A 115,343-nucleotide genomic window follows, 5' to 3' on the forward strand; every position below is an offset into this window, starting at 1 on the left:
TCCCGGTTGCAGGAAAAACTAACACTTATGACCCAACCACTAAAACATTTAAATTGAATTATCAATATACAGGTGGCGGTGTTTCCGTGTAGTTAACGAAAATATCAAACTTAAATAACAGGTTTTCTCTGTATTTTAAAAGGCTGGTCGAAGTTATCGACTGGCCTTTTTTTTCAGGTATTATTTTCTTCCAGATAAACTAATTGGAAAAATTAATTTTTAAATAACTTCCGATAAAAATTAATTAGTAAATTGCTATTCTAAACGCTTTATTATGAATGCTTTATTTAAAACCTTAATCGTCACTACTGCCTTAACATTTACCGCAGGCGCAACTCAAAAAACCACTTACCTTTCAGACCAGTCTAAGCTCAATTATAACATCAACGATGCTAAAGTTTTAGATGGTGGTTATGAATTATATACACCGGATGGTAAAATGACTCTGCGCGGAGCTTATAAAGACAACCAGCGTGTTGGAAACTGGTATGCTTTTAACCCGGATGGGTCAATATTTGTTAGATACAATTATACACTCAAAAAATTAATATCTGCCGATACCGCCGCCATAGGCCGCGCTACATACGAAATTTTAACAAATAACGAAGAGGCTAAAAAGGGGGCCAGTATCCCGGTACCTGTTTGTTCTATAGAACAGTATATATCACTGTTGGGTACTGAGTTTCAAAGGAAGACTCTGAAGGAGAATAAATCAGCTTCTGGTACTTTAGATGTTGATCTGATTGCTAACATAGATGCTAAAGGAAAAGCGAGATATTCGGCATTTTACAGTATCGATGGGTTTAAATTCAATACCAAAATTGTTGTAAGCGAGAAACTGTTTGATATCGAGTGGTTGCCTGCTACTTATAAGGGTGAGACTATGGCCAGCGTGTTCAAAGTTAAATTTCAAGCAGACTTTTCGCCCGACCCTACCAAGCGCCAACGCTTTATATGGAATTATTGATTTCAAAAGGCCATATATTTATCATTTGTAAGGATGATAAATATATGGCTTAGTTTTATTTCTTATCAACACTATACCTACCCGGTCCTGTAAACACTAATCCCGCAAACATAAACGCAGCCTCAATAGCATGAGCAGCGCCTTGTAAACCGTCGCCACCGCCTATATGGCTGGCGGCTGCTACTATCATGTTAATGAGAAGCAATATACACACCGGCCTGAATGCTAAACCTACAATTAGCAGGAAACCGCCAAGTGTTTCTACAATTGCTGCCATAAAACCCCAGAATACAGGTGCGAAGGTAATGCCTACATATTTGGTTGATGAACCTAACTCCTGCCAGGCGTGTGTGCCTCCCAGTAATTTGGGATAACCATGATAAATAAACATTGCGCCAAGGCCAACACGTGTAATTAACAGGCCGAGATCCTTGTAACGGCTTAAATTGCTTAAATACGCCATAGTGATATTAGTTTATTGTTTTATTGTTACTTCATTTGCGGTTACCGATACGCTTATCTCTTTCCCTAAAATAAGGCTGCAGTTGTCGCTTACGTGCCCCGCCGGGAAATCAAAGCAAACCGGATAATTGTACTCTTTTACAACATCCATTACTATCTCTGGCAGTGTTTGCCCAAACGGAATATCATTATCCTTTAGATCAGTAAAGCCAGCAATAATAAGCGCTTTTAAGCCATTTAGTTTTCCGGCGCGTTTAAGGCAGCGAAGCATACGGTCAATTGAATAAAGATATTCGCCAACATCTTCCAGGAAAAGCACTTTGCCATCGTAATCAACATCACTTACCGAGCCGGACGCGGCTATTAGCAAAGACAGGTTTCCCCCAATTAGAATTCCCGAAGCTTCGCCCATCCGGTTCAGCGGATTTGGCTTTATCGAATAAGTTAACTCCTGGCCAAATAAAGCCATCCTAAGCGTTTCTAAAGAGTGTTTGGTAGCGTCAGGTATGTTAAGCGGCATTTGGCCATGGATGCACGCTAATCCATAATTTTTAATGAGGTGGGAATGCAGCAGCGTGATGTCGCTAAAGCCGATGAACCATTTTGGGTTTTGCTTAAGGCCATCAAAGTTCACCTTGTCGATCATTCGGATTGTTCCATAGCCCCCGCGAGCGCAAAAGATGGCCTTGATACTATCGTCATCTATGAAGCGTTGCATATCTGCCGCGCGGAAATCGTCGTCGCCGGCAAATTGATTATAACCGGCAGAAACGGTTTCACCTAAAATTACCTCAAGTCCCCAGCCTGTAAGCAGGTTTACGGCATCGGTAATAGGTACCGGTAGTTTTTTAGCAGGGCAGGTAATGGCAACTTTATCGCCTTTTTTTAGATATGGTGGAATAATTGATGGAAGTCCGTAGGTCCGCATAAGTCCGGAAGATATAAAATTTTAAAATATGTGATGTGTCGGCAAATGATACGGGCTTTCGGTCTTTCCCGACTTACCGACTAAAAAACTATCTTTGCAAATTAATAAAACATCCCTTTTGAATGTCGCAACTTGATAAATATAAACGCTTCACCGTTACATCTGCGCTACCTTACGCTAACGGGCCATTGCACATTGGTCATCTTGCGGGTGCTTACCTGCCTGCCGATATTTTTGTGCGTTACCTACGCCTGCTGAAAAAGGATGTGGTTTACATTTGCGGCTCTGATGAGCATGGTGCGGCTATCACTATCAAAGCAAAAAAGGAGGGTACCACCCCGCAGGCCATCATTGATAAGTATCACCAGCAAATAAAACAGAGCTTTGAAGATTTTGGGATGTCGTTTGATATTTATCACCGCACATCATCTGCTATACATCATGACTTGTCGCAGGAGTTTTTCCTGAACCTTTATGAAAAGGGGGAGTTTATAGAGAAGTTCTCTGAGCAGTATTATGACGAGGATTTCAACCAGTTCCTGGCAGATCGTTATATCACGGGTACCTGCCCGGTTTGCAGTAACGACCGGGCTTATGGCGATCAGTGCGAGAACTGTGGTACTTCACTGAACCCTACTGATTTGATCAATCCTATATCAACATTAAGCGGCAAAGCGCCGGTTTTGAAACCAACCAAGCATTGGTATTTACCATTAGATAAATACCAGCCCTGGTTAGAGAAATGGATAGATGAGAAAGAAGGCGAGTGGAAAGTAAATGTATTTGGTCAGTGCCGGTCGTGGTTAAAATCGGGCCTGCAGCCACGCTCCATGACCCGCGACCTCGACTGGGGTATTGATGTGCCACTTGAAGAAGCTAAAGGCAAAAAGCTATATGTTTGGATGGATGCCCCAATAGGCTATATCTCGGCCACCAAACAATGGGCTATTGATAATAATAAAAACTGGCAGCTATACTGGAAGAAGCAGGCCAACGAGGCTGATGAAACTTGTCTGCTACATTTTATTGGTAAGGATAACATCGTTTTCCACTGCATCATATTCCCGGCTATACTAAAGGCCCATGGCGAGTACGTACTGCCTCAGAATGTGCCGGCTAACGAGTTTCTTAACCTTGAGGGGGATAAGCTATCTACCTCTCGCAACCATGCTGTTTGGCTGCATGAGTATTTGGAAGAATTTCCCGGTAAGCAGGATGAACTGCGCTATGTATTAACATCGATACTGCCGGAAACCAGCGACAGTGAGTTTACCTGGAAAGATTACCAGGCACGTGTAAATAATGAGCTGGTTGCCATCTTAGGCAACTATGTAAACCGGGTAATGATACTAATGCATAAGTATTATGATGGTAAGGTAAATGCTAATATTAAGCTTACGGATGCAAAAATAAACGCGGAATTAGGCGGCTACTACGATGAACTGGGCAAGAACCTGGAGAGCTATCGTTTCCGCCAGGCTATGCAGAACGTAATGGACATGGCGCGTTTAGGTAACCGTTACCTAACAGAGCAGGAGCCTTGGAAAGCAATTAAGAACGATGCAGACGCTGCTAAGAACGCCCTGTATAACAGTTTGGCTATTATAGGCCATATTGCAACCTGCCTGCAGCCATTTTTGCCTCGTACAGCAGAAAAGATCTTCGGTATGCTTAATGTTGAATCATTTGCGCTCGATCAGGAAGTAGAGTTTGCCAGCGGGCACCAGCTTAACCCGGCCGCACTTTTATTTGAGAAAGTGGAGGACGAAGCCATTGAAAAGCAAATTCAAAAACTTGCAGATAAAAAGGCAGCAGCCGTTGCCGCCCCTAAACAGGTTGCAGTTACGCCCGCTAAGGCAAATGTATCTTTTGATGACTTTGTAAAGATGGACATCCGTACCGGAACCATTTTAACTGCCGAGAAAGTTGCCAAAACCAAGAAACTACTTAAACTAACCATAGATACGGGTATCGATCAACGTACGGTAGTATCCGGTATTGCGGAGTATTATGAGCCTGAAGCCATTATAGGGAAACAGGTGAGTATACTTGTAAACCTTGAACCACGCGAAATAAAGGGTATTATGTCGCAAGGTATGATATTGATGGCGGAGAACGCTGAGGGCAAGTTAAGCTTTGTTGCTCAGGTTGATACGATGGATAATGGATCGGTAGTAAGATAAAAATATTAATTTTACCATGGGTTAAACCTGTGGTAAAATTTTAAGTCTTAGTTTGTATAATAACAACCAAACTATCATGAGACTCCCACTTATCATCACTTTGGCTTGCTGTGCAATTTTAACATCTTGCAGTAAGTATCAGGTCAACGTTATCAGTAGTACAACCGGTAAAGAGCCTAACAAGGAAACCGGCAATTACGAATTTGAAAACGACTCAGTACGTATTTCTTATTCCTTTTACGGGCCCGATGCACCGGTTACTGTAAATGTTTATAACAAATTAAATCAGCCGTTGTATATTGACTGGCAACAGTCGGCATTGGTTATTGGAGATAAAGCCGTTAGCTACGTGCCCGAATCTATAAGCCTGAAAGGCAATATTTCCGCTGAATCTTACAGCTACCTCAGAAACAACAAAGGAAGTACACTTAATCCTACTTACACGGATGGCAGCGTAAATGCAGTGGCTAACTTGCCTAAAACAACAACCTTTTTACCACCGCATACGCAAAGCAGCAACACTACAGTGAGGCTAACACGTGGGTTTATTGAAGTGCCGGATACAGCCTTCCACAAAATAAGGATGATAGAGAGATTGCAGGATACGGTTGCTCTTACTAAAGTGAATACTGCATTATTTACACCGGATAATTCGCCACTCACTTTTAGAAGCTATTTAACCACTTACACGGTTGCTGATGGGAAGAATATACCCGTGGTTTATGAAGACAAATTCTTTATATCCCGCACCCTAAAAACCAATAGTGATCCAAAGCATCTTAAAGAGTTTAGCAACCAGCGAGGCGATTATTTCATCAATTCAAAAGCTACGGGTTATGGAAAAACAATGGCTGTTGTTGGTGCTGCTGCAGTAATTGGAACAGCGAGCGCCATAAGTGATAGCCAGAACGCAAAAAGCAAATAAATATAAGCCCTTCGGGTATTGGCAGGGTCAGTTAAAATGTGCAAATTTGCATACTCAAAAACTGCCCCTGTAGTTCAACGGATAGAATAGAAGTTTCCTAAACTTTAGATATGAGTTCGATTCTCGTCGGGGGTACAAAGGAAAAAGTAAAAGCCTTAAGTCGTGAAGATTTAAGGCTTTATACTACTGATAATTTCTAAATTGGCGTTATTAAACCCTCATAACCTTATATGAAAGTATTTTTAAGTTGGTCACAGCAACGTAGCAAACTTGTTGCGCATTATTTGAAAGAATGGTTGCCATATATTATGCAATCGATCAAGCCTTGGTTCTCGCCTGAGGACATTCATAGAGGTGAGCAATGGTTCAATGCTATTAACAAGGGAATTTCAGAAAGTACTACCGGCATTATATGTTTGACAAAAGAAAATAAAGATAAACCGTGGATACTATTTGAATCTGGTGCATTATTTAAGGGAATAGATAAGAGCAGGCTCTTTACATTGTTGATCGATATTGAGCCATCGGAACTTATTGGCAATCCACTTTATCATTTCAACCATACAAGGCTTATTAAAGAAGATCTACTAAAATTGATTAAAGACCTTAATCAGCTGTCTGATGAACCAAGAGACGCTGGTATTTTGACTAAAATGTTTGAAACGTTTTGGCCTGACTTTGAAGAGCGTTTAAAGGAAATATTTGCATCTACTAAACAAGCAAATGAAGATGTTGCTGATAGTAATCCGGACCCTCAGGCATTGATGTTAGAAAATATTTTGCAGGCAGTTACAAATGTTGATAAAGCGGTAAGCAAAATTACTCAAGCCCAAGATCAAAAATCCATTGATGTCAGAAAAATGATTGAATTAGAAACTCAGTTAGAAGAGCAAAGGCTTATGGCTGTGAATATGAGAGATAAAAGCATTAAGAGTTCATTATTCGGACTGTCGCCTGTAATTTCAGAGAACGAATTTCGTCTGTTAGTGGATCAGTTGAGGACTTTGTTGCAGAATAGAAACATCAGCTTTAAAGAAGTTAAATCTAATCCTGAATTTTGGTATAAAGAACTTCAAACATTTAGCGGTTGGTTATTAACCTTTAACTTCAATGATTTTTTAAAAGCGTTGGATTGGCTTATAGGAGATAAATCTAACTAAAGCGCAATCAAAATATATGATAGATTAAGAATTAACTAACATGTATTCTCGTCGGGTACTAAGGAAAAGCCTTAAGTCATGAAGATTTAAGGCTTTTTTGTTTCTGTAAATTAACTTTGCATTTCAATTGCTGTAACAAGTCAGTTAAGTATGGCCTTATGAAAACACTAACGGAATTTCAACAATCGCTATCTCTTACGCAACCGCCCTCCGGCCTATCGGTACAGTTAAAAAGCCTTTGGTACGATGGCAAAGGCGATTGGGCTAAAGCACATGCAGAGGTTGACCAGTTAAGCGACAAAGACTCTGCCTGGGTGCATGCCTATCTGCACCGCAAAGAGGGCGACATCTGGAATGCCGATTACTGGTATAGCAGAGCCGGGCAAACCCGACCGGATGTATCCTTGCAGGAAGAATGGGAGCAGTTGGTTGAGGCGTTTCTGTAATTGGCGGAGGGCTTACTTTTCTAATTCTCGTTTTAGATTGGAAAGGCTTTCGTCCAGGTCTTTACCTAATAACTTATCCATATTGATGATCAGTAGCATGGCGTTCATTGGGAAAGGCATTTTGCTCTGCATTGACTACTTTACCGCGGTGCTGTCTTCGGTTACAGATTGCGTTGCAATATAAGTGTCGGCTACGCCGGGCATCGGTCTTTCAAAAACAATGCCGATATCAATTCGCTCGCCGTCCACTAAACCTTCAATGGTTTGGTTCCCTTTGCCTACCTGCTTTACGTCACTATCCCATGTGGAGTTGTAGCCCACGGTGCCATCTGTTCCGGTAGTGCTTGTACGCTTATTTGGGTCCATCATCACCCATTTATTGTAATATTGCTGGTTGCCGAGAAATTTCACATAGCTATACACCAATTGGCGCGGCTTGTTGATCACTATGCTGCGTGCAACGGTATAGCCCTTAGGCGCAATTAATGCAAGTAGTACAATAACCGCAATAATACCGGCAATTATCCCAACAATAGTTAATAAGGTATCCATAAGTTTTAGGCGATCTTAGTTCTGTTATATTGCTTCCAAAAGTAATACAAGATAAACATTATCGCCATCATCACCAATGGCGGGATTAGCTCACTAAAGGGATCATACATGGCATACCGCGATGCTATGGCACCAACAAAGTTGATAAAGAAACCTGCGAAGGCCCATTCTTTGATAGCCATCAACCTGTTTTGCAGGATAGCCATGGCGCCGAAGAGCTTAAACACGCCGGTAATAACTAACAGGTACATCGGGTAGCCTAAGTGTTGCAATACAACCTTGCCTGCTTCCTGTTGCGTGATACCACCAAAGGCATCAGCAAGCATAGCCAAAACAAATAAGATCGTCAAGGTCCAATAGATAATTTTGATAGCTTTAGTGCTCATAGCGATAAATTTTTTATTTATTTCTCCGGAGTAAATATGTTCCAGCGTACGCCGTACTTATCGGTAACGTTGCCCATGGTGCCGGCAAAAAAGCTCATTACTTCATGTTTTGCTTTTCCTCCCTCACGCAATTTCTCAAATTTATCGTGCACTTCTGCTACAGAAGCCAGCGTTAAGCTGATAGAAACAGCCCCCACAAAAGCCTGAACATCAGAGTCGGGCATATCGGTGCCCTGGATGGTAAAGTCATCTCCGGTAAGGTCGGCATGTAAAATAATGTCTTGCTGCTCGGCGGGGAACATATCTTTCATGGGCGAATCTTTAACTTTCATCAGGCTAAGCTCTCCCCCTAATACCTGGTGGTAAAAGGTCATAGCTTCAGTAGCATTGTTGTTAAAGTTGATGTATGAACTAAGTTTGATCATGGCTTTATAATTAATATTGGTTAATCAAGAATTGCGCAGTAATGCCCGTTTAATTTAAGTAATTCAATGATACGTTGTGCACAAATTTCTTTGCTCTCTATTCGTAAAACCTTGTCGGAATCTTCAAGGTCAAAATTGATCTGGCTCGCCGGAAAATGCACCTTAAGCATTTTGATCATTAGACGCGATTGAGCCGCTTTTTGCACATTGGTTTTAAATACTTCGATCATCGGGGACAAAACATTTTAAACGATACAATACAAAGGTGCAATAGATTGCCGGAAGTGGTGAGGTGTAATTACGACAATGTAAGTGGCTGATTGCGACGAAAGATAAGCAGACCACATTTTTAGTGACTAAAAGTTTAAGAGCCAAAATCCTGCTGACATACTGTTGTCATTAAGCGGTGGTTACTTTGTGTCATAATCAAAAACAAACAGCTATGACAACCGAACAAACATTAACGCAGCAACTCATCAACAAAGACGAATTATTAAAACACTGGCAAAGCCACCGCGGCCTTAGCCGTAAAATTTTGGCAGCCTTCCCAGAGAAAGAACTGTTTGAGTTTTCGATAGGTGGCATGAGGCCTTACCAACATTTAGCCGGGGAAATGATAGGCCTGGCAAGCGCCGGGATGAATGGTTTTGTAACCGGCAACTGGACAACTACCCCGGAGCTTGATCATTTTGATGACAGCGCCCGGCTTTCTACCAAAGAAGCACTTTTAGAAGCGTGGGATGATGTTACCGAGCAGATAGAAGAACTATGGCCTCAAATACCTGATGCCCATTTCCATGATGTTGTAAAGGCCTTTGGTATGTATGAAAATACGGTAATAAGCACCATCCTTTATTTTATTGATAACGAGGTACACCATCGCGGCCAGGGTTATGTTTACCTGCGTGCGTTAGGCATTGAGCCTCACCCGTTTTGGGATAGATAATTATATCAGAACCGCCAAACCAGTATCCGGCTGCTCTTTTGCCCTTGTGCCATATCAATGGTGTGTACATCCCGAGCGCCCAAATAATCAAGCGAATTGTAGCAGCCTGGTAGGGTGGTTTTTTTTGAAATAAGCGATGAGAACCATTTGCTTGATTGGGCAAACTGCTTGCTTTCGCTCATCATCTTATTCAGGAACCGGGGTTCGCCGCCCTCGCACCATAGTTCGGTGTTGCGGCCACCAAAGTTAAGGTCGGCGTTTTTGTCCTGTTTAAGGTTTTTCCATTTACGCTGCGAATTAGCATTTACCTCTTTAGCCGATGCATGAAAAGGCGGGTTACACATCGTGATATCGAACTTTTCGCCGGGTTTAACGATGCCTTTAAAGATGTGTTCATACGAGCTTTGCGTGCGTATTTCTATAGCATCTGTAAGCTGGTTACTCTCAACTATTTTTTTAGCTGAGCCTGCAGCAATGTAATCAACCTCGCTGCCCACAAAGTGCCAGCCGTAGCTGCGGTGACCTATCAATGGATAGATGCAGTTTGCACCAACACCAATATCAAGCACCTTTACTTTGTCGCCGGTTGGTATCTCGCCGCCGTTATCCTTTGCTAAGATGTCTGCAAGATAATGTATGTAATCTGCCCGGCCGGGTATAGGCGGGCATAAAAAGCCTTGCGGAATATCCCAGGATGAGATATTATATTGCAGTTTTAAAATAGCCTTGTTAAGCACTTTAACTGCATCAGCGTCAGTAAAATCAATGGTTTTTATGCCATGCTCATTTGTAAACACAAATGGAGCAAGTTTAGGCAGCGCCTTAGTAAGTGCAACAAGATCATACCTTCCGCGGTGCGGGTTACGGGGATGGAGGCTTGTCTTTTCTTCGGTATTATCGACCATTTAAGCAGGATTAATTGTGTGCAAAGCTAACATATTTAAAGATCAACATTACGTTAGCTGTCTTGTGTTACTTACGATAGCGAGATTGATTTAACTCGAATGATCAACTACGATCTTCCACTCTCCGTTGATCTTTTTAAACCACAAAGTATAGTAACCCAAAGATGAGCTTTTGGTGTATTTCAAGTTCCAGCCGCCGTACACAAAGGCATTATCTTTACTGATAAGTTCAACCTTTTTTATGGCGTAGGTAAGCTTACCCATGCTTGTTTTGGTTTTGGCGAAGGTTTGCTTGTAATTCTTAAGCGTATTGGCATACCCAAAGGTTGGCCCGGTTGGGCTTACAAACATTACCGAGTCTGATTTCCAGTAGCATTGCATAAAGGTTTCCAGGTCGCCTTTGTTCCAGGCCAGGCGCGATGTTTCCATTACTTTAAGTATAGCCTGGCGGTCTTGCGCTTTTACAAAAATTACGGAGAGAAGCAGAATGCAGCAAATGATAAGTTTCTTCATTGTGCTAATATACAAACATCAGGGTCAGTTGCATTTGTGACCGGATTGTCCGAAGTTCGCTGTTCAATCAATGTTTAAGACGTTATTAAAAGTTTAATTTATGGTATCTCTTTATATTTCAATACTATTATCATTTGTTGGGATGTTTAATCCCCAGCAGCAAAATAGCGCCCCCGAATTGTTTAAAGGAACTTTTGTTGATGACTATGGCATTAAATATACTATCAATGATACTTTGTGGGTGCAGCAGCCGCGCAGTAAATACCACATCATAAAGTGGAATGTGAAGGACCAGTACATTGTTGCACGTAACGATGATAAAAACCCTGGCGAAGGCGGTTTGTACACACGTATCGACTATATGCAGTTCAGCAATATCGAGCCGTGGAAATGGGGCTTCTGTTTGTCTGTTTATGATGCCAAAACAGATGCCATCGCCGAGGCTACCGCCAAAGCTGATAGGCAAAATCCAAAAAAGGGTTGCGGGGGTTTTCCATTTTCGAGAATGAAACGAACATCCAATTAAGTTACACGTAAAATAAAAAGAGCCGCTTTTAAGCGGCTCTTTCATATTATCATTTATTTCAATCTGCTTCGCAGTTCAGATATCGGCATGCTTATCATGCGGCCTACCGGCTGTTTGCCTTTGTAGGTTATCACCTTAAGCTGTGTGGCATCAATAGGTACATTTAGTATGCCGGTATATTTTGGATAAAACCTATCCGGGTACGAATTGTCGAAGCTATAGTAAATATCCAGTCCGGGTACCTCGGGGGTTAGGGTTACATTAAGCGTGCTATCCGGGTTGCGGCCAACTTTAAAATCAGGGTCATAGGCGCTTGGGGCATATTTTATTTCTGCCTCATCAAAGCGGGCGAAGTGTTTTTCAACTTTGCTAAAGAAGGTGTTAAAATTCTTCTTCGCAGCAGGCGACCATACACACTCTGCCAAAGCAAAACCACGCGGCCATGTCATGTACTCGGCCTGGCGGATATTGTAAACCTGCTCTGTCCATAAGTTAGCCTGGCCTCCTTTTATCAGCTTGGCGTTTACGCCTGCCGGTACCGGGTCAAACTCATAAGTTTTGCTTAAACGAAGCGAAGCGTAAACATGCGGCTCCATTACTCGGTCGCTTTGCATATAATCAAGATATACAAATGTAGTAGGGCTCATTACTACTTCGTGGCCCATTTGCGCAGCTTCAATACCGCCTTTAACACCGCGCCAGCTCATTACCGCTGCATTTGGCCCTAAGCCGCCTTCAAGTATCTCGTCCCAGCCAATAAATTTCTTGCCCTTTGATTCAACGATCTTCTCAACACGTTTCTCAAAATAGCTTTGAACCTCTTCCTGGGTTTTAAGGTTTTCTTTTGCCATCAAGGCTTTCACCTGGTCGCTTTGTTCCCAAAAATTCTTGGCGCACTCATCGCCACCCATGTGGATGTATTGGAAAGGGAATAACTGGGAAAGCTCACCTATTACTTTATCTAAAAACTGGTAAGTAAATTCACCGGCAGGGTTAAGTGTGTTATCTACCAAAGCCGGATGGCCCGGTTTAGACCAATCCATAATGCGTTCGCCATAGCGTACGGTATATTTATCAGCACCCGGCGTAACCGAAAGCTCGGGATATGATGCAACGGCCGCCAGGCTGTGGCCGGGCACATCAACCTCAGGCAAGATGTTCACAAAACGGTCTTGCGCATATTTAACAACCTCGCGTATATCATCCTGGGTGTAAAAACCGCCATAGTTACGTGGTTCATTTGGGCGGGGCGGTTGGAAATTGCCGAACTCACCTTCGCGTTTAATGTTGTAAGCACCAACGGTAGTTAATTTAGGATAACTTTTTATTTCAACGCGCCATCCTTCGTCATCTGTCAAATGCCAGTGGAACAGGTTAAGCTTATACTTAGCCATGTTATCGATGTAACTCATTACCTCTTTTTTGGTAAAGAAGTGGCGGGATACATCCAGCATTAAGCCGCGCCAGTTAAAGCGTGGGTAATCTGTTATGTCAACAGCAGGTACCATCCATTTAACGTTGGTTACTACCTCCTTGCTTTCAATTTCCTTAGGCAACAACTGAAAAAGCGTTTGTAAGCCGTAGTACAAACCTGCCTCTGTATTAGCCCTGATGGTAACGCCGGTAGTTTTTGCTGACAAATAATAGCCTTCATTGCCTATAACATTATCAGCTGTTGAATTAAGCACCAGTTTTATCGCGGCGGAGGGTGCCGAAGCCTTTACATGCACCATTTTACCGGTTGAGGTAGAAAATTTATTCTTAATAAGATCAAGCACGGGCGTCATCTTGTTATTTAGCGGTGCTTGTACGGTTATCTCTTTGGGTAAGATAAAATGCCCTGCGTGCGGCGTTGTTTTAACGGGCTCGGGGATAATGGCAAAACTGCTGGTAGTTTGCGCAAAGGCAACAGGCGCCAGCAGGCATGACAATACCAGTAAGGAAAATTTCTTCATATAGGTTATAGCGTTTGGTTTGCAGACAATATGCAAGTTATGGCTTTTTAAATAATATTAAAAAGTTTTTTAAACTTAAATATTTGAGTTGTAAGTGCTTGAATATTAAACAAGCGGCGAATATTGCAAATTGGATTTTTTGTTTAAATTGCCGTTGATAAACCATTGGGCGCCACCCCTGCCCTTCACCAATTATAATAATAAGCCATGTCTACAGACCGCAGGAAGTTTCTGAAACATCTGGGCACTTCAGTATTACTGACATCTGCCTCATTGAACAGTTTTGCCGCTAAAGAAGAGAACGAGGTAAGGATACTGCGCGATCAAAAGCGCGTTAGCCCGAGTGATAAGGTTCGCATTGCAACCATTGGTATGGGCATTATGGGATTCAATGACACGCGTGCAGCGCTTGCTGTACCCGGTGTTGAACTGGTTGGTGTGTGCGACCTTTATAAAGGCCGCCTTACCCGAGCTAAAGAAGTTTACGGGCAAAACCTGTTCACCACTATGGACCACAGGGAAATACTGGACAGGAAAGACATTGATGCCGTCATCATCGCTACCAGCGATAATTGGCATAGCCAGATAGCTATCGATGCCATGCGAAAAGCTAAGGCTGTTTATAGTGAGAAACCCATGGTGCACAAAATAAGCCAGGGACTTGAAGAAATACGTGTACAGAAAGAGACCAAAGCCGTGTTCCAGGTAGGTAGCCAGCGTGTGAGCAGTATAGCTTATCGTAAAGCTAAAGAAATGTACGAGGCAGGAGCAATAGGAAAAATTAATTCTATCGAAGCTTCTTTTAACCGTAACAGCGGGCTGGGTGCATGGCAGTATACGCTTCCTAATGATGCTAATTTACAAAATGTAGATTGGTCGCGTTTCCAAGCTACGGCAAGTGAGAAACATGATTTTGATCCGCTGCGTTTTTTCCGCTGGAGAAATTATCGCGAGTACGGTACTGGCGTAGCCGGAGACCTGTTCGTTCACCTGTTAAGTGGCATTCATTTCATCACCGGCTCCAAAGGGCCGGAGACCATCTTCTCAATAGGTAACCTCGATTACTGGAAAGACGGCCGCAACGTGCCGGATGTAATGAGTGCAGTGATTCATTATGGCGAAACAAAAGAACATCCTGCCTTCCAGGTTACGTTACGCGTAAATTTTGTAAGCGGCGAGGGGGATTATGGCACTACTAAGATCGTTGGATCTGAAGGGGTAATAGACTTAGGTGGTGAGGGCGAAAGCTTTACCATTCGCAAGAACCACATTACCGAAGCGCCGGGCATTGGCGGTTGGGATTCTTTGGAGACCTATCCGGAAGCTGAGCAAAAGAAACTATTAGCTGCCTACAACCAACGCTGGACAAAAGCCCAGCAAGAAGCGCCAAAAACTGATCCTATCGTATATCGCGCACCCGAAAATTACAGCGCGAATATCGACCATATGACCAATTTCTTTGATGCCATCCGCACCGGCAAACCTATTGTAGAAGACGCTGTATTCGGTTTCAGGGCGGCAGCACCTGCACTGGCCTGTAACGATAGTTACTTTCAAAAGAAAGTTATCCGTTGGGATGCCGAGAATATGAAGATAGTGGGATAATTATTCCTTTTTACTTAATATGTCATTACGAGCGAAGCGCGGCAATCTCATTGCGTTAAGAACCTGTTTGTGATGAGATTGCCACGTAGGCTATGTACAAAAAAGCCGGACACTTTGCAGTGGCCGGCCTCATTTATAAGTCAATCAATAGTTACACGTGGAAGTTGTTAGCTTTTATGTAATTATAGCTTTTAGTGATACTTACGAAAGGATCACCCGGGCAGATGTCTTGCTCGTTAAAGAAATACTTTAAGCCTGCAGTTTTAGCATGGGCAAATATCTTTTTAAACGGAATAACGCCATTACCAACCTCGGTAAACATTTGTTTAGGGGTGTTATCCATATCCTTTACGTGCCATAGCGGGAAACGGCCAGGGTGCTTTTTAAACAAAGCAATCGGGTCTTGCTTGGCGCGGTACATCCAGTAGATATCCATTTCCATTTTTACCAGGTCGGCATCAGTTGCGGTTAACAACACGTCGTAAGGATATTTTCCATCTTGCGAAGCAAATTCAAAATCGTGATTGTGGTAGCAAAGCTGTATACCAGCTTTTTTTGCAACCTCTCCGGCTTTATTTAGCTTTTCTGCGGTCTCTTTATAATGGTCAAGTGTTCCGCGTTCAGAATCAAGCAGGTATGCGCAAACCATGTATTTTAAACCAACGGCAGCAGCGTCATCAACAGCTTGTTGCCAATCAGTGGTGATGGTACCTTTTACATTAGCCATTCCTTCGCCAAGCATGTAGTGGCCGCTCGGCATGATAAGGCCGTTATCGCTTAAAACCTTTTTAAATTCAGCAGGCGCCATTCCGTAAAATTTTTGCGTGCCGGTGTAGGTAGCACCTTCAACAGAGTTAAAGCCAACCTTAGCAACTCTTGTAAGGGAGCCAACCGGGTCTTTAGCCATTGTATCACGCACGGTATAAAGTTGCAAACCGATGTAGTTTTTCTTTTTTGCTGCAAATAACTCAGGAGCCATTAACAGGCCAGCCGATAACATGGCACTGCTTTTAAGGAAAGAACGTCTTGATGTCATTATATTGGTTTTTATTGGTTGTGTAAATGTAACGCATTGGCGTTTTAAAACAAATAGACCTTTTGAAAATAAAATGGTTTAAAATTACTCACCCGGTCTACGCTACGCTGGACCACCCTCTCTTCGCTGCGCGAAAAGAGGGTATAGAACAATTTTTAAAAAGCTCTTCTATTTCCTCACGCAAATAGAGTTTATAACATCCGGCTATGTCTGGCTGAATCGCCGCACCCTTGATTTAAATTGGTTAAGCCGGTTTGCTCTCTCCGCCAGCCGGGCGCGGCGGTTTCTTTTTACCATAACGCCTGTTATTGCGGCGGCCGCCTTTGGTTTTATCGCCATGCCTGTCGGGCCTGTCTTCCTTTATCGGCTCAATGCCTGCAAGGCTTTCAGGGAGTTCCTTCTGATTAATGGGGCGTTCTATCAATTCCTCAATTGTTTTTAAACGGCGCAGGTCGCGGTTGTTTACAAAGGTGATAGCGGTACCGGTAGTTGCAGCGCGTGCCGTACGGCCAATTCGGTGAACATAATCTTCCGGATCTGGTGGAACATCATAGTTCACCACCAGGTCAATTCCTTCCACGTCAATCCCACGCGATAGTGCATCAGTACCAATTATAACAGGCAATTGCCTGTTTTTAAACCGAAGTAAGATCTCTTCGCGTTCTTTTTGTTCAAGATCAGAGTGGAAAGCCGCAGTATTGATATGTGCGGCCTTCAATTCTTTATAAAGCGATTTTACAATTTCTTTTCTCGAAGCAAAGATGATGGAGCTTTGATAACCTTCTTTAAGGATCAACTTTAAAAGCGGTGTTTTTTGCTGATCGTTTACGCGGTAGATCTGCTGATCAATACCTGCCGCAGGCTGTGATATGGCAATGTTTATTTGTTGCGGGTTATTTAGGATGGCATTGGCAAGTTTACGTATGCGCTGCGGCATGGTGGCCGAGAACAAAAGCGTTTGGCGTTTCTTGGGCAGATAATTTACAATCCGCATAATATCATCGTTAAAGCCCATGTCTAACATACGGTCGGCCTCATCAAGCACCAGGTGCGTAATGTTGTTCATTTTCAACACGCCTGATGTTAGGTGTGCTATTAACCTGCCGGGGGTAGCGATAATGATATTTACATTATTCTCGATACCGCGACGTTGCTGCTCATAAGCCATACCATCCCCACCACCAAAAATGGCTTGCGAGCTTACGCCGCTAAAATAGGCAAGGCCTTCTACCTGCTGGTCTATCTGTTGTGCAAGCTCGCGCGTTGGGGCAAGCACTAATGCGGTGGTATGATGTTTATGCGTTTTGCAAATGTTATCTAAAACCGGCAGCAGGTAAGATGCAGTTTTGCCGGTACCTGTTTGTGCACAAGCTATCAGGTCGTCGCCGTTCATAATAACGGGGATAGCCATAGCTTGTATAGGAGTTGGCGTATTGAAGCCCATGCTTAATACACCTTCTAAAAGTTGTTCGTCGAAATTAAAATCCTGAAATGTCACTCTATTGTTAAACGTGTGTGTGCAAGGTACTAAAAAATGCCCACCAAGGCGTTTTTACTTTGCAATGTTAAAGTATAAATTAGATTTGGCTGTTGGTTTTTAATTTCACTTACCAACCATGCAAACAATTAACGGCTAAGTTTATTTGTGTTGATGATCAATTGCTATGCGTAAAACTTTACTATTCTGTTTATTTTTTATTGCGACAACCTTTACTGCCTCTTTCGCATTTGCCATGGGTGCAAAAGCTGACGGTGTTGACACCGGTATCGTAAATAGCAAGATAGACAGCAGTAAGATTGCCCGCCGCATCATCAACCGCGATTTCAATAAGATATACACACAAAACCTGTCTCCTGCATTCTTTGGGCAAGAGTTTTTCCAACCGCATAAAACGCTGTTGGTGGGCGATATTAACACGCATTTTGTTTTATTGAACTCACCGCGTTCCCGTTTCTTCTTTGATGTTTCGGCGAGGGTTAAGGTGAGGCTGCTTAAACAATATGGCAATCCTGTAAAATCGCCAAGCTACATGCCGAGCGCCAATTTATATTACCGCTTAAATGATGATGCCTACCATCCGCAATATCTGTCGGCATCATATACCCATCACTCAAACGGGATTCGCGGGCCTTCATTAGAGCCTGATGGCAGGCTGAATGTTGATAGCGGTAAATTCAGCACTGATTTTATGCAGCTAAATTACACGCTTGGTAAACGCATAGACCGACCCAATACCATCTTAAGCCAGTTTGGAACGCTTGGTGTTGAGCTGCACCGCTCATTATTCAGCAGCAACGGTGGCGGGGCTTCTTTAGGTTTGCCCGGCAATTATGGGTTTGTGCGCGTTAATGGCACATATATTTATAACCTTGCTAAACGTTACAAGGACGATATAGAACCAAGCAAGTCTGATTTTAAAAACTGGCAGCGCCTGCAATTTGATTTTACCTACATAGCCGGTAAAACACCATACAGTGCTACCGACCTGGGCAGGCGCCTTAACGCCAGTTTAAAATACTACTACCAGTTTCCTTTTATGCATAACGCTGCCTTTGTGGTTGGCGCCGGCTATCGCGGTCAGGATGATTATAACATCTATTTCCAGGATCATTATTTCTATATGCAACTGGGTATTGCATCAGGTTTGAATTTCCTTTTCAGCAAGTAAAATTTAGTTTGCCACAGGAGGTTTGCGGTTTTTAGAACTGCAAAAACAACTCATATTTTGATGAAGCAGAAGGGCATTTAGACAAAATCTAAACTGTAAAAATTTTGATTGACAATCTGCGTTATAACATCATCCAACAAAATAAATGTTAGATTTACCAGCACTAAATTAAACCGGCAGTACCATTACAGTATTGCTGAAATCTGCATTAATATGAAAAAATTGATCTTAAGCACTCTTGCTGTGGCGGCGTTACAGTATGCTTCATTTGCCCAATCAAAAAAAGTGCAAAACCTGTTTGATGGCAAAACTACCAATGGCTGGCATGCCTATCTTAAACAAGATGCAGGCCCCTGGAGCGTGGTTGACGGCGCTTTGCAATTAGACCCTAAGGCCCCAGACCAGGCCGACCTGGTTACCGATGGGGAGTACGAAAATTATGAACTTTCTTTAGACTGGAAAATTGCTGAAGGCGGTAATAGCGGTATCATTTTCGGCGTGCATGAAGATCCGGCTTTGGGTGCTACTTACCTTTCGGGTATAGAAATGCAGGTGCTTGATAATGTTAAAGCATCAGACAATAAAAAGGCAAATCACCTTGCCGGTTCATTATATGATATGAAAGCCGCCCCGGCTGATGCTGCAAAACCTGCAGGCCAGTGGAACGCTGCAAAAATTCGTAAGGATAATGGTCATCTTACCTTTTGGCTGAACGGCAAAGAGGTGATTAACGTACAGATGGGCAGCCCGGAGTGGACCGAATTGCTGAACAACAGCAAGTTTAAAACCTGGAAAGATTTTGCTAAATACCCTAAAGGCCATATCGCATTGCAATCGCACGGCGCTGTTGTGGCTTACAAAAACATCAAATTAAAACAATTATAATTACTATCTTAAATTATAGTTTCTCTTTATAGATGGAAGATATCCAAATAAAAAAGACCGGTACCGTTTACGACGCTATAGTTGTAGGCTCGGGTGCTGGTGGTGGTATGGCCGGCTATGTACTGGCGCATTCCGGTTTAAAGGTACTGATGCTTGAGGCCGGTGCCTATTTTGACCCCAAAACAGATTCGCAACAATTAAAATGGGCATGGGAATCTGCCCGCCGCGGAGCCGGTACAACACGCCCATTCGGCGATTTTGATGCCGCTTACGGTGGCTGGCAGCTTGATGGCGAGCCTTATACCACTAAAGATGGTACCGAATTTGAATGGTTCCGCGCCCGTATGCTGGGTGGCCGTACCAATCACTGGGGTCGTATATCATTACGTATGGGGCCGGAAGATTTTAAACCGAAAGATGGTTTAACCGATCCCTGGCCTATCACATACAATGACCTTAAGCCTTTTTACGATAAGGTTGACCGCATGATAGGTGTTTATGGTACGGTTGAGAACATAGAGAGTGAGCCGGATGGTATCTTCCTTCCTCCGCCAAAGCCACGCTTAAATGAGCTGTTCATTAAACAAGGTGCTACCAAAGCCGGTGTAAAAGTGATCACCGGTCGTGGTTCTGTTTTAACAGAGGCACTTAAAGATAATAAAGACCGCGGTGCCTGTTTCTTCTGCGGTCAGTGTGGCCGTAGCTGTAAAGTATATGGCGACTTCTCAGCATCATCATGTTTAGTTATCCCTGCGTTAAAAACAGGCAATTTAAAACTGATCACCAACGCCATGGTGCGCGAGGTGCTGACAGATAAAGAAGGCAAAGCAACTGGTGTATCATACGTTAACCGCGAGGATATGCAGGAATACCAGGTTAACGCCAAGATAGTTATCCTGGGTGCAAGTGCAGGTGAATCTGCCCGCTTGTTACTCAACTCAAAATCATCGGCGCACCCGGGTGGCTTAGCCAATAGCAGTGGTGTAGTTGGTAAATATATCCATGATAGTACAGGCTCCGGCGCAGGAGGTTTCCTTCCGCAACTGATGGACCGTAAACGCTACAACGAAGATGGTGTAGGCAGCGTGCACATTTACTCGCCATGGTGGTTAGATAACAAGAAACTGAATTTCCCACGTGGCTACCACATCGAGTACGGTGGTGGTATGCACATGCCATCGTACGGTTTCGGCGGCGGTATCCAAGATATGAACGGTGCGGTTCCGGGCCGCGATGGCAAGAAAAAAGCAGGCGGTGGTTACGGTGTTGGCTTAAAAGACGATTATCGCCGTTTCTATGGTACACAGGTTGGTATGGCAGGCCGCGGTACTGCCATTGCCCGTGCCGATAATTATTGCGAGATAGACCCGGATGGTGTAGTTGATAAATACGGTATCCCGGTACTGCGATTCCATTATAAATGGACAAATGACGAGATAAACCAGGCCAAGCACATGCAGGAAACATTTGAAGAAGTGCTGCATAACATGGGTGCTATTTATGGCAAAATGCAGGGCCCTGAAACCAATTACGGTTTAGAGGCTCCGGGTAAGATCATCCATGAAGTAGGTACCGTGCGTATGGGTGATGATCCAAAAAAATCGGCACTTAACAAATATTGCCAGGCGCATGATTGCGATAACCTGTTTGTGGTTGATGCCGCTCCGTTTGTTCAGCAAGGCGACAAAAATGCTACCTGGACCATCCTGGCATTGAGCATGCGTACTGCAGAATATATTTTATCACAACGTAAAAAACTAAACGTATAAGCGCCATGAACAGAAGAGATTCCCTTAAAGCGATAGGTTTAGGAACGCTTACAACCGGCTTTTTAGTTGGTGTTGGCTGTAAAACCGGCGATAATAAAGCACCTGAAACCGCTGCTGCAGGTAAAACAGAAGCGATACCCGGCCGCCAGCCCGAAGAGGTTGAGAGAGAAAATAAATTAAAGGCCGAAAAATACTTTGATGAGCATGAGATGGCTACCATTACGGTACTTGCCGATATCATTATACCGAAGGACGAACACTCCGGCAGTGCATCAGATGCTAAAGTGCCTGAGTTTATTGAATTTATTGTGAAGGACATCCCGTCACATAAATTACCAATGCGCGGCGGCCTTAAATGGATAGATATTTATTGCCTTAACAACTATGGCAATCCATTTATCAAATGCAGTAGTAAACAACAAACCGAGTTACTTGATCAAATAGCTTACCCTTACACCGCCAAAGCAGAAATGGCGCAAGGCGTTAAGTTTTTTAATTTAATGCGTGATCTTACGGCATCCGGTTTCTGGAGCAGTGAGATGGGTACTAAAGATATAGGCTATGTAGGTAATGCCCCTAACAAGTGGACAGGTGTGCCTGCCGATGTGCTGAAGCAATACGGCATGGAAAACGTGAAGATATAAGTTGGATTTACCAATGTGTCAGAGCCGCAGTTTGAAAGAGTTGCGGCTTTTTCGTTTTCTCCGTTACGAGGAGCCCTGATAGCTATCGGGGCGACTGTACAATACCCTGCCTATATTGCGGCTCTAAAGGCCGAAGATCACACGTTCTTGATCGCAAGGATCAAATGATTAGTTGAACCATCTTTTCTGCGTGGCTACCTTAATAGCCGATGCTTTATTTGATACGTGCAGCTTATCATAAATATTTGCGATATGCTTACGCACGGTATGCGGGCTGATAAATAGCCGTTCGCCAATTTCCTGGTAATTCAGCCCATCTACTATCCTGTTCAATATTTCCATTTCCCGGCTGGATAGCAGGTGCTCGTTATCGGCATCAGGCTTATATTGCTCAACAAAATCGGCTTTATTTCGCAGTAGGGCCAATGCCTTACGTGCTATCCGTGGCGACATGGGAACACCGCCCTCGTAAACTACTTCCACAATGGCTTTTACAATGTTTGATATCTTTTCGTCTTTAAGCAAGTAGCCGTCTGCGCCCGCTTTAATAGCATCAAAAAGTTTGTCATCATCATCAAAAACGGTAAGCATTAAAAATTGAATACCCGGATATTTTTCTTTAGCAAGTGTTACAGCCTCAATACCATCCATAATTGGCATCTCAATATCCATCAGAACTATTTGAGGGCGCTCCTGCTCTGCAAGCGCCGCAATTTGATTTAAGAAGTCCATGCCATCAACTGCCTGCAGAATGATCTCAATTTCCGCATAATTGGAAATGTTGCTTATAAGGGCTTCCCTTAGTAGCTTTTTGTCATCTACTATGGCAATGCGTATACTGTTCATGTTTAACATCCTTTCTAAATATAATCAAAATAGAAAGTGAATATTAAATTGAGATTATATATGGGCAACCAATGATTAATTATAATACAAATGTATTATTCACACAGGCTGTCATATATAGTATTATCCTCCAAAAGTCTTAATTTGCGCTTTCATGTACTTCATCCTGTCTAAGGTGCTATTTCTGTTTGCAATGCCGGTGTTTTGGGCATTTGTATTACTTGTTTATGCAGCTTTTTCAAAAAAATATAAGCAGAGACTGCTTGTAGCCGGAATCGCAGTTTTTTATTTTTTCTCTGTACGGTTAACCGTAGACACCTTCGGGCGCTTGTGGGATGTTAAGTCAGCAAATGTTAAGGGTAAACAATATAGCTCAGTGATTTTATTGGGTGGTTTCGTATCTGAAGATGAGAACGGAAACGGTTATTTCAACGGTGCTTCACCAAGGTACAATAGTGCTGTAAAATTATTTAAAGAAGGTACAGCAAAGCATATTCTTTTTACCGGAGGTAACGGCAAACTTCGTCAAAGTAAGTTCACTGAAGCGGCGTTTGTAAAGGATGCGTTGCATTTGTGGGGAGTGCCGGATAGTTTAATACTTTTGGATAATAAAGCCCGCAACACTGAGGAGAACGCGAAATTTAGTAAGGAACTGCTTTTGCGTGCTAAGCTGAAGCCGCCATATGTATTGGTCACTTCAGCTTATCATATGCGCAGGGCGCAGCTATTATTTGAGAAAAACGGGTTGGAAGTTTTACCATATCCCTGCAACTATTTAGAAGCGGAAAATTTTGACACCGGCACAGTTATCCCAAGCGCAGAAGCAATGGCCAGCTGGAACATTTATATAAAAGAAGTTATAGGCTACATAGTGGCGTTAATAAGATAGACTTATGAAAAAAATATTATTAGGTTTTTTGGCAGTTGTCAGCTTTGCGCAACAAGGTTTGGCACAAAAGAAAACATCAGGTAACCCGATAGCCGAGGGGTGGTATGCCGACCCGGAGGCTGCTATATTTGGTAAAGAGTATTGGGTTTATCCAACCTATTCTGCTCCTTATAACAAGCAGGTGCATTTTGATGCCTTTTCGTCACCAGACCTGGTGAACTGGACAAAGCACGAGAATGTGCTTGATTCATCAAATGTAAAGTGGGCCAAACGTGCAATGTGGGCCCCTGCATTAGTTAAGAAAGGCGACAAATACTATTTCTTTTTTGGCGCTAACGATATCCAGAATAATAATGAGCGGGGCGGTATTGGCGTTGCTGTTGCCGATAAACCGGAAGGGCCGTTTAAAGACCTCCTTGGCAAGCCTTTGATAGATAAAATTGTAAATGGCGCGCAACCAATAGACCAGTTTGTATTTAAAGATAAAGACGGGCAGTATTACATCATTTATGGTGGATGGGGCCATTGCAACATCGCCAAACTTAAAAGCGATTTTACTGGTTTGGTGCCTTTTGCTGACGGTACAACCTACCGTGAGATGACGCCAAAAGGTTATGTTGAAGGGCCTATCATGTTTATACGCAAAGGCAAATATTACTTTATGTGGAGCGAAGGTGGCTGGACCGGCCCTGATTACAAAGTGGCTTACGCCATTGGCAATAGCGTAAACGGTCCGTTTGAAAAAGTGGGTACTATATTACAGCAGGATGCTGCCATTGCAACCGGTGCAGGTCACCACTCAGTGATACAAGTACCAGGCAAAGATGAATGGTATATTGTTTACCATCGCCGCCCGCTGGGCGAAACGGACGGTAATCACCGCGTAACCTGCATAGATAAAATGATCTTTGATAATAACGGTCTCATTAAGCCGGTTAAGATGACGCTTGAAGGGGTAACGGCGAACAAAATAAAGTAATGGAACACCCTACGCATAATCCCTGGAAGATAGTATCTGAAAAACCGGTATATGATAATCCCTGGATTAATTTGACCGAGTACCAGGTGATCAATCCATCAGGTAATCCCGGCATCTACGGAAAAGTGCATTATAAAAACATCGCCATTGGCATATTGCCTTTAGATGATGAGATGAATACCTATCTGGTAGGCCAGTACCGTTTTACTTTAAACCAATACAGTTGGGAGATACCCGAAGGTGGCGGACCGCTCGGTATCGATCCGTTAGAATCTGCCAAGCGAGAATTGTTAGAAGAGACCGGCTTAAAAGCAACAGAATGGAAAGAGATCCAACGCATGCACCTTTCCAATTCTGTAACCGACGAATTGTGCATCCTTTACGTGGCAAAGGGCCTGCAGCAATTTGAAGCTGAACCGGAAGATACCGAAGAGTTAATAGTGAACAAAGTGCCTTTTGATGAGGTTTATGGTATGGTTTGCAGCGGTGAAATAACCGATTGCCTTGCAGTTGCAGCAATACTTAAGGTAAAGCTGATGCAACTTGAAAACACTTTATAACTGAAACACTTATCCATTTCTCAAAAAAACTTAAATTTGTAAGTTCAATATGAGAAAGTTTTTAGGATATATCCTTTCGCCTATTGCCATAGGCGTGTTTTTCCTGTCATTACTGATCTTCCATCCTTTGCAGTGGATCTGCCTTAAAGCAGGCGGCTATTCGGCACATAAGCGTTGCGTGGATGTCCTTAACTTTTTCCTGGTTGCTGCTGTATACTTTGCTGGTAATACAGTGCACTTTATAAACAATCAGAATTTACCGATTGGCCGGCCCATTATATTTTTGGCCAATCACCAAAGTTTGCTTGATATACCACCGATGATATTTTTTCTGCGGAAGTATCACGCCAAATTTATTTCAAAGGTAGAGCTGGCAAAAGGCATACCCTCTATATCTTTTAACCTGCGCCATGGCGGTGGTGCTAACATCGATCGTAAAGACCCCCGCGGTTCTATTATGGAGCTGTCAAAGTTTGGTACCCGAATGAAAGAGAACAACTGGGGTGCCATGATATTTCCTGAAGGGACGCGATCACAAGATGGCCATGTAAAAACATTCCAATCGGCAGGTATTGCTACGCTGCTAAAAAAATGCCCCAATGCCCTGTTAGTACCGGTAGCTATCTCTAACAGTTGGAAAATGATCCGTTACGGCCTGTATCCATTAAACACTTTTATCTCCATGACGTGGGAAGTGCTGGAGCCGATTGAACCCACCACTGGTACAGTTGATGAACTGGTTAAACTGGCCGAAGAACGCATACGCGCAAAGGTTGAGAGCACCCAGTCTTAACTCCTTATTCTTTTCACCGTTTCCGTAAGATGTGCCAGGTGATGGTTACCATGCCAGGCATAAGTAGCCAGGTTGCGTTTAAGCGGTATTACCGCGCCCGACTCCGGGTGAACGAAAGTTCGGTTCCATTGATCTTCCGTAAAACTTTCAAACAAGGCCACCAGGTGCTGATGGATCCCTTCCAGCATTTTTAAGGATGGTTCAACCGGCAGCCGGTAATCAGGCTGAATGGCCCATGCCGCTTCTTCGTAAGGTTTTATTGTAGGATTTTCTTCTGTTAGTGCAAGTTTAAACCGGCAAAGTGCATTCATGTGGCTATCGGCCAAGTGATGTACAACCTGGCGTAAGGTCCAGCCGCCGGCGCGATATTGGGTATCCAGTTGTTCATAGGTTAATCCTAATATTGCTTCACGTACGCGGCCGGGTAACGTTGCTATCTCGTGGATCCAGTTGCGGTAATCCTGTTCTGTGTACGAAACCGGTGGTGTAAATTTTCCGATAGGATAGCGCATTTGCTCGTCAGTGAGTATCATTTTTGGTGGGTATTTACGTTTGGAAATTATTAATTAGTTCGTCATAGATCAGGCGAATGATGTTGGCAGATCTACAATTGCTAAACTAAAACTTTTCAACTAATCTCTCATGAACTAATCAACCAATCCGCTAAATTCGCTGCGCTGATGATAAAAAAGTTACTTCTGTTTTTGCTTTGCCTTGGTTGCGTTACCACTTATGCTGAAACCATAAAGACCGACGTGCTTGTGATAGGCGGTGGTGCAAGCGGTGTTTCGGCAGCGATACAAAGTGCCCGCAGCAAGGTGAAAACGCTGTTGATAGAACAAGGCAACTGGCTGGGCGGCAGTCTGACATCTTCAGGATATTGTTACCTGCAAAGCAATCGTAATTTTCCATCTGGTATTTATGGTGAGTTTCGCAAACGCGTGGTAGATGTTTATAAATTGCGCCTCGGATATGATACAACAGCTACTGCACCGCTTGCTTTTGAGCCTGCTATGGGAGCGGCGATCCTCAAAAAACTGACGGACACGGTTAAGAATCTCACCTTAAAACTAAACACCCCTTTTATTGATGTAAAGAAAGATGGTACCGGCTGGGAAGTAACTATCGTGGAGAATAAAGGAAAAGTAACCGTTAAAGCCAAAGCCTTGATTGACGCCACCGAAATGGGCGATGTTGTGAGCAAGCTAAACGTATTAATGACTGCCGGGTTTGACAGTCGCGCTGATACAAAAGAGGCGCTTGCGCCGGCTAATGCAACCAATCAGATTGAAGACATCAGTTATATTTCTATTCTGAAGGATTTCGGCAGGAATACAGACCACACCATTTCTAAACCCGAGGGCTATGATGCTTTGAAATATGTTTGTCTAAAAAGCGTAGATATCAAAAAGATGCTGAATGCAACTAAGCTGCCCAATGATAAATACATGGTCAACTGGGACAATTGCGCAAGCCAGTATTCGGTAACCAGCGAAGATCTGCGGCCCGAGCATCGTGCCGAATCATTTGCCAAGGCAAGGCTGCATACTTTAGGACTGATCTATTATTTACAGATAGAACGAGGATTAAAAAATCTCGGCTTTGCCGATGATTTTAAAACTGCCGACCACTTGCCATACCAGCCGTATATCCGGGAAAACCGCCGCGGAGCCGGACTGGTGCGTATGGTGATCGATGACATTTACACACCCTACGATAGGGGTTCGCAACTTTACCGCACTGCAATTGCCGTAAGCGATGCAGTGCCCGGCCAGCATTACAGCGAGGCAGGTGTGCCGCACATCAATTATCCACCGTTCCCGGCATTTAGCATACCGCTGGGCGCTATTGTTGTAAAAGACCAGGAGAATTTATTTATTACGGAAAAGGCTTTGTCAGTCACTCACCTGGTTAATGGCGCGGTTACTGACCCAGCCGTGCAAATGACCTTGGGCCAGGGCGTAGGCGCTGCTGCGGCATTTTGTGTGTTCTTCGGCACCACAACAAAGAACCTGCAGCCACGGGTTATACAGGGAGAAATATTGGATTTTAAAGGCTACCTAATGCCATTTGCTGATATAAAGCAATCAGACCCTGCCTGGCGGGCCATACAGCAGGTAGGCGCAACTGGAATGTTGAAAGGTGTACAGAAAATAACCGGCAGTAAAGCTGATGTATTGTTTATGCCCGATAGCTTGGTTACCACAGCAGAAGTGAAACCGTTTTTCGATGAGATCTATTCAAGGTCTTTCATTTGGTTTAACCAGGAAAAACCGGGACAGTTTTTTACCGTAGGCAACCTTATCTCGTTCATCAGTAACATGAACCTGCGCGACCCGGAAAACCTGCGCGATGCCTTGCAAAAAAGCTGGAAGAGTTATTATAAATTCGATACAGAATTTAAACCCGACCGCCCCATTACCCGCCGCGAATTTGCGGTGCTGGCCAACCGTTTTATCAACCCGTTTGCACGCAAGGTGGATATGAGCGGGAAAATTCTGAACTAAACATCGGCGTTGCTTTATTTACAATATATTTGAGTAAACACCATCCCGATGAAAATTGCTACCTATAACGTTAATGGCGTAAACGGCCGCCTGCCGGTATTACTGCGCTGGTTGCAGGAGACGCAGCCCGATATTGTTTGCCTGCAGGAACTGAAAGCACCACAGGAGAAGTTCCCTGAGCAGGCCATTATCGATGCAGGGTACAATGCGATATGGCATGGGCAAAAAAGCTGGAATGGCGTTGCCATACTGGCAAAGGGTTTGGAGATCAAAGAAACGCGCCGCGGTTTGCCCGGCGACCCCGAGGATCTGCACAGCCGCTACATTGAGGCCGAAGTGGGCGGCATTACCGTTGGTGGCTTATACCTGCCTAACGGCAACCCTGCGCCGGGGCCAAAGTTCGATTACAAGCTGGCCTGGTTTGAACGCCTCACCAAGCATGCTGCCAATCTATTAGCCAGCGGTAAGCCAGTAATTTTAACCGGTGACTACAACGTAATGCCAACAGAAAAGGACGTTTACAAACCTGAGCGCTGGGTAGAGGATGCCCTGTTTAGGCCGGAAACGCGTGCCGCCTTTAAAAAGCTGGTTGACCAGGGTTGGACGGATGCCCTGCGTAAACTCTACCCTGATGAAACCATCTATACCTTTTGGGACTATTTCCGCAATGCTTACGGGCGAAATGCGGGCTTAAGAATAGATCACTTCCTGCTTAGTCCGGGGTTAGTTGGGCGCTTGAAGGCTGCCGGAGTTGACAAAAATGTACGCGGATGGGAGAAAACCAGCGACCATGCACCTGTTTGGATAGCCTTAGATTAGTGTTCACGTTCACGCCATGAACACTTGTGAACACCGTGAACGCTAATTATTCGATTTGGGAATAATAGTCAATGTCATTCTGAGCGACAGCGAAGCATCTAAAGGCTGCCATACAACCGGAAAGACGCTTCATTGCGTTCAGCATGGCAAGGATTAATATCAATCCAGTTTCCTAAAATCGTAAGGGTCTTTCTCAACAAAATCAGCAACTTTTACGCGTATGCCGGTCACTTTGCCGTCTTTAACAAAGAATGGGAAAACAGATTTTCCAAAAGTTGGATCCGAGAACTCCACCTCAAACCTGTTACCACCCAAAGGCATCATCTTGGCGTACATTTTTGGGTGATGCTCAAAGCGTGCTTCAAGCTGGTTGCCTTCCTCGCCCCGCTCAATGGTCATGTTGCCGTACAGGTCGTTATAATACTTACCCGTGTATTTGCCAATGGATAGTTGCGGCTTCAGGTTCATCATCACAGTATCGCGTTTTTGCTTGTCAATAGCCTGCATGGTAGCCGTATTGGTTTTGTTGTAAGCCAGGTAAACATCATTGTAATGATAGTTTTTGTTACCCAAATAAGCATCTAAAATATCCCAGCGTAAAGCTTCATAAAGCGCGTTGGCATCGGTATTGGTTAAAATCACAATACCCAATTTTTCGCTTGGTACTATGGTTACCGAAGATACGTAGCCGGTAACCCCACCATCGTGCATTACCAGGCGTTTGCCGCAATAGTCCTGCAGAAACCAGCCTAAACCATAAAGCTCAAATCCGCTGTCGCCGTTCAGGTGGTTTACATTGCTTACATAGTCTTGTGCTTGCCGTGTAGCAGCTATTGCTGCTGCTGGGATCACTTGTTTGTTGCCCACTTTGCCATTATCCAGCAAAGCCATTACCCATTTGCCCATATCATTAGCTGATGAGCTGATGGCGCCCGCCGGTGCAAGTCCATCAAGTGTGGCATAAGGTAAGGCGGTTAAGCGGCCGTCAACCAAAGTATGTGGTACGGTGCGGTTGGTTGCTTTAGGCATATCGGCAGTTAAAGCCAGGGTGTTGCTCATGCCAAGCGGTGTAAAAATGCTTTCCTTTAAATAGGTTTCCCATTGTTTTCCAACGGCGCGATTGATGATCTCGCCTGCAGTTAAGAAAGCAGCATTGGTATAGCCCCATGTGGTACGGAAAGGATAGGTAGCCTTCATTTTACCAAGCTTCTCGATGATCTCGTGGCGGCTTAGGTTACTGTTATAAAAAGTAAAATCGCCCTGAAACGTGCGAAAACCCAGGCGGTGGCATAGCAGGTCTTTGATGATGGCCTGTTCGCCCGCTGCATGGTTCTCCAGCTTAAACTCGGGGATGTATTTGGTAACGCGGTCATCAAGTGAGATCTTTTTATCGGCTTGTAACATTGCTAAAGCGGTTGCCGTGAAGGCTTTGGTGTTACTGCCTATCATGAACAGCGTATTTGCATCTACCTTATTGGGCAGGCCAAGCTCCTTAATGCCATAGCCCTTCATCATCACTATCTTGCCATCCTTAACAATACAAACCGCAGCACCGGGTATGCGCCAGTTGGTTAGTGCACGGTTAATGTAGCTATCCAAGCTATCGGTTATAAACTTACTACGATCGATCTTTTGTGCATTTGCCGAAAGATCGGTTACCAGTACGAATAAGAAAAGCAGGCGTAATTTTTTCATCAACTTGTTAGCTTAAGCTTTAAAATGCTAATTTAACGCAATTTTTACTGCACCATTATTTATTTTATATAACAAATCAAATTAACCGTAATGAACATAAGGTTTTACTGTAAAAAATGGTTTGCGCTGGTATTGCTTGTGCCTATGGGCTGGCAGACTACCAAAGCGCAAAGCATTAACTGGACTAAAGACGGCAGCCAATATTATCAGATAAAAAGCGGAGAAATATTTAAGGTTGATGCCCGCGATGATAGCAAGCAAACTGCCTGGATAACCAAGGATATGCTTACCCCGCAAGGCAAACCTGCCATAGGTATACGCCGTTTCAGCCTTTCAGATGATGGGCAAAAGGTGCTGATAAACAACAACACAAAAAAGGTATGGCGTTATGATACCCGCGGCGATTACTGGGTGTATGATGCTAACAAGAAAAGCCTGGTACAGTTAGGTAAAGGCCTGCCTGCATCATCATTAATGTTTGCCAAATTCTCTCCGGATGGCAGCAAGGTTGCTTATGTAAGCGAGCACAATATCTATGTAGAAACCCTTGCCGATAACAGTATCAAAAAATTAACTAATGATGGCACAAAAAGGCTTATAAACGGAACTTTTGACTGGGCTTACGAAGAGGAGTTTGACTGCAGGGATGGTTTCCGCTGGTCGCCGGATAGCCGTAACATTGCTTACTGGCAGATAGATGCAACCAAGATTAAGAACTACCTTATGCTGAACACTACGGATTCTACTTACTCGTTCACCATCCCGGTGGAATACCCGGTGGCAGGCGAAGACCCAAGCATGTGCCGCATTGGTGTAGTTGATGTTAACACCGCTGGCAATAAATGGATGGCTGTGCCCGGCGATGCTGTGCAGCACTACATTACCCGTATGGAGTTTTCTACAAACCCTAACGAGATAATTTTGGAGCAACTTAACCGCGCACAAACAGAAAGTAAAGTATTTATCGGTAACATATCTAACGGTACAACCCGCGTTATTCACCAGGAAACAGACAAAGCGTGGATAGACGGTAAAGCGCGCTGGAACGAAGGTAACCCGGTTGGTTGGGAATGGCTTAACAAAGGCAAAGAATTTTTGTGGGTGAGCGAAAAGGACGGCTGGAGACACATCTATAGAATAACCCGCGAGGGCAAAGAAACACTGGTGACCAAAGGCAACTATGATATCACCGGCATCAAACTGATAGACGAGGCCAGTGGTTACATTTACTTTACAGCATCACCAACTAATGCAACTCAAAGCTACTTGTATCGCATTAAGATAAACGGCGGCAGAGAAGAGCGCCTTAGCCCCGCCACGCAACCCGGTACGCATGATTACGAAGTGGCGCCGGGCGGTAAATTGGCCATGCATAATTTTTCAAACGCATACACCCGCCCGCAAAGCGAGGTAGTGAGCCTTCCTGATCATCAACACATCAGCGGTGATAATATTAAGCTTGATGTGGATGCCCAGAATAAAACCGAGTTTTTTAAAGTGAAAACGGTTGACGGTGTTGAACTGGACGGCTGGATGAAAAAGCCAACCAACTTTGACCCAAGCAAGAAATACCCGGTAGTTTTTTATGTATACGGCGAGCCGGCTTCACAAACTGTAACGGATACTTATGGCGCAGGCCGTGATTTCCTTTACGCAGGCGATATGGCAGGCGATGGTTACATCTACATATCGTTAGAAAACCGTGGCGCACCTGCACCAAAAGGTGCTGCATGGCGAAAGGCGATTTATAAGAACATCGGTATCATCAACATCCGCGACCAGGCAATGGGCGCAAAAGAGATAATGAAATGGCCATATGTTGATAGCAGCCGCGTGGCAGTTTGGGGCTGGAGCGGTGGTGGTTCATCAACCCTTAACCTGATGTTCCAATACCCTGAGATCTATAAAACAGGTATTGCCATTGCAGCCGTTGGCGACCAGCTTACTTACGATAATATTTACCAGGAGCGCTACATGGGTGTGCCAACCAACGAAGAAGGCCGTGCGCCATTCATCAAAGGCTCGCCCATTACCTATGCAAAAAACCTGAGAGGTAACCTGCTTTACATACATGGTACAGGCGATGATAACGTGCATTACAAGAATGCCGAGGAGCTGATAAACGAACTGGTTAAGTATAATAAACAGTTTCAATTAATGTCGTACCCTAACCGTACGCACAGCATATCTGAAGGCCCGGGCACCGGTACGCACTTAAGAACGCTTTACACCAAATACCTGCGGGAGCATTGCCCGCCGGGAGCCAAATAATACTTAGAGTTAAAAAAATTAAACCTGCTTTATTAAAGCAGGTTTTTTTGTGCTTTTTTAAAACACTCTAAAAAGTTTTATGTTACATAGCGCGTAGGTGAAAAAATGGGTTTCGGCGCGGTTTCACCCCTAATTAAAAAATTTGCTTTTTTTAAAACTTCTTTATAGTTTCACCATCTACATTACCCATGAGCGAAACCATTAAAAAGATCATCATTTTTGATGACGATGAGGATATCCTTTCTATCTGCAATTACATTCTCGAAGAACAGGGATGGGAGGTTCATACCCATACAGACTGTAATAACATTGTAGAAAAAGTTGGTGCCGTGATACCTGATGTTGTTTTAATGGACAACTGGATACCTGATGCAGGTGGTATTATTGCAACTCAGACCCTAAAGAAGGATGAGAAGCTGAAACACATCCCGGTGGTATATTTTTCTGCCAATAGCGATATCCAATTATTGGCAGACCATGCTGGTGCCGAGGCTTACCTGGCAAAACCTTTCGACCTTGAAGAGTTAGAAAAAGTGATCAATACCGTACTGGTGAATCACTGATTAGATCATATAAAAAAGAAGACCCCGCTACCGAACAGCGGGGTCTTCTTTTTTATATTACATTGGGCCACCACCCGGAGGAGGGCCACCCATGCCACCACCCGGAGGGCCACCGCCAGGGCGATCGCCACCGCGGAAACCTCTTTCAGGATTAGATGGGGCTTTACCCGCAAATTTCTGCAAACGGTAAGTGAACGTTAGCAACGCGTAACGGCCAAGCCTGTTAACGTTGGTTTGAGTTACGATGCTACCTGTGTTGGTAACAGAGAAGCCGGTGTTCTCATTAAATATATCATACATGGCTAAGCGTAAGGTGCCGCGATAATCCTTAAGGAAACGGCGCTCTACGTAAGCGTTAAATATGTTGGGATTTTTTACGTTCAGCTTTGAGTCGTAGCCGTAGTTGAGTGTTTTGGTATAATCGTAAGAGAAAGTCCAGTCTTTCCAAACATAATTTTTACCGTTAACACCTAAGTCTAAAGATCTGATATTGGTATTTTGAGTGCCGGCTGTTAGCAAGGTATTATCTATTTTGTTTAAAGACAATCTTGAAAAGGCTTCAGCGTCTATCACATCATTGATGTTTACACGGAAACGTAGCTGCGGGGTAACGGTTAAAGTTTTAGCAATGTTTTTAGCTAAAGGTGACGTGTTATTCAGCGAATCTACCGTTTGGGTGTAACCAACATTGTTGGTATAACTGATTCCTGAGCCAAATATCAATGTGTACCTACGCTCTTTCCATGGTTTCGAGTAAAGCACGTTGGCTCCGTAGGTATAGTAACCATCTGCATTTAAATATTGCACAAGGTTGGTGTTTTGATATTTTTTCAGATCAGGATTGGCAGCTAATGTTGCGGCAGTAAACCTTGCCGGATAAAACACTACGTTCTGGACAATTTTATGATCGGTTTGCGTATAGTTTGCGTTGATGAAAAAGATATTACCCGTTTGAAAACTGAACGCATTGTAACGCAACGATAAGTTGTTAGAAAACTCGGGCTTAAGATTAGGGTTACCCTGTACCGGGTAAAGTGCGTTTGTAAAGTCAATTACCGGTTGTAATTGATCAAACGTTGGCTGGTTGCTTGCGCCGTTGTAGTTAAAGCGTAATGCCTGGCTGCGCGAGAACATGTAATTGAAACTTGCAGCCGGTATAACATTGAATGTTGATATGCTTGTTCTAACGTTAGTGAACAAATTTACGCCATCCAGTTTTGCAGGCTGGCCACCAATACCCAGGGTTACGTTGTATTTTTTCTCGATAATGCGGTAGTTTAATCCGAAACGGTTGGTTGTAAAAGTATATTGATAGCGGTTGCTTAAAAGATCATACCTGTGGTAACGGGTTGGGTCTAATGCATAAACGGTATCGGCCTCTTTATCGCTCGAGGTAAAGCTATAATTTAGGGCATAATTTAACTCCAGGAAAGACACCTTGCCTATCGGCTCCAGGTATGAACCGTTTACACCATAGCTATGGTTCTTGCTATCGGTATAGGTAACCTGGTTTGCAGGGGCGGTACCGGCACCGGCGGTGTAGTTATATATCGGGTTATCAAATTGATAGGTGTAACCTGTACTGGCGCTAAAACCGATGTTTAAATTGCGTTTGCTGTTTTTAAAACGGCGATTGTAAAAACCTGTAAGGCCATAATTTGGAGATACAGAATTGGTTGTGGACGTTGATGTATAAGCCAGATTGGTAAACGGTTGGCCACTTTGGTTGGTACGTTGCGAAATTACGTTATCAACACTACTTACATCACTGCCAGCATAGGTAAAGGTTGGTGTAACTTTCAAATAGTTCAGCGTATCCGGTTTCCACTCCAGATTAAAATTAAAGCGGTGGTTGGTAGGGTTGCTGGTGGTTTGGCTTTGTTGGTTACTGGTGCTTGCATCTAACGAGTTATTCTTTTGAATAACGGTTGAGTTAGTGAAAGTAGTGTTATCTGTAAAGCTGTAGCTACCATATACCGAAAGTGCTTTGCCCCACTGGTCCCTAAAGTTTAAACCGATAGAGTGAGCGTTGGTGATACCATTAGCGTTGGTTGTAGAGCCGTTATTGCCACCACGCAACGCGTTACCACGGCCACCACCGCCGCCGCCAAAACCGCCGCCGCCACCTCCCGTGGTAGGTGTGCCATAACTAAAGGTGTTGACGTTGGTATTGTTAATGCTACCTAATAGGGCTATTTGCTGGTCGCCTTTAAATTTAAAAATGTTTAACAGGCCTACGTAGCGGTTTTCGTTCTTAACATCGGCATCTGCTTCTTTCGGTAAAAGGTCACGGCCATCACCTGCCGTTGCTTGACCAAAATAGCCGTAGTTTTTATCCTTACGGATAGTGAAGTTTAATATCTTATTAGGCTCACCGGTTTTGATGCCGGTAAGGTTGGCCTGGTCGCCGTAGTCGTCGACTATCTGTACGCTCTCAATTACGTCGGCAGGCAGGTTTTTGGTAGCGCTTTGCACATCGCCGCCAAAAAAGTCTTTACCATTTACGCGCACCTTGGTAACCTGTTTGCCCTGGGCGGTAACGTTACCGTCTTTATCCACATCAATGCCGGGTATTTTTTTGATCACATCCTCAATGGGCGCGTTCTCGCGTACCTTGTATGCACTAACCGAATACTGCACGGTATCCTCCTTAAATACAACCGGGTTAACACCTACGATGGTTACCGCACCTAATTGCCTTACAGATGATTTAAGTACAATAGGGTCTAAAGCAACCGCTTTGCCATCGGCGGGGATAGTGTAATGTTTAATAATGCCCTGGTAACCTATCGAGCTGATAGTTAAGGTGATCTTATTACCCTTTACAGCCGGGAAGGTGAACTTGCCGTTTACGTCAGTGCTGGTAACGGTACTGTCGCCAAGCTCATCTTTATATTTTACGCTGCTGCCCGGCAGGGTAAGTTTTGTTGAGTCGATAACTGTACCGCTCAAAGGCCGTGCTGTTTGGGCAGAAGCCTGCAAAAAGCTTAAGCCGGTAAGTGCTAATATTAAATAGATGTACTTCATAAAATAATTTCTTTTGTAGCAGGGGTTTGTATACTGCAAATAGCATTTATTGTGCAAATGTTCATTAAATACTACTCAAAAATTAATAATCATATCATTGTTACATATTATAATATGTAAGCGATACGATTGTTACATAAATAAAATAAAAGCCCCGCCAAAGCGGGGCTGATAGTGAAAGTTTAGATTAAATGTATCGAAATAAAGACAATAACTGCCTGTATGCTAATTTCTTAGTCCGAAGGCTGACGCTACCTCGCTAAAGCTGCGGAGGTTTAAGCCAGGGTGATTAACGCCAAGGCTGCCAAGTGTTGATCCAGGTATTACCACAACGCGGAAATCAAGGCCTGATGCAACAGTAAAGTTGGCTTTAATATCCACATAACCTACCCCATAATTTGATACGCTTATAGAGCGGTCTGTTTCATTGTACGGTAACGAATAATAAGAGGTGGTTTGCCCGGTAACCCTGAAATAAACAAGCACAATGCCTTTGTCTACTATATCCTGGGTAATTGCCGGTATTGACAGGCGGGTAAAGCCTGTAAGTGTTACGCCCCTGTTACTCAACAAAAAGCTTTGTATATTGGCATTCCCATCTTTACCATCAACACCATCTTTTCCGTTTGCGCCTGCAGCGCCCGTAGCACCGGTTGCGCCTGTGGCTCCGGTAGCACCAGTTGCACCTGTGGCTCCCGTAGCGCCTGTATCTCCTTTGGCTCCGTTGGTACCATTAGTGCCATTGGCTCCGGTAGCACCAGTTGCACCCGTGGCTCCGGTTGGCCCTTGCGGACCGGTATCACCTTTTTCACCTGTTGCGCCAACATCGCCCTTAGGTCCTTGCGGGCCGGGTGTGGTAGATTTTTTGCAGGCACCAAGGCTAAGGCAGCATAACGCAATGGCTGTTAGTAGTAGTTTAGATTTTTTCATGAGGAAGTATTCTTTATTGTGTGAGGATTTTGAATTAGTGTATTAGCCTTCTACGAGGCCTTTAACATTAAGTTTCAAAAAAGGGTTGACCCATGAAATAAATCTGCTTTACACTCGTTTATAGCCTTCTAACTAACAGGTGTAACAAGTTACTATTTAAAGAAAGTGTATTGAGTTACTTTTGATTACAGTATATATCAAACAAAAAAAGGCGGCACAAGGCCGCCTTCGATATTGATCAAGACTTTTTACCAGAAGAATGAATACAGCGCTACGATAATACCGCCTACGATAATGGCACCTGCGGTAAACGCACGCGATGTTTTAAACATCGATGCATCAACCTCAAGTCCTTTGGTTTTAACGCCCTTTGCTTGGTCGATCATAGAAATAATGTACATCCCTATCACGCACAAAACAAACACGAAGCCCATCCTGTCAATAAAAGGTATCTCATAAACCCCTTTGCCATTATCCTTTGAAAAGCCAAATGGTGCAAGGAACGAAAGATCGGCTATTTGAGGTAAGAACTTGAAGAAACATGAGAAAATAAAACCACCAATGGTAGCAAACAATGCTGCATTTGAAGTGGCTTTTTTCCAGAAGAAACCAAGGATGAACATGGCAAATATACCAGGTGACACAAAGCCGGTATATTCCTGGATATATTGAAACCCTTGTTTACCCTCGCCCATTAGTTGCTCACCTATCAGTAATGACATTATTACACCTAAACCCATTGCTACCCCAACAGATATTTTGCCCAGGCTTACCAACCTTTTATCAGTGGCATCTGGATTAATGGCTTTCTTATAAATATCAAGCGTAAAAATGGTTGCAATACTATTTGCCTTACCTGCTAATGAGGCCACAATTGCTGCTGTAAGCGCCGCAAACGACAATCCCTTTAAACCGGTAGGCAACAGATTTAAAAGTGAAGGGTAAGCTTTGTTAGGGTCTGTAACGCCTGATGAGCTAAGCATTTCCTGATGGAACATGCCTTTTTGATAAAGCAGGTAAACGGCGATGCCCGGTATTACCACAATGATAGGCATCAGCAATTTAAGGAATGCTGCAAATAAAATGCCGCCGCGTGCTGTTTTTAGATCGGCACCCAATGCCCTTTGTGTGATGTACTGGTTGCAACCCCAATAGTTTAAGTTTACGATGATCATGCCGCCGATAAGCACCGATAGGCCCGGCATTTCCATGTAGTTTGGATTGCTCTTATCAAATATCATATGGAAGTGATCGCTGGCCTCCGCGCGCATGATGTTGAGCCCGTTCCACATACCTGTGGTGCCCGATTTTTCGCTGATGAGGTTTAGCGCAAGGTAAGTTGCAACCAGCCCGCCAAGTATCAATACAAATACCTGGATCACATCAGTGTAACCTATAACCTTCATGCCACCCAGTGTGATGATGACAGCAAATACAGCAAGTGCAAGTATGCACCAGATAATATTAATGCCGGATATGCCGCTGATAGCCAAGGCCCCCAGGTATAATATCGACATCAGGTTAACCACAATGTATAACAACAACCAGAAGATAGCCATTACCATTGCTACCGTACCGTTATACCTGTCATTAAGGAACTGCGGCATGGTAAAGATCTTATTGCGCAGGTATATCGGGATAAAAAATATGGCTACGATAATGAGCGTAGCGGCGGCCATCCACTCGTAAGTAGATATGGCGAGGCCCATTTTAAACGCCGAACCACTTGTGCCGATAAATTGCTCTGCCGAAATATTCGACGCGATAAGCGATGCGCCAATAGCCCACCAGGTAAGCGATCCTTCGGCTAAAAAGTAATCCTTTGAGGTGGCATCAGCATCGTGCTTGCGCTTGTATATCCAATAGCCGTAAGCGGCCACAACAACAAAGTATATCAGGAATACAAAGTAGTCGCCGTTTGATAAGGTCTTCATCTATAATTTTGGTTTTGCTGGTGGTTAAATGTAACGGTTTATCAGGTTTTCTAAATATTCCTGTTTGCCGCTTGTTACCGCAGGTTCGCCGTTAGCTATGGCAAACTGGTGCAGGTCTTCTAATGATAGGTTTCCGGATTCAAAATCTTTACCCTTGCCACTGTCAAAAGAAGCATATCTCTCCTGGCGGATCTTTTTGTAGTCTGAATTTTGCAGAATGTTATCAGCCGTCACCAAAGCGCGTGCAAATACATCCATGCCGCCAATATGCGCATAGAACAGATCGGCAGGATCAGTAGAGTTACGGCGGATCTTAGCATCAAAGTTGATACCGCCACCTGCAAAGCCACCTGCTTGCAATATGATAAGCATGTACTCTGTTACCTCCGTAATATCATTAGGGAACTGATCGGTATCCCAGCCGTTTTGCGTATCGCCGCGGTTAGCATCTATCGATCCTAATAAGCCCGCATCAGCCGCAACCTGCAATTCATGCTGGAAGGTATGGCCGGCAAGCGTTGCGTGGTTAACTTCAAGGTTTAGTTTAAAATCATTCAGCAGATCATACTTGCGCAGGAAGCTTAAAACTGTTGCCGCGTCATAATCATACTGGTGTTTGGTTGGTTCACAAGGTTTTGGCTCAATAAAGAAAGTGCCTTTGAAGCCTTGTTTGCGCGCATAATCTTTTGCCGTATGCAGGAAGCGGGCAAGGTGGTCCTGTTCGCGGCCCATGTCGGTATTCAGCAGCGACATATAACCTTCGCGACCTCCCCAGAAAACATAATTTTCTCCGCCAAGGGCAATGGTGGCATCAATAGCCGCTTTAACCTGCGCACCGGCATGGGCCAGCACCTGGAAATCCGGATTGGTTGCAGCACCATTCATGTAACGTGGATTGCTGAACAGGTTTGAAGTACCCCACAGTAATTTTACACCGCTTTCTGCCTGCTTTTGTTTGGCGTATTCAACCATTGCCTGCAGGCGGCGCTCGTTGTCGTTCACATCGTTTGTAAAATCAACCACATCCACATCGTGGAAGCAGTAGTAAGGCAGGTTCATTTTGGTGATAAATTCAAAGGCGGCATCCATTTTGTCTTTGGCGCGCGCAACAGCATCGGAGGTGTTTGCGTCCCATGGAAACTGATGAGTAGGAGCACCAAACGGATCGGCACCGTTGCCGCAGAACGAATGCCAGTACGCACAAGCAAAACGCAGATGATCTTTCATGGATTTGCCAGCAATTATCCGGTTCTCATCATACCAGCGAAATGCCAGCGGATTATGGCTTTCAACGCCCTCGTATTTGATCTGGCTGATGCCTTTAAAATATTCTTTATTACCTGTTACTACTTTCATATCGATGTATGTGATTGTTAAATATTAAGCTTTATCTAAATGAGTTTGGAGCAAGCTTTTCCAGTTCCGGTAAACTTTTTCCATGCCTTGTATATCTCTGGGTTCGATGGTGCCGATCTTCTTTTGAGAACCAAATGCTTCTTTAGGGCTGGCGAATATACCTGCGCCGATACCTGCGCCAAGAGCCGCCCCAAGGCTACCATCATTCTCATAAAGCTCAACAGGTATGCCGGTGGCATCTACAAAAGATTGTGTGAAAACCTCGCTTAAGAACATATTGGTTTTACCAGCGCGAATTACGGTTGGACTCATCCCCGTTTCGCGCATAATATCAAAACCGTATCTTAAGGCGCAGGTTATCCCCTCTTGAGCCGCTCTGAAAATGTCTGCAGGGGTGTGAAGGTTAAGATCTATATGCTGGATATGCGCTCCTGCCTGTTTATTATTCAGCATTCTTTCGGCACCATTGCCAAACGGAAGCATGAGCAGCCCGTTGCTGCCAACAGGGCTTTTTGCAGCCTCGGTATTCATTTGCTGGTAAGAGAGTGCTTGGGCAAAGGTGTTTTTTATCCACCTGTAGAAGCTGCCTGTGCCATTAATGCAAAGCAATACGCCGAGGCGATTTTGATCATCCTGGTGGTTAACATGCGCAAAAGTGTTTACTCTCGATTGCGGATCGGCCTTTAACTGGTCGCTTACGCCATAAATAACACCTGAGGTGCCTGCATTAGCTGCCACCTCGCCCGGGTTGAGCACATTTAATGACAGAGCATTATTGGGCTGGTCGCCCGCTTTATAAGCAACCGGGATACCAGCAGTAATACCGAGCAGATCAGCAGCTTGTTTTGATACACGGCCGTGATCTGCAAACACCGGTTTTATTTCAGGAAAAAATTCCCTTGCAAATCCGAAATAGTTAACTACATCGCCTGAGATACCGTTTTCCTGAAAATCATAAAAGATGCCCTCAGATAAAGCCGACGGTGAAGTAGTAATCTCGCCGGTAAGTTTAAGCGCAATGTAATCGCCCGGAAGCATCACTTTATCTATCCGGTTGTAAATGTCCGGCTCGTTTTGTTTCACCCAGGCCAGTTTTGCCGCGGTAAAATTACCCGGCGAATTAAGCATGTGTGTTAGGCATTGCTCTTTGCCGATGGCCTTAAAGGCATGGTCGCCCAATGCCACTGCACGGCTATCGCACCAAATGATGCTGTTGCGGAGTAAATTTTGATCTTTATCAATCAAAACCAATCCGTGCATTTGGTAAGCTATACCAATAGCAGCTATATCTTTTGCATTGTACTTGCCGGTTTTATGGCATCTGGCAAGGGCGTGCTGTGTTTGCTGCCACCACTCATCGGGCGATTGTTCGGCCCAGCCGGTTTGCAGCGAAATGATGGGTGCTTCTGTATCGGGATATTGGGCGGATGCGATAACGCTCTGATTATTAGCATCAACAATGCTAACCTTTACAGAAGACGTACCAATGTCGATGCCTAAAAGCAGCATGGGTATAAAATTAAATGTGCGATGACGTGGTTAATAATTGGGTATCGGGAAACGAATTTAAGTTAATTTTTTAAAAACTGTGTTTTTGACGCCAATAAAGCCCAAAAAAGGGCAAAATGAGATTTTTTAAAAAAAAATTGTGAAATAAAAAACGAAGCGTATATTTGCAGTCCCAAACGGAGTGGTAGTTCAGCTGGTTAGAATACATGCCTGTCACGCATGGGGTCGCGGGTTCGAGTCCCGTCCATTCCGCTAAAAAGGTATCAAAGCCGTTTATAACCGCTTAAATCATTGATTTAAGCGGTTTTTTTATGTCAAATCCGCTCATTTCATACCACCATTTATGACTCATTCGGTGACCTATTCGGTGACCTGTTTTGATTCGCTAATTTAGTCACCGAATTAGCTTGTAATAAGTTGATTTTAAAGTACTTGTATTGATTTTTTTTGAGCTTAAAACAGCTCATCTGAACTCAAAATTAATGCAATTAAGTAATTTTAAAATTAATGTGTTATGAAAACAACCCAAAGGTTCTCAGTTCTTATCTGGGCTGACAAACGAAAAACAGACTCCGCAGGATTGGTGCCCCTCTATGCAAGGATCACTTATTTAGGAAAACGTGCGGAAATATCTCTTAAAAGAAGAGTGCATCCCGCCAAATGGGATTCTCAAACCGGCTTTCTCAAAGGAACGAGCCCTGAAGCCAGGAGGATCAACACTGATATTAATGATACACTGGATGAGATCGACAAGGCTTTTAAATTCTTAAAGCGTAATGACGAATTTATTACTGCTGAAAAAATCAAGTTGCAATATTCGGGCGAAGAGCCGGACAGAAAAATGCTGCTGGAAGTTTTCGATCAGCATAATGCAGACCTGGCAAAACTGGTAGGGAAAGACTTTGTAAAAGCAACGTTGACAAAGTACAATACAGTCAGAAGCCGCGTTGCCGGCTTTATAAAGCATAGGTTTCAAAAAGATGATATTTACCTTGATCAAATAGACTTTGCTTTTGTGGCTGGCTTTGAGATGTATTTAAAAACGGAATGCGCAATTGAGCACAATACGGCCATGCGCTATATTAAAAATCTGAAAAAGATCATAAACCTGGCGGTTAATAATAAATGGCTAATTCATAATCCGTTCAATGCTTTTAAATGTACTTACCGGAAAGTCAACCGGGATGTCCTAGAATGGGAGGAAATTGAATTATTGGCCTCGCATGAATTTAAAGTAAAGCGGTTGGACGAAGTAAGGGACACTTTTCTTTTCTGCTGCTTTACAGGATATGCGTTTGTCGATGTAGAAAAATTAACCACTCAAAATATTGTAAGCGGTAAAGACAAAGTCCTATGGATTAAAACTACCCGTACAAAAACGGAGATTGAAGCGAATGTCCCGCTTATTCCGCAAGCAATTGAGATTCTAAATAAATATGAGGGCCATTCATGCCGTGATGTAGAGAACAGACTATTGCCAGTTAAAAGCAATCAAAAGATGAATGCCTACCTAAAAGAAATTGCAGATCTAGCAGGCATTTCTAAAAATCTTACGACACACATTGCAAGGCACACTTTTGCAACAACGGTCACACTGGACAATGATGTTCCGCTGGAGTCAGTGAGTAAGATGCTTGGACATACAAAACTTACTACAACTCAAATATACGCGAAGACAAAGGACAGAAAAGTAAACCGGGATATGGAGTCTTTAAAAGAACGGCTTCAGATCAAGACGCTAACATCCGAAATAGTGACAGCGGAGGTATTATCATGAGAAAAAACGCATTGATAATAGATGAGATAAAAGGAATTATCAGTAACGCTCAGATTAATGCGATACGAGCTGTTGATCATCAACGGGTAATAATGTACTGGAATATCGGGAAAAGGATTTTTGAGGAAGAACAACACGGTCGTGAACGTGCGGTTTATGGAGAAAGACTGATCGGGTTTCTGGCAGAGCAACTTAAACCTCAGTTCGGAGAGGGTTTTGCGATAAGAAACCTGAACCGCATCAGGCAGTTTTACAGGAAATTCCCAATTGTGTCCACAGCGTGGACACAATTGAGTTGGTCACACTTCCGGTTTTTGCTGACGATTCCCAATGACGAAAAAATTGATTTTTACTTGCAGGAGTCGGTTAAAAATAATTGGACCGCAAGACAATTAGATCGTCAAATCGGAAGCCAGCTTTATGAACGACTGCTGCTCAGCACAAATAAAGAGAGCGTATTGTCTGTCGCCAGAAATGAAAAGCAGCCAACGGAAGCCAAAGACATTATAAAAGATCCGATGATACTGGAGTTTTTAGGGTTAAAACCAGAAGCAGCTTATTACGAAAAAGATTTAGAGAACGCTTTGATCACACATCTTCAGGAGTTTATGCTGGAATTAGGTAATGGCTTTTCGTTTGTTGCGCGGCAAAAACGTATTCATTTGGATGGCGATGATTTTTTTATAGATCTGGTATTCTATAATCGCCTACTGCAATGTTTTGTTATCGTAGAATTGAAAACCCATAAAATCACCCATCAGGATATTGGACAATTACAAATGTACGTCAATTACTATGATCGTATTGAACGAATAAAGCACGAAACACCAACTATTGGAATCCTGCTATGTTTGGAGAAGAATGATACCGTTGTCAAATTCACACTGCCCGAAAATAGCAACATCATTGCCTCAAAATATCAGCTTTACCTGCCTACTGCGCAACAGCTAAGTCAGGAAATACAAAACGAGGTTCAGAAGCAAAAAGAAATGCGGAAAGAATAATGTCCATTGCATATCAAGCGATGAATTGTGTACGCAGTGCGTACACAATTCATCATTATCTCCCAGCTTATTTCATTCAGAAATATATCGCCCATACATCATTACAGATTATATACCAAATATAAAGGGCAGGCTACTTATGTAACATCATTTTTTTGTATACCAGGGTAATAGCGGCCAGGCCGCTCTATTCGGCTCTGCTGTTTCGCGGAAAGCATTAAACCCATAACCCCCGGGTTTGTGCGGTTCGGTTTTCAGGATGTTATTACGGTCCACCCCGGCCATCCACTCGTCTTCCTTTTCAATCAGCGGGTCATACCAGTCAGCTTTATCCCTTGCCCACTGTACCCAGGCGAGGATGGCTTCATCAGGTTGTGCCGAAGCTAGTTCTTTCGTTTCTACATGGTCGATATAATTCCGAAAAGTATTGGTTTCCTGCCAGCGGATAGCGTCCCGCACGGATTTCTTAAAAGAGCTGATCTCCAGCTTTTGTCGTTCTTCAACAAGCTTTCGAAGGCGTTCCTTTTCTTCATAAGCAGCCCTCCTTATATTACCTTCGATAGTCTCGACCCTCATTTCCTCTGCCATCAGTTCTAGTCGAGCAATGATTTTGGCTAACTGATCTTCCATCAGCACCTTGCCGTCCCGGCCAGTAACAGTAGGTTCATAGCTCCCAAACTTGAACTCCAACTTGCCATTCGGATTAAGGCTTCTTGTTTGCCACCGGTCTTCCCGGATAGTAGCCGTGCTCGTTTCACGCAACGCCATTTCAATTTCCTCTTCCCCTATAACGATATAGGCGGTTTCGTTCCGGAATTTAAATTCCCGCCCGCGCTTACGCATGATCTTTACAAACGCATCCATGATGCAAAGTGCGCGGTTAATTTGCGGATCAGACACCCGGATATATAGCTGTCCGCTTTCTGTCTTGAGAATATCACCCTCCCGATAATATTCATTTCTTTTCAGTAAGGTCGCCTGCGCTTGGATGATCAATGGATCAGCGTCTTTAAGGTTGCCAGAAATTTTCAACTCGGCTGAGTGCTCTTGCTCTATCAAAGCCTGCATGGCAGCTTGAGGCGTCATCCCGTCTACTATTGCCGGATGGTTTTCATCCCGCAAGTATAATACGACTTCTGTTTGGCCATAGTGATCTTTAGGTAACGGTGTTACAGTAGTCGTTTTACCATGCTGCATTTTAGCCCAGTAACCAGCCCCTGGCAGCGGCACGCCCATTTGGAGACAGTTCTTGCGCAGACCCACGTCGGAAATATTATATTTTTTGGATAGGCCGAGCAGGGGTTCCGCCCAAACGAGGTCATATAATTGCTGACGGTTGAAGGTTGCTTTAGTCATTGCGGATATGATTCTATGACAATTTTTTTCATTAAAGATAGTATTCTGTCCCGCGCAACTTAATACAGAAAAGGAAAAATTCAAGACGACGATTCTAAGCTGATGAAAACGGGCTACACAACCTCTTTAGGGTAATGGTCTTGACCAACGCATCAGAACAGCAAGCTTAATGCCTCCAAATAGCGCTCGTGTAGCTCTTTCAGCGCAACCTGACTGTCATCCTAACACTTATAATAATACGGGTTAGTACCACTACTGAAAGTTAATGTTGCAGAATAACTCTGCTTTGTACCAGATCACTTATGTATTTATTGCGGGAATCATTACTTTTAATAAACCTTGTCTTATTGTGCTGAAACCTTATAAAAATATTGAGCGTCTGATCAGTTTAGCTGACTCCGCTACTAAAGACGCTGAGATCGTTAAGGGCATGTTCGAGAGCCACCTGTCCTTATATAATTTACAGGCGGAAATACGCACCCGCGAATCAATGATTTGGGATACAGTAGCAAGCGAATTAAAAGAGATTGAGCAATTGGAGCACCGCATTGATGCTTTTGAAACGGCGAATGAAAAGTATTTAAGCGAGCCTAAAAAAAGGTATGCAAAAGCTTATCAGCTTACCTCAATCCCAATTGGTTTAGCGTTGTTATTGGCGCTGAGCCTATTTCGCCCGTTGATCTCGTTGACCCAATGGATATTAGGTGATAAAGATATCTTTCACTGGGCTTGGAACTTGGAAAGTTTTGTGATTGGTACGGCGATGATATTATTGATTATTGGTAGTTCATGGTTATTTATCTCGACGCTCTATCGATTTCTTTCTTTTAGGAATAAACGCTTTCTCAACCGGATACCTGGTGACAGTAATTATCATGCATACGTGACTTGGAAAACTAGGTATAACGATTTGGCCAGATTAACGAACACGAACCTTCAGGACAAGGGGGTACGTGAACTGATTCGGTCAATGATCAATGAGCGTTTGACACCTGTTTTCGCGCTTTCGCTGTCAAATATTGAAGGTAAGGGATTAGCGGAAGTGATCGATGTCACCCAGACCATCGATTCCGTCGCAAAACACAAGTTAGATTTTCTGATTAGCAATATGCCGGGTGGTAGTATAGGTATTGCCGGCCCTCGTGGTGCAGGAAAGAGCACGCTGATACAAACGTATTGCGGACAGAACCGCTCAGTGAGGGAGTTAAAGAATAAAAAAGTGCTGGGAACGATGGTATCAGCGCCGGTAAAATACGACCCTCGTGAATTTATTCTGCATCTCTTTTCGGCGGTCTGCTTAGCGTTACTAAAAGAAGAGGATCGACTGCCAGGGGATCTTTTTAAAGATGAGCTCAGAGAAAATCGCATACCACCATTCCAAAAACCATACCGATGGATATTAAGATACTTACCACCGCTATCTTTATTAGCTGGTACCTTCCTGATCATTAGCTCTTTTTATTTGTACAGTTGGCATAGGGAATTTAGTGTCTATAAAAAAGTCAATACCGTCATTGTCAAGGCTGATTCGGTTACCTTTAAAAAGGTTGCCAAATTAGCTCGAAAAAATAATACAACCATCACTAAACCGGCAGGAGACACGGTTCGCAGCTTAGCGGTAACCGACACCGTGGGTTTAAATAAAGTGCCGGACACAACAAACAGCTTTTTTAATTACTACAGATACCAGGTAAGTAAGAATGCCGCTACGCCTCTCACTAGCCTCCACTGGGGATTGCTGTTGATGACGGTGGGCATATTTTTATTGTTTTTCAAAAGGTTCGAAATAGCCAGATTCGATCGGTCAGAATCCAGAACTTGGGAAATCGAGTCATTCGGACCGTCACCAAGGCCAGCAGAAAGCGCCTTACGCTGGCTTAGAAAGATTAAGTTTCAGCAAAGCTACACCACGGGCTGGTCTGGAAGTCTGAAACTGCCGGTTGCACTGGAAAGCGGTTTGTCGCAAGCGATGACGCTGGCGGAAAAGCAGCTGAGCAATCCGGAGATCATTACGGCATTTACTGATTTTTTAACAGAATGTACGACAAAATACCAGGTGATCATTGGGATCGATGAATTAGATAAAATGGCTTCGGAGGAGGATGCCAAGCTCTTCCTCAATGAGATCAAGTCAATTTTTGGTATATCTCGTGTATTTTATCTCATATCGGTATCGGAGAACGCGATGAATAGTTTTGAGCGCCGGGGCATGCCTTTTCGGGACGTATTTGATAGTTCGTTCGATAGTATTGTTTATGTCGACTATCTTGATCTTACGGCCACCCAGTTATTGCTCCAACGCCGTATCGTTGGGAAACCAGTTCCTTTCTTTAATTTGGCTTACTGCCTTGCCGGAGGTTTACCCAGGGATGTGATCCGTTATTTCCGGCATGTACTGGAACTCGCCATTGATGACCGAAAACTGGATAAGATTGTGCAGCGTCTGGTGAGCGGCGAAGTCGACGCGAAGATCCGGGCGCTATTACAGGGTTTACGGCAGCTGCGACAAGTTCCGGGGACAAATAAAGTGTTAGACGCGCTGTACCTGGCAAAGCGTGATAATTACACAGCAGTTGCTTTAGAAACGGCTGCGATCTCGTTAAGCAAGCAGTTAAAAGTGTTAACCAAGAATGACAGTGACGTTGATGATACGCCGGAAAGCGGCGCGCTTGCTGTTTTGACCAACGAATGCCGAAGTTATTTCGCCTTCATAACAACGCTATTGTCACTGTTTTCATTAAACGATGAAATGAAGATCAAAGCGTTGGAAACAAATGGCGATCAACCGGAGCTGGGCCATATCCGGCAGTTACTTGCTATAGACCATGAATTGGCTTTTGAGCGAACACTGATTCTGCGTAAAAAAGTCGGTTTAAGATCGCTGTCCGCATCACGGCTTACAACGTGAGATAATTACCTGTAAAGATCAGCAGTTTTGAACTGATCAGGTTGACCAAGATTTGGCCATTACAGTAACTAGTTTATATCGTATTTAAGATCATTTGCTTCATTTCCTCACCGAGTAATTGATAACGCTCTTTTGCCGCGCCAGTAAAGTCACTGGCCGGCGTAAGCAGAAAATTAAACAATGATTCTGGGATATCCAATGCTGCAGAGATCTTGGCAATAGTGCCCGGGTTAGGTTTTTTGCGATTGGATTCGATGTGTGAAAGAGAAGCCTGGGTCAAGCCAACGAGCTTGGCGAAGTCGGTTTGACTCAAGCCTTTTTTCTTTCTGATTTGTGTGATCACTTGTGATGCATCCATAGTAAAATCAATTCGGCTATTGCCTTGCCGGTTTCTATCCAAACGGCAACGTCTTTTAGTAATAGCTTAGCTTTTTGAGGCTTCTCCGCTTCGGGTGTTACAAAATTAATTTCTGAAAGTTGTTCCAGAAATATTTCAATATCCAAGCGGTCGGCTTCGTTAGTTGTTGCTTGCTTTGCTTTGGTTAATATATTCTCTAGTTGTTGAAGGTTAATCTCCATGATGTCTTGTAATTAAAAATTATAAATAATGCGTTGGCTAATTTGAAGTAGTTCAATTTAGCAGGGTGTGCATCATCCAAATTTTTAAACACAAGGTTGACCTTGGTCCTGAAAACGCGTTTCTTATTTATGCGCCTGACACCGGCTTTAATTTTTAGTTTAACAATATATTTAAAGAGTCGATCAACTTGGGCTTCGACCTTTTGTATCTTTAGTTTGACTTGCGCTGACCAACTTTCGAAATAACTGGCTAGATCTTCGCCATAAGGATAATATAACGCCTGATAGAATTCATCATCATTTATTTTGCTGTCCAACCATTTCGACTCGGCGTTTAATAGCGATAATTGGTCATTTAACGCAAACAGATCTTTGGTCTGTTTAAGTATATGATCTGAATAACCTCCGTAGGGCATTCGTAACTCCGATTTATCAAACATTTTAAGACACAAAGTGCCATCAACATACGCATGCATGGAGGTCGGCTCGATATGCGTATCTACCTTATAAAATGATGCTGTATTTAATACCGCCCCATAGGGGGAACTGGTATTTGGCATACTGATAATACCTTCGTTGGGCTTAGGGTTAACCAAATAAGAGTTTGAGGTCAAATATACAGCGTGAGTGCCTATCTGGTTTGCGCGTGTTAACTCTGATATCGGGTTAATAAAGCATGAACCGGTGCTGCCGGTAAGATAATCACTGTAACCTCTAAAGCCCGAAATTGGATTTGTTTCCGATACTAGGCCTACAGTTGAGCCGTAAGCGTGTGCATGGGCGGTAAGATAATTACCAGGTGTTAGTCCCGTGTAGACATTCACGCCTGAGCTGTAAAGATCTGCATTGCGGGTAAGGTAGTCCTTAGGTGGCCATGAAGCGACACAAATATCCACATGTGGTGTCAATACACTCCCGTAAATATTTGATGAGTTACCTTCATTATAAGCACTGTTAGTTCCCAAAATAGAACTTCTAGGTATGAGTGCGGATGAATGGGAACTAGTACACAAATTAGTAGTCGAACCGAAGATGCTGTCTGTAGGATCAGCATAAATACCTTTTACCTCTGGAAGCAATGCTACTCCGGTAGGCTGGTCATCAAAAAGATATTTATTGTACTCCGACACTATTTATATACTTTATATATTCAAAAGTATATAAAATTATCGACAATGCAAAAAAATTAGACAATTTTTTTCGATTTCTGATACTTGGCAATTACTGGTACATATTCCTTTTTATGCCGAGACCGGGATTATGGATTACCATTATGATACATGACAATGGGTAAGCGAATCCCGCGATAAATATCGCTGTCCGACTCGGATTAACTCGGAGTAATTTCCAATTTCCTTAACTCATTTTTGTATAAAAACACCTACCTCGTACATGAGGTGTGAATTTTATTTAGATCAAGTCGGCACATTTGTGCTTAAACGACTCTTGATTTATAAAATTATATGGACAAAAAAACACCTAAGTTAGGTACAGGAGGTGAATTTTATTCAACTCAAGGGTACAACTTTGCGTGAAGGGTACAACATAAAGTTGTACTTGTGGGGAATCTGAAAGGTATTTAGGTTTGAATATTTAACATTAGTAAACATATAATTATGGCAGCAGAAATCATCACGAAGGAAGACTTGCAGGAGTTCGGAGAACGACTACTCGGTCAAATGAAGGCGCTGATTAGCGGCGGTTCTACGGAAGAACCAAGAAAGTTTTTAAAGAGTTACCAGGTCAAGAACCTGCTCAAAATTTCCAATAACACCCTGCAAACGCTTAGGGACAACGGCACCATCCCGTTCACCAAGATTGGCGGTATACTTTATTACAATTACGAGGATATTATGAAAGTATTAAAGGGGGAAGTTAAGAGTAAGCGGATCAGTTTCAGTAAATAGATATGTGTTCAGCCTTCAGGAGCAAGCCATGTTTTCGCTACGCTTAAACGGCTTGCTCCTTCGGAGGTAAGCAAGATTTTGCACTTCGTTTAAAATCAAACATCATGGGAAGACCGGCTTTACAGGAAGAGGATAAAAGGACTATTCAGGTCAATATCCGGCTGACAAAAGAAGAGAATGATGTCATTTGCAATTATGCCCAGGCATCTGCAATGACACCAGCCAACTGGATCCGGCAGAAAGCATTTACCGGCAGGTTCCCTGCCATCAAGCTTTCGCCAATCAATGCAGCACTTTACCGGGAACTGCATAAGATCGGCGTTAACCTTAACCAGGCGGTTAAGCAACTTAACGCGGGTAAATTATCACCAGCTTTCTTAACCATACTGACCGCTTTAATCAAAACACAGAAGGACATTCTTAACTGCTTATTGAAATGACAGCGGACCAGGTAAAAGGAAAAGGATTCAGGGGCGCATTACGGTACAATCTGCAAAAGGTTGAGCACGGTGCGGCGAAAGTCCTGGATATGACTTTTACATCGGGCAAAGAGGATTCTATCATGCGTGAAGTGGCTTTGGTCAGAATGTTAAGACCCAACCTCCAAAAGTACTTCTATCATACTTCGCTCAACTTTCCGCCAAACGAGAACCTGGGTGATGAACAAATGAACATTATTGCAAATGAATATTTGAACAATATGGGATTTGACCAGCACCAGCATGCCATCTTCCGGCATTACGATGCGGATCATCCGCACATACATATACTGGTCAACCGGATTGGCTATGATGGTACAGTGATTTCCGACAGCAAAGACTACCAGCGCAGTGAAAAGGTACTCAGAGAGCTGGAAAAGCAGCATGGCTTGACCGAGGTTATCTCCAGCAGACAAGCGCAGGAACGGGCCATGACCAAGAATGAATTGGAAATGATGAAGCGAATGAATGTGCCGTCCTCCAAAATGCAGTTACAGGAGATCATTAAAGATGTGCTCAGTAAGAAGCCGGATGCAGCACAATTCATAAATGCTTTGGAAGCAAAGGGAATCAACGTATTGTTTAATCAGGCCAGTACCGGCTTTATAAGCGGCATATCCTACGGATATGAGGGCATGCAGTTCAAAGGCGCTCATTTAGGCAATGCTTATAAATGGCAGGCTATAAAAAATGCTATCAGTTATGAACAAGAAACAGATCGCACAACAATTCACCAGGCAAATGTTAGGACAAGAGACTGGCAACGATCACCAAAAGCCGGTGAATCCGCCACAAGAGGGACAGCAACCGGAATTGACACAGATACAAAAGTTGCTGCCGGAGATAGAAAAGCTATACAGCAAGGCACTGGAAAACTACAGGATCAGATCAGAACAAAAGATAGCAGACACCAGCAGGCGGCTGGAGCTGATGGACAGCCAGGCAACCAATCTGGCATTCCAAATCAAAAGTATCGTATACAGCGCGGAACAGATATCCAAAGCCAACAACAAGGTCGGCAGCAGGTGGGTCATCAGGCTTTACCTGGTAGCGATCTTATCGGGAGTTTGCTCGGCACTGATCACCCTGTTAGTGATATGGATCAAAGTCCATTAAATGAGTTTAAACGTAAGCGCAAAAAGAGGAAAGGGCAAAGATTGGGTTAGTGAATAGGCTTATTGATCACAAAACCCTTCTTGGCCTTTTCTTTCGTTCCTCCGTGCCTGGCCTCGATACCTTTTGATAAACAGGCTGTCTTTGCAGAGTAAAGGGCTTAGGCGCATAGCTTGGCTTTGCAGAAGTTTCTTCATTGATCTTTACGGTGAGCTGTTTCCCGTTCATATCAGCGCCATCCAATGCTTGAGCAGCCGCTTCAGCTCCTTTCCGGTCATTCATTTCGATAAAGGCGTAGCCTTTACAGATGCGCGTTTTCTTATCACGAACGATCTTAATGGTGTTGATGTCACCATGCGGTGCAAACAACTTGGCCAGCTCCAGTTCGTCGATCTCAAGCGGGAAGCCGCCAACAAATAATTTAACTGATTCCATAAGTAGCCTGCAAATGTAGAGATATAGAAAAATAGATTTCTGCATTTGTAGAAATGAACATTTCTGTAAATGCAGAAAGTTAGACATGCATAATTCTGCATTTCTAATAAATGGACTATGCAGGACTGACTGCACATAAAAAAAGCCCCTTATGGGGCTTAATACTATTTTGAATTCCTTAAAAGTTCTACTTTCTCTCGCTCACTTGCAAGTAGTTGCTCATAAAGCTTTTTGTTCTCTTCGTAGACTTCTACTAGTTTGTCAATAGGGTTAAACGTTGGTTGGAAATTAATGGCATTTAAGGTTGACGTGTCGTGACTGGTAAAAGTATTATTGATAATGTTCAATACCGCATCTTCACTAAAGTTTTTAATTGCTTCTGGAGTAACTCCTAAAGCTACAGCAATCTTATTTAATGCCAAATCTTCTACATCTTCACTTTGTTCAATTTTAGAAATAGCTTGCTGGCTGATACCGAGCAACGCAGCCAGTGCTTCCTGCTTTATACCACGTAACTCACGAATCTTGCTGATCTTTCTTCCGATGTGTAAAGTCTCTGCCATGGCGTAAATGTATCAATTATTGTAAATGTACGAAACAACCGCGTTATTGTAAAGTACAAATCGCTGTGGTTCGGTACGTGAGTGTACTGCTATTCTTTTGTGTTGCCGGTCAATGCAGGCCGGTCGCAATAGTATTACTCATGGACCTAAAGCAATATGATGTACAGAACTTTTATCCCCGGTATCTTGATCAGGATGAGCTCAACGAGCCTTTAAAGGTGATCAGTGATTTCTTTTCCGCTGATTGGCTACCCGGACATTTAGAAAGTTTACTGGAATGGCGTAAGCATGTGATCGAAGAGGGTTATTACAGGGATGAACATAAGAAAAGTCCAGCAGGGTTGCTATTCACACACCAGTTAAATGCAAGACTACTGGAAGCAACCTACTTAATCACTCGTACAAAAAGAGCATTGAAACTCGCTGATGCCATTCATATCAACTTTGATGTACAATTACAGCAAGAAGAACAGGAATGGCTGCATTACCCAATTTACCTATCCTCCGCCGAACGCATTAATCCATATTTAGCTATCAGTAATTTCTTTAAACGCTATACCGTTAACCAGTACCTTGATCTTCTTTATGAGTGGCTGGAAACGGGTCTGTCCAATCATTCGGCAGATGAGTTTTTAGATACCAGCGATGTGATCTATTTCTATGAGAACATGCAAAAGCTTTACGAAGCCGCATGGATCATCAAGCAGCGGGAGATTGAACCAACATTTAAAGAGAGCGCAGATCAGGCTGATGAGACGGTAACTGCCCAAGTAAAGCGGTATCCGGTAAGACTGCCATTAGTACATGTCAATTGCAGGTTTAATGAAGCTATTACTCCCGCTGAACAGCTTGGCTTAAATCAATTGGTTGAGATCATAATTAAGGAAATCGAGTCTGTATTAATGATTATTCACCTTGGGACACATCTTGATCCTGACACGTTCTATCTACTAATTATAACAGAGGAGCAAGACAAAACCCCTGAACATCAACTCTTAGATAAGATCGAAAAGAAATGCGGTCATGTAATCAATTTTTGCGCGCTAGTTCACAAATCCGATGCCTTTCTTAGAGGACTTGAAGAAGGAAGCCGCTTTTTCATTAATGCTTTGCAAAAAAATAAAATAGCATACCGATCATCTAAATTGGAACTTCCCGAACTACGTAATCCTGATGAAAAGTCTATAAAGAGCCAAGTAGAAGCTATATGGAGCCGTTGGGGCAAGCAAGGAAAAGACTTTCTGGATACGTCCCTAAGCTGTTTTGATGATGGTAATTATAATTTAGCTGTGTTCCTGATGCACCAAGCTGTAGAAAGCACTTTAAGCGCCATTATTCGGGTAAATTTGGGTTACCGGCTTTCTATTCATAATCTGGCCAGGCAGCTAAGGATAACGTTGATCTTTACAGATGACTTCAAAAATGTCTTTGACTTCAGTGTTGTTGAAGATGTGCAGCTTTTCGAGTTGTTACAAACGGCCTATTCGGCAGCAAGGTATAAAGACGACTTCAAGGCTGACAAGGATACAGTAAAAGCGTTGTCGGACAAAGTATGCAAGCTGTTCATAACCGCTGAAAAAATGTATCATCAGGTAATAGAGCAACTCAAAGATTAGCCTTTGCAGAAAGGCAGACGGTTGCATTTCACCACACGATATAGCTACGGGTTCCATTATACCGACAGCCTTCCTGCCGCACAGGCAATTCTATGGTGAGAGATAACGAGCCATAGTATTGCCTTTCCCTACGCATGCCAATTGACCACTGCACCACCACCACAAAATTAGCAACGCAGGAAAACTGTCAAGGGTATATAAACGCTGCAATTAATGGCTTTCTAATGGCAGCAGCGCCCTTGACAGTTTTCCTGCTTGCTGCTGCCGGTTGTTTAAGCGTTGCAATGGAGAAGTGTGTTTGATAAAGAATGAAACATACTAAACAACTTCATCGTCTAGCATGTTACGGTTTTTAGGAAATCGTATTTAACATACAATGGTAAGGGTTTTAGCAGAGTATTATATACCTAATATCTTTCATTTAGGGAAGATGTCACCATAATCCTACCCCACTACTAGCCCACTAGCCCAAATAAAACTATCTTTTAACGCCAAGGCTAGTCCTCCAATGAGTTCCCCGGATGGATAAGCTTTGATTTCAGCTGATGTAGTTGGCGTGTGGCTTCCAAAGTTTCCAGCAATTTTCCGGATAGAAGTTAGCGTAGAAAAAACGTGTACAGGAACATCATCGTGATTATTTAGGTAATCCAAAATATCTTTAAGCCTAGTACCCGGGCTGTGTACTAAAGCTGCTCCAGCGAGGTACTTATCATTGATAATGTCTACAAGATGTTCGACTGTCCTACGCAAGGCGGATAAATTGTTTATTCTTAAAGGCACACTGGAAGAGAAATAGTTTTTGTTAGTAAACAAATTGAACAGTAGTGCAAATGCTGCATCATCAAAATAGTTGTCTGCGAATTCAAATATTTCTGGATATGACCCAAGAAGGATTGCTTTATCAGTTTGCAGGTATTGCTCCCATATATGATTAATTAGCTGATCTTCGTTACCTTTTTCGTAGATCGGACATTTAACCTTACTGGATAACCTTAACTTTAAGTCTGCGAATCCTGTGTTTATACAATAAGGTAATGTTAAACAATATTCCCTTTTTAATTCGTCTAAATCTCGCAATATAGCTACCAGATTCATCTCATCCTCGGTTCCCTCTGCTTGCCCTTCATGCATATAAGCACGCGCATCCAAAACCACAAACTGATACTTCCTTGGGGAAGCTTTGATGATTTCAAATAATTCATCTGCATTATCAACCCATTTTGTTATAATACGCTGTTTTTGGGCTGTTGTCTTAAAACTTCCTGCATAATCTGCTTTATCGTCATATAGTAAAATACTGATCGGTTTATCTGGTCTGGTCATGGAAGATAAATTTTAAAACGTACTTTAAATTGCGATTCACCTATTTCCTTCTTATCGGCTAAATGTAGCTCTCCATGGTGACTTTCTATAATTCTTTTAATATGGAAACCACCAAAGCCGGTACCTCTATGCCTATTAGTAGTTTGACCAACCATTTGGAATTTGGCTATATCAAATTCGGCAGGAAATTCCTTACCGTTGTTTTCTACAATAATCTCGTTAAAGTCCTTGTTTACCGATTTATTTAGGATTCTTACGTTGATGAGGTTTTCCGCTTTTTTTGATCTTCCATGAAATCCGTGTTTGATGGCATTCTCAATTAGTCTTTTAAAAAGCACCTCCATCTGATATTTATCAGCCATTATTTCACGTTCATCGCCCTGTATAGAAATAGTACAATTAGTATTTGCAAATAAAGGCTTTATCACTTGGTTCAGGTATTGTTTTAACGGTATTTTTTCAGGAGCAAATACTCCTCCGCCTATATTAAGAATTTCCTCTGCTTTTGTAAGGGTGGTTTGCGCATCCTTAATTGCTGACACCATTCGATTCATGACATTCCTAAATAGCAAGTGCTTTTCTTCATCTGGATTCTGCCCTGGAAGTAATGGAACTACATGCTCATTCCAAGACAATAGGTCACCTGATTCAATTTTTCGTTCAAAAAAATCATTAAGAGTCGAAATGTCCATCCCTAATGAAGAGACTGGTTGTTTCAGCTCATGTTTCAAACTTGCTATAATGTTGTAAAGATCATCCTCCCGCTGTAGATCAACTGTATTTTTTACTTCTTCTAACTTTTTTCCATAGTATGAAGCAATAAAGTTTCGTTGATCCTCAATGGGAAGTGCTTTAATATGAATATTGGTGAAGTCTGCCTTACTAAAATGCGGGACACCAATATTATGTCTTATGGCGTCAATCTGTTTAAGGACGTAATCACTTTGGAGTTGTGTAATTAAATATTCAGGCAGTAATTGACCTTCTAAAGTTTTTACAACTATAATATTCGGGTTACATAATGCAGGGCCGTCATATCTGTACAAAGACGGTTTAAGTTTACTGCCGACCTTTGCTATCAAAACCGCTTTGTTAGGAATATATCTAGGGTTTTTCGTCAATAGTTCTTCATCACTGATAAAGTATTCTGCCTTAGAATTATCAACCTCATTTAGTCCTGTTGTTTCTGTTAAATCACCTAATTGCAAATAAGGTACACCGTGATCTTTATTAATATTACTTTTATTTACCCCCATACCGGTGTAAATAATCTCACATAAACTTTGAAGAGGAACGTAGTTGCCGCCAATTGGCAATTCAAGAAGATAGCGCTTAGGGCTTAGATCATAATTTTTAAATGGAATTTCGTCTGGATCAACAAACGTGCTACTTTCTATACGAAACTCATTATGATAGGCATTTATTATTTCACTTGACTTTGCTTCGAATGCATCAACAGTAAGTTTAGAACTATCAAACAGAAATATTCCGCCCTTACGAGTTGTGTTCTTCTCGATAATTAGTAGTGAGGTAGAAACGGAAAAATACGGACGGAAGGTTGCACTTGGTAAAGAGATGATACCCTTTAATAAATTGGCGTGAATAAGCACTTGCCTTAAAAATAAGAAATCACGTTTTGCGCTAAAAAGAACGCCATCCGGAACAACAATGACCGCTTTGCCACCATCCTTTAACAAAGAAACAGTGGACAATATTCCAGCAGCAGTCGTATCAATCGATCCATCAAATGAGTTCCATTGATAATTGCTTAATAATCCGGGGTAGACCCCTTTAAGTTCATAGAGATATTTTTTTTGTCTTAATCCGAAAGGTGGTACTGTAACTACTAGATCTGCAGATTTCTCGCCTAGTGGACTGTCAAAAAAGTCATTAACAAAATATTCGACCTGATGATATCCGCTAACATATATATTCAACGCACCTATTATACTGGCAGAAATAGAAATGTCATTTGCGATAAGCTTTGGCAAAAATTTATAATTGTGTTTATATGCTTGTAGCAAAGAACTTGCCGTACCGGCAAACGGGTCAACGATTGTTCCGTTTTCCGGCACCGAGAATATTGAGCCCATGAAGGTGGAAAGAAATTGCGGAGACGAGTACTCACCGTTATGCAGGCTGTCTGCATTAGTAAACTCATTTACAATATCATTAAAGAATTTACTAAAATCACGCAATGGTGGCTTTGTAAAAGATCTGAATCTAAACAAAGAATTCCAAAACCAATGGTGGCGCTTCTCATTAGCTCTCCGAATGAGACCATAGACTTCTTCTTGGCCGTTTGTTGGCAAAAAACCAAGGTTCGTCCTTATAAGTTTTCGAATAATATCTAAATCTGGAGTAATGAAATGTAACGTTGGATCGTTATCTCGCCATCCAATAAATAACGCGATTACAGCAAGAAGTTTGTATTCAAAATAGCCGGATTTATCATCTCTTAATTCATTTAAGATGTGGTAATATTCGTTTTTGAATTTTATAATATCTTTATTTACTAACGAAATATTTCCTTCAGGACTGATGTGGAATAACTGTGAATACTGATTTACTCTAGCTGCTATCTGTGTAGCACTAACAGGCTGGCCATCCTTTCTTTTATAAATTTGAAGGGAATTAATTTTTTCAGCAATTTCTATACTCGTTTGCGGACCTTCGGAAAAAATCAATAGCTCTTGTATAGCCTCATGTAACGTCATTGATGCAAATATTATTCTCATCTGTGCAGTGTATCTGCACAGAACTTTATTGATTAAAGTTAACTACGCAATATTCGATTTGCCATTCAAATCATCAATTATGTCGATGATCTTCAAGGCATCATCATCCTTAAAGACTCCAAGTATCCCTTGGTGATTTATATCAGTGAATGGCCGATCAAAAAGCATAGCCCTATCTATGGTGCCGTTAACAGAAAGGTAGTTTATCAACGTATCGATGAAGGTAATTTGTTCGGCAGAAATTCCTTCACGATTGATAAAGTCTGCAAAAAGGGATTTTGCTGCTTGTACATCCAAGCCAATGATGGAGCGTACAAATTGAATAAAATGCGTACCGCTTAATACTTCTTCTAAATGGTCTGCTGCCTCCGGATCTTCAGTAAAAAGCAATTGCTTTACTTGCTCAAGTTCCTCAGTAGAAATAGGCTCGTTATGCTTGATCTTATTGATGGCTATATAATTGGCATGTTTCCTGATAAAAGAAGCTACTCGTTGATTGTAAGTTGCCAATCCTGCTAAGGGCCCGATAATATCAACTACTTCAATTTCACCGGTAAGCTCATCTTCAAAATCGCTATATACTTTGGGTTGATTCTGCTTTTCAATGAACTTCATCAGCGACCGGATATCCTCGCGCAAACTCTCCAGCCCTTGTACAGTGACGTTCTGCCAATAGGTTTCGTTAAGCAGTGACTGCAGGGCTTTTTTTTTCGCAGCTACTTGCGGAATTGTCGTTTGCTTTAAAAGTTCAACAGCTGTGTTTTTTACAAGCCTTATGAAACTTGACAGTTGTTTGTCCTCTTTCAGGTATGCGTCTGTAAGCCTATATATTACAGAATCGAACTTACGGGCATCGAAATCTGTATCGGCTGACATTACAAGGGGCGCCAGATTTTTTTGCAGATCGCGCACCTTTTCTTCAATCAGACTATTCCAATAATCGCGATTGGAGAATTGCTCTATGAGGCGTAAATGTGGACGGTTAACAAAACTATCCCTGCTAAGCGCAGATACGTCTGCACATAGCTCATTTAGTAATTGGGCTCTGTACTCGCATAATTCGTCATCTTCAACAAGCGGCTCCAAGGTGACGGCGAGCTTTATTTTTAAGAGGAAGATGCGTTGCGTGAGCGACATGGAAGCACTTGGTTCAACGCCGTTGGGATTATCGCCAAAAAACTCGATGTTGCCGCAATAGTCAAATATGTAAAAGTTCTCTTTGTTTAGGCCCGGTCCAAAAACGTCCGGACATAGCCGGGTACCTCGGCCAACCATCTGCCAATACTTAGCGCTGGATTTTACCTCTTTAAAGAAAACAAGATTCAATATCTCCGGGACGTCTATGCCTGTATCCAGCATATCCACAGATACAACTATCTGCGGCAGCTTGTCAGCTTGCTTAAACAGGTCGATTGTATTTTCAGGTTTATCGGATGCATAAGTAACTACTTCTAAAAAGTGTCCTTTGAGCATCGGATACATTTGATTGAAGCAGGACTCGATGAATTTTGCATGATTCTGGTTTTTAGCGAAGATGATGGTTTTCCCTATCGTGTCACCATTATTAACCTTTAAACCATTTATCATTAAAAGCTGCAAAACTTTGTTGACCGTGTTAGTATTAAATAACCATTCGTTTAAGGCCGCCGAATCAATCTGGTCAGGAATATAATCGCTGTTCTCGGCAAATGTATCTTCGTATCGTTGTTTCTCCTCATCAGATAATTCTGCGTATTTGATGCCGTGTCTGGGAAACTTGAGCGGTACCTTCATCGCTAGCGGCGGACGCAAAAATTTATCGCTTACCGCCTGGTTCAGCTCATACGAGAATGTCGGCACACCTGTTTCGCAGTGAAAAAGTTCATAGGTATCTTTCTGTGTCTCAGCTTTCGGCGTAGCTGTTAACCCTAACCGTATGGCATCAAAGTAGTTGAAAATAGCTTTGTACTTTTGGTAGATAGAACGGTGAACCTCATCAAAGATGACCAGATCAAAGTACCCGACTGTAAATAACCGACGGTCTCCCTCAAACTGCTCATCAATCTGATTGATCATGGTTTGGTAGGTTGAAAACACCATTCTCATTTGATCAAATGTCTTTTCCTTCGTAAGGTTAACGGATGTTAACTGAGGAAGATAAGCGTTGAAATTATTTTTTGCCTGACTTACCAATGGTGTACGATCGGCCAGAAAAAGCACCCGTTTAACCCTGCCGGTTTTTATGAGTACATCAACCAAGGCGGCAGCCGTACGCGTTTTACCGCTGCCTGTTGCCATAATAAATAGCAGATCCCGCTTGTGTGCTTCTAACGACTCTTTTGCCCGTTGTATGGCTTCTATCTGGTAGTGCCTGCCTGCAATATCGGTATTGACAGCTTGAGTGCTTAGCGGCTTCGCGGTAATGCGGCGGTTGATCAGCTTCTCCAGGTCTTCTTTACTGTAAAAGCCCTGTATTTGCCGGTACGGGTAATTAGTATCGTCCCATATATAATGCTCAAAGCCGTTACTTACAAAAATTACAGGGCGTTTGCCAAATTGCTTTTCCAGGGCATCGGCGTAGCGTTTGCCCTGGCCCAATCCCTGGTCTTTGCCGTCGATAGAAGTCTTTTTTGCTTCTACCACGGCAAGCGGTGTGCCATCTCTGCCTAACAGTACATAATCGGCTTTGTCGGCACCATTAGCGCTAAATTTTAAATTATACTCGGCAATGGTGCTACCGTCGCCAACTGACCATCCGGCTTCTTTAAGCAGTATATCGATGTAAAGCTCGCGGGTGAGCTTTTCTGATGGGCGATGATAAACAATACCATCCTGTGTTTCAGTAACGTTTGCCTCGGCAAGCGGAATCAGCGCTAACTCTTGAATTGGTGCTGTTACTGCAACCACTTCTTGGATTTTTGAGGTACGGAACGGGTCGCGGTAAATGGTGTCACCATAATAGCTGGCCAGCCATTGCGCAAAGGCGTGTAGGTTAAGCAAACAGGTGTATGCATCCTTGGTAGTGACCTTCCGCTTATTGTCTACATGCACAGCCAGGTTACCTGTTTTACGAATGATGTTGACATCTGTAAACAAATTTTGACCAACAAGGCGTATAAAGCCGGGCTTGTGCATCAAGATATTTAGCGTAGCATCTTCGTCAGAGTGAATGGTTTCGAGCTGGCGGTCGTGATCGAACATCCAGATCACCATTTCTTCCAACGCTTTGCGGCAAAAGATAGCGCAGGCTTCTTCATCCTGTTGCAAAAAGGTTTCGGCCTTACGGGCAGCTTTGTAAAAGGCCGCGAACGTTCCCGCCAAAAAATAAAAGTTACCTTCTTGTTGCACTTGCGAAAAAGTATAGTTAATAGGCTAATATAAAAATTTAATTCAATTCGCCATTAAATGCCTGTTGCAGTAAGGTCTGAAACAACTTTTCAGACTTATGCGATTGTTCTTTTACTTTTTGCTTTTGTTGTTCAATGTTTTCGAAGTGCTCTGCGAATTGATTTTGAAGTTCAATTGGAGGATATATAATAGGAAAATTTTGTATATGCTCCTTGTTCAGCTGTCTCTTATCGATTCCCCCAACACATACATTTCTGATATGTTGACGGTATTCTTTCGAGGTTAATATCTTCAAAATAAATCTATGGCTATTGTCTTTTTTTAACCGTATTAGATAAACGTGGCCATTGATGTTCGCGCTATTGTCTTTACCAACAAAAAGAGCTGCGCGGCCTAAACTACTGTTCTCAGTATTTATACGTCCGGTTTTAGTTATTAAAATATCTAAATTTAGCAGACTAGTGTTTTTCATTTTTAGATGAGTAGCATTGTCTATATATGCTATGTCATCATAAATTAGTTCATTCTTCCAAACATTTTGGCTTCTAAAAAAAGTAATGCCATCGTCTACATAGACATTGCTTCCTCCTATTGGTGTGTTGCCACTTAAAATTTTTGTGCTTAATTCGCCTAGTTTTTTAACTTCCCATCCCTTCACATTTCTAACCGGATCTCCAAACATATCGTTGAACAAGCTTTGGGCAAGGTCATCGTAGTGCCTTAGCAGTTGCTGGTCTTTTTCGCGCAATGCATCGGCTTTTCCTAAGATTTCGGCAATGCGTTGTTGGGTGGAAATGTCTTGAAGTGGAAATTCAAGTAACTTTAATTTTGAAATTGAAAAGCTGGATTGATTAACTGACTGATTCGAAATCTTATTAAGCTGAATTTTGAATCTATTCGATTCAAAATAGTATTTGGCATACAAAGGATCAATTAAAGAATGGTCCGCTCTAAGTAACAGCAAATTCATTCCATGAATTATTTTTCCCTTGCTTTCCTTTACTAACGCACTTTTACCTAAATGAGCCCAGCTATTTATATGTGACATTAATATGTCCCCATTCTTAAGATAGTATTCATGAAACTTGTCTGTAGTTATATCAGCATATCCGACTTTTTGGTAATTTAAGTTACCACTGGCTATCGTTTCGATCCTCGTAATCGGTATTCCAGAAGCATTATCTTTTTGAGATATACATGCGCCATTCCTTATTAAAGGAAAGACCTTGCTTATTGTTGTCGTATTAAGGGTCATGCTAACTCTTTATTATTTACAATAAGGTCTTTAAGTTGATTCATCAAAGTCCTCCGTTCTTTATCCAACTCTGCTATCTGATCCAAAATTACTTCTGGCGAATCATAGGTTTTCTCTTCGTGTTTAACCTCTTTGTAGCGGTTAATGCTTAGGTCGTACCCGGTTGCTTGTATCTCTGAAAGGGGTACATAAAAACTTTGTTCCGTGCGTAAGCGGTTAGCTTCCGCGTCGCGGTTGTTCCAGCGGATGATGATATCTGATATGTTATTTTCGTTGACAGGTTGGCGTTTATCGTCGAGGCTCAAACCATCTGCCTTCATATCATAAAACCAAACCTTGTCAGTGCCACCTGCACCTGTTTTGGTAAAAAATAATACGGCGGTGCTTACCCCTGCATAGGGCTTAAATACCCCACTCGGCATACTAATCACGCCGGTGAGCTGATTGTTGTCCAGTATTTCTTTACGTATCTGCTTGTGGGCATTTGATGAGCCAAACAATACCCCGTCTGGCACAATCACTGCCGCACGACCGCCTACTTTAAGTCCCCGTAGGATTAGAGCTAGGAACAGCAATTCGGTTTTGGTAGTTTTCACAACGCTGCTCAGGCTGCCGTCAACCGCATCATAATCTAACGACCCTTTGAACGGTGGATTGGCCAGTATTAGAGTAGCCTTGTTCCTGAAGCCGCTGTTAGCTTCGCTCAATGCATCCACATCAACCAATTGCGGATTTTCAATGCCGTGCAATAATAGGTTCATAGCGCCAATGCGGATCATTGTCGCATCGAACTCCATACCCATAAACATATCGTTCTCGTAATGCTTGCGCATTTCTGCATTTGTTAAAAGGTTGGGATGCTTTTCCAGAATGTATTCGGCTGCCTTTACCAGAAATCCGGATGTACCCGCCGAAGGATCGCAAATCACATCTTCGGGACCGGGATTGGTCATTTCCACCATCATGCGTATAATATGCCTTGGCGTACGAAACTGACCGTTAGTGCCGGCACTCGCTATTTTACTAAGCAGGTATTCATACACATCGCCTTTCGTATCGCGGTCGTTCATATCAACAGCAGAAAGCAGGTCGACCACCAATTGCAACAAACGAGGGGTAGGTATCATAAAGGTGGCGCCCTTCATGTACTTATTGAAAGACGAATCTTTAGATGCGCCCTTATTCTTCATGAAGTCGAATACGCCCTCAGCCTTTCTGAAAAGCTCGAACATAGACTCGGCGTCCATATCCTTAAATACACTCCAACGTAAGGGCTGTTCTTCGGGCTGGTAGATAGGTGCTTCAACAGATGTACCCAATAAAGTTGCTTTCCGTTCCTTTAAAGTTTGTAATTCGTCCAAACGACGAATGAACAGCAGGTAAGTAATCTGCTCAATAACGGTTAAAGGATTAGTAACTCCTCCGGAATGGAAAGTAAGCCATATTTTATCTATTTGTGATCGTAAAGATTGAGTAAGCATTATTTTAAATGTAAAGTTGGTCCAAATTTAATCTTTATAATGCGTTGCAGCCTGTTGTAGCCGCTGATTTATTTTGTCCTGCAGGTGCTGTGGTGAAATAATCTTAACCCTATCTCCAAATGAAAGAAGTACGCTTTCTAACTCGAAATTATGCATCACCTCAATAGAAATCAGCATTTCATCTTTAGCCTTGACTGTCTTTTGCGAACCGTGCAATGGTTTAGATAATATATAGGGCAAAGTTGGTTCATTAAACTTTAACAGTATCTTTTCCACTACACCTCCATCCGGTCTGGTTACACCAATAATATCTTCAAAATATTCGTTGAAATTATATTTATCATTATCATGATACGGTACGTCGCAGGTTCCTATCGATACTATCCGGTCAAGTGCTAGGTTAGTTAGTTTTTTAAGTTTCTCGTTATGGCCGAATAAGAACCATCTGTTATTGTATTGCTTTAAGTGATATGGATGGATAATAAATTCGCCGGGTGCCACACTTTTGTAAGATTGGTAACTGATGCTAACAACCTTCTTGTTCAGTACAGCATGGAATAGAGGACTGATATATTCTACTCCTTTTAAATATTCATTACCGTCCAGTCCAATTATTGGATTGTCGGATTCAACCGTTAAAGATTGCTCTAATTTGGGAGCGAACTCATTTACCCACTCAAACTGCGGTAACCCTTTAAATCGCGATAAAATTTCGACAGCAGCACTAAGTTGTTCTATCTCAGCGAAATTTAATGGCTGATTATCGATCGAAAAATTGATATCACGATACCTGAAATGCTTTTTCTTTCCAAAAGGTATGCGATCTATTTCAGCAGACCATCCTTCGGCGCTTTCCATATATCGAATATCGTAAAGTATCTGCCTACGCTGGATTCCTTTGGTTTCAGGATCTATTTCGGAAAGTTGTTTATTGCATTCTTCAATTAAATCTTCTATAAAATATTTCTTACCAGGATTGCGGAAACATCGATCCAAGATTTTATACCTGATTAGTGCTGCTTTGTTAACTGCCATAGCTTCAATTTGTGATAGTGTTGGGTCTTTAAAAATACAAAATTCCTGTGCAGATACATTGCACAAGTACTTCTCACCTTTGATTTTATAAAGAAACGAATTCAATCAAAAGGAGATTCACAATGCAAGATTACAGACAACTTACCCGACAGTTAAGAAGCAGGCTTGATCCTGAAAATTTAATATTTGAGAAGTCCATCAACGAAGAGCTTTCGAGTATAAGCTATGCAGACGTTTTGGAATATGTTCGATATGCAATGAACGGTGTTGAGCCAGCTTATACACAGCGAAGCAAAGAAGCTGGTGAAAGGGTGAAAACGCATTTAAAAAATGGCGGCATTTCAGACGCCGATTTTCAATATCAAGGTTCTGTATTGACCGATACTCACATTAAAGGATACAGCGATATAGACTTATTAGTGATTTCGAACAAGTTTTACAGTTGGGATAGTGTAGGTGTAAGGCAAATTTTAAATGAAGGATACAGCTCTGGTTATCAAACCACACAACTGCAAAAACTTCGCTATGAGACTGAATTAACTAACTATGCAGGAAACGCTCTAGACGATTTAAGAAAGCTAAGACTCGACAGTGAGGTAATTCTTAAAAGCAAATATCTGGATTGCGATATTAACAAACCTAAATCCATTAAGATTGAGAATAAGGATTTGAAGAGGGAGGTGGATATTGTAATTGCTAATTGGTACGATGATGTGCTATCAATAGTAAATAATAAAGGTGCTTATCGCGGCATCCAGGTTTATAACAAATACGAACACGCCAAGGGTAAGGTAGATTATCCAGCTATAAGCATTGAGCGAATTAATGAAAGGAGCGCTTTAACTGCAGGCAGATTAAAGAAGATGATACGCTTTCTAAAAAACTTAAAAGCAAAATCTAATTTGACCATTGACCTTTCAAGCTTTGATATCAATGCAATTTGCTATGATATACAAGTATCAAGGTATCAAACAGCCACCTTCTATCAACTTGTACCTATTCTTTATGCGCAGTTGAAGCGACTTACTGATGATATCAATGTCGCCTATACTTTGAAATCCGTTGATGGCAGAGAATATATATTTTGGGGCAAATCTGATAAGTTACAAAGCTTACGCAATCTTATGACTGAGATAGACTCTATTTTAATTGATCTTAAAAACTCCCGTATAGTGTTATGAAAAAACGAATTTTTATCGGATCGTCATCCGAGCAGCTTACTACTTTAAATGAGATTATCACCCTCTTAGGTGAATCGGTGGAATGCATTCCCTGGACTGACGCTTTTGGGTTAAATAAAAGCGGGCTTGACTCGCTTATCAAGCAAACAAAATTGGCAGATTTCTCAGTTCTAGTAGCCACTAAAGATGATTTAACTAAGCAGCGCGGGGAATCTTTAACTAAACCCCGCGACAACGTAGTTTTTGAGTTCGGATTATTTTTAGGTGCTGCAGGTTCAGAAAAATGTTATCTAATAGCTGAAGAAGATGCCGATTTACCGTCAGACCTAGATGGCATCACCGTAGCTAAATTTACCAGAAACCCAGGCCAGTATAATTCGCTGGACAAGATAGTAGAAAATATAAAATCGCAAATTGCTAAGGTCGGGGAAATGGCACAACTTGGTTTGCTACCATCTACAGCGCTAGCTATAGGTTATTATAACAGTTTTCTAAAACGTGTATGCGAGGAGCTTCACAATTCTGGTGTTATAGAAATTGAAGGAAAGAAGCTAAGTGTAAAATGCTTTAAGATAGATGTAATAATTCCTGAGCGCCTTGATGATAATGGCGTTGCAAATTTTACAACACTATATAATAAAAAGCATAAGCTTAGCAAAGCTTCCACAACTAACAACACAGTAAGTCAAGGCACGCGTGGCTATCCGTTTCACTTTAAAGTTGACCCACCAGACGCCAATCAAGAGAACCCTGTTGAAATTCACTTGTCTGACATACCTTCAACTTTAAGCACAATAGTAGATAGTCTCAAGTTATACTTGCCAACAAATCAGGTAGGACAAGATTTTGATATCGATTATCTTGAAATGAGAGAGCTCGAAAACTTCGCAAAAGTGTTAACTTTTCTCATTGGTAGGAATGCTGCTACCAAAGGGTTCGTGACGGTTTTTACGAATGTGCAACTTTAAAATGATCCGTTGAAGAAACTTGGAAATAATTCGTAAAAAGCACAACACAAAGAAGTTTTTAAAGATTGGTGCCATCGCTTAGATGCAAAAGTTATTATATTTGTATAACGATAGTACTTTAAAACGACGCAACTAATACGGTGGCTAATTAGCGACTTCGGATTTTTGCAGTATATAATCGATTGAAAATTAATTCCTTATAGGAGTGGTTCGAGTCCCGTCCATTCCGCAAAGTCAATTTCAAATTGACAAAACCCTTCAAATGATATCATTTGAAGGGTTTTTTGTTTTAGGTCGATAACCTTAAATATAGATACTTCACGGCGCTGCACTACCTCTAATACAACCCTAAAACTTATTCTTCATGCAGCCAGGTATGATCAGATGCGCTGGTTAACGGTAAACAACCTTTCTATAAATAATGATAGAATTTAACCGTTTAGATATTCAAAAAAAGGCTGTATTTAAGTTGAAACATATATTGTTTACGCCTGTTAACAATCCAATACAAATTATTGTTAAACAGTTGCCTTGTGGACATAAACGACGGTTTTTTTTCTGGTATCACGCATCAAAATTTAGAGCAGGATTTTAAATTATTGAAGGCTGCCCTTGATGCAAGTGTCACCGGGATAATCATAACCGATAATGGCTTGCCAGATAATCCCATCATATATTGCAACAAAGCCTTTGAGGACATGACGGGTTACCAACGATCAGAGATCATTGGCCGCAATTGCCGCTTTCTGCAAAAAGATGATCGTGAACAAGCAGCTCGTTACCAGCTTGGTGAAGCTGTAGCTAATGGTAATGATGCAGTTGTTGAGATACGGAATTACAAAAAGGACGGCACGCTGTTCTGGAATGAATTGTACTTATCTCCTACATACAATGATAATGGCCAGCTTACCTATTTTGTTGGTGTACAGCATGACATAACATTGCGAAAACGGGCTGAAGAAGAGCTTAAAGCCAACCAGGCCGAAATGGAGCAGCGCGTAGAAGATCGCACCCGCAGCCTTAGAGAAAAGGAAGAGTATCTATCCAGCATATTTGAAACCATTCGCGAAAGCCTTATGGTTTTATCCCCCGAACTGAAAGTGCTTACCGTTAACCACGATTTTATAAAAACCTTTAAAGTTTCGAAAGAAGAGACTGAAGGCAAACAGCTTTATGAATTAGGTAACGGACAATGGGACATACCGGAATTGCGGAGATTGTTGGAACAGGTGCTGCCTACCAATAACCCCGTTGTTGATTTTGAGGTGTCTCATGATTTCCCTCACATCGGCAAAAAGCTGATGCTGCTTAATGCCCATCGTATAGAGTTAGAGGGCGAATATAAAGACCGTATACTGATTGCCATTGAAGATATCACCGATAAACGCGAAATAGAACAACGCAAAGATGATTTCCTTTCCATAGCCAGTCATGAACTTAAAACACCGCTTACCACTGTAAAAGGTTATGTGCAGGTGATGGATAAGCTGGTAGCAAAAACCGGCGACGAGAAGCTGCATAATGCCATCGATAAAACATCTGTTTACATTGATAGGTTAAACAATCTTATTACAGAATTACTTGATGTTTCGCGTATACAATCGGGCAAGTTTAAGATCTACAAAGAGCCATTCAGCTTTGACAATATGGTACAAAATGCTGTAAACAGTTTGCATCAGGCCAGTCCATCGCATCACATTAATGTGATTGGAGAAACTGGCATTGAAATTGTTGGGGACGAAGCTCATTTAGAACAGGTTATGATAAACTTGTTAAGTAATGCTATTAAGTACTCGCCCGATGAAAAGGAAGTTGACGTTCAGCTGTCTGTAGTAAGCAACTTTGTTAAGGTTTCTGTATCAGATAAAGGGCTGGGAATATCCAGGGAAGAGCAGAAAAGAATATTTGACAGGTTTTACAGAGTAGGAAATATACAGCAGAAATTTCCGGGAATGGGTATAGGTTTATATATCTGTTCAGAGATCATCAAAAACCATGGAGGAAATTTGTGGGTAGAGAGCGAGCCGGGAAAAGGCTCAAGTTTTAGTTTCACATTGCCACTTACAAAATCAGACTTAGAAGAAGATGCCAAATAAAATATTGATATGCGACGATGATGAAGGCATACTTGACCTCCTTGAACTGGTACTAACGGATGAAGGTTATTCGGTGGTTGCCGAGTTAAATAGTGTTAAAGTAAGTAACCTGATTCAAAAAGAACATCCGGACCTTATTATTCTTGACCTATGGATGCCGGTAACATCTGGTGACCAGATACTGAAAACGATTAGAAATACACCGGCTATCAGCGAACTGCCGGTGATAGTGATCTCGGCAAGTAACGATGGCAAGGCAATTGCACAGGAAGCAGGTGCAACGGCATTTATTTCAAAGCCATTTGATATAGATGAGATGACGGGAAAAGTAAATGAAATTCTGTCAAGTGCACAAGCAAAGTAAACGTAAGCCAATATATTTAGATCAACCTTTTTTGATGACCGATGCAGACTGGAGTAACCGAAACTGAAGAAGAACGCTTGTCTGCCCTGTATTCTTTCAGGATACTTGATACTGCTACAGAACAGGATTTTGATGATATAGCCGAGCTTGCCGCGGCTATATGTGATATGCCTATATCGCTGATAAGTTTTGTAGATAAAGACAGGCAGTGGTTTAAATCAGTAAAAGGTATTGGTTTAAGGGAAACAGATATTGCAAGTTCTTTTTGTAAGTACACGGTTGCCAGTAAAGAGGTTTTTGTTGTTGAGGATGCACGTAAAGACCTGCGCTTCGCAAACAACCCTTTGGTAACCAGGCAGCCTAACATCGTTTTTTACATGGGCGTGCCATTGCTTAGCGAAGAAGGGTATGCACTTGGCTCATTATGTATCATTGACCAGCAACCGCGCCAGTTAAGCGATTATCAGAAACAATCTTTAAAAACGCTTGCGCGCCAAACAATGGATAAGTTGGAGCTGCGTAAAAAGCTTTTTGAATTACAGGATGCCAAATCAGAAATAGTAAAGCTTAAGGACGAGCGGTATATTAAGGAAAACGAGGCCCGTGAGGTAATTGAACATGCCCCCATGGCCATGGCGTTACATGTTGGCCGTGATATGACCATCCGTTTTGCAAACTCGAGCATGCTACAGGCTTGGGATAAAGATGAAAAGGTGTTCGGTTTACCCTTTGCCGATGCCCTGCCCGAGCTTCGGGAACTCGACTTCCCGGCCACCATGCGCGAGGTATATGATAGCGGTATACCCTATCGTAACGAGGATGCCCGCATGAGCTACGAATACCAGGGAGAGATAAGGGAATTCTATTACACTTACGCATTTACACCCCTTAAAACACCGGAAGGCAAAGTATGGGGTTTGTTAAATACCGCGCTTGATGTTACTGAGATTGTACAAAGCCAGCTTACAGTTGAGCGTGCTGAAGAACAATTGCGCCTGGCAGTAGATTCGGCAGAGCTTGGTACCTGGCATCTCGATCTGAAAACAAACCAGCTTAGTTTATCGCCGCGTTCAATGGAAATGTTTGGTTTTGAAACGACTGAAGAAGTGTCGCTTGAAGCGGCAATCGGCAGGATAGAAGAACATTACAGGGGGCTGGTAAATTCGTCTATACAGGCCGCAATTGAAGAAAATCAGCCTTATGACGTAGAATACCCAATATTAAGCTCAGACACGAAGCGATGTTGGGTAAGGGCAACCGGTAAAGCATATATGGTTAATGAGCATGGCCCTACCATGTTCTCGGGTACATTACTCGATATAACTGAACGTAAGGAAGAAGACCGCCGCAAGAATGATTTTATTGGCATTGTTAGCCATGAACTGCGCACACCTATTACATCTATAAGCGGCTATGCGCAGGTTTTACAGCGCAAGGCACAATCACTGGCAGAGCCTGCGATGGCAGATATAGCCCGCAAAACCAAGCAGCAGGCCGATCGCATGACCAAGCTGATCAATGGCTTCCTTGATATTGCACGCATTGGAGAGGGCAAGATAAGGTTGGAGCGCAGTGCCTTTGATATGGCTGAGCTGGTGAAAGAAGCCGAAGATGAGTCACTAACTACCATTACCTCGCATGAGGTTGTATTTAAACCGGTGGAGTTTACGCCGGTTGAAGCCGACCAGGACAAGATAAGGCAGGTGCTTATCAACCTCATCAATAACGCAGTAAAATATTCACCCCCGCGCTCGCGCATACAGGTGGCCTGTGTCACCGAAGGCAACCACGCACAGGTAAGTGTAAAAGACGAAGGCATCGGCGTACCCCTGAAAGACCACGACAGGATTTTTGAGAGATTTTACCGGGTAGAGAACGAGCAGATGAAAACTGTAAAAGGCTTTGGCATAGGCTTATTCATTTGTAAAGAGATCATAGAACTCCACGGCGGCCAAATAGGGGTTGAAAGCATACCCGGCCAGGGAAGTATCTTCTGGTTCACTTTACCGGTGATCATTCAGTAATAATCATTATTAGAGTCGGGGTCAATCTCGTAGTATTGGTTAAGCTATATTTGCCTGCATATGAGGCAAACCATTTTACAATCATCATGGATAGTTGGTTTACTGCTATTATTCATAGCGAGCACCTCTATGCACCCGGGTGATCTCAAGCGATTCGAAATAAATGGCTACGCGCAGGGTACCACTTACAAAGTAACTTACTATGCAGCCGATAGCCTGGTTACCCAAAGCCAAACCGATAGCCTGCTTGCAGCAATAGATAGTTCGGTATCACTTTACCGGCCTGCTTCGCTCATCTTAAAGTTCAATCATTCCGAAAAAGGCATAAGCGTAGATCATCACTTTGCTGTGTTGGTAAAGAAGGCATTGGAGATAAACCGCGAAACCGGCGGTTTGGTGGACATCACCGTGAAACCATTGGTTGATGCCTGGGGCTTTGGTGCCAATAAGACGACCGCCTTTCCTGATTCTGCAAAGGTAAAAGCTATACTCAAGCATGTTGGCGGTAATAAGATACGATTGAAGGGCGAGTTCCTTTACAAATCAGATCCGCAGGTACAGATAGACCTCAACGGTATTGCACAGGGATATACCGCCGATCTGCTTGCCGGTCTGTTAGACAAAAACGGCATTCATAATTACGTTGCTGAGATAGGCGGCGAACTTCGTATCAAAGGCCGTAAGCCCGATGGTGAACCTTTCAGGATAGGTATAGAAGCTATTGATGATAACGATATCCATCCCTCGCCTTTACAAATGGTCATAGCGCCAGGTAATGCAGCAGTTACAACATCAGGCAACTACCGCAAACACCTGCAGGCAAACGGCCGACAAATATCGCATATCATCGATCCTAAAACCGGCTACCCTTCCCAAACAGATATTATTAGTGTAACCGTTGTTGCAAAAGACGGTATAACGGCCGATGGTTTAGATAACGGATTTGTTACTATGGGTATGCGGCAAGCGCTTGATTTTATTGCTAAAAGAGGTAATTTGGCAGCTTACATCATCTATAAAAAACCAAACGGCAGCATTGCCGATACAGCAACGAGCAACTTTAAAGCAATTGAAGTTAAGTAATGGAAAGAAGAACGTTTGTTAAAAGCGCGGGCTTACTTGCCGGCGCATCTGTTTTAAGCCCCACAAGTATTTTTGCCAAAGCTGAATCCGCAGGTATTATCAGGATAGGCGTTATTGGATGTGGTGACCGTGGTAAAGGCATCATACAGGTGCTTAATCAACTGCCCGATAAATTTAAGGTAGTGGCCATATGCGATGTGCTTTATTTCAGGATAACCGAGACCCGGCAGCAAAATAAAGATGCCAATTTTGCCGTATACGCAAATCACCGTGGTCTGCTGGATAACAAGGATGTGGACGCAGTTGTAGTTTCTGTACCGCTGAATATGCATTACGCCATTGCGGTAGATGTGCTTAATGCAGGCAAGCATCTATACCTGGAAAAAACCATGACTTACAACATCCCGCAAGCACTGCAACTGGTTAAACTGGTAAAAAGCAAGCCAAAACAAGTGGTGCAGGTGGGGCACCAGTACCGTTATTCGCCGCTATATTACCGCGTAAGGGAGATGATAAATAAAGGTTATCTCGGCGATATCACCCAAATAGATTGCCGGTGGGACCGCAACGGCAACTGGCGCAGGCCCGTGCCATCGCCAGAGTTGGAAAGGCAGATCAACTGGCGCATGTATAAGCAATATTCGGGCGGGTTGATGGCAGAGCTACTTTCGCACCAGGTAGATTTTATCAATTGGGCATTCGAAACCCATCCGCAGCAAATGTTTGCTACCGGCGGAATAGACACTTACAAGGATGGACGCGAAACCTACGATAATGTGCAGGTAATGTTCAGGTACGAAGGGCAGCACAGCATGGTAGGCAATTTTGGTGCTACGTGTGGCAATGCGCATGATGGATACTTATTTAAAATAAAGGGCACGCTTGGTACTATATCCTTATTGACCGATGAAGGTAAATTTTATCCCGAAAAAAGATTATTGGCTGATAAAGGATTAGTTGATGGTGTTACCGGCGCCACCCGCATTGTTTGGAACAAAGAGGGCGGTAGCCCAATCCTTCCCGAAAAAACTAAAGATGGTACATGGTATGCATTTAATGAGTTTTATAAAAGCGTTGTAAATGGTACCCTGCCCGATAGTAATGTGTTTACCGGTGCCCGCACAGCAATTTGTGTTCACTCGGCCAATGCAGCCTTGTATGGTAAAATGCCGATGGTATGGAAACCGGAATATAATGTTGTTTAGATAGTTACAACCCGTACCGAAAGCTTGATAAGTTTTGCTACTTTGTATCCAATTAAGTAAACCTCTTTAAGCTACAATTCATGAGAAGATCAATTGCCATCGCGGGCATTGCTGTTGTTGCATTGCTTGCAAGTTGCAGTAAATCAAATTACAGCAGCAGATCAGATGTGTCAAAAAACGCAAATGATAGCGTTGCGAGTAAACAAACGCTTGTATGGGCAGATGAATTTGACAAACCCGGTGCGCCCGATCCTACCAAATGGGGACACGATATAGGTAACAGTGATGGATGGGGCAACAACGAACTGGAGTACTATACCAATCGACCCGAAAATGTTAGTGTTGCGGATGGCAAGCTGAAAATAATGCTGAAGAAAGAAGCCTATAAAGGTTTTAATTATACATCGGCAAGGTTGCTCACTAAAGGGAAGTTCGATTTTACATACGGCCGTCTTGAGTTCAGGGCCAAGCTGCCTTCAGGTCGTGGTACATGGCCTGCGCTTTGGGCGTTGGGTAGTAATATAGATATTAAACAATGGCCTGCATGTGGCGAGATAGACGTGATGGAACACGTAGGCAACCAGCAGAACAAGATATTTGCTACCCTGCATTACCCGGGCCACTCTGGTGCTAACGGCGTTGGTAAAACTACCATGGAGCCAACCGCTTCAACCGATTTTCACGTTTACAGCCTGGATTGGAATAAAAACGAACTAAAATTTGCTGTTGATGGAAAGGTTTATCACACTTTCGCCAACGATCCTTCCTTACCATTTAACGATAAGTTTTTCCTGATCATGAATGTAGCCATGGGCGGTAACTTCGGTGGCGAGGTTGATCCTGCCATTACCGAAGGTACTATGGAAGTGGATTATGTGAGGGTGTATCAATAGCATATATGCTTTAACTTTTTTGTTATTGACATTTCAACGTTAAAGCAAGCAGTAGATTTTTTTTTTAAAAAGTAAAAAAAAGTTTTACTGCGCAAAAAGGCTGCGCAGTGACCTCTAATCTTTGTATCAACAAACAAGAAAAGGAGGTTACAAATGAAATTCAACCTGTTAAGCAAACTTAAAGTAGCAGTAACAAACCATGCAGGGGCAGAAGCATACAAGCTATCGCCTGAGATGGAACTCTATACTGCGGTGGTTACCTGGAGCCTTAACGATTCCTTTTACGAGAAAGACGAAAAGCGTATGGAGCGGCTGCGTAAGCTGATTGCGCAATGCAATCCTGTATTTGTGGGCAGGCTCGCCGTTTATGCCCGTACCAAAATGTATATGCGTTCGGTACCATTGGTTTTGGTTACCGAACTGGCTAAGCTGCACTCGGGCGACGATCTGGTTGCCCGGGTTACAGATGGGGTGGTTAACCGTGCCGATGAAATAACTGAATTACTGGCCTGTTATGGAATCCTAAATAATCGCAAAGGGACTAAAAAGCTTAATCGCCTTAGTAAACAATTACAAAAAGGTTTGTCAACGGCGTTTAACAGGTTTGATGAGTACCAGTTTGCTAAATACAACCGTGAAGGGGCCATAAAATTGCGAGATGCATTATTTTTGGTGCACCCAAAAGCAAAAGATGAGCTGCAGCAGTTGTTGTTCAATAAGATAGCAAATAATAACCTGCAAACTCCTTACACGTGGGAAACAGAGTTATCTGCATTAGGGCAGATAGGGTTTGACAGTATTGAGGCAAGGGAGCTTGCATTTAAGATAAAATGGGAAGAGCTAATAGATAGCGGTAAGCTTGGGTATATGGCTTTGCTGCGTAACTTACGTAACCTGTTAGATGCAGGTATAAGCTACACCCATTTTGAAAAAGTGTGCTTGCGCATAGCTAATGCCGAAGAAGTTGCCAAAGCAAAGCAGTTCCCTTTTCGTTACCTGTCGGCATGGCGCGAGTTAATGGCATATAGCACCGGCGTCGGTAAGAAAATCTCAAAGCAAAACAACATTGCTGGGCTAACCGGGTTGTTGTTTGATGCTTTGGAGCAGGCTGTAGAAGCAAGTGCGGTAAATATAAAAGGGTTCGGCTACCAGACGCGGGTTTTAATGGCCTGTGACGTTTCCGGATCAATGCAAACGCCTGTATCAGCAAAAAGCAAAATACTGTTGTATGATGTGGGCTTAATGCTGGCTATGTTACTGCAATCGCGTTGTAAGAACGTTGAGGTTGGTATGTTTGGAGATAGCTGGAAAACCATTGCTGTACCACGTAAAAATATATTGGGTAACGTGCAGGAGTTTTATCGCCGCGAGGGCGAAGTAGGTTATGCTACAAATGGCTACCTGGCTATCCACGATATATTAAACCGACGTGTGCAGATGGATAAGGTGATGCTGTTCACAGATTGCCAATTGTGGAACTCGAATGCATCGGCTGATAGTATACAAAAATTGTGGATAAAGTATCGTGCTGAGATATCGCCAAACGCTAAGCTGTACCTGTTTGACCTTAAAGGATATGGAAGCACGCCATTGCAAGTATTGCAAAACGGCGTACATCTGGTAGCGGGCTGGAGCGATAAAGTTTTTGAGGTTTTAGCGTCCCTTGAGAACGGAGGTTCGGCATTAGATTCCATCAACCAGATAGAATTATAAAAAAGTATGGGATAGCTGCTATCCCGTACTTTAGAAAATGAAAGATAAAGAAGGTGCCGTAAACAAGTGTTACTTCGTCACCCTTTGAAACGCCGGTTCAATTCCGGCTCACACTGCAACAGTGTGGTAGTTCAGGATGGCAGAACGCAAGGCATAAGTCACTGTTGCTTTTTGCCCTTCTAAAAAAAATTAAAGATGCCGTAGAAACGGGTTACTTCGCACAATTAAGGGGTGGTCAGTAGGATGAAAATCAAACTGTGGGTTCGAGTCCCAATGCGATGCCCCGGCCCGCGTTCGATAATTGCTCTTTATAAAAATAAAAAAAGGTGTCGTAGATAACCGTTACTTCGTTTAGGGACGGTGGGGACGCCGGTTCGAGCCCGGCCAACGGTTTTGCCGTTGTAGCTCAGTTGGTAGAGCACATTAAAAGCCGCTTATCGTCTTTAACCCTTTTTAACAGATGCCGTAGATAAATGTTACTTCGAACTGTCACTTCGCTTAAAAAAGCATTTGTCGCTTTTGCTCTGTTTTAAACCTTTACCTAAACCTTAAAACGTGCCGTAAACAGGTTATACTTCGGTTAGAACATCCGCCGCGGGCGGAAGGGCGTCGGTTCGATTCCGGCCTGTGATCCGTCACATGTAGTTTAGTTAAAAAAAACGGTTGCTATTTGCCCTTTGTTAAAAGATGCCGTAAGTGTGTGATACTTCGCTGGTGAAACCGCGAAAGCGGGCAGGTTCGAATCCTGAAAGACACACACTGCTTTTTGCTCTTTTAATTCAATTATGAAGAATTAATTTCATCAGGTTTAAACCGAAAACGGAAAAGCCGGTCAAACCCGTATCACCTAAAATCTGAACATCATGAAATTACCTTACCTCATCTTTTTACTTATCATTTTTGCCGGTTCGGCATCAGCGCAATCCTACTCTATCGAACGCAGTGTAAATATATTTGGCGATACTGTGGAAACTGTTCGTGGTCCGGCTTTAAGGGTTATCCAGGAAACCACTATCCATCGCGATATTTTTGGTAACCGGGTTAGAACCACAAAAGACGACATGTACCGCACCGTTCAGGAAATTACTGAAAGCAAAGATATCTTCGGCGACAAGCAATTAAAAGTAACCAATGGATACGGGCGAACTTTGTATAGCATCGAAAACTCTACCGATATTTTCGGTGATGTAACCAGCAAAATTACTGATGGTGGAAATGTTGTTGCAACCATCAAGAGGTCTACCGATATCTTTGGCAATAAATCGGTAACCATTAATGATGGCAGCGGCCGAATTTTGTCAAAAGCAGAATCATCAACAGATATATTCGGGAATAAGAAAGTAACCGTTACAGGCGATGGTGCCCCGGAGATCATGAACTCGCCGTTGGTGTATGAATTTTTAAAATAACCATAAAATTAAAGCCTGCACAATTTGTGCAGGCTTTAATTTTTAGTAATAGGTTCCGGCACTTTCCGGTTTAAAGGCACTGATCTCATCTAACCGGCCTTCTTTTAGTTTTTTCACCCATTCCGGGTCTTGTAGCAATTGGCGGCCAACGGCTATCAGGTCAAAATCACCACGCTCAAACCTGCGAAGCAATTCTTCAAAACCAGCGCTCTCTGCTCCGGCACCTCCGGCAAAAAAGCTCGTAACATCTGCATTTAAACCAACAGAACCTACCGTTATAGTTGGTGCACCGGTAAGTTTTTTGATCCAACCGGCAAAGTTAAGGTCAGATCCTTCAAACTCAGGTTCCCAATAACGTCGTTGTGATGCATGGAAAATGTCAACACCTGCATCCGCAAGCGGCTGTACCCAACTTTCCAATTCTGCCGGGTTATGAGCCATTTTTGCATTAAAGTCGATGCCTTTCCATTGCGATAATCTTAGTATTATAGCCATATCTTCGCCAACGGCAGCACGGATAGCTTTTACAACCTCAACCCCAAAGCGGGTACGCTCTTTAAGGGTTTTGCCGCCGTATTCATCAGTACGGTTGTTGGTTTTATCCCAAAAGAACTGGTCTATTAAATAGCCATGTGCACCATGTATCTCAATAGCGTCAAAGCCTATTTCTTTTGCCGACCTTGCAGCCTTGCCGAATGCCTCAATAGTATTCCGGATATCATTTAACGACATGGTTTCCGGGCCTTCAAACGGTGCCGGCGGCTGCCATCCGTAAGGTGTATTGCCAACGTGCCATATCTGTGGCGCTATAGCACCGCCGTTTGCATGAACAGTATCTGCAATGTTCTTCCAGTTCTGTAGCGCTGCATTACCATGGAAATCGGGAATGTCCTTTTGATTCTTCGATGACGGACGATCAATGGTTGTTCCCTCAGTAACGATAAGCCCAACATCAGCACCGGCACGGCGGCCATAGTATTCCGCAACTTGCTCTGTGGGAACGCCATCCGGCGATTGTACACGTGTCATAGGTGCCATCACAAAACGGTTTCGTAAGTGGAGGCTTTTATAATTAAATGGCGAAAAAAATGCTTCGTAATTCATATTTAAAAATTTGATGATGCAAAGTAAATTACTTTGGTTTATATTTGTAACTAATATTGGTTATTAGTAGTAACCAATAGGTAACTAACGTAATTATGCAAGCTCAGAATCTGAAATACAGCAATTGCAACATGCAGCGGTCAATGGCTATTTTGGGAACAAAGTGGAAACCGATAGTGATCTGGGTATTACGAGAGCGTAAGGCGCGTTTTGGGCAGATAGCCGCCAGCATACACATCATATCACGCAAGGTGCTTACCACCACACTGCAGGAATTAGAGGCGGATGGCATAATTACCCGGGAGGAATATAAAGAACTTCCTCCGCGGGTAGAGTATGGGCTAACTGAGCGCGGCCAGGCTTTATTGCCTATCCTAAGGCAAATAGCGCAATGGAACGCCAGGTATTTTGGCGAGGAACTACCTCATCCGGAGCATGATGAAGACGTACTCTTAAACTGTTAAGAATCCCAGCCATCAAACAAGGCTTTTAAAATTTAGATATTAAATATATCCCGGCTACCATAAGCGCCCCTCCGGCCATCCTGCCTAAACTTAGCGGATGTTGCTGAATGCCAAACATGCCGTATTTATCTATAAAGAGCGACATGATGATGTTGGCTGTTATAGTAAGCCCTGCCAAGGTGCCTGCGCCAACTTTTTGCACAAACATTAACCCCACTATAACTGCAACAGAGCCTATTAATCCGCCCAGCGGTGCCCACCATGGCATGGTCATCACGCCTTCGCCGGATGGCAGTGGCCTTGGCAAACAAAGAAATACGCAGGTTAGTAGCGCCAACACCGGCAAAAATGAAACAACACTTGCCAGCCAGGGGTTACTTAACGATTTCTGCAGCGCCCCGTTCATAGGCGGCCCCCAGGCTTGCAAGGCGCCTGCAACTATGATTAAGGGATAAAGCCATATTTGATTGTTATTCTCCATTGGGCTACTTTTTGGATTTATATTCTAAGCCGTTTGTGCTAAGTTTTTTAATGTGAAAAACTTCGTCGTTATGCTCATTTACAAAACCATCATCCATTCTTTTCACGGCGGTGATTTCCAATTCCGCTCCAGGTTTTATTATATCGCTTAATTCCTGGTCTTCTTTATGTACATGGAAGAGCTTATTGCCGTGTTTGATGCCTGTCAGTTCACCCTTTTTACCTTTAAGCAGCTCATATTCTGTTAAAGTAAGTGTTTCGGTCACTGGCTCGTCTGCAGATTTCTGAGGTTTAAGATCCTTTATAACCAGTTCACCGGTGGGTATGCCGCTTATGGATACCAGTTTAAGTTTGGCTTTTTTGTCACCCGCGGGTTCATCTTTTTTTGTTTCAGATTGATAAACAACGGTGGCAAACGTACCTTCCACCGCATTGGTTTTAATGGTTTTAGCCGTATGCGGAGGGAAATTTATTTTAATGGCCTTTTCGTCTGTTTGTATTTCGAAGGCATCAACGTCTCCGTGTTTATTTGACAGATATTTTTTTACAACTCCGCTAACTTCTGTTTCTTGTTTTTCTAATAGTTCCATAATTAAATGCTTTTTAAACACTTAACTCCATACGGCTGATTTTAGTTGTAGCGCTTAGCTTAAATGAAGAAAAATTAATATCCATTGAACAGTACCAGATAACCTGATCGAAAGCTAAATACTTCGGAAAAAAAAGTAGCCGCTAAACTGCCGATAAGCCGAATTTTTGCCTTGCTTGCGGCGTTATTGGCGTAAACAGATTTACAAGGTTGCCATCCGGGTCGCGAAACAAAAGGGAGCGGTTACCCCATGGCATGGTGGTGGGCGCCTGTACCAGCGTGTTGTTGATGACAGCTGAGATCTCCTCATATCGCTTGTCCACATCCTCAACAAGAAATTCGATGATCACAGAACGGTTGCTGGCTGGTTCCGCTATATGCTGGCCTCCAAATAGCGCTAACGTGTTAATGCTGCCAATGGCTAAGGTACCTGAAGATGTTTGCAGTTCCGCGAAATCGGGTGTGTACATAATTACCGTGCAGCCGGTTATGTCTTCATAAAATTTAACCAAGGGCTCAATATCCCCGGTAATAATTCTTACTGATGCAAAATTCATGGTTGTTGTTGTTTGTTAGCCCAAAATTCACACCTGGTGATGACAACCCTATGTCAGCAGTAAAGACTATGGTTAACAAAAAGGCAAACTAAATTGAACATGCTATTTGCAGACATGCGCTATATTTGGAGATTTATAACAGATATGAAGTTATCAAGGGTATTTTCGATGTTAGGGGTAGCAGTAACTACTTTTTTTGTAGTATATGGGCAAACCTCTTTTGACAAAGAAGGACATCGTGGCGGCAGAGGATTAATGCCTGAAAACACCATATCGTCCATGAAAAATGCTGTTGATCTGGGCGTTACGCTTGAGATGGATATATCTTTCAGCAAGGAAAAGCTGCCCATCGTATCGCACGACCAGTTTATCAACCCACGCTTTAGCCTTAAACCTAATGGCGATACCATCACTAACCAGGAAGCAAGATCATACAGGCTTTACGGAATGCCTTACGCTGAGATCAGAAAAATTGATGTGGGCAGCAAGTTTTACCCACTTTTTCCGCAGCAAAAAAAGATAAAGGAACACATCCCGGTATTGGCCGATCTGATAGACAGCGTTGAGGCCTATGCAAAACAAAAAGGAGCCAAGCCACCGCATTATAATATCGAAACCAAAACATCGCCTAAAGGCGACAACGTTGAACACCCGGCTCCTCAGGAGTTTGTAGACCTGTTGATGGCCGTTATTATTAAGAAAGGTATATTGGATAGAGTAATTATCCAATCGTTTGATCCGCGCACGCTGGAAATAGTACACAAACAATATCCTAAAGTGCCAACCGCCTGGCTGGTGTCAAACAAAAAAAGCCTGAAAGAAAATCTTTCAAGCTTAAGTTTTAAACCAACCATCTATAGCCCCGATTTTAAAATGCTGGACAAGCAGATGGTTGATGAATGCCACACATCAGGCATTAAGGTTTTACCTTGGACGGTTAACAACGCCGATGACATTACCCGCATAAAAGCCCTGGGCGTTGACGGCATTATTACCGACTATCCCGACAGGCTGTAAAAAACAACATTACACAAGCGGCGCTTTTATGGTTTTAACCGGGTTGCCGCGTTCCAGCAAATTATGCTGCATCCATTGGCTTTGTTGCGCTGCCATTAGCTTTTCCGTTTGGGAAACCATTAGCTTTTGCTCCAAGCGCAGCAGGCATAGTTTTTTATTCTCCAATTGAGAGCGGCTGTCCATTGCCAACACCAAATGTTGTACTTTAGAGTAACGGTCATGGCTTTACTTTCTGGTAAACTATGAAACAATTGTAAGCGTATTAAATGCAGACATGTCTTAAATTAATTTTCGTTATATTAAAATATTAATTATTTGTTTTATTTTACGTGAAAAATCTTATTCACGTGAAAAAATACTTGTCAATTTTAACTGTGATAACAATTAGTTACCTCAGTTGGGTGTAGTAAAGTCTCTAACCCACACCCCTACGTAATCAGCTCTAACATTGCAAATTCTACAGCTGACATTTCAACTTTAAAAAGCTATTTAGCTTCGATGTTTTTGTTAGACGAAAGCAAGGTGAGCTATAACAGCTCAACCAAAAAATTCATTGTGTTTGGTAAAGAGCAGATAAGCTCAGAGGAACTATTAGGCATGTATAACGGAAGGGCTGCGTTACAAATAACCGCTCAAATAAAGCCATTAAAGGTAAATTTAGTACCACTTCCGCCTGAGGATGGCGGTAGCAGCGGCGGCGGCGGTGGTGGCGGTGGTGGCGGCGGTGTAACGCCACCTGTGGATGTTGATCAGGAAATATTAGGAAATGGGAAGATACCCAATTATTACTATGAGCGTGTTGCTGTTAGCCAAACCGATATAAATGCCGGTAGGGTAGTCAGTTATTCGATTACAAATGCAACAAACAACAAAGTAACTTTGCAATATGGAAATCCAAATAATCAATTGCAAGTCACGGTGAAAGTAGCTGCTCCTGTTGACGGGTCAACAGGGAAGGTAAAACAGTTTAAGGTTGAAGCAGCTTTGGGTATATTTAATGGTGGGTCGCCGGCCACGTTATTAAACCCAAAAGTCGAATTTACCCAAGCGGACTACCCGAATGGCCTTCTATTTAAGGATAAAACTTTTACGACAACATTGTACGGATACGCAGATTATAACAACAGGATAGTAGGCCTTCTTTGGGGCAACGCTTCAAGTTCCGATCTTAATTATTATGATCCTGCATATCCAATTACCGTAACTGGTATACCACCAACTTCAGGTGGCACAAATTCCTCTATCCCGGCAGAACAAGCTGGGCCAGTAATTGATATTTACAGAATGTATTACTCAGATGGACGCCATTTTTACACTTCATCAGCTGTAGAAAAATATCATTTAATTAAATCTAACGAATCTAAGCAATTCCCATCATCAAGTTTCTGGGCAAGTCTGTGGCCTTTTGGGAGCACAGATAGATTTTGGTATGAAGAAGGCGTTTTGGGCAAAGCTTACAAGAGCAATAACGTATCAGGAACTGTTCCGCTTTATCGTTATTTCAATAAAAACTCAGGAGACCACATGTACACAAGAGATGTTAATGAAGCAAACACTTTACCAGGAATAGGGTTTGTGTCCGAAGGTATTGTTGGATATATTCCTAGTACGCAGACCACAAACACAAAGCCAGTATATCGATATCTATCTAATAACTCACACGGTCATTTTTTTACCTATGATTACTCGGAATTAGGCAGCGGAAATAGTGGTTACAGGTATGAGGGGATAGCTTTTTTTGTACTTAAATAATAAAAGGCCCCGGTTAAAACGGGGCTCTTTTATGGATTTTATGGTTTCTTATGCAGATGAAATTGATAAAGGTGCTGCATCAGCTCTTTTGGCCGGTCTGTTTGCAGCACGGTTGCGCCATGTGCCAATAACCAGTCCCAGCTGTCTTTGGTATTGCCTTCTTCAACGGCAAGGTCATCATCGTGCCCTGCGTTAAGTGACGCCCAAAGCGAGTTTAGCCAAACCTTTGCGCCGGTCTGCGTGATAAATTTATTATCCTTTAAGATTGAAGAAGTATCGCTTTTAAAGTTCATTTCAAAAGCCCAGGGTTTCATGTTCTTCAGGTATTCGTTGATCACCATGCGGGCATCCGGTCTATCTAAGTTTACAACCGGCATATAAACTATACTATCTATCAGAGTTCCGTAGCGTGCTTTAAGTATAGGATAGGCTACCTCGGCCTTAAAGATAGCCTGGTTAAGTGTACCTGTTTCTTTAAGCACAGCGTAAGCTTCACGGTAATAGGCATAACTTTTATCAAGATTAACCTTCACAGGCTTACCTTTTAAGGCCAGCATTACTTCCTTAAAAGTAGGAATGGTGTTTCGTGTAACGCGGCCGAGACCGTTCTTAAGTCCGAATTTTTTGATCTCCTCCAAAGTATAGTCAGATGGTTTGCCTTTGCCGTTGGTGGTACGGTCAATAGTTTGATCGTGCATAATTACCAGTACGCCGTCTTTGGTAAGGTTAAGATCCAGTTCTACAATATCAACCCCCATTGCTGCGGCAGATACAAAACCGCGTAAAGAGTTTTCAGGGTTATTGCGCCAATCGCCCCGGTGGGCAGTTACTAATACTTTGTTTTGTGCAAATGTTTGGACTGACGCGAGGCATAAAGTTAGAAGGGCCAGTTTAAATTTCATCATTTGTAAAATTAAAAAGGGGGACTTGTAATCCCCCTGAATATATTATTTATAACCCGGGTTTTGGTACATTTTATCCGGGTTTAACTTGTACTCGTCAAACGGAATTGGGAAATATCTGTCTTTGGTACTAAAGTTAGCCAGCTTGGCTATGCCAAAATTAGCCTGACTTTTTGATTTAAAGAAGGCAACCAATTCATCAGTACTAAACGTGCGCAAAAGATCAAACCAGCGGTGATGCTCAAAAGCAAGCTCAACACGGCGTTCGTGCAGGATAGCCAAACGCAGGGTAGGATACTTTGAAGCATACATAGCGTTGTTTAGCGATGTTGCGTAATCCGGCATGCCTGCACGAGCGCGTACCATGTTCAGGTAGCTGATAGCACCTCCGGTATCACCCAGGTAATTGCTTACTTCGGCAAGCATCAGTATCACATCGGCATAGCGTATCAATATCCAGTCGTTACCGCCATAGCCAAGGTTTGAAGCGCCTGCACTTGCATCTCTGAATTTGGTGATAAAGTAATCCTTAACAATAGGGTCATTTGCAAACTTTACAGAGAATGCCATACGTGGGTCGTTAACTTCGTAATCTTTGATCAGATCCGGCGTTACGTTACCGCCTACACCCGATGATGTTACCAACGAGTTGATGTTTTCTCCCTTAGCCTGGTTGTTAGCTGCAATTGAAGAGCTATAAGTAGGGTCTCCCTGTTTATTAACTATTTGCCAGATGATCTCCTGGTTAGTAGCCTTTTTAGTAACATCAAAAACGTCTGCATAAGGGATGGTAATAAGCGCGCCAAACTTGCGCACGTTATAGGCTGCAAGCAGATAGTTTTTTGCGTTATTAAGATTTGTGGCACGATTTGCCTGGTCTTGGGTGGTTGCCATGGTAAGGTACACTTGTCCCAATGTTGTATTGATGGCTGCTTTAGAAGCGCGGCCCAGGCCGGTCCCTGATTGCAGGTCCGGCAGGTTGCTGTTTAAGGCATCCTTAAGATCGGCAACTATCTGGTCATAAACCTTGGCTTCTTTCTCGCGGAAAGTATTTGCCGGAACGTCTGCATAACTCAGTTGTTTGGTAACCAACGGAACATCGCCCCACATGCGTACCAGGTGGAAATACATTACGGCTCTTAAAAACTTCGCTTCGGCAATGTACTGTTGCTTTTGGGCCGGATCGCTAAAAGTTACCTGGTCAATATTGCTTAGTACAACGTTGGCACGAGAGATAGTGCCGTAAAGTGATACCCAGTGGCTTTTAAGGTAAGTATTACTTGGCAGGATAGAGAAATCGCCAAACTGGAAAGGCTCGCCAGCGTTAGACTGGTTGTCATTCCGGCCGGTGTCATCAGAACGCTCGTCTGTCCACAGGCCGCTGTTCTCTCCAATATTGTTACTGCTGCGCAGTGATTGATAAATACCGTTCACTGCTGAAAGCACATCAGAAGGCGAACGGAAACTCTCGTCAAGTTCTATAGCGTTTGGATTTTTTTGATCCAGGAAATCTTTTTTACATGAGGGCATATACAGGGCCAATAGGGCTGCGCTCATGGATATGATAATATTCTTTTTCATTTCTGTTATCATTTAAAATTAGAAGGAAGCCCTTAAGCCAAGGTTGTATGAACGCACAAGCGGATAAACACCGTAATCGATACCCGGCGCAAGGTTTGGTGGCTGGGTGTTGTTTGATGCACCGCTGCTAAAGTTATAGTCAACCTCAGGGTTGTAGCCTTTATATTTGGTAATGGTAAAGGCGTTAACTACCGAGCTATAAATCCTTAGGTTGCTCATGCCAATTTTGCCGGCAATGTTCTTTGGCAGGGTATAACCAACGGTGATGTTGTTACAACGCAGGAACGATCCATCCTGCAGATAAAAGGTTGATAAACGGGTACTGTTACTTTGCGTACCTGCGCGTGATGCACGGTAAACCGTACCATCACCAGGGTTAGCTGCATTGCGGTAACGCTGTGCAACATCGGCGTACTGGTTGCCGGATCCTTCCATATTGTACAGATAGTAATCCTGCCCATCCAACACCTTATTGCCTTGTGAGCCATTGAATGATGCACTCAGGTCAAACTTTTTATAAGAAGTATTAAGCGCAAAGCCATAAGTGAAATTTGGGTAAGGGTTGCCAATAACGGTTTTATCAGCGTCGTTAACCACGCCATCGCCATTGGTGTCCTGGAAATACAGGTCGCCAACGTGCAGCGGGTTTGATTGTGATGCCGATGGCGCAACTTTGTTGATGTTCTCTGGCGTAACCATGCCGGCTACTTTAAAGCCGTAGAACATACCAACAGGCTGCCCTTGCTGGGTAATGTTGGTTAAGTAAGAGCGTTCTGCACCATTAATGATAATGGTGTTTCCGCCGCTAAGCTTGGTTACTTTGTTGCGGTTTATAGATATGTTACCGCTTAAATTGAGGTTGAAGTCCTGGCTGCTTATCAAACGACCGTCCAACTGAAGATCTAAACCGGTGTTACGTATCTCACCATTCTTTAAATTGGTAAGTATAGTAGTAGCACCTGATATGGCTGAAATTGGCTGGTAGTATAAAAGGTTGTACGACTTACTTAAATAGTAGTTAGCAATCACCGATAAACGGCCCTTTAGCAATCCAAACTCAGCCCCAAAGTTGTACTGAGAGGTAGATTCCCAGCTAAGGTTAGGATCTGTTAAGCCGTTAGGGTAAGTTGCAGATGCAACAGAACCCGGTGAACCAAATACTACACCGGTAGGGTTTGATAAGGTTTGCAGGTAAGCATAGTTAGGGATATTATAGTTACCGCTTAAACCCCAGCTCGCACGCAATTTGACGGTAGATTGTTCGCCTAACAAATTGTTATAAAAATCTTCCTCAGAAAGCGTCCAGCCGGCTGCTACTGATGGGAAGTAACCATACTTGTTATTGGTACCAAAACGCGCCGAACCATCAGCCCTGAATGAACCGGTTAGGAAATATTTACCGGCATAGTTATAAGCGACGCGGCTAAAATATGATAACAGCGTAGTTGTTGATTTACCGGTATTGTTGTTAAGTGTAAAGAAAGCAGCATCAGCACCCTTACCTGTTATCTCAGGCACGTTATCGTTTTGGAAGCCTTTTGCAGTTACACTCAAAACATCACCGGTAGTTTTTTGGATGGTATAACCTGCCAATGCATCTATCCTGTGTTTGCCAAACTGTTTGTTATAGTTTAAGGTAAACTCGGCCAGTTGGTCGTTAATGGTTGTGGTTTGAGCTGTTGCAGTTGCTGCAGCAATTGCCTGTGGCGATCCCGGAGGGTTTGCGCCGCTGCTAAGCGTGGTTGGCAAATAGTAATCGTATTTTTCGTTGTAGGTATTGGTACCCAGGTTGGCCTTAAAGGTAAGCGCATCTATAATTTTATAGCTTGCAGCTGCGTTCACGTTTGTGCGGTAGCCTTTCCTGCTTATTTTCGTGCGGGTTGCCAAAGCAACCGGGTTTTCTATGCTTTGATAACCATAAGCTGATGATTCTGCCGCGGCCCTGTTAGTAGCCAAAGAGCCATCTGCATTATAAGCCGGGAAGTAAGGCATATAAATAAGCGCACCAAGGATAGGGCCATGGTCAAAACGGCCTTCCTGGGTTTCGCGGTTATAGTTTTGCGTGTACGACACGTTCGCTGTAACGTGCAATCTTTTGTTGATGTCAGATTCTATATTAGAACGGAAGTTATAACGCTCCTGGCCTGATGCTACAATGATACCCGGCTGGTTCTGGTAAGCGCCGCTAACATAATAACGGGTTGCGTTTGTACCGCCGGAGAATGCCAAAGTATGTTTCTGGAAAAGCGTATTGCGATACAACTCATCCTGCCAATCGGTATTTACGGTTTGGTGGATAAGCGATTGCGTTGGGAAATCGTAAATGTAAGTAGGGATCTGCACGCTACCGGCATTACCAACATTGGCTACCCGGGTAGCATTAACATCAGAGTACATGGCATCGTTCCAAACGTGGCCTGTATTCTGCCAAAGGTCTTTGTAAGCATTGTTTCGGCCATCAATAACCAATTGGGCAAACTGGTCTGAGTTAAGCAGCTTTACTTTTTTAGCAAGCTGATCGCTGCCCACCTGAACATCGTATTCAAATTTGCTTTGACCTGCCTTACCGCGTTTGGTAGTAATGATCACTACACCGCCTGCAGCTCTTGAACCATATATAGCGGCAGATGCAGCATCCTTCAATATGTCTATAGATTCAACATCTTCGGGGTTGATGTAAACATCATTGTTGGCAGGGTATCCGTCAATAACGTATAATGGATCTGAACTGGCGTTGAACGACCCCACACCTCTTACACGTATTTTGGTGGTTTGATAAGGTGCGCCGCTGGTTTGTGCTACCTGCACGCCGGCAACTTTACCCACCAGGGCCTGGCCAAGCGTTGGTGCAGCAAGGTTAAGCTCGCTGGCTTTCACGCTCGATATAGCACCCGTAACATCGCTCTTGCGCATGGTTTGGTAACCAATGGCAACAACCTCGTTAAGCATGTTAGCCTGCGGGGCAAGTTTAATGCGTAGTGCCTTGCCATCATAAGTAACTTCCTGGTTGATGTAACCGATAAAACTGAAAACAAGCACAGCACCTCTATCAGCATTAATAGAGAAACGTCCCTGCGCATCAGTGCTGGTCGCAATGGTGGTATTTTTTACTTTTACGGTAACGCCCGGCAGTGGCTGGTTGGTTTCGTCTAACACGGTACCGGTTATGGTTTCAAAAGCCGGGGTTTTAGTGGATGCTTTTATGGCAAAAGCAGGTATAGCAAACATCATCAGCATAACTACGGTTATACCGGCAAATGCCTGCTTCAAAAGATTGACAGTAATCTTTTTTTGCATACATTTAATTATTAATTGTTAAAAGACTTGTAGTGTAAGTTGATTGGCAAGCGATCACTCGAACCGGACAATTGTTGGCGCAACTCCGGTTTTTGTGTTTTATAGCCTGTGATTAATACGGTTAGAAGAAGTGTTACATAGGCAATGTGTTTAACAATTTTGGAATAAGTAAACAAAGAGTTAGCTGAAATAGCAAACGAAGGGGTGTGCTGTTGCTATAATGGCAACAAAGCTACCGCCGCTGTCTTAACAAAACAGCGCTAATAGATTAATTTTCTGTTAAGAAAAAGGGTGTTTACCAACTTGTGTTGGTGTAATTAACGTTGTTTTTGCGGGAGGATGTCACTGCAATACCTTTGCTCCCATCGATAAAAGTGAAGCCTTCGAGTTCATCCTGGCGGCTATCAATGTCAATCTGTTTGATCACCTGCATAGTACCTGCATCTACAGACTTTTTAAGATCCACATAGGTTAAGCGCCATTTGCGGCCTTCTACCTGGTTTTGTATTAATATCAGAATACCATTATTTGCAACCCAATGCAGGTTTTGTACCCATGGCGAGCAAGTGAATTTTTTGTACAGCACGCCCGGCTCAGATGTTTTAGTGCAACGGGCAAGTTTTTCAGGGTCATACAAACGTACCTCGTTGCCTTTGTTGCCGTAGTCGGCGGTGGCTACATACCATTTGTTGTTATATTTCACATATTCTGGGCGGGTCCCCTGTATGCAGGCACCGTCTTCAATAGTGCTGATGAGATTGCCATCCAGCGTGCCGGTCTTTTGCAAACCGGGCCAGTTTACGAGGTATATCACAGCTTTCCACTGCGTACCTTCTTTATTTAACCGGATAGAGTTGCCTATGAAAACTTTGTCGCTGCCATTATAAGCTATTCCCGTAGGGTGGCCAATAACGTCCTGTCCGTTTTGGGTAAGTTTATATTCCTTGTTGATATATCTCAGGCTATCTTTTTCCCATTTAAACTCGCGTATCATGCCCACCTCGCGGTCGCCGTATAAGAAAATACGACCATTTTGGTTTGATGCCCCCTGGCATGCCCCTAATGAATCTACGGTAGTTTCCCGGACGATAGTTGTATCAATACCTTTTATGATAAAGGCGCTTGATAACCCGGCGACAAGCAATGCGGCTGCAGCAAGTTTAAATTTCATCATATTTTATGGATCCAAAGGTTCATCAGCATCAATTTGCAGCGAGCTGATGGATGGATAAAATTCAAGTGAGGTTTCAGATAAGCGCCTACCCAATTTGTAAGGCAGATATTTCAGCTCCTGAATGCAGCGCTTGTCCATTTTCTCTATAAAATCGTTCTGGTATTTGTCGGTTACAATAAGCCCCGGCTTGGCGAATGGCATGCCGTACCTGAAAACCAAACGGGCATCATTACGCAGGTTGGTGGTTGTGTGGCGGGCATGTGGATCAATAATAACCGCGCTGGCAGGCAGGTGCAGCGTGTTAATCATGTAGCGGCGCATCTCAACTGCTTCGTTGTTTTTTGTTTTAAAAGGATGCACGCTTCCGCCTGACACTACTACAAAAGGAGCTTTACCTGCAAAGTACTCCCGCGCAGCAAAGCGGCAGCGTAACATACCCTCGCCACTCAGCGGGGTAGTCAAATTATCCGGACCGGCACCCGGCACCAATATATGGCTGTAAGGGTAGGCCGCCCATTTTACTGTTCTTACTTTTTGAACGGCAGGCTTGTTTAAACCCGCTGCCATAGGCTCATAGAAGCCGGCATTGTTGCGTTCGTTTATCTCAAGGTAAGTAAGTGCAGCGTGCAGGGGTGCAGCAAAAAATACATCGGCTGGTTTAACGGTGTCAGCAACTTCTGTTGCCGCATCGTACATCAAAGTATAGTAGCTTTTTTTATTTACATCAAAGCTGATGGAATCTATCTGCGGATAATTGGGCTTTTTACCTTCGGCGTACACACCAATAGTGAAATTAATAGCCGAGGCATCTTGCTGCCAGGCCTTTATTAAAAGGTTTGCCGGCGTTTCATCTTTATAAAGGTTATAGCAGCCAGATGGAATGAGATGTTGCTTTACCAGCCTGTCCAAAGCATTACCGGTTTTGTACAGCGCACCTAAGCGTCGGCTTACCAGGTCTATTTCTTCGTTACTGAACTTGAGTGTGGCAGGCAGGCAAAGTCCGTCTTTACAAGTTTTCATGGCGTTCTTTAACGCATCTGTTTTTGCTTTGGCAAGGGTGGCAAGCTCTTTATCGGAGGTAAGGATCGCCTTAGCTTGCTTGTCATTTTCTATCAGCGTTAGCAGATAATAGTTTTTTGATTTTACCCAGCTGCCGCCGTCAACCAGTTTATAACCGGCTACAGCGCCATAAAACTGCGCATGGGTAGCGTTAGCAATAAAAAAAAGCGAAACAATGAGAAAGATCTTTTTCACAGGATAAAGAATTATGACAAAATAACCCGGGCGCAGTTAAATAATTGTTACTGCCGCATTACTATCGTATTATGTAATACAGATGTTACGGATATTAAAAAGGGGAAGAGGAAATTACAAAAACTTACCCAACAGAAAACCAATGATAAGCGCAACTGCAATGGCTGCCCAGCTGATGTAGAGTGTAAGTTTGGATTGATCTGCCTTTTTCTGCAGATCGCGTATTTGCGACTCGTTTGATAGCTTGAGGTTTTGCAAGCGCATGTTTTGCTGCTGCAATTTTGCTAATGTACCCCCAACTTCAACAGGCTTTTGCTGCTCTTTTCGGTACAGCGCCAGGAAACCTCCCGATTTGATGAGTTTCTCGCCCTTGGGTTTCAATATCACCTTTTGAGGAATATCATAAGGGCCGTGTTCTCCGGTGACTTTGATCAACTCTTCGCGCAGCAATATCTGTATCATGGAAAATGCAGCGGCTTCATCCCCGTCAAAAAGGATCATCACCTGGTCGCGGGTAAGGCTGTCCGGAACGCCAAAGGCTTCCAGCAGGGCATCAAGCATTTCACATTCAAACTCATTCAGATCAGTCATCCTTACAAATTTCGTAATAATTCTGCATTGATAAATATAAAATATTATTCAACATGTCACTACGGGCAATTGAGCGGTAATCTCAACGCTGCAGACACGCTTGATCTTCCTGTGAGATGCCCCGTAGTCCCGATAGCCGTCGGTACTCCTCGCCATGAAATATTTTAAATGTCCTCTCGCAAATATAAGCTGTAGATTTCCTTTACACCTTAACAAAAAGATTACCCTTAACCTTTAGCATCCTCGGCATAAAAAACTAAATTTGCTGCCCTAAAACATACTATCGTTATGAGTTTCAGAACCGAACATGATACCATGGGCGCGGTACAGGTACCGGCCGATAAATATTGGGGTGCGCAAACAGAGCGTTCTCGTAACAACTTTAAAATTGGACCGGAAGCTTCCATGCCGAAGGAAATTATAGAAGCCTTTGCTTACCTGAAAAAAGCAGCAGCTTACACCAATACTGACCTGGGCGTATTGCCTGCCGAAAAGCGCGACCTGATAAGCCAGGTTTGTGATGAGATATTAACCGGTGCTTTAGACGCGGAGTTTCCACTGGTGATCTGGCAAACGGGTTCGGGCACACAATCAAACATGAACGTTAACGAGGTGGTAGCCAACCGTGCACATGTGCTGCAAGGCAACAAATTGGGCGAGGGCAAAACCTTTATTCACCCTAACGATGACGTGAACAAATCACAATCATCAAACGATACATACCCAACTGCTATGCACATTGCTGCATATAAGATATTGATGGATGTAACCATTCCGGGGGTTGAGAAATTACGTGATACCTTACACGCAAAAGCGGAAGCTTTTAAAAACGTGGTTAAGATAGGCCGTACCCACCTGATGGATGCAACGCCGCTTACATTGGGCCAGGAATTTTCAGGTTATGTTTCTCAACTTAATCATGGCCTTAAAGCTTTACGCAATACTTTGGATCACCTTAGTGAACTTGCTTTGGGTGGTACTGCGGTAGGCACCGGTATTAACACACCGCAAGGCTATGATGTTAAGGTGGCTGAGTATATTGCCAAGTTCACTAACCTGCCATTTATCACTGCCGAGAATAAATTTGAAGCATTGGCTGCACACGATGCCATTGTAGAAAGCCATGGCGCTTTAAAGCAAATTGCAGTATCATTAATGAAGATTGCCAACGATATCCGTATGCTGGCATCTGGTCCGCGTTCCGGTATCGGCGAGATCCATATTCCGGATAACGAACCGGGCTCATCTATTATGCCGGGTAAGGTAAACCCAACCCAAAACGAAGCCGTAACCATGGTTGCTGCCCAGGTTATGGGTAACGATGTGGCTATCTCTATTGGCGGCTCAAACGGTCATTATGAGCTTAACGTGTTTAAGCCGGTAATGGCTGCAAACTTCCTGCAATCTGCACGCTTAATTGGCGATGCATGTGTGTCATTCACAGATCATTGTGCTGCCGGTATAGAGCCAAATTACGAAGGTATTAAAAAGCACCTTGAAAATTCTTTGATGCTGGTTACGGCACTTAACCCGCATATCGGGTACGATAATGCTGCTAAAATTGCCAAGACCGCCCTTAAAGAAGGCACATCATTACGCGAGGCCGCCATTGGCCTTGGCTTATTGACAAACGAGCAGTTTGACCAATGGGTACGCCCTGAAAATATGATCGGTAGCTTGAAATAGCACCTCACGCCCCCTGAAGGGGGGTAGAATTTTTAGCCTCTTCCCTTTTACGGAAGAGGCTTTTGAATTATCAGAACACGGTTTATGAAAAAGCCTTCCGCCTTTTACCTTTCGGCTTTAACCTTCATCAGGAATGTCATGGTGAGCCTGTCGAACCATCGCGGGCCGGGCCAACGCGCAACCCTCCGGCAAGCTCAGGGTAAAAGACTGTTCGTTTGCGTTATAAAACCTTTAGGTTTTTACCTTTTACCTTTCATATTGCTAACATCTGCCTGCAAATTTAACCCCGATACACAAACGCCGGGGCAAGCTTACCTGCAGGGTGAGTGGAAGCAGGGCAGTGTAACAATGCAGCAACAGTTGGTTAATTATTCTTTATATAACCTTAGGTTTAACTGTGATTCGTTTTTTGTGCGGATAAATACCTTCAGCAAGGCCAACGCCGGTGCAGATAGTTGTACCAAAAGCGGCCATTGGGCAGAATACGCCAAAGGTGTTTACGAGCAAAAGAATGATACCCTGCACGTACGCGGCATTTTCTGTAATGCAGATTACAGCTACAAGGACCCATCCGGCTGTTTGCGATCAGGCGTTTATGAAGAATATTTTAAGGTGACGAAAAAAGCAGATTCGTTAGTTCAACTTAGTCCAACATCCGGCGTGTTACCTATCGATCTGAAGCTGATAAAAAGAACTACTTGCATCCCAAAACAACTATAAAACAAATGAAATTTAATTTAATAAAACGTATTGCTTTAGGCCTGGCTTTGTTATACCTGCCGGCGCAAACTATGGCCTGGGGAACTAACGGCCACCGTATTTGCGGACAAATTGCCGATAGCTACCTAACACCAAAAGCCCGTAAAGCCATACAGGCCATCTTAGGTAACGAATCTATCGCCATTACCAGCAACTGGGCGGATTTTATCAAATCAGACCCTAAATACGGCTACCTGTATAACTGGCACTTCATAAACTTGGAAAAGGAAATGACCAATTCTGAATTGCAGGAGCATTTAAAGAACGATACCACAGCTGATGCCTACACAAAGATCAATTACCTTGTGGCTGAACTGAAAAAGAAAACTACCAGTAAAGCAGACAGGCTGCTTGCTTTGCGCATGGTTATCCATATTGTTGAGGATATACACCAGCCGATGCATACCGGCCATTTTGCTGATAAAGGCGGTAACGACATAAAACTAACTTGGTTTAACAACCCAACCAACCTGCACTCGATATGGGATAGCCAGTTGATAGATTTTCAGCAATTGAGCTACACAGAATATGTTGCATGGATAAACCACACTACCCTCGCACAACGCAACGAGTGGCAAAAGGCGCCACTTAGCCAATGGATCTTAGAATCAAACCACCTGGCAGCAAAAATTTACGCAGGTGTAAAAGATGGCGACAAGGTGAACGTTTACCGTTACAACTTCGATTACATTGGTACACTTAACGAGCAATTGGTTAAAGGCGGCGTAAGGCTTGCCGGGTTACTTAACCAGATATTCGGATAACAAAAAAGGAGAGCTAAACGGCTCTCCTTTTTTGTTGCTACCAGATCTTCACCCGCTTGTCCGGGTCTATCCACATTTTGTCGCCTTTCTTTACGCCAAACGCTTCGTAAAACTCTGGCACATCGCTGAACGGGCCATTTACTCTCAAAAAGTTTGGTGAATGCACGTCCGTAAGTATCTGGTTTGATAAGGTTTCTTTGCGGCTGTGGCCTAACCAGCCCAAGGCATAACCTAAAAAGTAACGCTGTACCGGTGTTAAGCCATTAATGGTTTTGCCTTCTTTGTATTGTTTGGTCTTTTTAAAAGCATCAAGGCCGATGACTATACCACCCAGGTCGGCAATGTTTTCGCCAAGGGTCGCCTTGCCGTTCACATGCAGGTCATTCACCTTATAGCCGTTAAACTGCTTCACCAGCATATCGGCACGTGTTGCAAACTTGGCGGAGTCCTGCGGTGTCCACCAGGGTTTAAGGTTTCCTTTTTCATCAAACTGGCGGCCTTCATCGTCAAAGCCGTGGGTTATCTCGTGGCCAATGGTTGATGCAGCGCCGTAGCCGTAAACCACCGCATCATCAATTTTATCGTCGGCAGTGCCCGGTATCGTAAATATGGCTGCCGGCAGCACTATCTCGTTATTAGATGGGTTGTAATAAGCGTTGTAAGTTTGCGGAGTCATGCCCCATTCTGTACGGTCAACAGGTTTGCCCAGTTTGCTCGCGTTAAACTTGCGGTCAAACTGTGCGCTGTTCATGATGTTTTGCACGTACTTGTGCTTATCTATCTCAAGGCCCGAGTAATTGCGCCAGTGATCAGGATAGCCTACTTTTGGATAAACTTTGGCCAGCTTCTCATAAGCGCGTTTTTTTGTAGCAGGGCTCATCCAGTCGAGTTTATCAATGTGATCTTTAAACGAAGTACGCACCGCCTCAACCATCTCCTCATAACGCTTCTTAGTTTTCTCCGGGAAATATTCTTTCACAAATATCTGCCCTAAAACTTCGCCCATAACAGCTTCCTCAACATCCAATACGCGTTTCCAGCGAGGTAATTGTTCTTTTTTGCCTGATATTACAGTGCCATAAAAACGAAAGTTCTCATCAGCAACAGCCTTATTAAGGTAAGGGCTAAATTCCTCAAGCAGGTTTTTGCGAAGGTAATTTTTCCAATCGTCAAGGCTAAATTTGGTAAGCGCAGCATTTACAGCGCGCAGATACTCCGGCTGGCCAACGATAACCGAATCCACTTTCTCATAGTAAGCTTTATCAAAGGTTGCCTTCCAATCTACCAGCGGAGATAATTTGCTTAAGCCGGCCAGCGGCATTTTGTTATAGTTATGGTAAGGGTCGCGCAGGTCCTGTAAAGTCCTGGAGCTGTCGGCCAGGAACTTTTCTATAGCATAGGTTTGCTGCGCTGCCTTTTTAGCCGCCTCGTTGTTATTACCTAAGAACTTAAACAACGCAGGCAGGTGCTTTTGCTGGTAATCATTACGCACTGCTGCAGTGTGCTCATCGTTTTTAAAATAATAATCGCGGTTGGGCAGCCCAATACCGGTTTGGTAAAGCTGCAGCATCATTTTCTCGCTGTTGCGCTCGTCCTGTCCGGCGTAAACGCCTATCGGCGTGTTTACGCCTATGGTAAGTAAGGTGGCGAAGGCATCAACCAGGCTTTTGGTATCTTTTATTGCGTCTACCTTCGCGAGTTGCTCTTTCAACGGCGATAAGCCCAATTTCTCTATGGTAGCGGTATCCATACCGCTGTAATAGAAATCGCCTATTTTTTGCGTGTTGGTGCCTTTGGCTGCATTGGCCTTCATGGCATCCTCGTTTATCTTACGCATCTTGTTACGCAGATCTTCCTGTACCATGTTAAAGATGCTCCAGGCCGAATAAGCGGCAGGTATCGGATGCGCCTTCAGCCAGGTGCCATTCGCATATCTAAAAAAGTCATCTCCCGGCTTTATGCTTTTATCTATGTTATGGATAACAACATCGTTTTGTTCGTAAACCTTTTGCTGGTTATCGCAGGCGCTAAGCGCTAACAAAGCAACTGCCGTGGCGGCAAGCTTACTTCTGTTCAATTTTATAGGCATTTTCTTAATTTGTATTAAAATAGGTACAGCAAGTGTATGGTATAATAGATAAGTCTCAATAAATAGACGCCAATTTTCAGGATTTTTGTCCATCTCAAGGGTTCTCTAAAAGTAGCTACAAAATTTTTTAACTCAAAAAACATCACATTAAAAGTTGGGCGCGCAACAGTTAAGCAATTTATGTTTAAACAGGTAATACCCCTTTAACAGGTTAGTATTCAATGATAATCGATTTATTTGGTAGACTTTTAAACCCCGGTATTCCTAAAATGAATAACCGATCCTGTTTATAGCTACTGTTAGCAAAGCCCTGCATAGGTTTTTATGGCCTGGTGTTTGTTAAAAGCTAAACGGTCCTGCATACATCTTTGAAAAATATTTCATCTACCTGTGAAAAATTCTTTGAGTTGAAGGGCTTTATTTTGAATTCTCAGGCGCCCAAGTTGAGATGAATATGTTCTTTTATTTTGGGTTTAATCAATAGTTTAAATTAATTAGGGGAAAAGGGAGCTTCAAAAGAGCTCTCTTTTTTTGTGCTTACCTTTTTGCTATGCATGCATAACACTATATTTACATATGCATTTTGAACTAACCGAAGAACAGAAAATGATACGCCAGGCGGCGCGTGATTTTGCACAAACCGAATTGAAACCCGGCGTTATAGAACGCGACGAGCACCAGAAATTTCCTGCCGAACAAATTAAAAAGCTTGGTGAGTTAGGGTTTATGGGTATGATGGTATCGCCGCAATACGGCGGCAGCGGTATGGATGCAATATCTTATTCGCTTGTGATGGAGGAACTTTCTAAGGTTGATGCATCGGCCTCTGTTGTGGTATCTGTAAACAACTCTCTTGTATGTTATGGCCTGGAGAAATATGGCAGTGAAGCACAAAAACAGAAATACCTGGTGCCGCTTGCAACGGGCGAAGTAATAGGTGCTTTTTGCTTAAGTGAACCCGAGGCTGGTTCTGATGCTACATCGCAGCGTACCACCGCTATTGATATGGAGGACCATTATTTACTTAACGGCACCAAAAACTGGATCACTAACGGTAATTCGGCCTCTACCTATATTGTTATGGCACAAACCGATGCCAGCAAAAAACATCGCGGTATAAATGCGCTGATAGTAGAGAAAGGTATGAAAGGGTTTACCATCGGCCCCAAAGAAAATAAAATGGGCATCCGTGGGTCTGATACACACTCATTGATGTTCAGTGATGTGAAGATCCCCAAAGAGAACCGTATAGGCGAAGAGGGCTTCGGTTTTAAGTTCGCGATGGCTATCCTTGAAGGTGGCCGTATCGGTATCGCTTCACAAGCCCTGGGTATTGCTGCAGGTGCTTACGAGTTATCTGTACAGTATGCAAAAGAGCGGCAATCTTTCGGTAAGCCACTTGCCGATCACCAGGCCATTCAGTTTAAACTTGCAGACATGGCCACTGAGATTGATGCAGCCCGTTTGCTTTGCCACCGTGCAGCATGGCTAAAAGACAATGGCCAGCCCTACGCACAAGCCGCGGCAATGGCCAAATTATTTGCATCAGAAACCGCGATGCGCACTACTGTTGAGGCAGTGCAGATACATGGCGGATACGGATATGTTAAGGAATACCACGTTGAAAGATTGATGCGCGATGCCAAGATCACACAGATATATGAGGGTACATCAGAAATTCAGCGTATTGTAATATCACGTGAAGTGTTAAAATAGTTTCACTGAATTTGCTACTTTTGAAAAGTATACAAATTTAGTAGACTTTTTTCGACCATGATCAAAAAGATATTCACCAGCGCAGTATTTGTAGCTGCGTTGTTTCAAATAAGCGTTGCGCAAACCAAAATACAAACCGGCGTTTGGCGCGGGGTCCTTAAAACCGCCTCTGCAAACGAGATCCCTTTTAACTTTGATGTTACTACCTCCGGCAATAGCCAACAGCTGTACATCATCAATAGTACAGAGCGCTTTAAGGTGACCGATGTGAAAACCAAAGGCGATTCGGTACTGATCAAAATGCCTTTGTTTGACTCAGAGTTTAAGCTTGTCCGCAAAGGAAAGCAACTGGTTGGCCAATACATTAAACATTTGGGTGAAAAAGATGTACCCATGGAATTTGTAGCTACGCCCGGCCTAAAGTGGCGTTTCTTTGAAAATCCCGCTAAAGCTGATAAAAATGTGAGCGGCCGCTGGTCGGCAATTATTGGAGAAGGCGATGGCCGCGACACCACAGTTGGTGAGTTTACACAAACCGGGCAAAAGGTTACCGGTACATTTTTAACCACCACAGGCGACTATCGTTTTCTCGAGGGTACCGTAAATGGCGATAGTCTTTACCTATCCTGCTTTGATGGCGGGCATGCTTTTCTATTTAAAGCTAACATTACAGATAATAATACCATCACCGGCGGGCAGTTCTATTCAGGCCTAACAGGCAAAACTGCCTGGACAGCAATACGTGATGAGAATGCTAAGTTGCCCGATGCATACTCTTTAACTGCACTTAAGCGGGGTTATAAAAAGATAGATTTTACGTTTAAAGATCTTAGCGGAAAGCCGGTATCATTAAGTGATGCCCGTTTTAAAAACAAGGTGGTGATACTGCAGATAATGGGGTCATGGTGCCCTAACTGTATGGATGAGACCGCTTATATGGTAAACTACTATAAAAAGTATCATAATCGTGGGGTAGAGGTTGTTGGTTTGGCTTACGAGCGCATCAAAGATTTTGCAAAATCTCAAAAAGCCGTTACCCAGATCAAAAACCGCTTTAACGTGCAGTATCCATTATTAATAACAGGTTATACCAGCAACAAAGAAGAAACTGCCAAAAGCCTGCCTGCACTTACCAAAGTAGTTGGCTTCCCTACTACGATCATTATTGATAAAAAAGGTGACGTACGTAAGATCCATACCGGCTTTAACGGCCCGGGCACAGGTAAGCACTACACCGAGTTTATAGCTGAGTTTGAAAAACTAACTGATGATCTGATTGCTGAGAAATAGGCAAGATTTTGTTAAAACAATTTTCAAACAAAGCTGTATTAGGTATCAACTTGTTGCTTTGTTGTGCTTTTAATGTAGGATTAATTACAATTAATCTTTCGCCGCTGCACAGCGCTTTTTGTAACATTGCGCAAATACTGATACTTGACAGCCTCTGCCAAAAAGATACTCTCGTACCTGCTTAAAGCATCTATACTTGTTTTAACGGTTCTGTTCGTCTATAATAAACTGCTCACTAAGAACGATAGTTTGCAACAGTTTAAGGTGTTAACATCTGCTATCGGCAGAAACCAGGTGATATATACCATGGCAGTTGTAGTATTGCTGATGGTGGTTAACTGGTTGCTTGAGAGTTTTAAATGGCAATATCTCGCTAGGAAATTAACGTCTATTACTTTATGGCAAGCTGTAGAGGCAGTTTTCTGCGGCCTTTCATGGGCTATATTTACCCCTAACCGTATTGGTGAATATGGTGGCCGCGTAATGTTCCTGCCAAACCGTAAGCGTATACATGGTGTATTTGCTATGGCCGTTGGGGCATTTGCTCAAAATGTGATAACCAATCTGGTGGGTATTTTGGCCTCACTCTGGTTTGTATGGCATTTCCTTGACTGGAACATTTGGTTGTTTGTTGGCGTTGCGGCTATCTCTATCACTTTCCTAGCGGTATTCCTGATGTTATACTTTAAGATCAGCACACTGATAAGCTGGTTGGATAAGATCAGCTTCCTCAAAAAATTCCGCCGTTTTTTTGACATCATGGGGCGGTATAATAAAGATGAACTGCTTAAAGTATTTGGCTATAGCCTTGCCCGTTTCTTTGTGTTCTCTTTCCAATATTATTTGGTTATTCATTTGCTGTTACCTACCCTGCCTTTCTTCGAAATGATGATGACGGTAATGGTTTTCATATTTATCCAGTCGGCCATGCCATCACTTGATCTGCTGGATATAGGCGTGCGCAGCTTTACGGCCATGCATTTATTTTTGTATATAACCAACCAGCAAATTGCTATTATTGCAGCGGTATCTTCCATCTGGCTTATCAACCTGATCATACCTGCCATTATCGGTTCTGTATTCGTATTTAAATTGAGATTCTTTGATCGTACTGCATAGTTCTGTTTCCTTATTGCTGACAGCCTTGTACCTGTTAGTAGTTGCTTACCTCATAAAAGGATGGGCAGCTTTAAAGCGCACCAAGCTTGATGGTGCACCACTGCAAACACCCATAACTGTACTCATTGCGGCCCGTAACGAGGCTGAGCGCATCCATTTCACCATTGAGGATATACTTGACCAGGATTATCCCAAACATCTAACAGAGATCATCATTGTTGATGACCACTCTACCGATGATACGGCCAATATTATTCGCAGTTATGCAGACCGTGGCGTAAAGCTGCTGCAGCTTAATGAAGATAAACCGCTCAATTCTTATAAAAAGAAAGCCATTGCCGAAGCGATAAGCCAGTCAACCGGAGACCTGATGATATGTACCGATGCCGACTGCCGGATGGGTACTAAATGGTTATCGACCGTAGTGGCCTATTATGAAACTGAAAAGCCTGTAATGATCTCGTCGCCGGTAACCTATTTTGAAGAAACATCATTATTTGAGCGACTGCAGACATTGGAATTTAGTTACCTGATAGGCATCGGGGCTTCATTTATCGGAAATGGAAGGGCGTCTACCTGTAACGGGGCCAACTTTGCTTACCGCAAAGATGTGTTTTATGAAGTAGGCGGCTTTAAAGGGATAGATGACCTTGCCTCCGGCGATGATGAACTTTTACTGCAAAAAGTGGCAGAAGTATATCCGCATCAGATAGGCTTCCTCAAAAATCATGAGGCGGTTGTTTACACACACGCCAAACATACGCTCAACGAATTTTTGCAGCAAAGGCGCAGGTGGGCATCAAAATCAACTAGGTATAAAGATAAAAAGGTAGTTGCACTGGCTGTTTGTATCTGGCTGTTTAACCTATCGTTGTTGGTCAATTTTGCACTTGGTTTCTACAATGTCAATTTTATGATATTGTTCCTGGTGCAATTCATGCTCAAATATTTGATAGAGGTTGCATTTCTGCTTCCTATTACCGGCTTCTTTAAGCGGCCGCAACTGGTTTCGTTATTGATCATTCTTGGGCCTATCCACATTTTATATTTCGTATACGTGGGCCTGATGGGCAATACACGCAGATACGCCTGGAAGGGCAGGGTGGTAAGGTAGCGGTGTGATGGTTTAGCATCAATATTTAAAAAATGGGCTTTCGGCCTTTCTAAAATATATTATTTACCTATTTTAGACAGGGTATTAACAAAATGCAAAACAACCAGGCAAGCTCGGGCGAAGACGAACTCATCAGGCTGTTGCTTAAAAGGCAATCGGAGTTAAACTCTTTATTGGAGGTTACCCGTGCTATAAATAAAAATACCCCTACCGCAACACTTTTCCAGATGCTTGAGGTGATCCTGAAAAACTATCTCCAGATAGGCAAATTCAGGTTCATGATCGAGAAAAGCGGTAGTTTTAGCTGTATCGCCAAATATGGCGGCGCTATCGAATCGCCTATTGTACTCAATAATACCTGGAAACAACTCAGCAAACTAAAGGCACCATCATCTTTACGCGACCATACGGATAAGGTGCTTAATACTTACAATTACTTCATCCCCATCTATCATAAGAATAAGGCACTTGCTTTTGCGCTCATCGGCGATTTTAATATTGCCGACGATATGCTCAGCAATGATCTTAATTTCGTTCAAACGCTTATTAACGTAATTGTGGTGGCGTTGGAGAACAAAAGGCTTTTTCGCGAACGTATTGCAGCCGAGCGCTTTCAGCGCGAAATGGAGCTTGCGGTGGAGGTGCAGAACATGCTGGTGCCTTTACGCGAGCATAAAGAAAAGTGTGTTGAAGTGGATGCCAAATACCTGCCTCACCAGGATATCGGCGGTGACTATTACGATTTTTTCCGTCTTAACGAGAATGAGTTTATGTGGTGCGTTGCCGATGTATCAGGCAAGGGAATTTCCGCGGCATTGTTGATGGCCAATTTCCAGGCCAGTCTGCACGGGTTGGTTGCTATTGAAGACGACCTTACAACGGTGGTAGAACGCCTTAATAAGATTGTAATACGTAATACCAAAGGCGAGCGCTTTATCACGTTATTCCTGGCCAAGTATAACGAACGTACGCGCAAACTTTGTTACGTTAACGCCGGGCATAATCCTACCATTTTATATGCCGACGGCGGCGCAGTGCAGTTAAAGCTGGGTACCACCATGATAGGTGCATTTGATGAACTGCCTTTTTTAAATGAAGGCGAAATAGATGTTGATCCGGGCAGCCTTTTATTTAATTACACGGATGGGTTGATGGACCTTGAATCGACCAGTAATAAGAGTTGGGATGAGGACAAGATGATGGAATACGTAATTGATAATGGCCATCTTGATCCTGATGCTTTTAACGAGGGCTTAATGCATCACATTAACAATGTGGTAAAGGGAAAACTTATAGACGACATTACCTTGCTTACCCTTCGCATTACGTGATATTTAGCCAAACAACAGCCCAAATACTTCCTCTATCCGGCCAACCGGTTTTACATCGATAGTGTAACGCGAGAGGTCGAGTTTACCTTTGTCTTTTGCTGCAGATGGCATATTATATTTGGATATAAAGATCTGTTCAAAACCAAGCTTTTGAGCTTCTGCAATACGTTGCTCTACGCGGTTAACCGCACGAATCTCGCCCGATAATCCTATCTCACCTGCAAAGCAAACCTTAGCCGAGATCGGGATATCCTCATGTGAAGAAATGATGGCCGCCGCCAATCCCAGATCGATGGCCGGGTCTTCTACACGGATGCCGCCGGTTATATTCAGGAATACATCCTTAGCACCCAAACGGAAACCGCAGCGTTTCTCCAATACGGCAAGCAGCATGCTCATACGTTTGGTATCAAAGCCGGTTGCCGTACGTTGTGGTGTGCCGTACGGCGATGCACTCACTAAAGCCTGGGTTTCTATCAGCATCGGCCTCATGCCTTCTAATGTGGCCGATATGGTAATACCGCTTAAACCATCCTCGCGCTGCGATAGTAAAATTTCTGATGGGTTGGATACCTCACGCAAACCCTCGCCTTGCATCTCATAAATACCCAATTCAGATGATGAACCAAAACGGTTTTTAATAGTGCGCAGAATGCGGTACACATGGTGGCGGTCACCCTCAAACTGCAGAACTGTGTCTACCATGTGTTCCAATATTTTGGGGCCGGCTATCATACCGTCCTTAGTAATGTGGCCTATCAGGAAAACAGGGGTTGATGTCTCTTTGGCAAAGCGCAGCAGCTCTGCCGTACACTCCCTTACCTGCGAAACGCTGCCGGGAGTAGATTCAACATGTGCAGAGTGCAAAGTTTGTATCGAATCTATCACCAATACATCGGGCTGTAATTCTTCTATCTGTTTAAATATATTTTGGGTAGAAGTTTCTGTCAATATAAAACAGCCTTTTTCGTCTTCAGACTTCAGACTTTTGACTTTTGACTTTTCACTTTCGCGCAAGCGCTCCGCCCTCATTTTTATCTGGTGATCGCTCTCCTCTCCTGATACATACAGTACCTTCACATTCGGCATATTCAAGGCAAGTTGCAGCATCAGGGTTGATTTACCAATGCCCGGCTCACCACCTATCAGCACTAACGAGCCCGCAACAATGCCACCGCCTAAAACACGGTTAAACTCCTTATCAGGTGTAAGCAAGCGATGCTCTTCCCTAAAGGTGATATCTGCTACCTCAACCGGCTTATTGGCGCGCTGCATAGATGTAGAAGCACTATTGGTTTTCCAGGTAGGGACACTTGCGTTACCTTTCTCCAGTATTTCTTCAACAAAAGTATTCCATTGCTGGCAGCTTGGGCACTTGCCCAGCCATTTAGGCGACTCGTAGCCACAGCTCTGGCAGAAATAAGCGATCTTGGTTTTAGCCATGTGTTTGGATGTACAGATATTTTGCCAATAAAATTAGCAAAATAATTTAATATTCACCCCTTGCGTAATGCCGAATTTATTTCGGCATCCGACATGTAGAGCCGTATATTAAGGGAACCAAAAGTTATCACAAACCATGCTCATCAAACCTCCCTATGTCTACATAATGACCAATTCTTATCGAATAACCTTTTATATTGGTGTGATATCAGATCTACGTGCCCGGATTTGGCAATACCTTAACAATGAATGTTCCATTTTTGTTAAGAAACATAGAGTGTTTGATTTGGTGCGTTATGAATCTTTCGAACGCATCACTGATGCAATAGACCGCGAAAGCAATTAAATAATTGACATAAGGATTGGAAAATTAATCCCATAAAGTCGGAAAATCCGAAGATGAAAGATTTGAAACATGAGTTAGATTAGCGCGTTTTACTCAGCGCGTGGGATGCCGAAATAAATTCGGCATGACGTTGGACGCGAGACTATCGTTGCCTCAAACCATATTTTACAATCTCAGCGCGTGGGATGTGAAAAAATTCGGCACATGAGGGGCGAGAACAGTTATTACAAACAAAAAGAGCAGCCATTTCTAAAACGGCTGCTCTTTCCTTCATCTGCATACCCCAATAGTTATTGGGGTAGCACATCAATACTATAGCTTTATTTCTTCGTCCTTACTTGAGAAAAACCTGAATTCGGTTATCTGGTAAGCCGGATTGCTTTTTACCTTTATCCATTGGCCATATTTGAAATACCATTTCATCTGGCGGTTGAATATGCCTTTTTTGATGTAAGCCTCAATGTATGGGTGTACACAAAGCGTAATATTTTTCTCGTTTTGCTCTTCAAGTATGTAATTGAAGTTGTTTTCAATATCATCTAAAAGCAAAATGGTTGGCCGTATGGTGCCCGTACCGTTACAAGTAGGGCAAACCTCGCTGGTAACGATATTCATTTCGGGGCGCACGCGCTGGCGTGTTATCTGCACTAAACCAAATTTGCTCGGTGGCAAAATGGTGTGCTTAGCCCTGTCGTGGCTCATTTCGGCCTTTAAATAATCAAAAAGCTCTTTACGGTTGGTAGGCTTGTGCATGTCAATAAAATCAACAACCACAATACCGCCCATATCGCGCAGGCGCAGCTGGCGTGCAATTTCACGTGCAGCCTCTTTATTCACTTGGAAAGCATTCTCCTCCTGGTTCTCTTTATTGGCAGTACGGTTACCACTATTTACGTCAATAACGTGCAGTGCTTCGGTATGCTCAATAACCAGGTAAGCGCCACCGGCAAGGTTAACAGTTTTGCCAAAGGCAGATTTGATCTGTTTCTCGATACCATGGTGCTCAAATATCACATCCTTGTGCTTGTGCAGGCGTACAATGTTCTCCATCTCCGGGGAGATCTCGTGGATATATGATTTCACCTCTTCATACATACTCTGCTCGTTCACATGAATATGCTGAAAGTCGGGGTTTAAAATATCCCTTAGGATGGTAGATGTACGGCCTATTTCGCCCAAAATCTTCTTAGAAGGTTCTGTGCTGTGCAGCTTGGTTGCAAAGGTTTCCCATTTAGAGATCAGGTCTAACAGGTCCTTTTGCAGTTCCTGCACACCCTTGCCCTCTGATACGGTGCGAATAATAACACCGAAATTTTTGGGCTTAATGCTTTCAACCACCTTACGCAGGCGGTTGCGCTCCGTGTTGCTTTTGATTTTTTTGGAGATAGATATTACCTCAGAAAAAGGCACCAGTACAACATAACGGCCCGCTATTGACAGGTCGGAACTAAGCCTCGGGCCTTTTGTTGAAATAGGCTCTTTGGCTATTTGTACCGGTACAAGCATTCCTTTAGATAACACTTCAGAGATCTTGCCGGCCTTATTAATATCGGCCTCAAGCTTAAAGTTATCCAAAAGCTTCGATTGATACCCACCGCTACGTACTTGCTTGGTAAGCTTTATCAGGCTTTGTACCTGAGGCCCCAGATCAAGATAATGCAAAAAGGCGTCCTTCTCGTAACCAACGTCCACAAAAGCAGCATTAAGGCTCGGCATAATTTTTTTTATGCGGCCCATGTAAATATCGCCAACAGTATAATTGTTAGTGATCTGCTCTTTATGGAGTTCTACAAGTTGTTTATCCTGTAATAATGCAATAGTAGCCCCGTTGGGGGATGAATCGATAATTAATTCTTTTATCAATTGCTACTCCATTTCTTAAGCGGCGCAATCATAAAAGTTGCACCGCAAGTTAGTAAGTGGATAAAACACACAGAAAAATCCCGCACAAGGGCGGGATATAAGCGATCTGTTAAGAGAAAGCTTATTTCTTTTTATGTCTGTTTTTTCTTAAACGCTTTTTACGTTTGTGAGTAGCCATTTTATGTCTTTTACGTTTTTTACCGCTTGGCATAGTAATAATGTTTTTATGTGATCAATTTATTTTTTTAATTCCTTTATGTACTCGTCAATACGCTGGCCGGCCACCGGGTCGCCCATTAACTGTTTACATTTTTCGTAAGCGGCAATAGCCTCTTCTTTACGGCCCAGTTGCTTATAGCTTTCTGCCAGGTAAAAGTAGGGCTCAACCTCTTCTTTTTGCGCTATCAGGGTTTTAAACCTTTCAACCGCTTTTTCATACTGCCCGCTCTTCATCGAGAACATACCTAAATTAAGTAAGGCCTCGTGGTTGGTTGGGTCTTTCTTTACCACATCAAGCAATAGTGCAATACCCTGCATTGGCATACCGCCGCCGTTTACATATGCAGTACCTAAACCTGTTTTAACCTCAAGGTTATCGGGCTGCAACTGGTTGGCGTGGTTAAACGCTTCAGTAGCATTAACTATATAAGTGCCCTGCGCTGTTGTATCTTGTGTAAGCTTGTAAGCCGTGTTGAAACGGTTACCTGCTGCTATCCAATCTGCCGGAGCGTTGGTTTTGCGGGCCAGATCTAAATAATAGAAACCCGCCGGAGCAGCCTGGTTAGCCGCATCCCATGCTTTGGCCAATTGCTTTTGCAATGCAGCCTTTTCTGCATCACCAGCAGTTTTTAACTTATTTTCAAGAACGCTTATTTGCTGCAGCTGAGCGGGTGCTAAACCCTGCCTCGCCATAGCTGATACAGCTTCGGCACTAAGTGTTGCCTTAGGCTTTGCTGCCGACATTTTGGCACTTGCCTGTGTGTTGTTTTCTTTAGGTTTTAAAAAACCTTTAACGGGTAACGCGTACAAATAGCCCATAACAGCAATAACTGCCACAGTAACTACTATTTGTTTCGTTCTCATACCTTATTATTTGCTTGCTTTGGCAGATTTGTTACCGGTTTTTACTTTCTCTACGAAAGTTTTAGCTGGCTTAAAGCTTGGCACAAAATGCTCCGGGATAATAATAGCAGTATTTTTAGAAATGTTACGAGCAGTTTTTTTAGCTCTTTTTTTAACTACAAAGCTGCCGAAACCTCTTACATAAACGTTTTCGCCACCAACCATTGAGGTTTTAACTACCTTGAAAAACGCCTCAACAGTTTCCTGCACGTCCACTTTTTCGATACCTGTTTTAGATGAGATTTCAGCTATAATTTCTGCCTTGGTCATATCCTGTTTTCTTTTATTTAATTGTATAAATACTTAACTGTTTTGGGGTTGCAAAAGTATCGCTTTAAAATTAAAACTTAAAATAAATGCCGGATTTTTTTTGAGGGCATGCTTAAAGCGCAATTTAAGCTAACAAATTATGATACAGCGGTGATATACTGTTACTTTGCATAAAATGGATTTTAGTGCCCAACTGATTGCCTGGTACCAGCAGCACAAACGCGACTTGCCATGGCGAAATACTACCGATGCTTATATAATATGGCTGTCTGAAATAATACTGCAGCAAACGCGGGTTGAACAGGGAATGCCCTACTTTTACCGCTTTGCAGAACGCTACCCAACGGTTACAGATTTTGCTGCCGCATCTGAAGATGAGGTGCTTCGGCTGTGGCAAGGCTTAGGTTATTATTCACGTGGCCGCAATATGCTTAAAACTGCACAATTGGTGCAAGAAGAGTATGATGGCAAATTCCCAACCACCTACAATGAACTGATAAAACTGAAAGGCGTGGGCGAATATACCGCTGCAGCCATATCATCATTTTCTGCCAACGAGGCAAGGGCTGTTGTTGATGGAAACGTTTACCGTGTGTTATCAAGGTATTTTGGGGTAGATGAGCCTATCAATTCTCCTAAAGGTAAAAAGCTATTTCAGCAAATTGCCGATGATGTTTTAGATAAACAACGGCCTGCTTTACATAATCAGGCAATGATGGAATTTGGGGCAATGCTATGCAAGCCTAAGAACCCTGCATGCGGGATATGCCCGGTTAAACTACACTGCGAGGCCTTTAAGCATAACGCAATTAATAGTTTGCCTGTAAAGTTAAAGACTATTAAAATCAAGAAAAGATTTTTTAACTATTTGTTAATATTTGATGATAAAACGGTACTGATGAACAAGCGTGGCGACGGCGATATTTGGGCAAATATGTATGATTTGCCGCTTGTTGAAACCAATGCTTTGTTAGAACCGATGGATGTTCTTCAACTACCGGAAATGACTAAATTTGGGAAAACTAATATTTTAAAGGACAATTCAGGTGTAATCAAGCATGTTTTAACTCATCAGCAATTATTCATCAGGTTTTTGATACTGGACAAATTTCCTGAAAAATTACAGGATGGTTGGTTTTACGCCAATATTGATGATCTTGAGAAGCTCGCTATGCCTAAATGTGTTTTTATATTTATAAAAAATATTTTTAATTTCTAAATAATTCTCCGTTAATTTATGGCATGTCTGGAATTAATAAAGTTATACTCGTTGGTCACCTGGGCAAGGACCCTGAAATTAGGCATTTAGAGGGTGGGGTGGCAGTTGCGAGTTTTCCGTTAGCTACATCTGAAACCTTTAATAAAGATGGCCGAAAAGTAGAGCAAACTGAATGGCATAATATTGTGATGTGGCGGGGATTGGCCGATGTAGCTGCCAAATACCTGCAAAAAGGAAAGTTGGTTTACATTGAAGGTAAATTACGTACCCGTTCTTTTGAAGACAAAGAAGGCATCAAAAAATACACTACAGAAGTTGTTGCTGAGAACTTTACGATGCTTGGCCGCAAAACCGATTTTGAGACCGAAGGTGCACCACGCAACGGTGCCCGCACAGCAGAAACCGACGGCTACCGTAACGACGCCGATGACTTACCGTTTTAATACACCTGATAATTATAAATTTATTGTTGTTTAAAAACCCGGGCTGTAATAAGTTCGGGTTTTTTGTTGAATAAGATTATGCCTGCGATATGGTGTTAGTTAAATTTATTTAACAAGGGCTGACAAAAATCTGTCAGCGTTCACGGGTGTTCACGGGTGTTCACGGGTGTTCACGCTTGTTCACGCTTGTTCATGGCATGAACGTGAACACTTAACCCGCCCAGCCTTCCCTGTCTAAGCTCCTAAAATGTATCGCTTCGGCAAGGTGTTCCAGTAGTATTTCCTCGCTGCCGGCAAGATCAGCGATTGTACGGGCGACCTTCAGTATGCGATCATAAGCGCGTGCGGACAAGCCAAGTTTCTCCATAGCCCGTTTCAGCAGGGTTTGGCCTGCAGCGTTTATCTTACATATCTCGCGCACCATTTGCGGGCTCATCTGTGCGTTGGCATGCAGATCTGGCTTATTGCCGAAGCGCTGCGATTGCAGATCTCGCGCTTTTACCACACGTTCGCGGATCAGTTCGCTTTTCTCGGCTAACCGCTCTGCCGATAGTTCATCAAAATTAACAGGCGTAACCTCAACATGCAGATCGATGCGATCCAGCAGCGGGCCGGAGATCTTACTCAGGTATTTTTGTACCGTTCCCGGCGGGCAGATGCATTCTTTCTCCGGGTGGTTATAATAGCCGCAAGGGCAGGGATTCATGCTGGCAACCAGCATGAAACTACTTGGGTAATCAACCGTAAACTTTGCCCGGGAAATAGTAACACGGCGTTCTTCCAAGGGCTGGCGCATTACTTCAAGGGCCGTACGCTTAAACTCGGGTAACTCATCTAAAAACAATACACCGTTATGCGCCAGAGAGATCTCCCCCGGTTGCGGGTTACTGCCTCCACCTACGAGCGCCACATCGCTTATCGTATGGTGCGGCGACCGGAATGGCCTTGTGGTAACCAACGCATCTGCTGTAGAAAGCTTACCTGCAACAGAATGGATCTTGGTTGTTTCTAAAGATTCATGCAGACTTAAAGGTGGTAATATGGAAGGCAGCCTGCGGGCAAGCATGGTTTTCCCTGCTCCCGGCGGGCCAATCAATATTACATTGTGGCCACCTGCGGCTGCTATCTCGAGAGCACGTTTAATATTTTCCTGGCCGCGTACATCGCTGAAGTCGCTGTCATAGTTGGCAAGGCTATCGTAGAACTCTTCGCGAGTGTTTACAACCTCGGGCTTTAAAGCGTTATCACCGTTAAAGAAATCGGCAACCTGCTTGATATTTTCAACGCCGTAAACCTCGAGATCGTTTACAATGGCTGCTTCGCGGGCATTTTGCTTGGGGAGGATAAAACCTTTAAAGCCTTCTTTGCGTGCCTGTATGGCAATAGGTAAAGCACCCTTAATTGGCTGTAGGCCGCCATCTAAGGAAAGTTCGCCCATGATAAGGTACTTGTCTAATTCCTCCGCTTCTATCTGGCCTGAGGCAGCTAAAACACCGGTTGCAATAGTAAGGTCGTATGAGGATCCTTCTTTTTTGATATCAGCAGGGGCCATATTTACCACCACCTGCTGGCGTGGCATCCGGTATCCGCAGTTCTTCAATGCCGACTCG

General features: G+C 43.1%; 100 protein-coding genes and 2 tRNA genes (2 of these 102 cut by a window edge). 54 read left to right on the forward strand and 48 right to left on the reverse strand.

Going from position 1 to position 115,343, the window contains the following annotated elements:
- Together INP83_RS04035 and INP83_RS04040 are read left to right on the forward strand one after the other, a co-directional pair.
- Positions 1 to 92, forward strand: partial view of a BT_3987 domain-containing protein gene (locus INP83_RS04035; RefSeq protein WP_219126386.1) — the 3' portion only. The gene continues 748 nt to the left of window position 1, outside the view; only the last 92 of its 840 coding nucleotides appear in the window; the start codon falls outside the window, past its left edge; its stop codon occupies positions 90 to 92.
- Between the two features lie 182 nt (positions 93 to 274).
- The gene (locus INP83_RS04040) at positions 275 to 967 is read left to right on the forward strand and encodes a hypothetical protein (RefSeq protein WP_146269411.1); all 693 of its coding nucleotides are present in this window, start codon (positions 275 to 277) and stop codon (positions 965 to 967) included.
- A gap of 55 nt (positions 968 to 1,022) precedes the next feature.
- On the opposite strand, the gene INP83_RS04045 is transcribed toward INP83_RS04040, so the two are convergent.
- Both INP83_RS04045 and INP83_RS04050 read right to left on the reverse strand, forming a co-directional pair.
- Positions 1,023 to 1,430 carry a DoxX family protein gene (locus INP83_RS04045; protein WP_146269410.1) on the reverse strand — a complete coding sequence of 136 codons (408 nt, stop codon included), beginning with the start codon at positions 1,428 to 1,430 and terminating at the stop codon, positions 1,023 to 1,025.
- Positions 1,431 to 1,442: 12 nt separating this feature from the next.
- Entirely contained in the window at positions 1,443 to 2,357 is a 915-nt protein-coding gene (locus INP83_RS04050) for an LD-carboxypeptidase (protein ID WP_219126387.1), read from the reverse strand.
- Between the two features lie 122 nt (positions 2,358 to 2,479).
- Between INP83_RS04050 and metG the strand changes: the two genes are divergently transcribed.
- From metG to INP83_RS04075, 5 genes are all read left to right on the forward strand, one after another.
- The gene (gene metG, locus INP83_RS04055) at positions 2,480 to 4,540 is read left to right on the forward strand and encodes a methionine--tRNA ligase (protein WP_219126388.1); all 2,061 of its coding nucleotides are present in this window, start codon (positions 2,480 to 2,482) and stop codon (positions 4,538 to 4,540) included.
- Positions 4,541 to 4,616: 76 nt separating this feature from the next.
- Complete coding sequence (locus tag INP83_RS04060; RefSeq protein WP_219126389.1) at positions 4,617 to 5,465, forward strand: hypothetical protein; 849 nt, start codon at positions 4,617 to 4,619, stop codon at positions 5,463 to 5,465.
- Between the two features lie 63 nt (positions 5,466 to 5,528).
- Positions 5,529 to 5,600: transfer RNA gene (locus INP83_RS04065), tRNA-Arg, on the forward strand.
- Positions 5,601 to 5,695: 95 nt separating this feature from the next.
- On the forward strand, positions 5,696 to 6,625 hold the full coding sequence (locus INP83_RS04070; protein ID WP_219126390.1) for a toll/interleukin-1 receptor domain-containing protein: 930 nt from the start codon (positions 5,696 to 5,698) through the stop codon (positions 6,623 to 6,625).
- A 158-nt stretch (positions 6,626 to 6,783) separates the two neighbouring features.
- Positions 6,784 to 7,071, forward strand: a complete 288-nt coding sequence (locus tag INP83_RS04075) for a hypothetical protein (protein WP_219126391.1) — start codon at positions 6,784 to 6,786, stop codon at positions 7,069 to 7,071.
- Positions 7,072 to 7,206: 135 nt separating this feature from the next.
- Here the strand turns inward: INP83_RS04075 and INP83_RS04080 are convergent, their stop codons facing one another.
- From INP83_RS04080 to INP83_RS04095, 4 genes are read right to left on the reverse strand one after another with little or no spacing between them, the layout of a single operon-like run.
- A complete protein-coding gene (locus INP83_RS04080) occupies positions 7,207 to 7,623 on the reverse strand; it encodes a polyketide cyclase (protein ID WP_219126392.1) in 417 nt (138 codons plus the stop codon).
- Positions 7,624 to 7,628: 5 nt separating this feature from the next.
- Positions 7,629 to 8,009 carry a DoxX family protein gene (locus INP83_RS04085; protein ID WP_219126393.1) on the reverse strand — a complete coding sequence of 127 codons (381 nt, stop codon included), beginning with the start codon at positions 8,007 to 8,009 and terminating at the stop codon, positions 7,629 to 7,631.
- A 17-nt stretch (positions 8,010 to 8,026) separates the two neighbouring features.
- The gene (locus INP83_RS04090) at positions 8,027 to 8,434 is read right to left on the reverse strand and encodes a VOC family protein (RefSeq protein ID WP_219126394.1); all 408 of its coding nucleotides are present in this window, start codon (positions 8,432 to 8,434) and stop codon (positions 8,027 to 8,029) included.
- 20 nt (positions 8,435 to 8,454) lie between these two features.
- Positions 8,455 to 8,664: a hypothetical protein gene (locus INP83_RS04095; protein ID WP_219126395.1), complete on the reverse strand. Its 210-nt coding sequence runs from the start codon at positions 8,662 to 8,664 to the stop codon at positions 8,455 to 8,457.
- Between the two features lie 212 nt (positions 8,665 to 8,876).
- On the opposite strand from INP83_RS04095, the gene INP83_RS04100 reads away from it, so the two are divergent.
- Positions 8,877 to 9,380, forward strand: coding sequence for a DinB family protein (locus tag INP83_RS04100; protein ID WP_219126396.1), 504 nt, complete (start codon positions 8,877 to 8,879; stop codon positions 9,378 to 9,380).
- Between the two features lie 5 nt (positions 9,381 to 9,385).
- Here the strand turns inward: INP83_RS04100 and rlmF are convergent, their stop codons facing one another.
- Together rlmF and INP83_RS04110 are read right to left on the reverse strand one after the other, a co-directional pair.
- Positions 9,386 to 10,285: a 23S rRNA (adenine(1618)-N(6))-methyltransferase RlmF gene (gene rlmF, locus INP83_RS04105; protein WP_219126397.1), complete on the reverse strand. Its 900-nt coding sequence runs from the start codon at positions 10,283 to 10,285 to the stop codon at positions 9,386 to 9,388.
- 90 nt (positions 10,286 to 10,375) lie between these two features.
- Complete coding sequence (locus INP83_RS04110) at positions 10,376 to 10,798, reverse strand: DUF4440 domain-containing protein (protein ID WP_219126398.1); 423 nt, start codon at positions 10,796 to 10,798, stop codon at positions 10,376 to 10,378.
- A 100-nt stretch (positions 10,799 to 10,898) separates the two neighbouring features.
- On the opposite strand from INP83_RS04110, the gene INP83_RS04115 reads away from it, so the two are divergent.
- Positions 10,899 to 11,324 (forward strand): hypothetical protein, encoded by a 426-nt coding sequence (locus INP83_RS04115; RefSeq protein ID WP_219126399.1) that lies wholly within the window; start codon positions 10,899 to 10,901, stop codon positions 11,322 to 11,324.
- 53 nt (positions 11,325 to 11,377) lie between these two features.
- On the opposite strand, the gene INP83_RS04120 is transcribed toward INP83_RS04115, so the two are convergent.
- A complete protein-coding gene (locus INP83_RS04120; RefSeq protein WP_219126400.1) occupies positions 11,378 to 13,279 on the reverse strand; it encodes a beta-N-acetylhexosaminidase in 1,902 nt (633 codons plus the stop codon).
- A gap of 207 nt (positions 13,280 to 13,486) precedes the next feature.
- Between INP83_RS04120 and INP83_RS04125 the strand changes: the two genes are divergently transcribed.
- Entirely contained in the window at positions 13,487 to 14,884 is a 1,398-nt protein-coding gene (locus INP83_RS04125; RefSeq protein ID WP_219126401.1) for a Gfo/Idh/MocA family protein, read from the forward strand.
- Between the two features lie 151 nt (positions 14,885 to 15,035).
- Here INP83_RS04125 and INP83_RS04130 read toward each other — a convergent pair whose 3' ends face one another.
- Together INP83_RS04130 and INP83_RS04135 are read right to left on the reverse strand one after the other, a co-directional pair.
- Positions 15,036 to 15,920, reverse strand: a complete 885-nt coding sequence (locus INP83_RS04130; RefSeq protein ID WP_219126402.1) for a TIM barrel protein — start codon at positions 15,918 to 15,920, stop codon at positions 15,036 to 15,038.
- Between the two features lie 244 nt (positions 15,921 to 16,164).
- Positions 16,165 to 17,418: a DEAD/DEAH box helicase gene (locus INP83_RS04135; RefSeq protein WP_186458683.1), complete on the reverse strand. Its 1,254-nt coding sequence runs from the start codon at positions 17,416 to 17,418 to the stop codon at positions 16,165 to 16,167.
- A gap of 166 nt (positions 17,419 to 17,584) precedes the next feature.
- Between INP83_RS04135 and INP83_RS04140 the strand changes: the two genes are divergently transcribed.
- The 4 genes from INP83_RS04140 (at position 17,585) to INP83_RS04155 (ending at position 21,887) form a co-directional block, all read left to right on the forward strand.
- Positions 17,585 to 18,589, forward strand: coding sequence for a hypothetical protein (locus tag INP83_RS04140; protein ID WP_219126403.1), 1,005 nt, complete (start codon positions 17,585 to 17,587; stop codon positions 18,587 to 18,589).
- Between the two features lie 213 nt (positions 18,590 to 18,802).
- Entirely contained in the window at positions 18,803 to 19,474 is a 672-nt protein-coding gene (locus INP83_RS04145) for a DUF1080 domain-containing protein (RefSeq protein ID WP_219126404.1), read from the forward strand.
- 32 nt (positions 19,475 to 19,506) lie between these two features.
- Complete coding sequence (locus INP83_RS04150) at positions 19,507 to 21,243, forward strand: GMC oxidoreductase (protein WP_146269390.1); 1,737 nt, start codon at positions 19,507 to 19,509, stop codon at positions 21,241 to 21,243.
- 5 nt (positions 21,244 to 21,248) lie between these two features.
- A complete protein-coding gene (locus INP83_RS04155) occupies positions 21,249 to 21,887 on the forward strand; it encodes a gluconate 2-dehydrogenase subunit 3 family protein (protein WP_146269389.1) in 639 nt (212 codons plus the stop codon).
- A gap of 168 nt (positions 21,888 to 22,055) precedes the next feature.
- Here INP83_RS04155 and INP83_RS04160 read toward each other — a convergent pair whose 3' ends face one another.
- On the reverse strand, positions 22,056 to 22,733 hold the full coding sequence (locus INP83_RS04160) for a response regulator transcription factor (RefSeq protein WP_219126405.1): 678 nt from the start codon (positions 22,731 to 22,733) through the stop codon (positions 22,056 to 22,058).
- A 154-nt stretch (positions 22,734 to 22,887) separates the two neighbouring features.
- On the opposite strand from INP83_RS04160, the gene INP83_RS04165 reads away from it, so the two are divergent.
- From INP83_RS04165 to INP83_RS04180, 4 genes are read left to right on the forward strand one after another with little or no spacing between them, the layout of a single operon-like run.
- A complete protein-coding gene (locus INP83_RS04165) occupies positions 22,888 to 23,622 on the forward strand; it encodes a YdcF family protein (RefSeq protein ID WP_219126406.1) in 735 nt (244 codons plus the stop codon).
- 4 nt (positions 23,623 to 23,626) lie between these two features.
- Positions 23,627 to 24,601, forward strand: a complete 975-nt coding sequence (locus INP83_RS04170; RefSeq protein WP_219126407.1) for a glycoside hydrolase family 43 protein — start codon at positions 23,627 to 23,629, stop codon at positions 24,599 to 24,601.
- On the forward strand, positions 24,601 to 25,161 hold the full coding sequence (locus INP83_RS04175; protein WP_219126408.1) for an NUDIX hydrolase: 561 nt from the start codon (positions 24,601 to 24,603) through the stop codon (positions 25,159 to 25,161). The genes INP83_RS04170 and INP83_RS04175 overlap by 1 nt, the downstream gene beginning before the upstream one ends.
- Before the next feature lie 49 nt (positions 25,162 to 25,210).
- The gene (locus INP83_RS04180) at positions 25,211 to 25,954 is read left to right on the forward strand and encodes a 1-acyl-sn-glycerol-3-phosphate acyltransferase (RefSeq protein ID WP_219126409.1); all 744 of its coding nucleotides are present in this window, start codon (positions 25,211 to 25,213) and stop codon (positions 25,952 to 25,954) included.
- On the opposite strand, the gene INP83_RS04185 is transcribed toward INP83_RS04180, so the two are convergent.
- Complete coding sequence (locus INP83_RS04185) at positions 25,951 to 26,487, reverse strand: YfiT family bacillithiol transferase (protein ID WP_255563252.1); 537 nt, start codon at positions 26,485 to 26,487, stop codon at positions 25,951 to 25,953. The genes INP83_RS04180 and INP83_RS04185 overlap by 4 nt on opposite strands.
- A 147-nt stretch (positions 26,488 to 26,634) precedes the next feature.
- Here INP83_RS04185 and INP83_RS04190 point away from each other — a divergent pair, with 147 nt between their 5' ends.
- The gene (locus tag INP83_RS04190; RefSeq protein ID WP_219126410.1) at positions 26,635 to 28,461 is read left to right on the forward strand and encodes an FAD-dependent oxidoreductase; all 1,827 of its coding nucleotides are present in this window, start codon (positions 26,635 to 26,637) and stop codon (positions 28,459 to 28,461) included.
- 48 nt (positions 28,462 to 28,509) lie between these two features.
- Positions 28,510 to 29,280, forward strand: coding sequence for an exodeoxyribonuclease III (gene xth / locus INP83_RS04195; protein WP_219126411.1), 771 nt, complete (start codon positions 28,510 to 28,512; stop codon positions 29,278 to 29,280).
- A gap of 159 nt (positions 29,281 to 29,439) precedes the next feature.
- Here the strand turns inward: xth and INP83_RS04200 are convergent, their stop codons facing one another.
- Complete coding sequence (locus INP83_RS04200) at positions 29,440 to 30,975, reverse strand: serine hydrolase (protein ID WP_219126412.1); 1,536 nt, start codon at positions 30,973 to 30,975, stop codon at positions 29,440 to 29,442.
- Positions 30,976 to 31,065: 90 nt separating this feature from the next.
- Between INP83_RS04200 and INP83_RS04205 the strand changes: the two genes are divergently transcribed.
- Together INP83_RS04205 and INP83_RS04210 are read left to right on the forward strand one after the other, a co-directional pair.
- A complete protein-coding gene (locus INP83_RS04205; protein WP_219126413.1) occupies positions 31,066 to 33,246 on the forward strand; it encodes a DPP IV N-terminal domain-containing protein in 2,181 nt (726 codons plus the stop codon).
- A gap of 188 nt (positions 33,247 to 33,434) precedes the next feature.
- Positions 33,435 to 33,809: a response regulator gene (locus INP83_RS04210; RefSeq protein ID WP_146269379.1), complete on the forward strand. Its 375-nt coding sequence runs from the start codon at positions 33,435 to 33,437 to the stop codon at positions 33,807 to 33,809.
- Positions 33,810 to 33,866: 57 nt separating this feature from the next.
- On the opposite strand, the gene INP83_RS04215 is transcribed toward INP83_RS04210, so the two are convergent.
- From INP83_RS04215 to INP83_RS04235, 5 genes are all read right to left on the reverse strand, one after another.
- The gene (locus INP83_RS04215) at positions 33,867 to 36,836 is read right to left on the reverse strand and encodes an outer membrane beta-barrel protein (RefSeq protein WP_219126414.1); all 2,970 of its coding nucleotides are present in this window, start codon (positions 36,834 to 36,836) and stop codon (positions 33,867 to 33,869) included.
- A 225-nt stretch (positions 36,837 to 37,061) separates the two neighbouring features.
- Positions 37,062 to 37,766, reverse strand: coding sequence for a collagen-like protein (locus INP83_RS21280; RefSeq protein ID WP_219126415.1), 705 nt, complete (start codon positions 37,764 to 37,766; stop codon positions 37,062 to 37,064).
- Between the two features lie 248 nt (positions 37,767 to 38,014).
- Complete coding sequence (locus INP83_RS04225; RefSeq protein ID WP_219126416.1) at positions 38,015 to 39,700, reverse strand: sodium/solute symporter; 1,686 nt, start codon at positions 39,698 to 39,700, stop codon at positions 38,015 to 38,017.
- A 24-nt stretch (positions 39,701 to 39,724) separates the two neighbouring features.
- Positions 39,725 to 41,056, reverse strand: a complete 1,332-nt coding sequence (gene xylA, locus INP83_RS04230; RefSeq protein ID WP_219126417.1) for a xylose isomerase — start codon at positions 41,054 to 41,056, stop codon at positions 39,725 to 39,727.
- A gap of 24 nt (positions 41,057 to 41,080) precedes the next feature.
- Positions 41,081 to 42,565 (reverse strand): xylulokinase, encoded by a 1,485-nt coding sequence (locus INP83_RS04235; protein ID WP_219126418.1) that lies wholly within the window; start codon positions 42,563 to 42,565, stop codon positions 41,081 to 41,083.
- A 178-nt stretch (positions 42,566 to 42,743) separates the two neighbouring features.
- Here INP83_RS04235 and INP83_RS04240 point away from each other — a divergent pair.
- The 3 genes from INP83_RS04240 to INP83_RS04250 all read left to right on the forward strand — a co-directional run bounded on the left by INP83_RS04240 (position 42,744) and on the right by INP83_RS04250 (position 45,346).
- Positions 42,744 to 42,817 (forward strand) — tRNA-Asp (locus INP83_RS04240).
- Between the two features lie 262 nt (positions 42,818 to 43,079).
- Positions 43,080 to 44,342, forward strand: a complete 1,263-nt coding sequence (locus INP83_RS04245; RefSeq protein WP_219126419.1) for a site-specific integrase — start codon at positions 43,080 to 43,082, stop codon at positions 44,340 to 44,342.
- Positions 44,339 to 45,346 carry a YhcG family protein gene (locus tag INP83_RS04250; protein WP_219126420.1) on the forward strand — a complete coding sequence of 336 codons (1,008 nt, stop codon included), beginning with the start codon at positions 44,339 to 44,341 and terminating at the stop codon, positions 45,344 to 45,346. The genes INP83_RS04245 and INP83_RS04250 overlap by 4 nt, the downstream gene beginning before the upstream one ends.
- Before the next feature lie 147 nt (positions 45,347 to 45,493).
- Here the strand turns inward: INP83_RS04250 and INP83_RS04255 are convergent, their stop codons facing one another.
- Complete coding sequence (locus tag INP83_RS04255) at positions 45,494 to 46,702, reverse strand: hypothetical protein (protein ID WP_219126421.1); 1,209 nt, start codon at positions 46,700 to 46,702, stop codon at positions 45,494 to 45,496.
- 265 nt (positions 46,703 to 46,967) lie between these two features.
- Between INP83_RS04255 and INP83_RS04260 the strand changes: the two genes are divergently transcribed.
- Entirely contained in the window at positions 46,968 to 49,610 is a 2,643-nt protein-coding gene (locus INP83_RS04260; RefSeq protein WP_219126422.1) for a P-loop NTPase fold protein, read from the forward strand.
- Between the two features lie 73 nt (positions 49,611 to 49,683).
- Here INP83_RS04260 and INP83_RS04265 read toward each other — a convergent pair whose 3' ends face one another.
- The 3 genes from INP83_RS04265 to INP83_RS04275 are packed head-to-tail and all read right to left on the reverse strand — an operon-like array spanning position 49,684 to position 51,319.
- The gene (locus INP83_RS04265) at positions 49,684 to 49,968 is read right to left on the reverse strand and encodes a helix-turn-helix domain-containing protein (protein ID WP_219126423.1); all 285 of its coding nucleotides are present in this window, start codon (positions 49,966 to 49,968) and stop codon (positions 49,684 to 49,686) included.
- The gene (locus INP83_RS04270) at positions 49,950 to 50,189 is read right to left on the reverse strand and encodes a hypothetical protein (protein WP_219126424.1); all 240 of its coding nucleotides are present in this window, start codon (positions 50,187 to 50,189) and stop codon (positions 49,950 to 49,952) included. Before INP83_RS04270 ends, INP83_RS04265 begins: the two co-directional genes overlap by 19 nt.
- Positions 50,165 to 51,319 carry a hypothetical protein gene (locus tag INP83_RS04275; RefSeq protein ID WP_219126425.1) on the reverse strand — a complete coding sequence of 385 codons (1,155 nt, stop codon included), beginning with the start codon at positions 51,317 to 51,319 and terminating at the stop codon, positions 50,165 to 50,167. Before INP83_RS04275 ends, INP83_RS04270 begins: the two co-directional genes overlap by 25 nt.
- 486 nt (positions 51,320 to 51,805) lie before the next feature.
- Here INP83_RS04275 and INP83_RS04280 point away from each other — a divergent pair, with 486 nt between their 5' ends.
- The 3 genes from INP83_RS04280 to INP83_RS04290 all read left to right on the forward strand — a co-directional run bounded on the left by INP83_RS04280 (position 51,806) and on the right by INP83_RS04290 (position 53,741).
- A complete protein-coding gene (locus tag INP83_RS04280) occupies positions 51,806 to 52,096 on the forward strand; it encodes a helix-turn-helix domain-containing protein (RefSeq protein ID WP_219126426.1) in 291 nt (96 codons plus the stop codon).
- 104 nt (positions 52,097 to 52,200) lie between these two features.
- Positions 52,201 to 52,536 (forward strand): plasmid mobilization relaxosome protein MobC, encoded by a 336-nt coding sequence (gene mobC, locus INP83_RS04285; protein ID WP_219126427.1) that lies wholly within the window; start codon positions 52,201 to 52,203, stop codon positions 52,534 to 52,536.
- A complete protein-coding gene (locus INP83_RS04290; RefSeq protein WP_219126428.1) occupies positions 52,533 to 53,741 on the forward strand; it encodes a relaxase/mobilization nuclease domain-containing protein in 1,209 nt (402 codons plus the stop codon). Before mobC ends, INP83_RS04290 begins: the two co-directional genes overlap by 4 nt.
- A gap of 16 nt (positions 53,742 to 53,757) precedes the next feature.
- On the opposite strand, the gene INP83_RS04295 is transcribed toward INP83_RS04290, so the two are convergent.
- Together INP83_RS04295 and INP83_RS04300 are read right to left on the reverse strand one after the other, a co-directional pair.
- Complete coding sequence (locus INP83_RS04295; protein WP_219126429.1) at positions 53,758 to 54,123, reverse strand: RNA-binding protein; 366 nt, start codon at positions 54,121 to 54,123, stop codon at positions 53,758 to 53,760.
- Between the two features lie 164 nt (positions 54,124 to 54,287).
- Entirely contained in the window at positions 54,288 to 54,686 is a 399-nt protein-coding gene (locus tag INP83_RS04300) for a helix-turn-helix domain-containing protein (protein ID WP_219126430.1), read from the reverse strand.
- 140 nt (positions 54,687 to 54,826) lie between these two features.
- Between INP83_RS04300 and INP83_RS04305 the strand changes: the two genes are divergently transcribed.
- Positions 54,827 to 56,302, forward strand: a complete 1,476-nt coding sequence (locus tag INP83_RS04305) for a HEPN domain-containing protein (RefSeq protein ID WP_219126431.1) — start codon at positions 54,827 to 54,829, stop codon at positions 56,300 to 56,302.
- 444 nt (positions 56,303 to 56,746) lie between these two features.
- Here the strand turns inward: INP83_RS04305 and INP83_RS04310 are convergent, their stop codons facing one another.
- From INP83_RS04310 to INP83_RS04335, 6 genes are read right to left on the reverse strand one after another with little or no spacing between them, the layout of a single operon-like run.
- Positions 56,747 to 57,625, reverse strand: coding sequence for a hypothetical protein (locus INP83_RS04310; RefSeq protein WP_219126432.1), 879 nt, complete (start codon positions 57,623 to 57,625; stop codon positions 56,747 to 56,749).
- A complete protein-coding gene (locus INP83_RS04315) occupies positions 57,622 to 60,363 on the reverse strand; it encodes an N-6 DNA methylase (RefSeq protein ID WP_219126433.1) in 2,742 nt (913 codons plus the stop codon). Before INP83_RS04315 ends, INP83_RS04310 begins: the two co-directional genes overlap by 4 nt.
- A gap of 42 nt (positions 60,364 to 60,405) precedes the next feature.
- The gene (locus INP83_RS04320) at positions 60,406 to 63,690 is read right to left on the reverse strand and encodes a DEAD/DEAH box helicase family protein (protein ID WP_219126434.1); all 3,285 of its coding nucleotides are present in this window, start codon (positions 63,688 to 63,690) and stop codon (positions 60,406 to 60,408) included.
- A gap of 37 nt (positions 63,691 to 63,727) precedes the next feature.
- Positions 63,728 to 64,945, reverse strand: a complete 1,218-nt coding sequence (locus tag INP83_RS04325; protein ID WP_219126435.1) for a restriction endonuclease subunit S — start codon at positions 64,943 to 64,945, stop codon at positions 63,728 to 63,730.
- On the reverse strand, positions 64,942 to 66,426 hold the full coding sequence (locus INP83_RS04330) for a class I SAM-dependent DNA methyltransferase (protein WP_219126436.1): 1,485 nt from the start codon (positions 66,424 to 66,426) through the stop codon (positions 64,942 to 64,944). Before INP83_RS04330 ends, INP83_RS04325 begins: the two co-directional genes overlap by 4 nt.
- Positions 66,427 to 66,453: 27 nt before the next feature.
- The gene (locus INP83_RS04335) at positions 66,454 to 67,461 is read right to left on the reverse strand and encodes a YafY family protein (protein WP_219126437.1); all 1,008 of its coding nucleotides are present in this window, start codon (positions 67,459 to 67,461) and stop codon (positions 66,454 to 66,456) included.
- 122 nt (positions 67,462 to 67,583) lie between these two features.
- Here INP83_RS04335 and INP83_RS04340 point away from each other — a divergent pair, with 122 nt between their 5' ends.
- From INP83_RS04340 to INP83_RS04385, 10 genes are all read left to right on the forward strand, one after another.
- Positions 67,584 to 68,642: a nucleotidyltransferase domain-containing protein gene (locus INP83_RS04340; RefSeq protein WP_219126438.1), complete on the forward strand. Its 1,059-nt coding sequence runs from the start codon at positions 67,584 to 67,586 to the stop codon at positions 68,640 to 68,642.
- A complete protein-coding gene (locus INP83_RS04345) occupies positions 68,639 to 69,610 on the forward strand; it encodes an STING domain-containing protein (protein ID WP_219126439.1) in 972 nt (323 codons plus the stop codon). The genes INP83_RS04340 and INP83_RS04345 overlap by 4 nt, the downstream gene beginning before the upstream one ends.
- A gap of 533 nt (positions 69,611 to 70,143) precedes the next feature.
- Positions 70,144 to 71,706, forward strand: a complete 1,563-nt coding sequence (locus INP83_RS04350) for a PAS domain S-box protein (protein ID WP_255563253.1) — start codon at positions 70,144 to 70,146, stop codon at positions 71,704 to 71,706.
- Positions 71,696 to 72,070: a response regulator gene (locus tag INP83_RS04355; protein WP_146269350.1), complete on the forward strand. Its 375-nt coding sequence runs from the start codon at positions 71,696 to 71,698 to the stop codon at positions 72,068 to 72,070. Before INP83_RS04350 ends, INP83_RS04355 begins: the two co-directional genes overlap by 11 nt.
- Positions 72,071 to 72,111: 41 nt before the next feature.
- Complete coding sequence (locus tag INP83_RS04360; RefSeq protein ID WP_219126440.1) at positions 72,112 to 74,094, forward strand: ATP-binding protein; 1,983 nt, start codon at positions 72,112 to 72,114, stop codon at positions 74,092 to 74,094.
- A gap of 60 nt (positions 74,095 to 74,154) precedes the next feature.
- Complete coding sequence (locus INP83_RS04365; RefSeq protein ID WP_255563254.1) at positions 74,155 to 75,177, forward strand: FAD:protein FMN transferase; 1,023 nt, start codon at positions 74,155 to 74,157, stop codon at positions 75,175 to 75,177.
- A complete protein-coding gene (locus INP83_RS04370) occupies positions 75,177 to 76,382 on the forward strand; it encodes a Gfo/Idh/MocA family protein (protein ID WP_219126441.1) in 1,206 nt (401 codons plus the stop codon). Before INP83_RS04365 ends, INP83_RS04370 begins: the two co-directional genes overlap by 1 nt.
- Before the next feature lie 80 nt (positions 76,383 to 76,462).
- A complete protein-coding gene (locus tag INP83_RS04375; RefSeq protein ID WP_219126442.1) occupies positions 76,463 to 77,275 on the forward strand; it encodes a family 16 glycosylhydrolase in 813 nt (270 codons plus the stop codon).
- A 153-nt stretch (positions 77,276 to 77,428) separates the two neighbouring features.
- Complete coding sequence (locus INP83_RS04380; protein WP_219126443.1) at positions 77,429 to 78,988, forward strand: TROVE domain-containing protein; 1,560 nt, start codon at positions 77,429 to 77,431, stop codon at positions 78,986 to 78,988.
- Between the two features lie 863 nt (positions 78,989 to 79,851).
- Positions 79,852 to 80,397, forward strand: a complete 546-nt coding sequence (locus INP83_RS04385; RefSeq protein WP_219126444.1) for a hypothetical protein — start codon at positions 79,852 to 79,854, stop codon at positions 80,395 to 80,397.
- A 42-nt stretch (positions 80,398 to 80,439) separates the two neighbouring features.
- On the opposite strand, the gene INP83_RS04390 is transcribed toward INP83_RS04385, so the two are convergent.
- Positions 80,440 to 81,501: an NADH:flavin oxidoreductase gene (locus INP83_RS04390; protein ID WP_219126445.1), complete on the reverse strand. Its 1,062-nt coding sequence runs from the start codon at positions 81,499 to 81,501 to the stop codon at positions 80,440 to 80,442.
- A gap of 95 nt (positions 81,502 to 81,596) precedes the next feature.
- On the opposite strand from INP83_RS04390, the gene INP83_RS04395 reads away from it, so the two are divergent.
- On the forward strand, positions 81,597 to 81,965 hold the full coding sequence (locus INP83_RS04395; protein ID WP_255563255.1) for a helix-turn-helix domain-containing protein: 369 nt from the start codon (positions 81,597 to 81,599) through the stop codon (positions 81,963 to 81,965).
- A 25-nt stretch (positions 81,966 to 81,990) separates the two neighbouring features.
- On the opposite strand, the gene INP83_RS04400 is transcribed toward INP83_RS04395, so the two are convergent.
- The 3 genes from INP83_RS04400 to INP83_RS04410 all read right to left on the reverse strand — a co-directional run bounded on the left by INP83_RS04400 (position 81,991) and on the right by INP83_RS04410 (position 83,591).
- Positions 81,991 to 82,446 carry a DMT family transporter gene (locus INP83_RS04400; protein ID WP_146269344.1) on the reverse strand — a complete coding sequence of 152 codons (456 nt, stop codon included), beginning with the start codon at positions 82,444 to 82,446 and terminating at the stop codon, positions 81,991 to 81,993.
- Between the two features lie 4 nt (positions 82,447 to 82,450).
- Positions 82,451 to 83,035, reverse strand: a complete 585-nt coding sequence (locus INP83_RS04405; protein WP_146269343.1) for a hypothetical protein — start codon at positions 83,033 to 83,035, stop codon at positions 82,451 to 82,453.
- 142 nt (positions 83,036 to 83,177) lie between these two features.
- Positions 83,178 to 83,591, reverse strand: coding sequence for a VOC family protein (locus tag INP83_RS04410; protein WP_219126446.1), 414 nt, complete (start codon positions 83,589 to 83,591; stop codon positions 83,178 to 83,180).
- A gap of 144 nt (positions 83,592 to 83,735) precedes the next feature.
- On the opposite strand from INP83_RS04410, the gene INP83_RS04415 reads away from it, so the two are divergent.
- Complete coding sequence (locus INP83_RS04415; protein ID WP_255563256.1) at positions 83,736 to 84,608, forward strand: glycerophosphodiester phosphodiesterase; 873 nt, start codon at positions 83,736 to 83,738, stop codon at positions 84,606 to 84,608.
- A 9-nt stretch (positions 84,609 to 84,617) separates the two neighbouring features.
- On the opposite strand, the gene INP83_RS04420 is transcribed toward INP83_RS04415, so the two are convergent.
- Positions 84,618 to 84,791: a hypothetical protein gene (locus INP83_RS04420; RefSeq protein ID WP_219126447.1), complete on the reverse strand. Its 174-nt coding sequence runs from the start codon at positions 84,789 to 84,791 to the stop codon at positions 84,618 to 84,620.
- Between the two features lie 315 nt (positions 84,792 to 85,106).
- Here INP83_RS04420 and INP83_RS04425 point away from each other — a divergent pair, with 315 nt between their 5' ends.
- Complete coding sequence (locus INP83_RS04425; RefSeq protein ID WP_219126448.1) at positions 85,107 to 86,360, forward strand: hypothetical protein; 1,254 nt, start codon at positions 85,107 to 85,109, stop codon at positions 86,358 to 86,360.
- Between the two features lie 38 nt (positions 86,361 to 86,398).
- Here INP83_RS04425 and INP83_RS04430 read toward each other — a convergent pair whose 3' ends face one another.
- The 6 genes from INP83_RS04430 to INP83_RS04455 all read right to left on the reverse strand — a co-directional run bounded on the left by INP83_RS04430 (position 86,399) and on the right by INP83_RS04455 (position 95,159).
- Complete coding sequence (locus INP83_RS04430) at positions 86,399 to 87,265, reverse strand: glycerophosphodiester phosphodiesterase family protein (protein ID WP_219126449.1); 867 nt, start codon at positions 87,263 to 87,265, stop codon at positions 86,399 to 86,401.
- Positions 87,266 to 87,307: 42 nt separating this feature from the next.
- The gene (locus INP83_RS04435) at positions 87,308 to 88,843 is read right to left on the reverse strand and encodes a RagB/SusD family nutrient uptake outer membrane protein (RefSeq protein ID WP_219126450.1); all 1,536 of its coding nucleotides are present in this window, start codon (positions 88,841 to 88,843) and stop codon (positions 87,308 to 87,310) included.
- Positions 88,844 to 88,861: 18 nt separating this feature from the next.
- The gene (locus INP83_RS04440; RefSeq protein ID WP_146269338.1) at positions 88,862 to 92,140 is read right to left on the reverse strand and encodes a TonB-dependent receptor; all 3,279 of its coding nucleotides are present in this window, start codon (positions 92,138 to 92,140) and stop codon (positions 88,862 to 88,864) included.
- 295 nt (positions 92,141 to 92,435) lie between these two features.
- Positions 92,436 to 93,314, reverse strand: a complete 879-nt coding sequence (locus INP83_RS04445; protein ID WP_219126451.1) for a hypothetical protein — start codon at positions 93,312 to 93,314, stop codon at positions 92,436 to 92,438.
- 3 nt (positions 93,315 to 93,317) lie between these two features.
- Positions 93,318 to 94,568 (reverse strand): YdcF family protein, encoded by a 1,251-nt coding sequence (locus tag INP83_RS04450; RefSeq protein ID WP_219126452.1) that lies wholly within the window; start codon positions 94,566 to 94,568, stop codon positions 93,318 to 93,320.
- A gap of 114 nt (positions 94,569 to 94,682) precedes the next feature.
- The gene (locus tag INP83_RS04455) at positions 94,683 to 95,159 is read right to left on the reverse strand and encodes a hypothetical protein (RefSeq protein WP_146269335.1); all 477 of its coding nucleotides are present in this window, start codon (positions 95,157 to 95,159) and stop codon (positions 94,683 to 94,685) included.
- Positions 95,160 to 95,447: 288 nt separating this feature from the next.
- Here INP83_RS04455 and fumC point away from each other — a divergent pair, with 288 nt between their 5' ends.
- The 3 genes from fumC (at position 95,448) to INP83_RS04470 (ending at position 98,368) form a co-directional block, all read left to right on the forward strand.
- Positions 95,448 to 96,845 carry a class II fumarate hydratase gene (gene fumC, locus INP83_RS04460; RefSeq protein ID WP_219126453.1) on the forward strand — a complete coding sequence of 466 codons (1,398 nt, stop codon included), beginning with the start codon at positions 95,448 to 95,450 and terminating at the stop codon, positions 96,843 to 96,845.
- 84 nt (positions 96,846 to 96,929) lie between these two features.
- Positions 96,930 to 97,565, forward strand: a complete 636-nt coding sequence (locus INP83_RS04465) for a fumarate hydratase (RefSeq protein ID WP_219126454.1) — start codon at positions 96,930 to 96,932, stop codon at positions 97,563 to 97,565.
- Between the two features lie 5 nt (positions 97,566 to 97,570).
- The gene (locus INP83_RS04470) at positions 97,571 to 98,368 is read left to right on the forward strand and encodes a S1/P1 nuclease (RefSeq protein ID WP_219126455.1); all 798 of its coding nucleotides are present in this window, start codon (positions 97,571 to 97,573) and stop codon (positions 98,366 to 98,368) included.
- A gap of 37 nt (positions 98,369 to 98,405) precedes the next feature.
- Here the strand turns inward: INP83_RS04470 and INP83_RS04475 are convergent, their stop codons facing one another.
- Positions 98,406 to 100,457, reverse strand: coding sequence for a M13 family metallopeptidase (locus INP83_RS04475; protein WP_219126456.1), 2,052 nt, complete (start codon positions 100,455 to 100,457; stop codon positions 98,406 to 98,408).
- Positions 100,458 to 101,033: 576 nt separating this feature from the next.
- Here INP83_RS04475 and INP83_RS04480 point away from each other — a divergent pair.
- The 5 genes from INP83_RS04480 (at position 101,034) to INP83_RS04500 (ending at position 107,027) form a co-directional block, all read left to right on the forward strand.
- Positions 101,034 to 102,173, forward strand: a complete 1,140-nt coding sequence (locus INP83_RS04480) for an acyl-CoA dehydrogenase (RefSeq protein ID WP_219126457.1) — start codon at positions 101,034 to 101,036, stop codon at positions 102,171 to 102,173.
- 57 nt (positions 102,174 to 102,230) lie between these two features.
- A complete protein-coding gene (locus INP83_RS04485; protein ID WP_219126458.1) occupies positions 102,231 to 103,463 on the forward strand; it encodes a peroxiredoxin in 1,233 nt (410 codons plus the stop codon).
- A gap of 144 nt (positions 103,464 to 103,607) precedes the next feature.
- Positions 103,608 to 104,582, forward strand: coding sequence for a lysylphosphatidylglycerol synthase domain-containing protein (locus INP83_RS04490; RefSeq protein ID WP_219126459.1), 975 nt, complete (start codon positions 103,608 to 103,610; stop codon positions 104,580 to 104,582).
- Positions 104,566 to 105,696 (forward strand): glycosyltransferase, encoded by a 1,131-nt coding sequence (locus INP83_RS04495; protein ID WP_219126460.1) that lies wholly within the window; start codon positions 104,566 to 104,568, stop codon positions 105,694 to 105,696. Before INP83_RS04490 ends, INP83_RS04495 begins: the two co-directional genes overlap by 17 nt.
- A gap of 92 nt (positions 105,697 to 105,788) precedes the next feature.
- On the forward strand, positions 105,789 to 107,027 hold the full coding sequence (locus tag INP83_RS04500; protein WP_219126461.1) for a PP2C family protein-serine/threonine phosphatase: 1,239 nt from the start codon (positions 105,789 to 105,791) through the stop codon (positions 107,025 to 107,027).
- A 3-nt stretch (positions 107,028 to 107,030) separates the two neighbouring features.
- Here the strand turns inward: INP83_RS04500 and radA are convergent, their stop codons facing one another.
- Entirely contained in the window at positions 107,031 to 108,470 is a 1,440-nt protein-coding gene (gene radA, locus INP83_RS04505; RefSeq protein WP_146269325.1) for a DNA repair protein RadA, read from the reverse strand.
- Positions 108,471 to 108,606: 136 nt separating this feature from the next.
- Here radA and INP83_RS21325 point away from each other — a divergent pair, with 136 nt between their 5' ends.
- Entirely contained in the window at positions 108,607 to 108,816 is a 210-nt protein-coding gene (locus tag INP83_RS21325; protein WP_222431538.1) for a GIY-YIG nuclease family protein, read from the forward strand.
- Positions 108,817 to 109,128: 312 nt separating this feature from the next.
- Here INP83_RS21325 and INP83_RS04515 read toward each other — a convergent pair whose 3' ends face one another.
- The 3 genes from INP83_RS04515 to INP83_RS04525 all read right to left on the reverse strand — a co-directional run bounded on the left by INP83_RS04515 (position 109,129) and on the right by INP83_RS04525 (position 112,071).
- Entirely contained in the window at positions 109,129 to 110,679 is a 1,551-nt protein-coding gene (locus INP83_RS04515; protein ID WP_146269324.1) for an Rne/Rng family ribonuclease, read from the reverse strand.
- Between the two features lie 237 nt (positions 110,680 to 110,916).
- Positions 110,917 to 111,762: a tetratricopeptide repeat protein gene (locus tag INP83_RS04520; RefSeq protein ID WP_146269323.1), complete on the reverse strand. Its 846-nt coding sequence runs from the start codon at positions 111,760 to 111,762 to the stop codon at positions 110,917 to 110,919.
- Positions 111,763 to 111,768: 6 nt separating this feature from the next.
- Positions 111,769 to 112,071, reverse strand: a complete 303-nt coding sequence (locus INP83_RS04525; protein WP_146269322.1) for an HU family DNA-binding protein — start codon at positions 112,069 to 112,071, stop codon at positions 111,769 to 111,771.
- 175 nt (positions 112,072 to 112,246) lie between these two features.
- Between INP83_RS04525 and mutY the strand changes: the two genes are divergently transcribed.
- Both mutY and INP83_RS04535 read left to right on the forward strand, forming a co-directional pair.
- A complete protein-coding gene (gene mutY, locus INP83_RS04530; RefSeq protein ID WP_146269321.1) occupies positions 112,247 to 113,290 on the forward strand; it encodes an A/G-specific adenine glycosylase in 1,044 nt (347 codons plus the stop codon).
- 23 nt (positions 113,291 to 113,313) lie between these two features.
- The gene (locus INP83_RS04535) at positions 113,314 to 113,733 is read left to right on the forward strand and encodes a single-stranded DNA-binding protein (protein ID WP_146269320.1); all 420 of its coding nucleotides are present in this window, start codon (positions 113,314 to 113,316) and stop codon (positions 113,731 to 113,733) included.
- Positions 113,734 to 113,944: 211 nt separating this feature from the next.
- On the opposite strand, the gene INP83_RS04540 is transcribed toward INP83_RS04535, so the two are convergent.
- Positions 113,945 to 115,343, reverse strand: partial view of a YifB family Mg chelatase-like AAA ATPase gene (locus INP83_RS04540; protein WP_219126463.1) — the 3' portion only. 140 nt of this gene lie beyond the right edge of the window; the window shows 1,399 of its 1,539 coding nt (coding positions 141–1,539); its start codon lies off the right edge, out of view; the stop codon is at positions 113,945 to 113,947.

The organism is Mucilaginibacter sp. 21P, from assembly GCF_019331605.1.
Lineage (GTDB): Bacteria > Bacteroidota > Bacteroidia > Sphingobacteriales > Sphingobacteriaceae > Mucilaginibacter > Mucilaginibacter achroorhodeus.

Bases quoted from the DNA above. Each gene is read 5' to 3' on its own strand.
- INP83_RS04040 (WP_146269411.1), top strand. From the start codon at position 275: ATGAATGCTTTATTTAAAACCTTAATCGTCACTACTGCCTTAACATTT.
- INP83_RS04045 (WP_146269410.1), bottom strand. From the start codon at position 1,430: ATGGCGTATTTAAGCAATTTAAGCCGTTACAAGGATCTCGGCCTGTTA.
- INP83_RS04050 (WP_219126387.1), bottom strand. From the start codon at position 2,357: ATGCGGACCTACGGACTTCCATCAATTATTCCACCATATCTAAAAAAA.
- metG (WP_219126388.1), top strand. From the start codon at position 2,480: ATGTCGCAACTTGATAAATATAAACGCTTCACCGTTACATCTGCGCTA.
- INP83_RS04060 (WP_219126389.1), top strand. From the start codon at position 4,617: ATGAGACTCCCACTTATCATCACTTTGGCTTGCTGTGCAATTTTAACA.
- INP83_RS04070 (WP_219126390.1), top strand. From the start codon at position 5,696: ATGAAAGTATTTTTAAGTTGGTCACAGCAACGTAGCAAACTTGTTGCG.
- INP83_RS04075 (WP_219126391.1), top strand. From the start codon at position 6,784: ATGAAAACACTAACGGAATTTCAACAATCGCTATCTCTTACGCAACCG.
- INP83_RS04080 (WP_219126392.1), bottom strand. From the start codon at position 7,623: ATGGATACCTTATTAACTATTGTTGGGATAATTGCCGGTATTATTGCG.
- INP83_RS04085 (WP_219126393.1), bottom strand. From the start codon at position 8,009: ATGAGCACTAAAGCTATCAAAATTATCTATTGGACCTTGACGATCTTA.
- INP83_RS04090 (WP_219126394.1), bottom strand. From the start codon at position 8,434: ATGATCAAACTTAGTTCATACATCAACTTTAACAACAATGCTACTGAA.
- INP83_RS04095 (WP_219126395.1), bottom strand. From the start codon at position 8,664: ATGATCGAAGTATTTAAAACCAATGTGCAAAAAGCGGCTCAATCGCGT.
- INP83_RS04100 (WP_219126396.1), top strand. From the start codon at position 8,877: ATGACAACCGAACAAACATTAACGCAGCAACTCATCAACAAAGACGAA.
- rlmF (WP_219126397.1), bottom strand. From the start codon at position 10,285: ATGGTCGATAATACCGAAGAAAAGACAAGCCTCCATCCCCGTAACCCG.
- INP83_RS04110 (WP_219126398.1), bottom strand. From the start codon at position 10,798: ATGAAGAAACTTATCATTTGCTGCATTCTGCTTCTCTCCGTAATTTTT.
- INP83_RS04115 (WP_219126399.1), top strand. From the start codon at position 10,899: ATGGTATCTCTTTATATTTCAATACTATTATCATTTGTTGGGATGTTT.
- INP83_RS04120 (WP_219126400.1), bottom strand. From the start codon at position 13,279: ATGAAGAAATTTTCCTTACTGGTATTGTCATGCCTGCTGGCGCCTGTT.
- INP83_RS04125 (WP_219126401.1), top strand. From the start codon at position 13,487: ATGTCTACAGACCGCAGGAAGTTTCTGAAACATCTGGGCACTTCAGTA.
- INP83_RS04130 (WP_219126402.1), bottom strand. From the start codon at position 15,920: ATGACATCAAGACGTTCTTTCCTTAAAAGCAGTGCCATGTTATCGGCT.
- INP83_RS04140 (WP_219126403.1), top strand. From the start codon at position 17,585: ATGCGTAAAACTTTACTATTCTGTTTATTTTTTATTGCGACAACCTTT.
- INP83_RS04145 (WP_219126404.1), top strand. From the start codon at position 18,803: ATGAAAAAATTGATCTTAAGCACTCTTGCTGTGGCGGCGTTACAGTAT.
- INP83_RS04150 (WP_146269390.1), top strand. From the start codon at position 19,507: ATGGAAGATATCCAAATAAAAAAGACCGGTACCGTTTACGACGCTATA.
- INP83_RS04155 (WP_146269389.1), top strand. From the start codon at position 21,249: ATGAACAGAAGAGATTCCCTTAAAGCGATAGGTTTAGGAACGCTTACA.
- INP83_RS04160 (WP_219126405.1), bottom strand. From the start codon at position 22,733: ATGAACAGTATACGCATTGCCATAGTAGATGACAAAAAGCTACTAAGG.
- INP83_RS04165 (WP_219126406.1), top strand. From the start codon at position 22,888: ATGTACTTCATCCTGTCTAAGGTGCTATTTCTGTTTGCAATGCCGGTG.
- INP83_RS04170 (WP_219126407.1), top strand. From the start codon at position 23,627: ATGAAAAAAATATTATTAGGTTTTTTGGCAGTTGTCAGCTTTGCGCAA.
- INP83_RS04175 (WP_219126408.1), top strand. From the start codon at position 24,601: ATGGAACACCCTACGCATAATCCCTGGAAGATAGTATCTGAAAAACCG.
- INP83_RS04180 (WP_219126409.1), top strand. From the start codon at position 25,211: ATGAGAAAGTTTTTAGGATATATCCTTTCGCCTATTGCCATAGGCGTG.
- INP83_RS04185 (WP_255563252.1), bottom strand. From the start codon at position 26,487: ATGATACTCACTGACGAGCAAATGCGCTATCCTATCGGAAAATTTACA.
- INP83_RS04190 (WP_219126410.1), top strand. From the start codon at position 26,635: ATGATAAAAAAGTTACTTCTGTTTTTGCTTTGCCTTGGTTGCGTTACC.
- xth (WP_219126411.1), top strand. From the start codon at position 28,510: ATGAAAATTGCTACCTATAACGTTAATGGCGTAAACGGCCGCCTGCCG.
- INP83_RS04200 (WP_219126412.1), bottom strand. From the start codon at position 30,975: ATGAAAAAATTACGCCTGCTTTTCTTATTCGTACTGGTAACCGATCTT.
- INP83_RS04205 (WP_219126413.1), top strand. From the start codon at position 31,066: ATGAACATAAGGTTTTACTGTAAAAAATGGTTTGCGCTGGTATTGCTT.
- INP83_RS04210 (WP_146269379.1), top strand. From the start codon at position 33,435: ATGAGCGAAACCATTAAAAAGATCATCATTTTTGATGACGATGAGGAT.
- INP83_RS04215 (WP_219126414.1), bottom strand. From the start codon at position 36,836: ATGAAGTACATCTATTTAATATTAGCACTTACCGGCTTAAGCTTTTTG.
- INP83_RS21280 (WP_219126415.1), bottom strand. From the start codon at position 37,766: ATGAAAAAATCTAAACTACTACTAACAGCCATTGCGTTATGCTGCCTT.
- INP83_RS04225 (WP_219126416.1), bottom strand. From the start codon at position 39,700: ATGAAGACCTTATCAAACGGCGACTACTTTGTATTCCTGATATACTTT.
- xylA (WP_219126417.1), bottom strand. From the start codon at position 41,056: ATGAAAGTAGTAACAGGTAATAAAGAATATTTTAAAGGCATCAGCCAG.
- INP83_RS04235 (WP_219126418.1), bottom strand. From the start codon at position 42,565: ATGCTGCTTTTAGGCATCGACATTGGTACGTCTTCTGTAAAGGTTAGC.
- INP83_RS04245 (WP_219126419.1), top strand. From the start codon at position 43,080: ATGAAAACAACCCAAAGGTTCTCAGTTCTTATCTGGGCTGACAAACGA.
- INP83_RS04250 (WP_219126420.1), top strand. From the start codon at position 44,339: ATGAGAAAAAACGCATTGATAATAGATGAGATAAAAGGAATTATCAGT.
- INP83_RS04255 (WP_219126421.1), bottom strand. From the start codon at position 46,702: ATGACTAAAGCAACCTTCAACCGTCAGCAATTATATGACCTCGTTTGG.
- INP83_RS04260 (WP_219126422.1), top strand. From the start codon at position 46,968: ATGTTGCAGAATAACTCTGCTTTGTACCAGATCACTTATGTATTTATT.
- INP83_RS04265 (WP_219126423.1), bottom strand. From the start codon at position 49,968: ATGGATGCATCACAAGTGATCACACAAATCAGAAAGAAAAAAGGCTTG.
- INP83_RS04270 (WP_219126424.1), bottom strand. From the start codon at position 50,189: ATGGAGATTAACCTTCAACAACTAGAGAATATATTAACCAAAGCAAAG.
- INP83_RS04280 (WP_219126426.1), top strand. From the start codon at position 51,806: ATGGCAGCAGAAATCATCACGAAGGAAGACTTGCAGGAGTTCGGAGAA.
- mobC (WP_219126427.1), top strand. From the start codon at position 52,201: ATGGGAAGACCGGCTTTACAGGAAGAGGATAAAAGGACTATTCAGGTC.
- INP83_RS04290 (WP_219126428.1), top strand. From the start codon at position 52,533: ATGACAGCGGACCAGGTAAAAGGAAAAGGATTCAGGGGCGCATTACGG.
- INP83_RS04295 (WP_219126429.1), bottom strand. From the start codon at position 54,123: ATGGAATCAGTTAAATTATTTGTTGGCGGCTTCCCGCTTGAGATCGAC.
- INP83_RS04300 (WP_219126430.1), bottom strand. From the start codon at position 54,686: ATGGCAGAGACTTTACACATCGGAAGAAAGATCAGCAAGATTCGTGAG.
- INP83_RS04305 (WP_219126431.1), top strand. From the start codon at position 54,827: ATGGACCTAAAGCAATATGATGTACAGAACTTTTATCCCCGGTATCTT.
- INP83_RS04310 (WP_219126432.1), bottom strand. From the start codon at position 57,625: ATGACCAGACCAGATAAACCGATCAGTATTTTACTATATGACGATAAA.
- INP83_RS04315 (WP_219126433.1), bottom strand. From the start codon at position 60,363: ATGAGAATAATATTTGCATCAATGACGTTACATGAGGCTATACAAGAG.
- INP83_RS04325 (WP_219126435.1), bottom strand. From the start codon at position 64,945: ATGACCCTTAATACGACAACAATAAGCAAGGTCTTTCCTTTAATAAGG.
- INP83_RS04330 (WP_219126436.1), bottom strand. From the start codon at position 66,426: ATGCTTACTCAATCTTTACGATCACAAATAGATAAAATATGGCTTACT.
- INP83_RS04335 (WP_219126437.1), bottom strand. From the start codon at position 67,461: ATGGCAGTTAACAAAGCAGCACTAATCAGGTATAAAATCTTGGATCGA.
- INP83_RS04340 (WP_219126438.1), top strand. From the start codon at position 67,584: ATGCAAGATTACAGACAACTTACCCGACAGTTAAGAAGCAGGCTTGAT.
- INP83_RS04345 (WP_219126439.1), top strand. From the start codon at position 68,639: ATGAAAAAACGAATTTTTATCGGATCGTCATCCGAGCAGCTTACTACT.
- INP83_RS04355 (WP_146269350.1), top strand. From the start codon at position 71,696: ATGCCAAATAAAATATTGATATGCGACGATGATGAAGGCATACTTGAC.
- INP83_RS04360 (WP_219126440.1), top strand. From the start codon at position 72,112: ATGCAGACTGGAGTAACCGAAACTGAAGAAGAACGCTTGTCTGCCCTG.
- INP83_RS04365 (WP_255563254.1), top strand. From the start codon at position 74,155: ATGAGGCAAACCATTTTACAATCATCATGGATAGTTGGTTTACTGCTA.
- INP83_RS04370 (WP_219126441.1), top strand. From the start codon at position 75,177: ATGGAAAGAAGAACGTTTGTTAAAAGCGCGGGCTTACTTGCCGGCGCA.
- INP83_RS04375 (WP_219126442.1), top strand. From the start codon at position 76,463: ATGAGAAGATCAATTGCCATCGCGGGCATTGCTGTTGTTGCATTGCTT.
- INP83_RS04380 (WP_219126443.1), top strand. From the start codon at position 77,429: ATGAAATTCAACCTGTTAAGCAAACTTAAAGTAGCAGTAACAAACCAT.
- INP83_RS04385 (WP_219126444.1), top strand. From the start codon at position 79,852: ATGAAATTACCTTACCTCATCTTTTTACTTATCATTTTTGCCGGTTCG.
- INP83_RS04390 (WP_219126445.1), bottom strand. From the start codon at position 81,501: ATGAATTACGAAGCATTTTTTTCGCCATTTAATTATAAAAGCCTCCAC.
- INP83_RS04395 (WP_255563255.1), top strand. From the start codon at position 81,597: ATGCAAGCTCAGAATCTGAAATACAGCAATTGCAACATGCAGCGGTCA.
- INP83_RS04400 (WP_146269344.1), bottom strand. From the start codon at position 82,446: ATGGAGAATAACAATCAAATATGGCTTTATCCCTTAATCATAGTTGCA.
- INP83_RS04405 (WP_146269343.1), bottom strand. From the start codon at position 83,035: ATGGAACTATTAGAAAAACAAGAAACAGAAGTTAGCGGAGTTGTAAAA.
- INP83_RS04410 (WP_219126446.1), bottom strand. From the start codon at position 83,591: ATGAATTTTGCATCAGTAAGAATTATTACCGGGGATATTGAGCCCTTG.
- INP83_RS04415 (WP_255563256.1), top strand. From the start codon at position 83,736: ATGAAGTTATCAAGGGTATTTTCGATGTTAGGGGTAGCAGTAACTACT.
- INP83_RS04420 (WP_219126447.1), bottom strand. From the start codon at position 84,791: ATGGACAGCCGCTCTCAATTGGAGAATAAAAAACTATGCCTGCTGCGC.
- INP83_RS04425 (WP_219126448.1), top strand. From the start codon at position 85,107: ATGTTTTTGTTAGACGAAAGCAAGGTGAGCTATAACAGCTCAACCAAA.
- INP83_RS04430 (WP_219126449.1), bottom strand. From the start codon at position 87,265: ATGATGAAATTTAAACTGGCCCTTCTAACTTTATGCCTCGCGTCAGTC.
- INP83_RS04435 (WP_219126450.1), bottom strand. From the start codon at position 88,843: ATGAAAAAGAATATTATCATATCCATGAGCGCAGCCCTATTGGCCCTG.
- INP83_RS04440 (WP_146269338.1), bottom strand. From the start codon at position 92,140: ATGCAAAAAAAGATTACTGTCAATCTTTTGAAGCAGGCATTTGCCGGT.
- INP83_RS04445 (WP_219126451.1), bottom strand. From the start codon at position 93,314: ATGATGAAATTTAAACTTGCTGCAGCCGCATTGCTTGTCGCCGGGTTA.
- INP83_RS04455 (WP_146269335.1), bottom strand. From the start codon at position 95,159: ATGACTGATCTGAATGAGTTTGAATGTGAAATGCTTGATGCCCTGCTG.
- fumC (WP_219126453.1), top strand. From the start codon at position 95,448: ATGAGTTTCAGAACCGAACATGATACCATGGGCGCGGTACAGGTACCG.
- INP83_RS04465 (WP_219126454.1), top strand. From the start codon at position 96,930: ATGAAAAAGCCTTCCGCCTTTTACCTTTCGGCTTTAACCTTCATCAGG.
- INP83_RS04470 (WP_219126455.1), top strand. From the start codon at position 97,571: ATGAAATTTAATTTAATAAAACGTATTGCTTTAGGCCTGGCTTTGTTA.
- INP83_RS04475 (WP_219126456.1), bottom strand. From the start codon at position 100,457: ATGCCTATAAAATTGAACAGAAGTAAGCTTGCCGCCACGGCAGTTGCT.
- INP83_RS04480 (WP_219126457.1), top strand. From the start codon at position 101,034: ATGCATTTTGAACTAACCGAAGAACAGAAAATGATACGCCAGGCGGCG.
- INP83_RS04485 (WP_219126458.1), top strand. From the start codon at position 102,231: ATGATCAAAAAGATATTCACCAGCGCAGTATTTGTAGCTGCGTTGTTT.
- INP83_RS04500 (WP_219126461.1), top strand. From the start codon at position 105,789: ATGCAAAACAACCAGGCAAGCTCGGGCGAAGACGAACTCATCAGGCTG.
- radA (WP_146269325.1), bottom strand. From the start codon at position 108,470: ATGGCTAAAACCAAGATCGCTTATTTCTGCCAGAGCTGTGGCTACGAG.
- INP83_RS21325 (WP_222431538.1), top strand. From the start codon at position 108,607: ATGCTCATCAAACCTCCCTATGTCTACATAATGACCAATTCTTATCGA.
- INP83_RS04520 (WP_146269323.1), bottom strand. From the start codon at position 111,762: ATGAGAACGAAACAAATAGTAGTTACTGTGGCAGTTATTGCTGTTATG.
- INP83_RS04525 (WP_146269322.1), bottom strand. From the start codon at position 112,071: ATGACCAAGGCAGAAATTATAGCTGAAATCTCATCTAAAACAGGTATC.
- mutY (WP_146269321.1), top strand. From the start codon at position 112,247: ATGGATTTTAGTGCCCAACTGATTGCCTGGTACCAGCAGCACAAACGC.
- INP83_RS04535 (WP_146269320.1), top strand. From the start codon at position 113,314: ATGTCTGGAATTAATAAAGTTATACTCGTTGGTCACCTGGGCAAGGAC.